Source organism: Sphingomonas sp. Root710 (assembly GCF_001429065.1).
Lineage (GTDB): Bacteria > Pseudomonadota > Alphaproteobacteria > Sphingomonadales > Sphingomonadaceae > Rhizorhabdus.
The window spans coordinates 1,351,838-1,464,210 of the sequence record NZ_LMIB01000001.1 but is presented as its reverse complement, the minus strand read 5'-3'; the positions used below and the strand labels follow the sequence as shown (position 1 = coordinate 1,464,210).

General features: G+C 63.8%; 107 protein-coding genes and 3 tRNA genes (2 of these 110 running past the window's edge). 70 read left to right on the top strand and 40 right to left on the bottom strand.

The features are described from left to right. The 6 genes from ASE00_RS06875 to ASE00_RS24220 all read left to right on the top strand — a co-directional run. Positions 1-775, top strand: partial view of a M48 family metallopeptidase gene (locus ASE00_RS06875; RefSeq protein WP_156405298.1) — the 3' portion only. Its footprint begins 200 nt before the window's first position; only the last 775 of its 975 coding nucleotides appear in the window; its start codon lies off the left edge, out of view; the stop codon is at positions 773-775. Between the two features lie 69 nt (positions 776-844). Next, positions 845-1,489 (top strand): helix-turn-helix domain-containing protein, encoded by a 645-nt coding sequence (locus ASE00_RS06870; RefSeq protein ID WP_056378440.1) that lies wholly within the window; start codon positions 845-847, stop codon positions 1,487-1,489. A gap of 71 nt (positions 1,490-1,560) precedes the next feature. After that, positions 1,561-1,938 carry a YciI family protein gene (locus tag ASE00_RS06865; protein ID WP_056379405.1) on the top strand — a complete coding sequence of 126 codons (378 nt, stop codon included), beginning with the start codon at positions 1,561-1,563 and terminating at the stop codon, positions 1,936-1,938. Then, a complete protein-coding gene (locus tag ASE00_RS06860; protein ID WP_056378438.1) occupies positions 1,935-3,182 on the top strand; it encodes an RNA polymerase sigma factor in 1,248 nt (415 codons plus the stop codon). The genes ASE00_RS06865 and ASE00_RS06860 overlap by 4 nt, the downstream gene beginning before the upstream one ends. A gap of 49 nt (positions 3,183-3,231) precedes the next feature. After that, a complete protein-coding gene (locus tag ASE00_RS24225) occupies positions 3,232-3,519 on the top strand; it encodes an SRPBCC domain-containing protein (RefSeq protein WP_268801341.1) in 288 nt (95 codons plus the stop codon). Beyond that, the gene (locus tag ASE00_RS24220) at positions 3,516-3,680 is read left to right on the top strand and encodes an SRPBCC domain-containing protein (RefSeq protein ID WP_268801340.1); all 165 of its coding nucleotides are present in this window, start codon (positions 3,516-3,518) and stop codon (positions 3,678-3,680) included. The genes ASE00_RS24225 and ASE00_RS24220 overlap by 4 nt, the downstream gene beginning before the upstream one ends. 162 nt (positions 3,681-3,842) lie before the next feature. Here ASE00_RS24220 and ASE00_RS06850 read toward each other — a convergent pair whose 3' ends face one another. The 8 genes from ASE00_RS06850 to ASE00_RS06815 all read right to left on the bottom strand — a co-directional run bounded on the left by ASE00_RS06850 (position 3,843) and on the right by ASE00_RS06815 (position 13,837). After that, complete coding sequence (locus ASE00_RS06850) at positions 3,843-4,211, bottom strand: hypothetical protein (protein WP_056378436.1); 369 nt, start codon at positions 4,209-4,211, stop codon at positions 3,843-3,845. 232 nt (positions 4,212-4,443) lie between these two features. Then, complete coding sequence (locus tag ASE00_RS06845) at positions 4,444-5,952, bottom strand: OprO/OprP family phosphate-selective porin (protein ID WP_056378434.1); 1,509 nt, start codon at positions 5,950-5,952, stop codon at positions 4,444-4,446. Between the two features lie 41 nt (positions 5,953-5,993). Next, positions 5,994-7,031, bottom strand: coding sequence for a substrate-binding domain-containing protein (locus ASE00_RS06840; RefSeq protein ID WP_056378432.1), 1,038 nt, complete (start codon positions 7,029-7,031; stop codon positions 5,994-5,996). A 251-nt stretch (positions 7,032-7,282) separates the two neighbouring features. Continuing rightward, positions 7,283-8,062, bottom strand: coding sequence for a phosphate ABC transporter ATP-binding protein PstB (gene pstB, locus ASE00_RS06835; protein ID WP_056378430.1), 780 nt, complete (start codon positions 8,060-8,062; stop codon positions 7,283-7,285). Between the two features lie 8 nt (positions 8,063-8,070). Then, positions 8,071-9,321 (bottom strand): phosphate ABC transporter permease PstA, encoded by a 1,251-nt coding sequence (gene pstA, locus ASE00_RS06830; protein ID WP_056378428.1) that lies wholly within the window; start codon positions 9,319-9,321, stop codon positions 8,071-8,073. Positions 9,322-9,352: 31 nt separating this feature from the next. Next, entirely contained in the window at positions 9,353-10,738 is a 1,386-nt protein-coding gene (gene pstC / locus ASE00_RS06825) for a phosphate ABC transporter permease subunit PstC (RefSeq protein ID WP_056378426.1), read from the bottom strand. Between the two features lie 215 nt (positions 10,739-10,953). Further along, a complete protein-coding gene (locus tag ASE00_RS06820; protein WP_235538557.1) occupies positions 10,954-12,024 on the bottom strand; it encodes a sensor histidine kinase in 1,071 nt (356 codons plus the stop codon). Positions 12,025-12,106: 82 nt separating this feature from the next. Further along, positions 12,107-13,837: a tetratricopeptide repeat protein gene (locus ASE00_RS06815; protein WP_056378424.1), complete on the bottom strand. Its 1,731-nt coding sequence runs from the start codon at positions 13,835-13,837 to the stop codon at positions 12,107-12,109. Between the two features lie 389 nt (positions 13,838-14,226). Between ASE00_RS06815 and ASE00_RS06810 the strand changes: the two genes are divergently transcribed. The 11 genes from ASE00_RS06810 (at position 14,227) to ASE00_RS06760 (ending at position 28,848) form a co-directional block, all read left to right on the top strand. After that, complete coding sequence (locus tag ASE00_RS06810) at positions 14,227-14,571, top strand: DUF952 domain-containing protein (protein WP_056378422.1); 345 nt, start codon at positions 14,227-14,229, stop codon at positions 14,569-14,571. 70 nt (positions 14,572-14,641) lie between these two features. Beyond that, on the top strand, positions 14,642-15,772 hold the full coding sequence (locus tag ASE00_RS06805) for a glycosidase (RefSeq protein WP_056378420.1): 1,131 nt from the start codon (positions 14,642-14,644) through the stop codon (positions 15,770-15,772). A 237-nt stretch (positions 15,773-16,009) separates the two neighbouring features. Beyond that, positions 16,010-18,274: a glycosyltransferase family 4 protein gene (locus ASE00_RS06800; protein ID WP_056378418.1), complete on the top strand. Its 2,265-nt coding sequence runs from the start codon at positions 16,010-16,012 to the stop codon at positions 18,272-18,274. Positions 18,275-18,336: 62 nt separating this feature from the next. Next, positions 18,337-19,596 (top strand): glycoside hydrolase family 130 protein, encoded by a 1,260-nt coding sequence (locus tag ASE00_RS06795; protein WP_056378416.1) that lies wholly within the window; start codon positions 18,337-18,339, stop codon positions 19,594-19,596. 75 nt (positions 19,597-19,671) lie between these two features. Next, a tRNA-Cys gene (locus ASE00_RS06790) sits at positions 19,672-19,745 on the top strand. Between the two features lie 142 nt (positions 19,746-19,887). Beyond that, the gene (locus ASE00_RS06785) at positions 19,888-20,532 is read left to right on the top strand and encodes a protein-L-isoaspartate O-methyltransferase family protein (protein WP_056378414.1); all 645 of its coding nucleotides are present in this window, start codon (positions 19,888-19,890) and stop codon (positions 20,530-20,532) included. A gap of 14 nt (positions 20,533-20,546) precedes the next feature. Next, positions 20,547-22,037, top strand: coding sequence for a TolC family outer membrane protein (locus tag ASE00_RS06780; RefSeq protein WP_235538556.1), 1,491 nt, complete (start codon positions 20,547-20,549; stop codon positions 22,035-22,037). A gap of 15 nt (positions 22,038-22,052) precedes the next feature. After that, a complete protein-coding gene (locus ASE00_RS06775; protein WP_056378410.1) occupies positions 22,053-22,616 on the top strand; it encodes a DUF2497 domain-containing protein in 564 nt (187 codons plus the stop codon). A gap of 76 nt (positions 22,617-22,692) precedes the next feature. Continuing rightward, the gene (locus ASE00_RS06770) at positions 22,693-24,723 is read left to right on the top strand and encodes an alpha/beta hydrolase family protein (RefSeq protein ID WP_056378409.1); all 2,031 of its coding nucleotides are present in this window, start codon (positions 22,693-22,695) and stop codon (positions 24,721-24,723) included. Between the two features lie 60 nt (positions 24,724-24,783). Next, positions 24,784-27,426 carry a valine--tRNA ligase gene (locus tag ASE00_RS06765; protein WP_056378407.1) on the top strand — a complete coding sequence of 881 codons (2,643 nt, stop codon included), beginning with the start codon at positions 24,784-24,786 and terminating at the stop codon, positions 27,424-27,426. Positions 27,427-27,432: 6 nt separating this feature from the next. Next, positions 27,433-28,848: an MATE family efflux transporter gene (locus ASE00_RS06760; protein WP_056378406.1), complete on the top strand. Its 1,416-nt coding sequence runs from the start codon at positions 27,433-27,435 to the stop codon at positions 28,846-28,848. 9 nt (positions 28,849-28,857) lie between these two features. Here the strand turns inward: ASE00_RS06760 and ASE00_RS06755 are convergent, their stop codons facing one another. The 4 genes from ASE00_RS06755 to ASE00_RS23340 form a co-directional block, all read right to left on the bottom strand. Beyond that, complete coding sequence (locus ASE00_RS06755; RefSeq protein ID WP_056378404.1) at positions 28,858-29,754, bottom strand: diacylglycerol/lipid kinase family protein; 897 nt, start codon at positions 29,752-29,754, stop codon at positions 28,858-28,860. Between the two features lie 51 nt (positions 29,755-29,805). Next, positions 29,806-30,150: a PilZ domain-containing protein gene (locus tag ASE00_RS06750; RefSeq protein WP_162256418.1), complete on the bottom strand. Its 345-nt coding sequence runs from the start codon at positions 30,148-30,150 to the stop codon at positions 29,806-29,808. A 135-nt stretch (positions 30,151-30,285) separates the two neighbouring features. Continuing rightward, a complete protein-coding gene (locus tag ASE00_RS06745; protein WP_056378400.1) occupies positions 30,286-31,239 on the bottom strand; it encodes a trypsin-like serine peptidase in 954 nt (317 codons plus the stop codon). 60 nt (positions 31,240-31,299) lie between these two features. Then, the gene (locus tag ASE00_RS23340; protein ID WP_156405296.1) at positions 31,300-31,467 is read right to left on the bottom strand and encodes a hypothetical protein; all 168 of its coding nucleotides are present in this window, start codon (positions 31,465-31,467) and stop codon (positions 31,300-31,302) included. 352 nt (positions 31,468-31,819) lie between these two features. Between ASE00_RS23340 and hemB the strand changes: the two genes are divergently transcribed. The 4 genes from hemB (at position 31,820) to ASE00_RS06725 (ending at position 35,868) form a co-directional block, all read left to right on the top strand. Then, positions 31,820-32,812: a porphobilinogen synthase gene (gene hemB / locus ASE00_RS06740; protein WP_056378398.1), complete on the top strand. Its 993-nt coding sequence runs from the start codon at positions 31,820-31,822 to the stop codon at positions 32,810-32,812. Continuing rightward, on the top strand, positions 32,809-33,348 hold the full coding sequence (locus tag ASE00_RS06735) for a GNAT family N-acetyltransferase (RefSeq protein ID WP_056378396.1): 540 nt from the start codon (positions 32,809-32,811) through the stop codon (positions 33,346-33,348). Before hemB ends, ASE00_RS06735 begins: the two co-directional genes overlap by 4 nt. Positions 33,349-33,426: 78 nt before the next feature. After that, positions 33,427-35,232, top strand: a complete 1,806-nt coding sequence (locus tag ASE00_RS06730) for an aminopeptidase P family protein (protein WP_056378394.1) — start codon at positions 33,427-33,429, stop codon at positions 35,230-35,232. Between the two features lie 111 nt (positions 35,233-35,343). Next, positions 35,344-35,868 (top strand): CAP domain-containing protein, encoded by a 525-nt coding sequence (locus ASE00_RS06725; protein WP_082594494.1) that lies wholly within the window; start codon positions 35,344-35,346, stop codon positions 35,866-35,868. Here the strand turns inward: ASE00_RS06725 and ASE00_RS23840 are convergent. Beyond that, positions 35,862-36,026 carry a hypothetical protein gene (locus tag ASE00_RS23840; protein ID WP_200957881.1) on the bottom strand — a complete coding sequence of 55 codons (165 nt, stop codon included), beginning with the start codon at positions 36,024-36,026 and terminating at the stop codon, positions 35,862-35,864. The two genes, ASE00_RS06725 and ASE00_RS23840, sit on opposite strands and share 7 nt — an antisense overlap. 123 nt (positions 36,027-36,149) lie before the next feature. On the opposite strand from ASE00_RS23840, the gene ASE00_RS06720 reads away from it, so the two are divergent. From ASE00_RS06720 to ASE00_RS06685, 8 genes are all read left to right on the top strand, one after another. Then, positions 36,150-36,224 (top strand) — tRNA-Thr (locus ASE00_RS06720). Between the two features lie 377 nt (positions 36,225-36,601). After that, positions 36,602-38,779: a PQQ-binding-like beta-propeller repeat protein gene (locus ASE00_RS06715; protein ID WP_156405294.1), complete on the top strand. Its 2,178-nt coding sequence runs from the start codon at positions 36,602-36,604 to the stop codon at positions 38,777-38,779. Between the two features lie 73 nt (positions 38,780-38,852). Then, on the top strand, positions 38,853-40,658 hold the full coding sequence (locus ASE00_RS06710) for an acyl-CoA dehydrogenase (RefSeq protein ID WP_056378389.1): 1,806 nt from the start codon (positions 38,853-38,855) through the stop codon (positions 40,656-40,658). Positions 40,659-40,843: 185 nt separating this feature from the next. Beyond that, positions 40,844-41,644 (top strand): SDR family oxidoreductase, encoded by an 801-nt coding sequence (locus tag ASE00_RS06705; protein ID WP_056378386.1) that lies wholly within the window; start codon positions 40,844-40,846, stop codon positions 41,642-41,644. 123 nt (positions 41,645-41,767) lie between these two features. Beyond that, positions 41,768-43,858 (top strand): PQQ-dependent dehydrogenase, methanol/ethanol family, encoded by a 2,091-nt coding sequence (locus tag ASE00_RS06700; protein WP_056378384.1) that lies wholly within the window; start codon positions 41,768-41,770, stop codon positions 43,856-43,858. A 132-nt stretch (positions 43,859-43,990) separates the two neighbouring features. Next, a complete protein-coding gene (locus ASE00_RS06695; protein ID WP_056378382.1) occupies positions 43,991-46,336 on the top strand; it encodes a TonB-dependent receptor in 2,346 nt (781 codons plus the stop codon). Positions 46,337-46,457: 121 nt separating this feature from the next. Then, positions 46,458-47,405 (top strand): alpha/beta hydrolase, encoded by a 948-nt coding sequence (locus tag ASE00_RS06690; RefSeq protein ID WP_056378381.1) that lies wholly within the window; start codon positions 46,458-46,460, stop codon positions 47,403-47,405. Positions 47,406-47,443: 38 nt separating this feature from the next. Next, positions 47,444-48,256, top strand: a complete 813-nt coding sequence (locus ASE00_RS06685; RefSeq protein ID WP_056378378.1) for an aspartate/glutamate racemase family protein — start codon at positions 47,444-47,446, stop codon at positions 48,254-48,256. Between the two features lie 172 nt (positions 48,257-48,428). On the opposite strand, the gene ASE00_RS06680 is transcribed toward ASE00_RS06685, so the two are convergent. Further along, positions 48,429-49,715: a TetR/AcrR family transcriptional regulator gene (locus ASE00_RS06680; protein WP_056378376.1), complete on the bottom strand. Its 1,287-nt coding sequence runs from the start codon at positions 49,713-49,715 to the stop codon at positions 48,429-48,431. Between the two features lie 142 nt (positions 49,716-49,857). On the opposite strand from ASE00_RS06680, the gene ASE00_RS06675 reads away from it, so the two are divergent. Beyond that, positions 49,858-51,174: an AraC family transcriptional regulator gene (locus ASE00_RS06675; RefSeq protein WP_082594490.1), complete on the top strand. Its 1,317-nt coding sequence runs from the start codon at positions 49,858-49,860 to the stop codon at positions 51,172-51,174. A gap of 108 nt (positions 51,175-51,282) precedes the next feature. Here the strand turns inward: ASE00_RS06675 and ASE00_RS06670 are convergent, their stop codons facing one another. From ASE00_RS06670 to ASE00_RS06645, 6 genes are all read right to left on the bottom strand, one after another. After that, positions 51,283-52,524, bottom strand: coding sequence for an acyl-CoA dehydrogenase family protein (locus ASE00_RS06670; protein ID WP_056378373.1), 1,242 nt, complete (start codon positions 52,522-52,524; stop codon positions 51,283-51,285). 29 nt (positions 52,525-52,553) lie between these two features. Beyond that, the gene (locus tag ASE00_RS06665; RefSeq protein WP_056378371.1) at positions 52,554-53,726 is read right to left on the bottom strand and encodes an acetyl-CoA C-acyltransferase; all 1,173 of its coding nucleotides are present in this window, start codon (positions 53,724-53,726) and stop codon (positions 52,554-52,556) included. Between the two features lie 42 nt (positions 53,727-53,768). After that, on the bottom strand, positions 53,769-55,817 hold the full coding sequence (locus ASE00_RS06660) for a 3-hydroxyacyl-CoA dehydrogenase NAD-binding domain-containing protein (protein ID WP_056379401.1): 2,049 nt from the start codon (positions 55,815-55,817) through the stop codon (positions 53,769-53,771). A 28-nt stretch (positions 55,818-55,845) separates the two neighbouring features. Beyond that, the gene (locus tag ASE00_RS06655; RefSeq protein WP_056378369.1) at positions 55,846-56,895 is read right to left on the bottom strand and encodes an acyl-CoA dehydrogenase family protein; all 1,050 of its coding nucleotides are present in this window, start codon (positions 56,893-56,895) and stop codon (positions 55,846-55,848) included. Beyond that, positions 56,892-58,097 (bottom strand): acyl-CoA dehydrogenase family protein, encoded by a 1,206-nt coding sequence (locus tag ASE00_RS06650; RefSeq protein WP_056378368.1) that lies wholly within the window; start codon positions 58,095-58,097, stop codon positions 56,892-56,894. Before ASE00_RS06650 ends, ASE00_RS06655 begins: the two co-directional genes overlap by 4 nt. Positions 58,098-58,389: 292 nt before the next feature. Beyond that, on the bottom strand, positions 58,390-59,568 hold the full coding sequence (locus ASE00_RS06645) for a helix-turn-helix domain-containing protein (protein WP_056378366.1): 1,179 nt from the start codon (positions 59,566-59,568) through the stop codon (positions 58,390-58,392). Positions 59,569-59,858: 290 nt separating this feature from the next. Here ASE00_RS06645 and ASE00_RS06640 point away from each other — a divergent pair, with 290 nt between their 5' ends. Further along, a complete protein-coding gene (locus tag ASE00_RS06640) occupies positions 59,859-60,656 on the top strand; it encodes an SDR family NAD(P)-dependent oxidoreductase (RefSeq protein ID WP_056378364.1) in 798 nt (265 codons plus the stop codon). Between the two features lie 26 nt (positions 60,657-60,682). Then, on the top strand, positions 60,683-61,459 hold the full coding sequence (locus ASE00_RS06635; protein WP_056378362.1) for an SDR family oxidoreductase: 777 nt from the start codon (positions 60,683-60,685) through the stop codon (positions 61,457-61,459). Here the strand turns inward: ASE00_RS06635 and ASE00_RS06630 are convergent. Next, complete coding sequence (locus ASE00_RS06630) at positions 61,456-62,418, bottom strand: hypothetical protein (protein WP_056379399.1); 963 nt, start codon at positions 62,416-62,418, stop codon at positions 61,456-61,458. The two genes, ASE00_RS06635 and ASE00_RS06630, sit on opposite strands and share 4 nt — an antisense overlap. A 194-nt stretch (positions 62,419-62,612) precedes the next feature. Between ASE00_RS06630 and ASE00_RS06625 the strand changes: the two genes are divergently transcribed. Together ASE00_RS06625 and ASE00_RS06620 are read left to right on the top strand one after the other, a co-directional pair. After that, the gene (locus ASE00_RS06625) at positions 62,613-63,584 is read left to right on the top strand and encodes an NAD(P)H-dependent flavin oxidoreductase (protein ID WP_056379397.1); all 972 of its coding nucleotides are present in this window, start codon (positions 62,613-62,615) and stop codon (positions 63,582-63,584) included. Between the two features lie 78 nt (positions 63,585-63,662). Continuing rightward, positions 63,663-64,685: a phosphotransferase family protein gene (locus ASE00_RS06620; RefSeq protein WP_056378360.1), complete on the top strand. Its 1,023-nt coding sequence runs from the start codon at positions 63,663-63,665 to the stop codon at positions 64,683-64,685. 9 nt (positions 64,686-64,694) lie between these two features. Here ASE00_RS06620 and ASE00_RS06615 read toward each other — a convergent pair whose 3' ends face one another. Beyond that, positions 64,695-65,504 carry an enoyl-CoA hydratase gene (locus ASE00_RS06615; protein ID WP_056378358.1) on the bottom strand — a complete coding sequence of 270 codons (810 nt, stop codon included), beginning with the start codon at positions 65,502-65,504 and terminating at the stop codon, positions 64,695-64,697. A gap of 211 nt (positions 65,505-65,715) precedes the next feature. Between ASE00_RS06615 and ASE00_RS06610 the strand changes: the two genes are divergently transcribed. Then, positions 65,716-67,416: a class I adenylate-forming enzyme family protein gene (locus ASE00_RS06610; protein WP_056378357.1), complete on the top strand. Its 1,701-nt coding sequence runs from the start codon at positions 65,716-65,718 to the stop codon at positions 67,414-67,416. Positions 67,417-67,434: 18 nt separating this feature from the next. Here the strand turns inward: ASE00_RS06610 and ASE00_RS06605 are convergent, their stop codons facing one another. Next, complete coding sequence (locus tag ASE00_RS06605; protein ID WP_162256417.1) at positions 67,435-68,694, bottom strand: TetR/AcrR family transcriptional regulator; 1,260 nt, start codon at positions 68,692-68,694, stop codon at positions 67,435-67,437. A 230-nt stretch (positions 68,695-68,924) separates the two neighbouring features. Here ASE00_RS06605 and ASE00_RS06600 point away from each other — a divergent pair, with 230 nt between their 5' ends. Further along, a complete protein-coding gene (locus ASE00_RS06600; RefSeq protein WP_056378353.1) occupies positions 68,925-71,156 on the top strand; it encodes a TonB-dependent receptor in 2,232 nt (743 codons plus the stop codon). Between the two features lie 70 nt (positions 71,157-71,226). After that, positions 71,227-72,252, top strand: a complete 1,026-nt coding sequence (locus tag ASE00_RS06595) for an alpha/beta hydrolase fold domain-containing protein (RefSeq protein WP_200957880.1) — start codon at positions 71,227-71,229, stop codon at positions 72,250-72,252. A 145-nt stretch (positions 72,253-72,397) separates the two neighbouring features. On the opposite strand, the gene ASE00_RS06590 is transcribed toward ASE00_RS06595, so the two are convergent. After that, on the bottom strand, positions 72,398-72,769 hold the full coding sequence (locus ASE00_RS06590) for a winged helix-turn-helix transcriptional regulator (protein WP_056378349.1): 372 nt from the start codon (positions 72,767-72,769) through the stop codon (positions 72,398-72,400). 96 nt (positions 72,770-72,865) lie between these two features. Here ASE00_RS06590 and ASE00_RS06585 point away from each other — a divergent pair, with 96 nt between their 5' ends. After that, positions 72,866-73,591 (top strand): SDR family NAD(P)-dependent oxidoreductase, encoded by a 726-nt coding sequence (locus ASE00_RS06585; protein WP_056378346.1) that lies wholly within the window; start codon positions 72,866-72,868, stop codon positions 73,589-73,591. A 17-nt stretch (positions 73,592-73,608) separates the two neighbouring features. Further along, positions 73,609-74,631, top strand: coding sequence for an NADP-dependent oxidoreductase (locus ASE00_RS06580; RefSeq protein WP_056378344.1), 1,023 nt, complete (start codon positions 73,609-73,611; stop codon positions 74,629-74,631). Positions 74,632-74,728: 97 nt separating this feature from the next. On the opposite strand, the gene ASE00_RS06575 is transcribed toward ASE00_RS06580, so the two are convergent. Genes ASE00_RS06575 through ASE00_RS06565 form a run of 3 tightly spaced genes read right to left on the bottom strand, consistent with a single transcriptional unit; the run spans position 74,729 to position 76,991 of the window. Then, complete coding sequence (locus tag ASE00_RS06575; protein WP_056378343.1) at positions 74,729-75,610, bottom strand: dienelactone hydrolase family protein; 882 nt, start codon at positions 75,608-75,610, stop codon at positions 74,729-74,731. Positions 75,611-75,634: 24 nt separating this feature from the next. Then, complete coding sequence (locus ASE00_RS06570) at positions 75,635-75,991, bottom strand: hypothetical protein (protein WP_056379395.1); 357 nt, start codon at positions 75,989-75,991, stop codon at positions 75,635-75,637. A gap of 4 nt (positions 75,992-75,995) precedes the next feature. Then, a complete protein-coding gene (locus ASE00_RS06565; RefSeq protein ID WP_056378341.1) occupies positions 75,996-76,991 on the bottom strand; it encodes a GDP-mannose 4,6-dehydratase in 996 nt (331 codons plus the stop codon). A gap of 87 nt (positions 76,992-77,078) precedes the next feature. Here ASE00_RS06565 and ASE00_RS06560 point away from each other — a divergent pair. Together ASE00_RS06560 and ASE00_RS06555 are read left to right on the top strand one after the other, a co-directional pair. Continuing rightward, positions 77,079-77,153: transfer RNA gene (locus tag ASE00_RS06560), tRNA-Gln, on the top strand. A gap of 66 nt (positions 77,154-77,219) precedes the next feature. Continuing rightward, positions 77,220-78,008 carry an SDR family oxidoreductase gene (locus ASE00_RS06555; protein WP_056378338.1) on the top strand — a complete coding sequence of 263 codons (789 nt, stop codon included), beginning with the start codon at positions 77,220-77,222 and terminating at the stop codon, positions 78,006-78,008. Between the two features lie 62 nt (positions 78,009-78,070). On the opposite strand, the gene ASE00_RS06550 is transcribed toward ASE00_RS06555, so the two are convergent. After that, positions 78,071-78,667: a ferritin-like domain-containing protein gene (locus ASE00_RS06550; protein WP_235538555.1), complete on the bottom strand. Its 597-nt coding sequence runs from the start codon at positions 78,665-78,667 to the stop codon at positions 78,071-78,073. An 83-nt stretch (positions 78,668-78,750) separates the two neighbouring features. Between ASE00_RS06550 and ASE00_RS06545 the strand changes: the two genes are divergently transcribed. Further along, positions 78,751-78,954, top strand: coding sequence for a hypothetical protein (locus tag ASE00_RS06545; protein WP_056378334.1), 204 nt, complete (start codon positions 78,751-78,753; stop codon positions 78,952-78,954). A gap of 176 nt (positions 78,955-79,130) precedes the next feature. Here the strand turns inward: ASE00_RS06545 and ASE00_RS06540 are convergent, their stop codons facing one another. Beyond that, positions 79,131-81,470, bottom strand: coding sequence for a transketolase (locus ASE00_RS06540; protein ID WP_056378332.1), 2,340 nt, complete (start codon positions 81,468-81,470; stop codon positions 79,131-79,133). 64 nt (positions 81,471-81,534) lie between these two features. Here ASE00_RS06540 and ASE00_RS06535 point away from each other — a divergent pair, with 64 nt between their 5' ends. From ASE00_RS06535 to ASE00_RS06520, 4 genes are all read left to right on the top strand, one after another. Continuing rightward, positions 81,535-82,077 carry an Lrp/AsnC family transcriptional regulator gene (locus tag ASE00_RS06535; protein ID WP_082594488.1) on the top strand — a complete coding sequence of 181 codons (543 nt, stop codon included), beginning with the start codon at positions 81,535-81,537 and terminating at the stop codon, positions 82,075-82,077. Between the two features lie 75 nt (positions 82,078-82,152). Next, positions 82,153-82,959, top strand: a complete 807-nt coding sequence (locus tag ASE00_RS06530) for a SirB1 family protein (RefSeq protein WP_056378330.1) — start codon at positions 82,153-82,155, stop codon at positions 82,957-82,959. A gap of 76 nt (positions 82,960-83,035) precedes the next feature. Further along, the gene (locus ASE00_RS06525; RefSeq protein WP_056378328.1) at positions 83,036-83,662 is read left to right on the top strand and encodes a YbhB/YbcL family Raf kinase inhibitor-like protein; all 627 of its coding nucleotides are present in this window, start codon (positions 83,036-83,038) and stop codon (positions 83,660-83,662) included. 1 nt (position 83,663) lies between these two features. Beyond that, a complete protein-coding gene (locus ASE00_RS06520) occupies positions 83,664-84,242 on the top strand; it encodes an alpha-ketoglutarate-dependent dioxygenase AlkB (protein ID WP_056378327.1) in 579 nt (192 codons plus the stop codon). Positions 84,243-84,251: 9 nt separating this feature from the next. Here ASE00_RS06520 and ASE00_RS06515 read toward each other — a convergent pair whose 3' ends face one another. Together ASE00_RS06515 and ASE00_RS06510 are read right to left on the bottom strand one after the other, a co-directional pair. After that, complete coding sequence (locus ASE00_RS06515; RefSeq protein WP_056379392.1) at positions 84,252-85,151, bottom strand: LOG family protein; 900 nt, start codon at positions 85,149-85,151, stop codon at positions 84,252-84,254. A 55-nt stretch (positions 85,152-85,206) separates the two neighbouring features. Next, on the bottom strand, positions 85,207-85,719 hold the full coding sequence (locus ASE00_RS06510) for an extensin family protein (protein ID WP_235538554.1): 513 nt from the start codon (positions 85,717-85,719) through the stop codon (positions 85,207-85,209). A 368-nt stretch (positions 85,720-86,087) separates the two neighbouring features. Between ASE00_RS06510 and ASE00_RS06505 the strand changes: the two genes are divergently transcribed. From ASE00_RS06505 to ASE00_RS06495, 3 genes are read left to right on the top strand one after another with little or no spacing between them, the layout of a single operon-like run. Next, entirely contained in the window at positions 86,088-86,678 is a 591-nt protein-coding gene (locus ASE00_RS06505; protein WP_056378322.1) for a hypothetical protein, read from the top strand. Then, positions 86,675-87,388, top strand: a complete 714-nt coding sequence (locus ASE00_RS06500) for a hypothetical protein (RefSeq protein WP_162256416.1) — start codon at positions 86,675-86,677, stop codon at positions 87,386-87,388. The genes ASE00_RS06505 and ASE00_RS06500 overlap by 4 nt, the downstream gene beginning before the upstream one ends. Positions 87,389-87,436: 48 nt before the next feature. Continuing rightward, positions 87,437-87,964 (top strand): hypothetical protein, encoded by a 528-nt coding sequence (locus ASE00_RS06495; protein WP_056378318.1) that lies wholly within the window; start codon positions 87,437-87,439, stop codon positions 87,962-87,964. Positions 87,965-88,187: 223 nt separating this feature from the next. Here ASE00_RS06495 and ASE00_RS06490 read toward each other — a convergent pair whose 3' ends face one another. Then, a complete protein-coding gene (locus ASE00_RS06490; protein WP_056378315.1) occupies positions 88,188-88,607 on the bottom strand; it encodes a DUF4345 domain-containing protein in 420 nt (139 codons plus the stop codon). Then, a complete protein-coding gene (locus ASE00_RS06485) occupies positions 88,604-89,062 on the bottom strand; it encodes a DUF2721 domain-containing protein (RefSeq protein WP_056378313.1) in 459 nt (152 codons plus the stop codon). The genes ASE00_RS06490 and ASE00_RS06485 overlap by 4 nt, the downstream gene beginning before the upstream one ends. A 230-nt stretch (positions 89,063-89,292) precedes the next feature. On the opposite strand from ASE00_RS06485, the gene ASE00_RS06480 reads away from it, so the two are divergent. Then, positions 89,293-89,574 (top strand): hypothetical protein, encoded by a 282-nt coding sequence (locus ASE00_RS06480; protein WP_056378311.1) that lies wholly within the window; start codon positions 89,293-89,295, stop codon positions 89,572-89,574. Between the two features lie 52 nt (positions 89,575-89,626). Here the strand turns inward: ASE00_RS06480 and ASE00_RS06475 are convergent, their stop codons facing one another. Further along, on the bottom strand, positions 89,627-90,835 hold the full coding sequence (locus ASE00_RS06475; RefSeq protein WP_056378310.1) for an LL-diaminopimelate aminotransferase: 1,209 nt from the start codon (positions 90,833-90,835) through the stop codon (positions 89,627-89,629). Positions 90,836-90,962: 127 nt separating this feature from the next. Between ASE00_RS06475 and ASE00_RS06470 the strand changes: the two genes are divergently transcribed. The 4 genes from ASE00_RS06470 to murA all read left to right on the top strand — a co-directional run bounded on the left by ASE00_RS06470 (position 90,963) and on the right by murA (position 95,824). Next, positions 90,963-92,729: a PHA/PHB synthase family protein gene (locus ASE00_RS06470; RefSeq protein ID WP_056378307.1), complete on the top strand. Its 1,767-nt coding sequence runs from the start codon at positions 90,963-90,965 to the stop codon at positions 92,727-92,729. A gap of 197 nt (positions 92,730-92,926) precedes the next feature. Beyond that, on the top strand, positions 92,927-93,763 hold the full coding sequence (locus tag ASE00_RS06465; RefSeq protein ID WP_056379390.1) for a phasin family protein: 837 nt from the start codon (positions 92,927-92,929) through the stop codon (positions 93,761-93,763). Between the two features lie 170 nt (positions 93,764-93,933). Then, entirely contained in the window at positions 93,934-94,296 is a 363-nt protein-coding gene (clpS, locus tag ASE00_RS06460; RefSeq protein ID WP_082594486.1) for an ATP-dependent Clp protease adapter ClpS, read from the top strand. A gap of 244 nt (positions 94,297-94,540) precedes the next feature. Further along, complete coding sequence (gene murA / locus ASE00_RS06455) at positions 94,541-95,824, top strand: UDP-N-acetylglucosamine 1-carboxyvinyltransferase (protein ID WP_056378305.1); 1,284 nt, start codon at positions 94,541-94,543, stop codon at positions 95,822-95,824. Positions 95,825-95,847: 23 nt separating this feature from the next. Here murA and ASE00_RS06450 read toward each other — a convergent pair whose 3' ends face one another. Next, entirely contained in the window at positions 95,848-96,408 is a 561-nt protein-coding gene (locus ASE00_RS06450) for a hemerythrin domain-containing protein (RefSeq protein WP_056378304.1), read from the bottom strand. 232 nt (positions 96,409-96,640) lie between these two features. Here ASE00_RS06450 and ASE00_RS06445 point away from each other — a divergent pair, with 232 nt between their 5' ends. After that, positions 96,641-97,543, top strand: coding sequence for a helix-turn-helix domain-containing protein (locus tag ASE00_RS06445; protein ID WP_056378303.1), 903 nt, complete (start codon positions 96,641-96,643; stop codon positions 97,541-97,543). 17 nt (positions 97,544-97,560) lie between these two features. Here the strand turns inward: ASE00_RS06445 and ASE00_RS06440 are convergent, their stop codons facing one another. Next, the gene (locus ASE00_RS06440) at positions 97,561-98,880 is read right to left on the bottom strand and encodes a cystathionine gamma-synthase family protein (RefSeq protein ID WP_056378302.1); all 1,320 of its coding nucleotides are present in this window, start codon (positions 98,878-98,880) and stop codon (positions 97,561-97,563) included. 67 nt (positions 98,881-98,947) lie between these two features. Beyond that, on the bottom strand, positions 98,948-99,514 hold the full coding sequence (locus tag ASE00_RS06435) for a helix-turn-helix domain-containing protein (protein WP_056378301.1): 567 nt from the start codon (positions 99,512-99,514) through the stop codon (positions 98,948-98,950). Between the two features lie 156 nt (positions 99,515-99,670). Between ASE00_RS06435 and ASE00_RS06430 the strand changes: the two genes are divergently transcribed. The 4 genes from ASE00_RS06430 to ASE00_RS06415 all read left to right on the top strand — a co-directional run bounded on the left by ASE00_RS06430 (position 99,671) and on the right by ASE00_RS06415 (position 102,812). After that, positions 99,671-100,264: an SOUL family heme-binding protein gene (locus tag ASE00_RS06430; RefSeq protein ID WP_056379386.1), complete on the top strand. Its 594-nt coding sequence runs from the start codon at positions 99,671-99,673 to the stop codon at positions 100,262-100,264. Between the two features lie 253 nt (positions 100,265-100,517). Beyond that, on the top strand, positions 100,518-101,633 hold the full coding sequence (locus tag ASE00_RS06425; protein ID WP_056378300.1) for an OmpA family protein: 1,116 nt from the start codon (positions 100,518-100,520) through the stop codon (positions 101,631-101,633). 148 nt (positions 101,634-101,781) lie between these two features. Beyond that, on the top strand, positions 101,782-102,324 hold the full coding sequence (locus ASE00_RS06420; protein WP_056378299.1) for a superoxide dismutase family protein: 543 nt from the start codon (positions 101,782-101,784) through the stop codon (positions 102,322-102,324). An 80-nt stretch (positions 102,325-102,404) separates the two neighbouring features. After that, positions 102,405-102,812, top strand: coding sequence for a low molecular weight protein-tyrosine-phosphatase (locus ASE00_RS06415; protein ID WP_235538553.1), 408 nt, complete (start codon positions 102,405-102,407; stop codon positions 102,810-102,812). Here the strand turns inward: ASE00_RS06415 and thpR are convergent. After that, the gene (gene thpR, locus ASE00_RS06410; RefSeq protein WP_056378297.1) at positions 102,797-103,330 is read right to left on the bottom strand and encodes an RNA 2',3'-cyclic phosphodiesterase; all 534 of its coding nucleotides are present in this window, start codon (positions 103,328-103,330) and stop codon (positions 102,797-102,799) included. The two genes, ASE00_RS06415 and thpR, sit on opposite strands and share 16 nt — an antisense overlap. Positions 103,331-103,474: 144 nt before the next feature. Between thpR and ASE00_RS06405 the strand changes: the two genes are divergently transcribed. The 4 genes from ASE00_RS06405 to ASE00_RS23335 all read left to right on the top strand — a co-directional run bounded on the left by ASE00_RS06405 (position 103,475) and on the right by ASE00_RS23335 (position 105,819). Further along, positions 103,475-104,203, top strand: coding sequence for a Bax inhibitor-1/YccA family protein (locus ASE00_RS06405; protein ID WP_056378296.1), 729 nt, complete (start codon positions 103,475-103,477; stop codon positions 104,201-104,203). Between the two features lie 93 nt (positions 104,204-104,296). After that, a complete protein-coding gene (locus ASE00_RS06400) occupies positions 104,297-105,022 on the top strand; it encodes a WecB/TagA/CpsF family glycosyltransferase (RefSeq protein ID WP_056378295.1) in 726 nt (241 codons plus the stop codon). 104 nt (positions 105,023-105,126) lie between these two features. Further along, positions 105,127-105,525 (top strand): PRC-barrel domain-containing protein, encoded by a 399-nt coding sequence (locus ASE00_RS06395; protein WP_056379385.1) that lies wholly within the window; start codon positions 105,127-105,129, stop codon positions 105,523-105,525. A 138-nt stretch (positions 105,526-105,663) separates the two neighbouring features. Continuing rightward, positions 105,664-105,819: a hypothetical protein gene (locus tag ASE00_RS23335; protein ID WP_156405293.1), complete on the top strand. Its 156-nt coding sequence runs from the start codon at positions 105,664-105,666 to the stop codon at positions 105,817-105,819. Between the two features lie 38 nt (positions 105,820-105,857). Here ASE00_RS23335 and ASE00_RS06390 read toward each other — a convergent pair whose 3' ends face one another. Further along, positions 105,858-106,325, bottom strand: coding sequence for a response regulator (locus tag ASE00_RS06390; RefSeq protein ID WP_056378294.1), 468 nt, complete (start codon positions 106,323-106,325; stop codon positions 105,858-105,860). Positions 106,326-106,531: 206 nt separating this feature from the next. On the opposite strand from ASE00_RS06390, the gene ASE00_RS23720 reads away from it, so the two are divergent. The 6 genes from ASE00_RS23720 (at position 106,532) to ASE00_RS06365 (ending at position 110,278) form a co-directional block, all read left to right on the top strand. Further along, complete coding sequence (locus tag ASE00_RS23720; RefSeq protein ID WP_162256415.1) at positions 106,532-106,786, top strand: hypothetical protein; 255 nt, start codon at positions 106,532-106,534, stop codon at positions 106,784-106,786. Positions 106,787-106,800: 14 nt separating this feature from the next. Next, positions 106,801-107,511 carry a cistern family PEP-CTERM protein gene (locus ASE00_RS06385; protein ID WP_082594571.1) on the top strand — a complete coding sequence of 237 codons (711 nt, stop codon included), beginning with the start codon at positions 106,801-106,803 and terminating at the stop codon, positions 107,509-107,511. Between the two features lie 55 nt (positions 107,512-107,566). Continuing rightward, positions 107,567-107,908, top strand: a complete 342-nt coding sequence (locus ASE00_RS06380; RefSeq protein WP_056378292.1) for a DMT family protein — start codon at positions 107,567-107,569, stop codon at positions 107,906-107,908. 122 nt (positions 107,909-108,030) lie between these two features. Then, positions 108,031-108,582 carry an ATP-dependent protease subunit HslV gene (hslV, locus tag ASE00_RS06375; protein ID WP_056378291.1) on the top strand — a complete coding sequence of 184 codons (552 nt, stop codon included), beginning with the start codon at positions 108,031-108,033 and terminating at the stop codon, positions 108,580-108,582. Between the two features lie 34 nt (positions 108,583-108,616). Further along, positions 108,617-109,915 (top strand): ATP-dependent protease ATPase subunit HslU, encoded by a 1,299-nt coding sequence (gene hslU / locus ASE00_RS06370; protein WP_056378290.1) that lies wholly within the window; start codon positions 108,617-108,619, stop codon positions 109,913-109,915. Positions 109,916-109,930: 15 nt separating this feature from the next. Continuing rightward, positions 109,931-110,278, top strand: coding sequence for an ArsC family reductase (locus ASE00_RS06365; RefSeq protein WP_056378289.1), 348 nt, complete (start codon positions 109,931-109,933; stop codon positions 110,276-110,278). On the opposite strand, the gene ASE00_RS06360 is transcribed toward ASE00_RS06365, so the two are convergent. Further along, on the bottom strand, positions 110,275-111,441 hold the full coding sequence (locus tag ASE00_RS06360; protein WP_056378288.1) for a sensor domain-containing diguanylate cyclase: 1,167 nt from the start codon (positions 111,439-111,441) through the stop codon (positions 110,275-110,277). The genes ASE00_RS06365 and ASE00_RS06360 overlap by 4 nt on opposite strands. A 152-nt stretch (positions 111,442-111,593) precedes the next feature. On the opposite strand from ASE00_RS06360, the gene purT reads away from it, so the two are divergent. Further along, positions 111,594-112,373, top strand: the 5' portion of a protein-coding gene (gene purT / locus ASE00_RS06355; protein WP_056378287.1) for a formate-dependent phosphoribosylglycinamide formyltransferase. The gene runs 405 nt beyond the window's last position; 780 of the gene's 1,185 nt are visible here — the first part of the coding sequence; the start codon lies at positions 111,594-111,596; the stop codon falls past the right edge of the window.

Below are 112,373 nucleotides of genomic sequence, written 5' to 3'. Positions count from 1 at the left end.
GTTGCGCCAATATGCGCCGCGCTATCGCCCTGCTGCCGCGCGCGTATTCGATCTAGGCCCCGGGCCGGCGGTGGAACTGGTTGTTCCCGGCGCCGCCGCCGATCGCGCCGGAATGAGGGCCGGAGACCGGATCGTAGCGATCAATGGGGTCAAAATCGCCATCACGCCGCTGAAAAAGCGCGAAAAGACCGACTATAGCGGGGTCGAGCGGGTAATGGCACGGCTGGCCAATGCCAGCCGTGCGGGGCCCGTCCGCGTCACCCTCGAACGTGCTGGGGCGCTGGTCGACCATGACATAACGCCCGAGCGCGGATGCCGGTCGCAGGTACAGCTCGAAACAGCCGATGCGAACAATGCTGGGGCGGACGGGATGATGATTTCGATCGGCGTGGAGGCCGCCGCTGCGGCGAAGGACGACGATGAACTGGCCGTGTCGATCGCGCACGAGATGGCGCATAATATTCTGAATCACCGCCGTCGGCTCGATCGCGCCGGCGTGTCGCTCGATGAGCGGTCGCCCAGCCCGGATGGGGCGCGCGAAATCCGCAAGACCGAGGACGAGGCCGATCTGCTCGGCCTCTACCTGATGGCGCGAGCCGGGTTCGATATCCACGTCGCGCCCGCTTATTGGGAAAGGCTGAGCGGGGCAGGCGATGCGACCCATGCCGGCGGCGCAGAGCGGCGGGCGATGACGCAGGCCATAGTCGACGATATCGATGGCAAAAGGGCCAGGGGCGAAGCCCTGGTCCCGCCGATCGCGATTCCGGAGTTTTAGATGGGTAAGCCTGGGGCCGCCGAAGCAGCGGGGTCTTGGCGGAGATCAGAACCGCGCTAAGGTCCGCTCATGGTCAAGCAGTCTCCTCCGGCCGATGAAACCGGCCTCGACACCATATCGAGCGCGCCGCAGGTGGCGGAGCGCAGCCTGGAGCGCGCGCTGGGCATACAGATCCGTCAGCTGCGGCGGCAGCATGACCTGTCGGTGTCGGACCTCGCCTCGGCGGCGGGTATCTCGAACGGAATGCTGTCGAAGATCGAGAATGGCGGCATCTCCGCATCGCTTTCGACCTTGCAGGGCATAGCGGTTGCGCTCAACGTTCCGCTGTCGTCGCTGTTCGCCTCGTGCGAGGAACGGCAGGACTGTTCCTATGTGCCGGCGGGGCAGGGGCTGACGATCGAGCGGCGCGGTACCAAGTCGGGTCATGTCTACCAGCTGCTCGGCCATGTCCTGCGCGGCGATGTGGTAGTCGAACCCTATCTGATCCTGCTGCGCGAAAACGCCGTCGCACACACCAGCTTCCGCCATAGCGGGGTCGAGTATATTTTCATGATCGAGGGCGAGGTGATCTATCGCCATGGTAGCGAGCGCTACACACTGCGCGAGGGCGACTCGCTGTTGTTCGATTCGGGAGCCCTGCACGGTCCCGAGACGCTGGTGAGCCCGACGAGCCGCTACCTGTCTATCATCATCTATCCGCGCGGCGACAGCTGAGATTTTTCCGGCCGTCGTGTCGGATCGCGGCTCTCCCGCGCGTCGTTGCATCGCAAGTGATGGAGAAGCCGATGCTGTATGCGATCCTCTGCTATGATTCCGAAGAGGTGGTCGGGGCCTGGAGTCACGAAACCGAGGCTGTGGTCATGGATCGGCTCGGCGCGGTGCAGGCGAAGCTGGCAATGCAGGGGCGGCTCGGGCCAGTTGCGCGGCTGATGCCGACCACCGCTGCGACGACGGTGCGCAAAGGTACCGAGCCGCTGGTGCTCGACGGGCCCTTTGCGGAGACCAAGGAGCAACTGCTCGGCTTCTATGTGGTCGATTGTGCGAATCTCGAGGAGGCGATCGCAGTGGCGAGCGACCTGGGCCGCGCAAGCGGATCGGCCGGAGCGCACGAAGTACGCCCGCTGATGCTGTATCGGCCGGGTGACGTCGCCGCGGCGTCATGACCGATCTCGCCTGGATCGACGCGGCGCTGGCGTCGGCCCGGCCGCGTGCGGTCGCGGCGCTGCTGCGCTATTTTCGCGACATGGACATGGCCGAGGAGGCCTATCAGGAAGCCTGCCTGCGCGCGCTGGCGAAGTGGCCCGAGCAGGGGCCGCCGCGCGACCCTCCCGCCTGGCTGATCCTGGTCGGCCGCAACAGCGGGATCGATAGGCTGCGGCGATCGAGCCGGGAAACCGGGTTGCCGTCCGATGATCAGCTATCCGATCTGGACGATGCCGAGGGAGCGTTGGCCGACCGGCTCGACGAGGGGCAGTATCGCGATGACATTCTGCGGCTGCTGTTCGTCTGCTGCCATCCCGATCTGCCGGCGACGTCGGCGATCGCGCTGGCACTGCGGATCGTATCCGGACTGACCGTCGCGCAGATCGCGCGCGCCTTCCTGGTCGGTGAGAAGGCGATGGAGCAACGCATCACCCGCGCCAAGGCGCGAATCGCCGACAGCGGCGTGCCCTTCGAAACACCGGGCGCGATCGAGCGCGCCGAGCGGCTCGGTGCGGTCGCGGCGATGGTCTATCTGATCTTCAATGAAGGCTATTCGGCGAGCGGAGCGGAGGCGGGGGCGCGCGAACCGCTGTGCCGTGAGGCGATCCGGCTCGGCCGATTGCTCGTCCGGCTGTTCCCCGCCGAGCCCGAGATCACCGGACTGGTCGCGCTAATGCTGCTCCAGCATGCGCGCAGCGCGGCGCGGCTCGATGGCGACGGGCAGGTCGTCCTGCTGGAGAATCAGGATCGCAACCATTGGGACGCGGCGGCGATCGCCGAAGGATTGGCATTGCTCGACAAAGCGATGCGGCACCGCCGACCGGGGCCTTATCAAGTGCAGGCGGCGATCGCGGCGCTTCATGCTCGCGCGAAGACCGCCGATGAGACCGACTGGGCGCAGATCGAGAAGCTCTACGCGACACTCGAGCGAATTCAGCCCTCGCCGGTGATAACTCTCAACCGCGCGGTGGCGCTGGCAAAGCTGTCCGGGCCGGAAGCCGCGCTGGACCTGATTGCGCCGCTGGGTGAGCGACTCGATGGTTATTTCTATTTTCACGGCGCGCGCGGCGCCTTTCTCGATCAGCTGGGCAGGACCCAGGAAGCGCGGGAGGCTTTCGGCCGGGCGATCGGGCTGGCCGGATCGGCCGCAGAAGCCGCCTATATTCGGCAGCAACTCGATCGGTTGTCGACCGCGCCGATGTAGGATCGGCCCCGGCCCGATCGTCGTATCGGCACAGCCAAGGAGAAAGAATATGCATGAGCTGAAGCTGACCCGCCTGATCGACGCTCCGCGCGAGACGCTGTTCCGCTGCTGGACCGATCCCGCGCTGATCCCGCTCTGGTTCTGCCCGCCGCCCTGGGGCGTGTCGCATGTCGAGAACGACGTCCGCGCGGGTGGTTCCAGCCTGATCGTGATGAAGGGTACCAATGGCGAGGAGATGCCTAATCCCGGCGTTTATTTGGAAGTGATCCCCAACGAGAAGCTGGTCTTCACCGATGCTTATACAAGGGCGTGGGACCGTCCGAAAAGCCGTTCATGACGGGCATCCTCACCTTCGAGGAGGAGGATGGCAAGACCCGCTACACCGCCCGCGTGCTCCACTGGACTGCCGAGGACAAGGCCCAGCATGAGGCAATGGGCTTCGAGCAGGGCTGGGGCATCGCGACCGATCAGCTGGAGGCGCTGGCCAAGCGAATTTAGCGCTTTGGCTGTTTCAGCTTTGTTGAAACGCACATCCGCGTGAGCGGATCAAAATAATAGGGGGTGGGCTGGCGATCAACGACCGGGGGGTGTCGGATCGCGCTCCGGGGGCACGGTGCCCACCCCCGGCCCCGCCGCAGGGAGAGGCGGGGCAGCTCTGATTCAGTGCAGCGTCGCGCGGGCCCGACCGCCAAGATAGGCGAGTAGGCCATAGGCCTGGCCGTGCGAAAAGCCCGCGTCGACGAAGCGGCGCACGTCGTCCTCGCCGACATCGCGTGGATGATGGCGAACCAGCGATGCGAAGCGGCGCAGATTTTCGAGACGGGGATCGGCGAGCGGGCGAGCGAGGCGGATGCCCAATGCCCATTCGACGAAGCGGCCGAAGCGTCCTTGCGGATTGATTTCCTGCCGCGCGTCGATCCGCTCGGCGAGGTCGATCACCCGCAATTCGGTCGGCGAGAAACGGCCGACATCGGCCGCGCTGGCGCTGCGGGCTTCACCCGCGAGCGGAGAGAAATCGAGATAGGCCATCGCCCGCCTCCTGAAGAAATGTAACTGATCGGTACGTTGCTGATCTGCACGTACTGATCGGTTACATATTCGTCAAGCGGCAGGCTTTGGTTACAGCAAAAGATAATCTGTCAGCCCCAATAAAAACGCACCGCCGGAAGGGACCGGCGGTGCGCAAGTTGGTTGGGGTTGGGGATATCGGTGCCGCGATGGGCGAGCAGGCAGGCGGCGAACCGCCTCCCGTGCCATCGTCTTAGAAGTCGAGCTGGGTACGCAGGGTAACCGCGTCGACGCCGTATTTGTGCTGGAAGCCAGCCGGAGCGGGGGTCACGAAGCCCGAGAAAGCGCGGGCCGAAGGACCACCGGAGATATCCGAGTGGGCATATTGCAGCATCAGCTTCACATAATCGATCGGCAGCCAGATCAGGCTGGCTTCGTAACCCTTGGTCACGCCGCCATTGATGTAGGTCATGCCGGTGCCGCTGAGCACGGTGCCGGGAGCAACGCGATCGTTAAGGTCGGTGAAATCGGCGCGGGCGTTGATCTGCCACGCGCCCATGCCGCCGTCGGTGATCGGATGGAGCACCTTGGTGCGATCCCACTTGCCGCCCTTATAGCCGCGCGTTTCGCCGGTCAGATAGTAACCGACTTCGACATAGCCGGTGCGGAACTTGGGATCGGAGAGAGCGAAATTTGCGGTGCCGGTGGCGTTGTTGATGCCTAGCACGGTGCCCGGAGCGATGCTGCGGACCCACACCTGCTGATATTCGCTGGCGAAGTGGAACGACTTATAGATCGCCGCCAGTTCGCCGCCCAGGATGTCGTCGCCCTTGGCCGCGATGGCGCCGGTGTCGACGAAGCGCTCACCCGAAACCTGGGTGTAGGGACGCTGGCGATAGCGGATGTTCTGCGCATCGGTCGGTGCCTGGCGATGCTGGAACTGGAAGCCCAGATGCGCCTGGACGCCGCTGATGACCGGCGAATAATAGCCGCGGACGCTGGCCTGCCAGCCGGTGCGGGCGACGTTCGCATTGGCGACGTCCTCCGAATAGATACCGGCGGCGAGCGACCACAGGCCGGCCGGATCGGTGTAGGCGACGGTGCCGCCGAGGCGACGGCCATAGCCCAGCGCGTCGGTGTTGCCGGCGCGCTCCATGAAGGTGGTGAATCGGTTGCTGGTCAGCAGTTCGAGGCTCGACAGCGGATATTGATGGCCGACCGTGATGCTCCACGGGCTGCCCGGCTTCTGGTAGCTGATCACCATGTCTTCATAGTTGACGCCGCCCTGCGACAGTTCGAGCTCGAACTTGTAGCCGAAGCCGCCCGGGATGCTGCCCTCGGCGCCGACGATCAGACGGCGGGCGCGGGTGTTCCAGCCCAGATTGTTGGTGTTGACGCCCGAACCGGCGCTGGTGCCGGAGACCGCGACGGCGCCCGGGATCTTTTTCGGCAGCGAGACATAGCCCGCGTCGAACTGAATCACGCCCTTGGGCTTGAAGCTCCAGCCGGCGGTGTCGACCCATTGCGGGGCACCCTTCCAGCTCGGCTCCGCCTTGGCGGTGCGGGCGCTGAGCGCTTCGATCTGGGCCTGCAGCGCGTCGACCTGCGCCTTCAGGAACTCCATTTCGGCGGCCGCATCGGGCTTCTCTTCGGCCACCTCGACCGCCGAGTCATCGGCAGCCGGGGTTTCCTGAGCCTGAGCTGCGCTGGCGAAAGCCAGCGAGCTCGCCGCGATCAGCAGCAGATGAAGATGATTCTTCACGTATATTCCCCCTTCAAAACAGGATGTTGGTTACGCCGTGGTTACTTGACTTCGGCGGGATTGAGCGGCGTCAGCGCACGCGCGGCGGCTGCGGCCTTGGCGCGGATCGCGGTCGGGGCCGCGATCATGCCGCGCTTGACCAGATAGCCCTGCGGGCCCCACGCGGCTTCCTTGGTGAACTCGGTGATGTAGGCCCTGATCGCCGGAATGGCGCGGACATGGGCGTTCTTCACATAGACGTAGAGCGGACGGGCGCCCGGATATTTGAACGACGCGATCGAGTCATAGGTCGGCGCGACGCCGTTGATCGAGATGCCCTTGAGCTGCTTCTCATTCTCTTCGAGATAGGAGTAGCCGAAGATGCCCACGGTGCCGGGATTGCTCTCGAGCTTCTGGACGATCAGGTTGTCATTCTCGCCGGTTTCGACGAAGGCGCCGTCCTCGCGCATCGCGGTGCAGATCGCCTTGAACTTGTTTTCGTCGCTTTTCTTCAGCGCGACCATTGCCGGGTTGGTGCTGCAGCCGGCGGTCATGATCAGCTCGCCGAAGGCGTCGCGGGTGCCCGAGGTGGGCGGCGGGCCGAAGGCGCGGATCGGGGTGGCGGGCAGGCTGCCGTTGACGTCCTTCCAGGTCTTCGCCTTGTTCGGCTTGCCGAACGGGGTCTTGGCGAGCGCCTTATAGATGTCGAGCGAAGTCACATTGGCGATGCCGGTCGCCTTGGCAGTCGCCAGCGCGATGCCGTCGATACCGACCTGGATCTCGGTGATGTCCTTGACGCCATTTGCCTGGCAGGTCTTCACTTCACCGGCCTTGATGCGGCGGGAGGCGTTGGCGATGTCGGGGAATTGCTCGCCCACGCCGGCGCAGAACAGCTTGATGCCGCCGCCGGTGCCGGTCGATTCGATGACCGGGGGCTTCATGGCCGGGTTGGCGCGCGCCAGACGCTCGGCGACTGCGGTCGCGAACGGATAGACGGTCGACGAGCCGACCGCGCGGATCTGCGAGCGCGCGGACGCGACGGTGGGAAAGCAAGCCAGACCAACGGCGGCCAGCGCCAGCGCCTTGTAACGGATATGCATTATCGTCCCCTTGGTGGAGAGGCGATCGACTCGCCTCGTGACGGGGGAGTCACTAGGAGCGCGCCGTGAAGCTATCGTGACGCCAATGTTACAACGCGATGACATCGCTTGTTGCGATGCGGGAAGTGCCTTGCCCGAAGCGCTATGTTTCGCGGGCTGTATTCCACCTGCAGGAATTGAGCACACGCAAAAAGACGCGACCGTTTCCGATCGCGTCCTTCGTAATATTCGAGTCGTCGAAGCCGGATCGATCAGCCGTAGCGGCCGGTGATGTAATCCTGGGTGCGGGGCTCGCGCGGATTGGTGAAGATGTCGGCGGTGCCGCCATATTCGATCAGTTCGCCAAGGTGGAAGAAGGCGGTCCGCTGCGAGATGCGGGCGGCCTGCTGCATATTGTGCGTCACGATCACGATCGCGAAGCGGCCGCGCAGTTCGGTGATCAGTTCCTCGATCTTCGCAGTGGCGATCGGATCGAGCGCCGAGCAGGGCTCGTCCATCAGGATCACTTCGGGATCGACCGCGATCGCGCGGGCGATGCACAGCCGCTGTTGCTGGCCGCCCGACAGGGCGGTGCCGCTCTCATGGAGGCGGTCCTTGACCTCGTTCCAGAGGCCGGCGCGCTGCAGCGACTTCTCGACGATATGGTCCATCGCGCTCTTGTTCTCGGCCAGGCCGTGGATGCGCGGGCCGTAGGCGATGTTCTCATAGATCGACTTGGGGAAGGGATTGGGCTTCTGGAAGACCATGCCCACCCGCGCGCGCAGCAGGACGACGTCCATGCCCGAGGCGTAGATGTCTTCGCCGTCCAGCTCGATGTTCCCGGTGACGCGGCAACCGGCGACGGTGTCGTTCATCCGGTTGAGCGTGCGCAGGAAGGTCGACTTGCCGCAGCCCGACGGGCCGATGAAGGCAGTGACATTGTCCTTGTCGACGTCGATCGACACGTTCCTGATGGCCTGTTTCTCACCGTAGAAGACGTTGACGTCGCGCGCCGTCATCTTCAGCGAGGCCGTGATTGCTGCTTCTTGCATGGTCGGGTTTACCACCGTCGTTCAAAATGGTTGCGAAGATAGATAGCGGTCGCGTTCATCGTCATCAGGAAGGCCAGCAGTACGATGATAGCGGCCGAGGTCTTTTCGACAAAGCCCCGGCTGACCTCGTCCGACCACAGGAAGATCTGCACCGGCAGCACGGTGGCCGGCTCGGTGAAGCTGGTGGGCGGCGACGAGATGAAGGCGCGCATGCCGATCATGATCAGCGGCGCGGTCTCGCCCAGAGCGCGGGCCATGCCGATGATCGTACCGGTCAGGATGCCGGGCATCGCGAGCGGCAGGACATGGTGGAAGACGACCTGGACCGGTGAGGCGCCCATCGCCAGAGCGGCGTCGCGGATCGACGGCGGCACCGCCTTGATCGCGTTGCGCGAGGCGATGACGATCACCGGCATCGTCATCAGCGCCAGGGTGAGGCCGCCGACGATGGGCGCCGAGCGTGGCATGTCCATGAAGTTCAGGAACACGGCCAGGCCGAGCAGGCCGAAGATGATCGAGGGCACCGCCGCCAGATTGTTGATCGAGACCTCGATCAGATCGGTCCAGCGGTTCCGCGGCGCATATTCCTCCAGATAGAGGGCGGCGAGCGTGCCGACCGGGAAGGCGAGCAGCGCGGTCACCAGCATGGTCAGCAGGGTGCCCTTGAACGCGCCCCAGATGCCGACGACGGTCGGGTCGGTCGAGTCCGAAGCGGTCAAGAAGGTCATGCTGAAGCCTGTGCGCACCGCGTCCTTGGCTTTCAGCGCCGCGAGCTGCTGCTTGGGCTCGGGCTCGTCAGCGCCTTTGGCGGCCTGATCGATGTCGACCGAGGCCGGTACCCATATGTCCGCCTTGCGGGTGATCAGCGTGGGATCGTCTCTCAGCGCCTCACGCAGCGACAGCCAGGCGCCGTCCGACAGCATCGACGGGCCATTTTCGCCCAGCGCTTCGGTCGCCGAGGTTGCCGCCAGGCTTTCTAGGTCGAGCGTGCCCAGCGCCTCTTCGGCGTTGGGGCCCTGGAGCGCCGAAGGCGTCACGCCCGCGCTGATGCTGGCGAAGTTCACCGGCACACGGATTTCGGTCTGCGTGAAACCGCCGATGCCGTTGTAGAACATCGTGACCAGCAGGAAGGCGAGGAACCCGCCTGACAGTGCGACGGCGAAGAAGCCCAGGCCGCGGAAACGGCGTTCCGACGCATAGCGGCGGGCGACCCGGCGCTGCATGGCTTCCGACCGCCAGCCGGTCGCGTTGATCGTCATCGGAGCGTCTCCATCCGACGGTGCAGCCAAATCACTCATATGCTTCCCGATATTTCTTCACCACGCGCAGGGCGATGATGTTGAGGATGAGGGTGACGATCAGCAGAGTCAGGCCGAGCGCGAAGGCGGCCAGCGTCTTGGCGCTGTCGAACTCCTGGTCGCCGGTGAGCAACTGGACGATCTGGGTCGTCACGGTGGTCACGCTGGCGAAGGGATTGAGGGTGAGGTTGGCGGCGAGGCCGGCAGCCATCACCACGATCATCGTCTCGCCGATCGCGCGGCTGACCGCGAGCAGGACGCCGCCGACCACGCCTGGGAGCGCGGCGGGAACGAGCACCCGGCGGATCGTCTCCGACGGGGTAGCGCCGAGTGCGAAGGAGCCGTCGCGCATGGCCTGCGGCACCGCCGCGAGCGAGTCGTCGGCCATCGAGGAGACGAACGGGATGATCATCACGCCCATGACGAGGCCTGCGGCCATCGCGGATTCAGACGATGCACCCGGGATGTTGGCCCAGGCGGCGAAGTCGCGGATCGCCGGTGCGACGGTCAGCGCGGCGAAATAGCCGTAGACCACGGTCGGCACGCCGGCGAGCATCTCCAGCGCGGGCTTCATCCACTTGCGCAGGCGCGGCCTGGCATATTGGGTGAGATAGATCGCACTCATCAGGCCGAGCGGGATCGCGACGATCATCGCGATGATCGCGCCGATGAAGATCGTGCCCCAGAACAGCGGCACCGCGCCGAAAGCGCCCGACGAGCCGACCTGGTCGGCGCGCAGCGCGGTCTGCGGGCTCCATTCGAGGCCAAACAGAAACTCGACCGGCGACACCTTCTGGAAAAACAGCAGCGATTCGAAGAGCAGCGAGATGACGATGCCGAAGGTCGTGAAGATGGCGATCAGCGAAGCGGCGATCAACCCGATCATGACGACGCGTTCGACTCGGTTCCTGGCGCGGAAATCGCGGCGCAGCCGGGTGAAGGCATAGCCGCCGCCGGCCAGCGCGAGCAGCCCGGCGACGATGCCGCCGAGCAGACCATATTGATCGTGCGCGGCGCGATAGACCGGCGCGAGCTGTTCGGCGGCGGGATTGAAGCTGGCCTCGACCGAGCCGTCGACCAGGCCGCGAACCTCGGTCAGCACCGCATCGCGCTCGATGCCCGGAGCCGGCAGTTGTGAAGCGGCGGGGACCGACAGCACCGCCTGCGTGACCAGATTGGGCTGGACGAAGGTCCAGGCGACGAGGAAGATCAGGGGAGGCAGGATCACCCACAGCAGCATATGCGCGCCATGATAATTGGGCCGCGAATGCAGGCGCTCTCCGCTCACGGGCGCGAAGCGGCTGGCACGCCCCCGTCCGAGCGCAAAAGCCACCGCGCCCAGCGCCAGCACCATCACAGCAATCATCGTGAATGACATAGATTTCTCTTTACGAAGACGCGGAGCATCGCGCCCGGGCGATCGGAAAGCACAATCAGGACCACCGCCGTGTCATCACGGAAAAGAACGGCGAATCCTGATTGCCCCAGCCCGATCACAGGCAAGGGGGTATTGGCGCTCAAGCGTTACGCTTTGTAGTCCCTTTTGTTACAGAAATATGACAGCCCATCAGAAGGGCTGCCACGCCCCCGCTGTCAGGCGGCTGACTGCGTCAATCCGGGACGGTCGCCGTGTAGCGGAACCCGCAATTCGCAACGCGTTCCACGGTCGGTCGTCGTTCCGCTGGCGATGGTATATTCAGCGGAAAGCGTGCGTGCGAGAACGTCGATCAGCTTCGATCCGGTGCCCGCGTCGCCGGTCGAGGGCCGGCCGACGCCATCATCCTCGATCGTGATAAGTGCGTCGTCGCCATCGGGGCGCAGCCATATCGCGACCGCGCCCAATCCATCGGGGAAGGCGTGCTTGGCGGCATTGGTCAGGCATTCATTGACGATAAGCGCGATCGCGACCGCGACCTGGGCGGGGACCTGGACCGGTTCGGCGTCGAAACTCAGCGTCACGCCGGCTGGAAGCATGCCTTCGCGGACGCGGTCGCAAATCTCGCGAAGGTGATCGTGCAGAAGGACGGTCGAGAGATCGGCGCTGCTGAGCGCCAGATTGCTGTAGGCGGCGGCCAGCGACTGGAGGCGTCCCGCGGCGCGCTGCAACTCGTCGCGCAGGCGGGGATCGTCCTGTCCTGCCGCCCGGGAGAGGAGAAGCGAGGCGGCGATCTGGAAGTTGTTGCGGGTGCGGTGGTCGACTTCCTTCAACGCGAGCGAAAGAAGTTCGACATGTCGCTCCTTTTCCTCCTGGAGCCGGGCTGATGTCGCGCGAAAGGCGGAGACCGCCCAGACGGTCAAAGCGACCGAGGCGGTGGCGACGAGCAGTCCTATCGCGTCGGGGGTGCTGATCACGAAGCTGCGCTTCACCGGGATGACGAAATACCAGGCGAGCAATTGGCATCCCGCCGTCGTGAGCAGGCCGGATCGCGCGCCCGCGACGAGGCTGGCGAAGATCGCGGCTGGGAACACGAAGGCATAGACGATCACGCCGGGCGTGAAGATGTCGACGATCGCGCGGCAGATGACTGCCAGGCCGATCGAAGCCGCCGCGACGACAATATCGGTCGACACATCCGGTTTCCGCCCGGCAAGCCGGTGCGGCAGATCGAGAATCACCGAAATCGTCCCTGCTCCAAGTTCGCCCGCCAGAAACTGGCGTGGCATGCCGCGTGCCCAATCACGACGCCGTCATGTTATCCTGCTATGGCATCGTGGGGAAGCCATTCCGGCAGCGGTTCTTTTCAGATCAGAACCCGGCGAGCCTCGCCTTGCGGAGATGGGCCATCGCTCTTCCCCGCAGGTCCGCAGCATATCCCAGTTGCTCCAGATAGGCCTCCGGGTCATTCGCCACCAAAGGGCTGTTGGCCTTCAGCTGTATCCAGGCGGCGCGCGCCCGGCCATAATCACCCAGCATGGCATAGCCCGCCGCGCTGATCAGATAGAAGCGGCTGTGGCGGCCGATGACCGGCGGCGCCATATGGGCGAGGGCCTCGTGCGCCATCGCCTTATCGTCGCGGCTGATCGCAAGCAGGAGGAGCGGGGCGTAGAAGCGCCCTTCGGGATTGTCGTCGAGCGCGATGGCCCGGCGGATCATTTCTTCGGCGCGCGGATCGCCGCAATCGAGCAGATAGACGCCGATATCCGCCAGCAGCGCGGGATCATAAGGCTGCACCTCGCTCGCCCGCATCGCAAAGCCGACCGCCTGGGGACAGGCCTTGCGGATCACGGCGATACGCGCGCGGGCGGCGAGCGCCCAGGGATCCTGGGGCGCGATCGCGGTGGCGATCTGCGCGTGGCGCCGCGCGGCTTGCAGCTGTTCGGCGCGATCACGCGGGTCGATATCCGACGCCACGGTGCGTTCGATCGCCAGCTGCGCCGCTGCAGCCTGCAATCCCGGATCCTCGGGATGTCGCTTCAGGCTGGCCTCGACGCAGGCCCGGACATGATCGCGCTCCGAATCGGTGCGATCCTTACGATAGCGGTGGTAGAGGAGGAAGCAGCTATAGCCCCGCGCCTCCAGACCGTTGCTCTCCTGAAGCTCGTGGGTGGCGACCAGGCCATTGACGCGCCCGATGCTGGCGATGACCGGCGCGAGCCGCCGATCGAGCTCGACGCCGTCGATCTGGCTTTCGGACGGAAGGCTGATGTCACCGGACCAGAGCAACTGGTCGGGCGACACGCGCGACAGCCGCAGGAACAGGCGCGGGTTCGCCCCACCGATCATGTCGGTGCTCAGCCTGTAGCGTGGCGGCGCGACGTGGGGATCGCGTATGCCCGATCGGCGCTGCGAACGCAGGTCATAAACGCCGGAACGGCTGAGACCGTTAAGGAGAGCGGCCCTCACCACATTGCCGAGCTGGCTTTCACGCGCCACGTCGGCGCTTGCGAATTCGAGGACCGGGCGTTCCTGCGCGGCGTCGGGCGTGGTGGTGCGCATCGGTACCATCCGGAACAGCACCGCAGCGATCAGCAGGACCAGCATCAGCAGCAGCGCGACATGCCAGCCGAAGGTCAGCGGGCTTCCCGGCAGCATCGGAATGCTTATATCGGCTGGTGCGCCAGCCTCCGCAACGGTGTTCGCCGGCTGGAGCGCGACGCGGTAGCGGCCACTGGGAATCGTCAGCCGAAGGCCATCGACCGGCGGCGTGACGTTGTAATAGCTATCGAGCATACGCCGCAGACGGCCGACCTGAACGCGCGGATAGCTGTCGGCACGGGCATCATAATCGGGCGCCCGGCCAAGCCCGTCGACCGCTACAGAATAGGCCTTGAGCTGGTCTCCGCGCCCGGCGGCCGTCTCGCCCACCAGGAAGGAGAGCAGCCGCTTCATGATCGGGGCGCGGGCGAAATCGGGCGATGCGATGACCGATTGCAGCTCCCGGCGCATCTTGTCGGCATCGCTGTCCAGAACGCGTGACACGGCCGCAGCCGGCTCCGCCTCGGTACGATCGATCGCCATGTCGCTGGTGTCGGTCATGTCGGTCAGCAGAAGTAGCGTTAAAACGCATTTGTGTCACCGCAGGATTTGAGCGGCTTTCCTACGACCGTTGTAACGGTAACAGACACGGATAGTCACTGCCCCGCCGCGCAATCCTGCCGCACCACCAGATCAGGCGATTAAACCCGCCCGGCGTTGGATGGCATGTCCTGACAGCGTGCGCTTCGGGTGACGTGCGCTGGCATCCTACCCCCAACAGGATGCCGGCGTTGCGGCCCGGAGGATATCGGCCGATCGTCCGTATGGCCCCCACCAGCGGACGGTCGGCCTTTCACTTTCCCCGATACGAACGGATCGGCTCTTCCAGCGTTGGACGAATCCGCTGCGGCCTGCGAAGAGGCGGCGCGACGGGATCGAGGAAAGACGCGATGGCGGACAGCATAGCCTATAAGATATTGACGTTGCCACAGTGGGCGGCGCTGGAGGACGGCAGCTTCGACGGAGCTCCGGTCGATCAGGCCGACGGTTATATTCACCTGTCGACGGCGGCGCAGGCCGCCGAGACGCTGAGCCGCCATTTCGCGGGGCAGACCGACCTGGTCATTGCGGCCGTCGATCTCGACGCCCTCGGCGAAGCAGTCCGTTGGGAGCCGTCGCGGGGCGGTGATCTCTTTCCCCATATCTATGGCCGCCTGACGCTCGATGTCGTCATCGCCTATGGGCCGGTCGAATATGAGACCGACGGAACGCTCAAACTCCCGGTCGCTGGATAGCCCGCCTTCAGGCAACTCTCGGACGCCGCCGTCGTTACCGCCTCGGACCGCCAAGGCGAGGACGACCGAAATGCACTATTCCACCGACCGGCTGATATTCATTCCGGACGACGTCGATCTCGCCCGGTCGCCGCTGGCGGGGCACTTCGACGCCGAAACCTATGTGCTTGGCGCATTCAACCCCGGGCTGACGCGTCTCGCCAACGGCAATCTGCTGATGGTGGTCCGGGTGGCGGAGGCGCTGCGTCATCCGATCCGCGACGGCCACGTCCATGCGATCCGCTGGACCGACGAGGACGGCGCGCCGCGCTACGTGCTCGACGCCTGGCCGCTCGAACATGCCGACACCGCCGATCCCCGCAAGTTCATGCTCCATGGCGGCGGGTGGAAGATCATGGCGCTGACGTCATTGTCATGGCTGCTCCCCGTCGAACTCAGCGCCGATGGGCTGGAGGTCGTCGCGATCCATTATGACCGGGCCATCGCGCCCGGCTACAGCTTCCAGTGCTACGGCCTGGAGGACGCCCGCATCTCGCGGGTGGGCGATCGCTATCTGATGACAACCTGTTCGGTCAGCCCGGAACGCCATTCGACGACGTTGTACAGTTCGGACGATGGGCTCGACTGGCGCTTCGAGGCGATCGTTCTCGATCACCAGAACAAGGACATGCTGATCTTCGAGGGGCTGATCGACGGGCAATATTGGGCGCAGACCCGTCCGCTGGGCGATCTGTATTTCGCCTATCCGCCTGGCAGCGACTGGCGCGCGGGGCCTTCGATCAACCTCGCGACCTCTCCCGATGCGCTGCACTGGAAGCCGCATCTTCGACCGGGCATCAGGCCGCATGCCGGGACGGTAGCAACCGCCCGCATGGGAGGCGGCACCCCGCCGGTGCTGACAGAGCGGGGCTGGCTTTCCCTCTGGCACGGCGTCGAGCCGAGCGGGATAGTGGGCATCTACCGCACCTATTGGTCGATCATGGATGCGAAGGATCCTTCGAAGGTCGTCGCCACCGATCATGCGCCGCTGCTGGAGGCCAACCCCGATCTGACGATGCCGGTCGATCATCAGCTCTATATTCGCGACGTCGTCTTCACGACAGGTATAGCCGACAGCGGCGACCATTTCATCGTCGCGTCCGGAGAATGCGACCTCGCCTGCCGGATCACACATGTTCCGAAAGTGCATTTCACGCTCTGAGGATTTGTTGCGGCGCAGCGGGCGGACGGCTCAAGCACCCATAGCGCGGGGACGCAGTCTCCGACTCCTGCAACAAAAATCCTCGCTTTTTGTTTTCCCTCACGCGCGACGAGCGAATTATCAACTGATCTGGATCAGTGTGAAACACGGTGTTGCGCCGCAACCTTTCGCGCCCGCGAGCATTTATCCGTTGAAGTCCCGAAGCCAGCTGCGGAGGGGAGCGGGAGTAGGCGCGAAATGAAAGATGTCCGGCGGGTCAATCATATCGCTATCATCGGCAATCATCCGCCACGCCGCTGCGGAATCGCCACCTTCACCGATGATGTCCGGCAAGCGCTGACTGCCGCGCGATCCGATCTCCGCGCGGATCTCTACGCGATGGACGAGCCCGGCTCTCTCCACGCATATCCCGATCATGTCGTCTGCCAGATATCGCAGAACGACCTGGCCGACTATCGCGCGGCGGCGCGGCGCATCAATGACAGCGGCGCGCAGATGGTTTGCGTCCAGCACGAATATGGTATTTTCGGCGGGTCCGCCGGGGTGCTGCTGTTTCAGTTGCTCGATCACGTCCAGCTGCCTGTCGTGGTCACGCTCCATACAGTGCTCGAACATCCCGATCCGGACCAGCGCGAAGTGATCGAGCGCTTGGCATGCCGTGCATCGAAGCTGATCGTCATGGCTGAAAAGGGCCGAACGCTTCTCGAACAGATCCACGGCATAGCGCACGATAAGATCGCGGTCGTGCCGCATGGCGTGCCCGACCGCCCGTTGGCGGATATCGAATCGGCCAAGCGCCGCTTCGGCTTCGAGGGGCGCCGGATATTGCTGACCTTCGGACTGTTGTCGCCGAACAAGGGGATCGAGACGATCATCCGGGCGTTGCCGGCGATAACCGCGCAGCATCCTGACGCTCTGTACGTAGTGTTGGGCGCAACCCATCCGCATCTCGTAGCGCGCGACGGCGAAACTTATCGCGAGAGCATCGCGCAGCTCGCCCGCGATCTGGGCGTTGAGCGCCACGTCCGCTTCATCAATGCCTTCACCGAGACAGAAGAGCTGCTCGATTATCTCGAGGCGGTCGACATCTATGTCACCCCCTATCTTCACGAGGCGCAAATCACGAGCGGAACGCTTTCCTATGCGGTGGCGCTGGGCAAACCGGTTGTCTCCTCCCCCTATTGGCATGCCGTGGAGGTGGTGACGCCCGAAACGGGCGCGCTTGCGCCGTTCGGCGATCATGATGCCTTCGCGCGTGAGATATCCGCGCTGCTCGCCGATGATGCCCGCCAGGAGCGGGCGCGCAAGACCGCTTATGACCTTGGCCGCACGATGATCTGGCCGCGCCTTGCCAAAGCCTATCTGGAGATATTCGATATGGCGGTTTCGCAACATCCCGTGCGTTTGCCCGTCGCCTTGCGCCATCCGCGCGCCGAAGTGCGCCTCGACGGCGTCGAGCAACTGACCGACAGCTGCGGCATGATGCAGCATTCGATCTTTTCCATCCCTGATCGTAACCACGGCTATTGCGTCGATGACAACGCGCGCGCACTGATCCTGATGCACCGGCTCGGCGGCGCACGTTCGACGCGCAGCGAGGAACTGGCGACAATCTATGCGTCCTTCGTGCAGCATGCCTGGAATCCGGGAGATGGCGCATTCCGCAACTTCATGTCCTATGACCGCCGCTGGCTCGAAGCGGTGGGATCGCAGGACAGTTTCGGACGCTCGATCTGGGCGGTGGGCGTCACCGCCGATGAAGCCGGACGCGCCGATCTCCGGCGCTGGGCGGGGCATTTGTTCGACCAGGCCGCGCCGCATGCGCTGAAGCTCGACGGCTTGCGTTCCGGCGCCTTCGCCTTGCTCGGCGCGGTGTCGATGCTGAAGGCGGTGCCGGCGCATGCCAATGCGCGGGCGATCGTCGAGCATTTCGGACGGCGGCTGCATGACGCGCTGGTCGAGTGCCGGCGTCCGGACTGGCGCTGGTTCGAACCGGTTTTGGCCTATGACAATGCCCGGCTGCCAGAGGCGCTACTGCTGGCGGGTCAGTTGCTGGCAAATGTCGCGATGACCGAAGACGCGCTCGACGCGCTCGATTGGCTCGACACGGTGCAGACTGCCAAGGCCGGGCATTTTCGCGCGGTCGGCACCGAAAGCTTTGGCCGCGCCTTCGCGCCGCCGATGATCTATGACCAGCAGCCGCTCGAGGCCTGGGCCAGCGTGGATGCTGCGATCACGGCGCTCGAGGTCACCGGTGATCCGCGTTGGCGCGAAAGCGCGATGCGTGCCTGGCGCTGGTATCTCGGCGAAAACGACCTTGGCCAGCCGATGGCATCCATAGCCGAGGGCAGTTGCTTCGATGGGCTGATGGCCGACCGGCCCAATCTCAACACCGGTGCAGAATCGGTTCTGGCCTTTCAGCTGGCTTGTTGCGCCATCGTAAAAATATCGGGAACCGCCGACGGCGCGGAGCATTCCGAAGCTGGTGCGGTCGCTGTCTGACGGTCAGCCGCCGCCCGGACGAGGGGAGTCGGCGCGTTTTGGTAGAAGTCATTCACACGGCGATGCGCCTGCAGGCGGATGCCTCGCGCGTCGTCGTCAGGCCGTTTCACCTGCCGATTGATCCGGCCAATCCCTATGGCGGGAGGGTCGGCCGCATCGTCAATGAGGTGCTGGCCTTCGACGAGCGGCAGGCCGAAAGCGTGCTCCAGCTCGTCTTCAAGGATTTCGAGACCCGTCACTGGCAAACCCGCAGCGTCTTCAACGAACGCTATGGGCAGATCGCCCGGGCGCTGAACCTGAACGGCGCGGTGTCGCCGGTTCAGAAGCAACTGATCGGCGCCTATTTCTGCCACGAATACAGCTACGCCGCCGCGGCGCTGATGAATCCCAGCATCGTTCTGCATCCCGATCAATCGGGCCTGTCGCCCGGGTCGCGGCGGGTGATCATGTCGCTGCGCGCGGTGGGCGAGGGGCATATCAGCTCGATCGCCTTCCGCGAGGGGATATTGTCGCCCGGTGCGGAATTCGAATTGGGCCCCGAGCCGCCCTTCGCCATAGCCGCGGCGCTCGGCCGCAACGTTCATAATCTGGGCGGCGACGAACTGATCGAGATTCACCGCCATGAGGACTCGACGATATCGGGAACGCTGATCTTTCCGATCACCCGGGAACAGTCGAACGGGCTGGAGGATCTGCGCCTCCTGCAGTTCACCCATGACGACGATTCGGTGGAATGGATCGGCACCTACACCGCCTATGACGGCCGGACGATCCGCTCCGAGTTCCTGCGGACAAGCGATTTCCGGAGCTTCCGCATGCAACCGATCCGCGGCAGCGCCGCCCGCAACAAGGGCATGGCGCTGTTTCCGCGGACGATCGGCGGCGAATATATGATGATCGGCCGCCAGGACGGCGAAAATCTGTTCCTCATCCGGTCGCCCGAGATCGACAACTGGGCCGAGGGCGAATTGCTGATCGCACCCAAATATCCGTGGGAGACGGTGCAGATCGGTAATTGCGGCGCGCCGATCGAGCTCGACGAAGGCTGGCTGCTGCTGACGCATGGCGTCGGCGCGATGCGCAAATATTCGATCGGCGCGATCCTGCTGGACAAGCAGGATCCGTCGAAGGTGCTGGGCCGCACGGTCGACCCGGTGCTCGCCCCGGGCGATGAGGACCGCGAGGGCTATGTTCCCAACGTCGTCTACACCTGCGGCGCGCTCAAGCATGGCGACCTGCTGTTCATTCCCTATGGCGTGGCCGACAGCTCGGTTGCCTTCGCCTTCATCCCGATCGACTCGCTGCTGGCGGCGATGGGTTAGGGAAGCGCATCCAAGCGTGATGCGACCAATGCCGGTTGACATTCGCCACCCCCGACGCCATTGCCGCGCTCCTCTGGCCCGATGGCGGAGTGGTTACGCAGAGGACTGCAAATCCTTGCACGCCGGTTCGATTCCGGCTCGGGCCTCCACTTCCTTCCCGATGATGTGCTGACCCGCGCTGGCTCCGCAGCGGAGGAGATCGCGCTTGGCGCGGATGCCGCGACGCGATAAAGCCTTGAACCGTGCCCTACTGTATTGTAGGTGTAAGACACTAGATAGCGGGAATCCCTAGTGACCGAGCAAAATTTCGAGCAGATGCGTCGTGCCATGGTGGTCAGTCAGCTGCGGACCACCGGCGTCAGCGACGCCCGCGTCGTGACCGCGATGGGCGAAGTGGCGCGCGAGCGCTTCGTGCCCGCCGACAAGAAGCATATCGCCTATGCCGATATCGCCCTGCCGCTAGGCGGTGGCCGTGCGCTCAATCCGCCGATGGTGACCGGCCGGCTGTTGACCGAGGCGGCGGTCGCCGCGGGCGAAACCGTCCTCGTCGTCGGCGCCGCCACGGGTTACACCGTAGCGGTGCTCGAAAAGCTCGGCGCGACGGTGGTCGCGGTGGAAGAGGATGGCGATCTGTTCGCGGCGGGCGAGGAGGCCACGCCGGGCGCTGCCTGGGTCAAGGGTCCGCTTGCAGCCGGCAGCAAGAAGGGCGCCCCCTATACGCTGATCGTCCTCGACGGCGCGGTGGAGCAGGTTCCGCAAGCGCTGATCGACCAGCTTGCCGACGGCGGCCGGCTGGTCGGTGCGTTGATCGATAATGGCGTGTCGCGGCTCGTGTCCGGCGTGCGCGCCGGGCAGGGCTTCGGCGTCAAGGCGTTCGCCGACGCCGACGCCGCGCCGCTCCCGGGTTTTGCCACCCCGGCGGCGTTCAGCTTCTGACAGGGATGGTCCGGGTGAAGTTCAAGCAGGTGCGTGAAAGGGCGGCGCCGCGCCGCTGGGGTGTGTCGATCGCGGCGGTCATCGCGGCGGGCTTGCCCGTCGCGGCATCCGCCGACACGCTGCGCGACGCGCTCGCCCAGACCTATGTCTCGAATCCCACTCTGACAGGCGCGCGCGCCGGCCTGCGGGCGACCGACGAGGATGTCGCGATCGCTCGGGCACAGGGCCTGCCCGACGTCAGCGCCGCCGCTTCCTATAATCGCTTCGTCAAGCGCTCGGCCAACAGCTTCACCTCGCCGAAGAAGTCGATCGGCGGCTCGGTGACCGCGACGGTACCGCTGTTCGAAGGCGGGTTCGTGCGCAACTCGATCAAGGCCGCCAAGGCTCGGGTCGAGCAGGGCCGCGCCAGCCTGCAGGCGACCGAGGGCGACGTGTTCACCGCCGCCGTGGCGGCTTATATGGACGTGATCCGGGACAGCGCGATCGTCGATCTCAACGCCGGCAATGTGAAGGTCCTTCAGACCAATGTGCAGGCTAGCAAGGATCGTTTCCAGGTCGGCGATCAGACCCGTACCGACGTCGCTCAGTCCGAGGCGCGTCTGTCGGTCGCTCGCAGCAGCCTCCAGCGTGCTCAAGCCGAACTCGACAACAGTCGCCAGACCTATCTCGAGGTGATCGGCAAGTTCCCCGATAATCTCGAAGCGCCGCCGCCGCTGCCGGGTTTGCCAGCTCTGTCCGACGACGCGGTCGAAATCGCGGTCGCCAATAATCCCGATCTTGCCGCCGCCAAGCAGGCCGCGCGCGCCGCCGAATATGACATCGGTATCGCCCGTGCCCAACGGATGCCGCGGCTTCAGGCGTTCGGCACCGGCGACTATACCGATTATCAGGGCACGCTGGCCGGTGGCGCGGCGGGTGTCCGGCAGGTCGACAAGACCGCGACGGTTGGACTTCAAGCACAAATCCCGATCTTCCAGGGCGGCGAGCCCGGTGCGCGCGTGCGGCAGGCGCAGGCACGCAAGGGACAGGCGATCGAGGCGCAGACCGCCGCCGAACGCGCGGTGATTGCCGACGCACGCGTGGCTTTCTCGCGCTATCAGGCCGCCCTCGCGACGATCGATTCGTCGCTCCAAGCCGTGTCGGCCAACGAACTCGCTCTTGAAGGCGTGCGCGCCGAACAGAGCGTTGGCAGCCGTAACGTCCTCGACGTTCTCAACGCTGAGCAGGAACTGCTCAACTCGCGTTCCGATCTCGTAACTGCCAAGCGCGACGCCTATGTCGCCGGCTTCGCGCTGCTCGCGGCGATGGGACGTGCGCAGGCGAAGGACCTCGGCCTCGATGGCGGCTCGCTCTACGATCCGATCGCCAACTATAAGCGGGTGAACAGCCGCATCTGGGATTGGGACGAAGACCCCAAGCCGAAGCCGGTCGCGACCACCACCAAGGGTCAGCCGAGCGTTTCGGCGGTGCCGCCCTACACGCCGGTAGCAACGCCGAAAAAATAGCCTATAATCGGGACCATGGCCGACGCGCGTCCCGAACCATCGATGGAAGACATCCTCGCTTCCATCAAACGCATCATTTCCGATGATCAAAGCCCGCCGCCGCAGGCCGCGGCGCCGTCGCCAATCCGGCAGGAGCCGCCCTCGGCTCCGCCGCGCAGCGTTGGCGCGCCGCTCCCTGGGTGGCCGCGTCCGCAATCGCCGCCCGAGTCGATCCTCGAATTGACCGATCGTGTCCCCAGCCGCGTTCCCGATCGAACCGCCGATGCCGTGCCGCCGCCCCGGCCAGCGCCTGCGCCAGCAGCGGCGCCGGAGCCTGCCGCGCCCGTCCAGCGCGCCGTCGATCGCCTGCGCCACGCGGAGGCCGAGATGGTGCAGCCGGCAGCGCCGCGCCCGGTTCCGCGCGACCTGATGCCGCGCACGCCGACGCCCCGGCCGACCGGTGGCGACATGACTCTCGACGCATTGGTTCGCGACGCGCTCCAGCCGCTGCTTGCCGACTGGATCGAGCGAAACCTGCCCGACATGGTCGAACGGCTGGTACAAGCGGAAATCCGGCGAATGATGGATAAGGACAGCTGATTTTTTCGGTGGTGCTTGTGTACCACCGGACTCATACAGCGCTTGCGTCGGGCGTTATTTTGTCTAGTCTTTAAGCATGCAGAAACTCCCGCTCCTGGCCCTTGGCCTTGCCGCGGGCATCGGCGCCACCGCGCATGCCCGCCCGCTTACCATCGAAGATGTCGCATCGCTGTCGCGCATCGGTTCGGCCGATGTGTCGCCCGACGGACGCTGGCTCGTCTGGGACCAGCGAGAGACCGACATGGCCGCCAACAAAGGCCGGACCGATCTGTGGCGGCTCGATTTGTCGAAGAAGGGTGCCGCACCGGAAAAGCTTGCCGCCGATCCGGCGCTGAGCGAGGCCGCTCCAGCCTTTTCGCCCGATGGGCAATGGGTCTTCTTCACCGCGGCCAAGGGCGACAAGACCGCCTTATGGCGCGTGGCGCTCTCTGGTGGCCCACCCGAACTGGTCGCCGATCAGGACATCAGCGGCTTCAAGGTCGCGCCGACCGGTGACAAGCTGCTCGTCTGGGCCGACCGCCCGGTGGGCGCGAAGTCGCTCGCCGACACCAAGCCCGCCGCCAAGGGTGGCAGCGCGCGGACCTATGACGGCTATTTCATTCGGCATTGGGACACATGGAGCGACGGCCAGCGCTCGCAGATATTCGTGCTGCCGCTGACGGGCGGCAAGGCGGCCGGCGACGGCGTTGCGATCGGCGGCAGGCTGGTCGGCGACACGCCGTCTAAGCCGTTCGGCGACGGGGCCGAGATCGCCTGGAGCAAGGACGGCAAGACCGTTTATTTCACCCTGCGCGAGGCGGGGAAGACCGAGCCGCTGTCGACCAACCTCGACATCTTCGCCGCGCCCGCCGACGGATCGGCGGCCCCGGTCAACCTGACCGACGCCAATGACGCCACCGACACGCTGCCCACCGTGTCGCCCGACGGCAAATGGCTGGCCTATGTCGCGATGAAGCGGCCGACCTATGAAGCCGACCGGCAGGTGATCCAGCTTCGCAACATCGCAACCGGAGAGGTCCGCGCGCTGACCGAGGGCTGGGACCGGTCGGTCGGCAGCTTGACCTGGGCCCAGGACGGCAAGACGCTCTATGTGACCGCTCAGGATACCGGCGACGATCCGGTCTTCGCGGTCTCGGTCGCCACCGGCAAGCCGACCCGTCTGACCGGCGACGGCAGCGCGGGCACGCTGCTCGCGACGCCGAAGGGCTATATCTACACGCTCAACAGCATCACCGCGCCGTCCGACTTTTACATGGGCAGCGGCAAGGGCAAGGCCGTGCGCCTGACCGCGGTCAACAAGGACAAGCTGGCGGGGATCGACATGCCCGCCGTCGAGCATTTCAGCTTCAAAGGCGCGAAGGGCGACACCGTCTGGGCCTATGCGGTGAAGCCCGCGGGCCTCGCCGCCGGGGCCAAGGCACCGGTCGCCTTCCTGATCCATGGCGGGCCGCAGGGCTCGTTTGGCAACGGTTGGTCTTATCGCTGGAATCCGGCGGTGTTCACGGGCGCGGGTTATGGCGCGGTGATGGTCGATTTCCACGGATCGACCGGCTACGGCCAGGCCTTTACCGACGCGATCAACCAGGATTGGGGTGGCAAGCCGCTTGAAGATCTCAAGCTCGGTCTGGCCGCTGCGACCGCCAAATATGCCTGGCTCGACGGCTCCAACGCCTGCGCGGCGGGCGGCTCCTATGGTGGCTACATGGTCAACTGGATCGCCAGCCAGTGGGCCGACGGCTTCAAATGCCTGGTCAGCCATGCCGGCGTCTTCGACGCGCGGGCGATGGCCTATGAGACCGAGGAATTATGGTTCGACGAATGGGAGCATGGCGGCCCCTATTATGAGGTCGCCGCGAACTATGAGAAGTGGAACCCGGTCAACCATGTCACCGCGTGGAAGACCCCGATCCTCGTCCTCCACGGCGAGAAGGACTTCCGCATCCCCTACACCCAGGGGATCGGCGTGTTCACCGCCGCGCAGCGCCGCGGAGTCGAGAGCCGTCTGGTGATGTTCCCCGACGAGAACCATTGGATTCTCAAGCCCAAGAACAGCATCCAATGGTATCAGGAGGTGCTCGGCTGGATGAGCAAGCACATGGGCAAGTGAGGGCTTCCCACTAAATGGGGTGGCGCGGGGGCATGTTCCCCCGCTAAAGCCACCCCCATCATGACGATAGACAAGACGTTCGACCCCGCCGCCATCGAAGCGCGTTGGTACTCCTATTGGGAAGAGCAGGGGCTGTTCCGCCCCGAGCGGCCCGATGCCGATCCTTACACGATCGTCATCCCGCCGCCGAACGTCACCGGCAGCCTGCACATCGGCCATGCGCTCGACGATACGTTGCAGGATGTGCTTATCCGCCACGCCCGCCTGAAGGGCAAGGATGCGCTGTGGGTGGTCGGCACCGATCATGCCGGTATCGCGACCCAGATGGTGGTTGAGCGGCAGTTGAATGCTGCCGGGCAGAAGCGCACCGAGTTTACCCGCGACGATTTCATCGCGAAGGTGTGGGAATGGAAGCAGGAGAGCGGCGGCACGATCACCCGCCAGCTCCGCCGCCTCGGCGCGTCGTGCGACTGGGCGAATGAGCGCTTCACCATGGACGAAGGCTTTTCGAAAGCCGTCCTCAAGGTGTTCGTCGATCTCTATAACCAGAAGCTGCTCTATCGCGACAAGCGGCTGGTGAACTGGGATCCGGGCCTGAAGACCGCGATCTCCGATCTCGAGGTCGAGACCAAGGAGATCCAGGGCAAGTTCTGGCATTTCTCCTACCCGTTCGCCGACGGCTCGGGCACGATCTCGGTCGCAACGACGCGGCCTGAGACGATGCTTGCCGACATGGCGGTCGCGGTGAATCCGGAGGATGATCGCTACAAGGCGCTGATCGGCAAGCAGGTGAAGCTGCCGATCACCGGTCGCCTGATCCCGATCGTCGCCGACGAGCATGCCGATCCCGAGCTCGGCTCGGGTGCGGTGAAGATCACCCCGGGCCACGACTTCAACGATTTCGAGGTGGGTAAGCGGGCCGGGTTCAAGCCCGCCGAGATGCTCAACATGCTCGATGCCGAAGCGAAGCTGGTCCAGACCTCGGATGGACTGATCCCTGCCGACTATCTCGGCCTCGACAGGTTCGAGGCGCGCAAGAAGGTGGTAGAGGCGATCGACGCCGCTGGCTTGTTGGAGAAGATCGAGGATCGCGTCATCCAGACGCCCTATGGCGACCGCTCGGGCGTGGTCATCGAGCCTTGGCTGACCGACCAATGGTATGTCGATGCCGAGACGCTGGCCAAGCCTGCGATCGAGGCGGTGCGCTCGGGCGCGATCAAGGTCGTGCCTGAAAGCTGGACCAAGACCTATTATAATTGGCTGGAGAATATTCAGCCCTGGTGCGTCTCGCGTCAGCTCTGGTGGGGCCATCAGATCCCAGCCTGGTATGACGAGGATGGCCAGGTCTATGTAGCCGAGGACGAAGCTGGGGCGCAGGAACTTGCCGGCAACAAGAAGATCACCCGCGATAGCGACGTGCTCGACACCTGGTTCTCTTCGGCCCTGTGGCCGTTCGGCACGCTCGGTTGGCCCGAAAAGACCACCACGCTCGACCGCCATTATCCGAATGACGTGCTGATCTCTGGCTTCGACATCCTGTTCTTCTGGGATGCCCGCATGATCATGCAGGGTTTGCACTTAATGGGAGAAGTGCCGTTCAAGACATTGTATCTGCACGGTCTTGTTCGCGCTGCCGATGGCTCGAAGATGTCGAAGTCGAAGGGCAACACGGTCGATCCGCTCGGCCTGATCGACAAATATGGCGCCGATGCGCTGCGCTTCACGCTGACCGCGATGGAGAGCCAGGGGCGCGACATCAAGCTCGATGAGAAGCGGGTCGAAGGGTATCGCAACTTCGCGACGAAGCTGTGGAACGCCGCCCGCTTTGCGCAGAGTAACGGCATCGGCGCGTCGACCTCGATCGAAGCGCCGAAGGCCGAGCTTGCGGTCAACCGCTGGATCATCGCGGAGACGGTGAAGACGGTGCAGGCGCTCGACCTCGCCATCGCCGACCTGCGCTATGACGAGGCGGCGAATACGATCTATCACTTCACCTGGGCCAGCTTCTGCGACTGGTATATCGAGCTGACCAAGCCGCTGCTCGCCGAGGGCGCGGACGAAGGCCAGGCCGCCGAGACCCGCGCGGTCGCAGGCTGGGTGCTCGACCAGATTCTCGTCATGCTACACCCCTTCATGCCCTTCATCACCGAAGAGCTGTGGCATGCGCTGGGCGAACGCGAATATGACATCATCGTCGCGAAATGGCCGATCACCGACGCGCGCGCGATCGATCCGGCGGCCCAGCAGGAGATCGACTGGCTGATCCGTCTGGTGAGCGAAGTCCGTGCGGCCCGCACCGGGCTCAATGTGCCGCCTGGGGCGCGGCTGCCCGCCCATGCGCGCGGCGCGAGCGATGCGACGCGGGCGCGTCTCAAGGCGAACGCGGTCGCGATCGCGCGGCTCGCGCGGCTCGATCTGGCCGAAGGCGACGGCCCAGCTGAGGGCGCAGCGCAGGTGGTGGTCGACGAAGCAACCTATGTCCTACCGCTCCAAGGGGTGATCGATCTCGACGCTGAGAAGGCGCGCTTGTCCAAGGCAATCGCGGCGGCTGAGAAGGAACGCGATAGCCTCGCCGGACGCCTCGGCAACCCGGCCTTCGTCGAGAAGGCGAAACCCGAAGCGGTCGAGAAGGCGCGGGCCGACCATGCCGAGAAGGCCCAGGAAGCAGAGCAGCTGAGTGCGGCACTAGCCCGCCTCGGTTGATCCTGCATGGCGAAAGCGCAGCGTGACCTGATCAACGGGCCGATCGGCCGCACGCTGTTGTTGTTCGCGATGCCGACGCTCGGCGCTAACATCCTCCAGTCGCTCAACGTCTCAATCAACATGGTGTGGATCGGCCGTTTTCTGGGCGAAGGCGCGCTGGCTGCCTCGTCCAACGCCTCCAACATTACCTTCCTGTCTTTTTCCGTTTTCTTTGGTTTCGGCATGGCGGCGTCGGTACTGGTCGGCCAGCATATCGGCCGGAAGGACGTTGATGGCGCGCGGCGCGCGGTGGGGGCGGCAGCGACGCTGTTCCTGCTGATCTCGATGGCTGTAATGGCGCTGGGAATCGGATTGGCCGACTGGCTGCTCCACCTGATGGGCACGCCTGCCGCTGCGCTGCCGGCGGCATCCGCCTATCTGAAGGCCATGTTGGTGGTCGTACCATTCAGCGCGCTCGCCGCCTTGCTGATGATGTCGCTGCGCGGGGCGGGCGATGCGATGACGCCCTTATGGTTCATGATCGTCGCTATTGTCGTCGATGCGGGCCTCAATCCCTTCCTCATCATCGGGATCGGGCCGTTCCCGGCGCTGGGCATCGTCGGGTCGGCGGTGGCGACCTTGATGTCCAGCATGGTTTCGCTCGGCGGCATGTTGTTTGTCGTCTATCGCCGTGACCTGCCGATCCGGCTGCGCGGGCCGGAATGGCGCTATCTTCTTCCCGAACCCGCGCTGCTCCGTCTCATCCTCGCCAAAGGCTCGCTCATGGGGCTGCAGATGCTCGTCATGACGCTGTCGGGGTTGGTGATGGTCGGACTGGTCAACCATGGCGGCGTCTATGCAGCCGCAGCCTATGGCGTGACCTTCCAACTGTGGAACTATGTCCAGATGCCCGCGATGGCGGTGGGGGCAGCGGTCACCGCGATGACGGCGCAGAATATCGGTGCGGGCCGCTGGGACCGGGTCCGCTCGATCGTCAGTGCCGGGATACTCTACAATCTGCTGATGACCGGCGCCGCGATCGCATTGGTGACGCTGTTCGATCGGACGCTGCTCGGACTGTTCCTCGGTAGCCACAGCCCCGCCATTCCCATCGCCGAGAAAATGCACCTGTTGGCGGGATGGAGCCTGTTGTTCGCGGGTATGACGATCATCATGTTCGCCGCGATCCGCGCCAATGGCGTGGTCTCGGGGCCGCTGATCATCATGATCATCTGCCTGTTCGGCGTCAGGCTCGGTTTCGCGACCCTCGCCCAGCGGCAACTCGGCTTCGACGCGCTGTGGTGGGCCTTCCCGTTCAGCTCGATCGTCAACTTGCTGCTGACGTGGGGCTATTATGCGCGCGGAGGGTGGAGAAAGGTGGTGCTTGCCGACCAGGCCAAAGCCGCCGAACATCAGGCTGGCGGACGGCCTCCTGCGCGGTGACTTTCGGTTCTAGTCTTCGAGGCGGGGGGCCATCACGCTGATCGCCTTGGGCGCGACCTTCGCGGTGAAGGGGGTCTTCGCCAGCACCTCGCCGTCGATCGAGATCTTCAGCGGCGGCACCGTCTCCACCCGGATCTCGCGCCCGCGATATTCGACCGTGGTGTCCTTGCGCGCGCGCAGCCGCAAATAGCTGGTGAACCAGCTCCAGCCGAGCTGCGCCGGCGAACGTCCCACCACCACCTGGACCACGATCTCGCCGCTTTGGGGATCGGCCTCGTCGATCAGCTCGACCCCGCCATGATAGGGGCCGTTGGCAATGCGCACCTCGAGCGCGTCGACCTCTTCGCGCACCCCGTCATGGGTGACGATCAGCTTGAACGACCTGAATTTCATCGATTGATAGGCGGCCCATATCAGATAGCCCAGCCGTCCCAGCGTCTTCTTGAGCACCGGCGGGATTCTGCCGCCGATCTTGGTCGACAGACCAATCGCGGCGCAGTTGCAGTAATAATCGTCGTCGATCATGCCCAGATCGATTCGGCGAGGCTTTCCCTCGGCGATGACCTTGATCGCACCGTCGAGATCGAGCGGAATCTCCAGCGATCGTGCGAAGCTGTTGGCGGTGCCCAGTGGCAGGACCGCGAAGACGGTGTCGGTTCCGACCAGCATATCGACCGCGCAGGACAGCGATCCGTCGCCGCCGCCGATGATCAGCATCGGTGGCTTGCGCTTCATGGCCGCCGCGACATGGTTGTCGAGGGTCCCCGGCTCATCAATGGCGATAGCGTCGATCAGCCCGACGCCCGCAGCCCGCAATCCTTCGCGGGCGGCATCGAACTGTTTCCGGCCCTGGCGCGACAGGGCGTTGACGATCAGGACGGCGGAGCGCGGCGTAATATCATCCATATCTGCACCGAACGTCCGAAGACCGTTTCGGATGCAAATCGGTCGAGCTTTTTATGCCTGTCCGCCTTGGCGGGGCGACAGGCTGCCGATAAGGCCGGGGAAGTTGTCCGCCAGCGTCCCGCTCCTGCACAGCGCCATCCGTAGCTCTTCATCGCTCAATGGGGTCACGAACCGGCATCCGGCGCGGTTGCCCGCGATCCAGCGGACATCGACCTCACGCTGGCCGATCAGAGGAACCTCGACCGTGGCGCGGTTGCCCGCGGTCAGAGGGCCCATTCCGCTGACCGCCAGCCCTTTGCAGGAGATATCGGTAACGATGATGTCCGAGATTTGCCCATTCGTCGCCGCGCTGCTGTCGATGGCGAGGTGCAGCCCTTGCCGCATCCGGGTGGCCATGCTGACGCTGTGCCGCGGCTCGCCGCGCTCGTCGGCCGCAGAGCAGCAGATTGCCGCGGTCCGCCGCTGATATCCTAATCGTTGATGTAACATGACGAACTCCTTCATTTCCTGGAGGGTTTTTGGACAGGTTGCTCAGCTGGCCAGAGCCAGCACGATCGCGGCCGTAGCGGGCGCGGCCTGGTTCGAGCGGATCATCAGGCTCCGGGGCGCGGCGTCGCGTGCCACGGCGTCGATGGCGATGCCGGCATCGCGGCCGAAGCGCAGGCCATAGTTGAAGCAATGATCGGGATCATAGCTGGGGTTCAGCGCCTCCGGATCGCACATCGACCCCAGATGCAGGCCGAGCACCGCCCCCGAGCGGCGGTCATAATAGAGACCGCCTGAGGAACCGGGGCTCGAATTGGCCGAGGTCGAGAAAAGGCGGGCGCTGTTGGAGATGTGCATGCCTTCGAGTTCGTAATGTGCGTCGAGGACCGGGAAACGCCGTGCTTCGCCGCGGGTGATGCGGGCCCGCTGATTGTCGATGACTCCCGTCTGAAAGGCGACCAGCTGGACATCGGGCCTGATGGCAGCGTTGACGCTGACTGCGGGGATTTTCGATACTCGCACCGGCTTCGCCAGCTTGAGCACGGCATAATCTCTAGCGCTGTCGCCGCGCATCCGCCGGTCCGCCCATGGCGAGACGGCATATCGGATATTGGCGATCTCGCGGATGCTCTGGTCCCGATTGAACAGGACGAAGATGCAGTTCGCCGGATCGCGTTCGATCGAGCGGTCACCGCGCCAGCCCTGCTCGAAGAAGACATGTGCGGCGGTCATCACGGTGTCGACCGATCCGACGACCCATCCGGTCGCATGAAAGGACAGGCCTCGCGATCCCGGCTGAAGGCATTCGATGCGGCCGAGGCCCTGGAACCGGTCTTCTTCCGCGGGCGACAGGAAGGCGGCTGCCTGGTTGCGATCGTCGGCACCCAGCACCATGGCGGGTGCGCTCGCGGGGGCCAGGAACTGCGCCGCCAGCAGCGCGAGCAGGAGGATGCGGGGAAGGATGCGCAGCGCACCTCCCGAAGGGACCGATTTCGTCATGATGATATCCGCAGGCTGGGTTTTCGGACGTGCGCCGAAGCGCCGAGGGGAGGGCGGCCGTCAACCGCTGGCGGGCACTCTCAACCGCCGTCGCCGCACCGCCAGCGCAATCTCATATTCCGCGCCGTCAACGTGCGGATGCTGCTCCTGGACGAGCCGAAGGAAGGCGGTGGCTGTTTCCAGCAACACCTGTTCCAAGCGTTGGGTCAGATCGATGTCGTTTGGCATATCGGCCTCCTCGACGAACGCATCCGTTTCCCAATGCAGATGCTGGATTAAGAAAAGTAATAATTTCTCAATATTCCCGATCTCTTGTTTGAGATTGGATTGTGATGATAATAAACACCACCGTAACCATCGGCCGCAACAGTCTAATAGTTCTACGTGAATATACGTTCTCAAACGTTTGCAAGTTAGACAGAGGTGGAACGTTATTGGCGAGGTGCTGCGACTTTCGTGTGAAAGCCTGCGAGAATCAGTAGGGATTTGTTAACCCGGAAAAGTTGGCGCGCTGATCTTGTGTCTCCTCTCTCGAGAGCGTGACTTTGCACCCAGGGCCGCCAGCGGCTAAGGACCGCGCATGACTCGGCCCGCCTTTCCCGCGCTCCGCCTGCGCCGCACCCGCCGCCACGGCTGGACCCGCGCCATGTTCGCCGAACATGTGCTGACTCCATCCGACCTGATCTGGCCGCTGTTCATCGCCAATGGCGAGGCGGTGGAGCCGATCTCTGCCTTGCCCGGGGTGTCGCGCTGGCCGCTGGCGCAACTGGCGGATCGCGCGCGCGAGGCGAAGGCGGCTGGCATTCCCTGTCTTGCGCTGTTTCCCAACACGCCGCGCGACCTCCGCAGCGACGACGGGCGTGAGGCGCTCAATCCCGACAATCTGATGTGCCGGGCGATCCGCACGATCAAGGACGCGGTATCCGACATCGGCCTGCTCACCGATGTCGCGCTCGATCCCTATACGAGCCATGGCCATGACGGGCTGGTCGACGCCGGCGGGCATGTTCTGAACGATCCGACCAGCGAGGTGCTGGTCGCGCAGGCGCTGGTCCAGGCCGAGGCGGGCAGCGATATCGTTGCCCCGTCGGACATGATGGACGGGCGGGTCGGCGCGATCCGCGCCGCGCTGGAGGCGGGCGGGCATGTCGATGTCCAGATCATGGCTTATGCCGCCAAATATGCCTCGGCTTTCTATGGCCCGTTCCGCGACGCGGTCGACACGCGCGGCCTGCTGAAGGGCGACAAGAAGGGCTATCAGATGAACCCGGCCAACGCACAGGAGGCGCTGCGCGAAGTGGCGCTGGACCTGGCCGAGGGCGCGGACAGCGTCATGGTCAAGCCGGGGCTGCCCTATCTCGATATCGTCCGGCTGGTGAAGGAGCGGTTCGAGGTGCCGGTGTTCGCTTATCAGGTGTCCGGCGAATATGCGATGATCGAACATGCGGTCGCCGCGGGCGCGGCGGACCGCGACGCGATGGTGATGGAGACGCTGATGGCGTTCAAGCGCGCGGGCGCGTCGGGCGTGCTGACCTATCATGCGCTGCATGCAGCGCGCCTGATGGGCGCATGATCGAGACCGAAAGGCTATTGCTGCGCGGATGGATCGACGCCGACAAGGCGCCTTTCCATGCGATGTGCAACGATCCGGCGGTGATGGAATATCTCGGCCCGCCGATGAGCCGCGAGGATGTCGATGCGGCGACGGCGCGGCAGAACGGTTTGCTTGCGGAAGCCGGCTATTGTTTCTGGGCGGTCGAGCGCAAGGCGGATCGCGCCTTCCTGGGTTTTTGCGGACTGAAGCCGGGCCCGGCGGGCACCCCGATCGAAGGGCGCATCGAGATTGGCTGGCGGCTCGCCGCGGATCATTGGGGCAGGGGCTATGCGCGCGAGGCGGCCGCAGCGAGCCTAACCTGGGGCTGGGCGAACACGCCCGCGGACAGCGTCTGGGCCATCACGGTGACGGGCAACAGCCGCAGCTGGGGGCTGATGGAGCGCCTGGGCATGACCAGACGGCACGAACTCGACTTCGATCATCCGCAACCCGGGCTCGATGAGCGGCTGAAGCGGCATCTAACTTATAGCATCGACCGGCCGGCCGGGACCTGACGGGCTGGTCGGGCAGGGGCGTTGCTAGCCTGGTCCGGCGCGCCTATCTTGATTGCAACAAGATCGAGGTTCCTCCCCATGTCTAGCTATGAAGACCGTCTGAAGGCGCTCCGCGAAGAGTTGGCGCGCCGCAAGCTCGATGGTTTCGTCGTCCCGCTGACCGACGAGCATATGAGCGAATATGTCGGCGGCTATGCGCAGCGCCTGGCCTGGCTCACAGGCTTCCAGGGCTCTGCCGGTTCGGCGGTGGTGCTGCCAGCCGAGGCAGCGATCTTCGTCGACGGCCGCTACACCTTGCAGGTGCGTGAGCAGGTCGACGGCAGGCATTGGAGCTACCAGTCGGTGCCGCAGACGAGCACCGCCGAATGGCTGGAGGCGCATGCCCCCGATGGCGGGCGGATCGGCTATGATCCCTGGCTCCACACACGCAGTTGGGTCAGTGCTGCGCAGAAGGCGCTGGCGAGCAAGGGCGCCGAGCTGGTCGCAGTCGACACCAATCCGGTCGACGCGATCTGGCCCGACCGGCCAGCGCCATCGACGGCGCGGCTGGTGGTCCAGCCTGACGAACTGACCGGCAAGAGCTCTGCCGCCAAACGCGCCGACGTGGCCGACTGGCTGACGGCGAAGAAGGCCGATTCGGCGGTGCTCTCGGCGCTGGATTCGATCGCCTGGACGTTCAACGTCCGCGGCCAGGATGTCGACCGGACCCCGGTCGCGCTGGCCTATGCCATCGTCCATGCCGATGCGACCGCCGATCTCTATGTCGCCCCGGACAAGATCGACGACAATGTCGCCAAGCATCTCGGCAATGGCGTACGGCTGCACCCGCGCGCGGCGTTTGAACCTGCATTGAAGGCGATGGCCGGCAAGACCGTCGCGGTCGACCCCGAACGCGCGGTCGCCGCGATCTTCGAGGCGTTGGCTGGCGGTGGCGCGACGCTGGTCGAGACGCGCGACCCCGTCGTACTGCCCAAGGCGATCAAGAACGCGGTCGAAATCGCCGGGCACAAGGCGGCGCAGGCGCGCGATGGCGCCGCGCTCAGCCGCTTCCTCCACTGGCTGTCGGTCGAGGCGCCGAAGGGCGGTCTCGACGAACTGACGGCGTCGGACAAGCTTCAGGCGTTTCGCGCCGAGACCGGGCTGCTTAAGGATTTGTCGTTCGACACGATCTCGGGCGCGGGGCCCAATGGTGCGGTCGTCCATTACCGCGCAAGCGAGGAGACCAACCGCAGGCTGGAGCCGGGTTCGCTTTATCTGGTCGATTCGGGCGGCCAATATCAGGACGGCACGACCGACGTGACGCGTACCGTCGCGGTGGGCGAGCCCATAGCGGAAATGCGGGATCGCTATACGCGGGTGCTGAAAGGCCATGTCGCGATCGCGCGCGCCGTATTTCCGAAGGGCACCCGCGGCGGGCAGCTCGACATTCTCGCGCGGCAATATCTGTGGGCGGCTGGGCTCGATTATGCGCATGGCACCGGCCATGGCGTCGGCGCCTATCTCTCGGTCCATGAAGGGCCGCAGCGTATCGCCACCTTCGGTGGCGGCGACGAGCCGCTTCAGGCGGGGATGATCCTCTCGAACGAGCCCGGCTATTACAAGACCGGCGAATATGGGATCCGGATCGAGAATCTGATCCTGACAGTCGAGTGCGATATTGCGGGGGCCGAGAAGGACATGCTGGGCTTCGAGACGCTGACTTTCGCTCCCTATGAGCGTGCTTTGATCGATGTCGCCATGCTCGATGCGGGCGAGATCGCGTGGATCGACGCCTATCATGCGCGGGTACGCGAGATCGTCGGTCCGCAGCTGTCGGGGGAGGCGGCTGGCTGGCTCGACAGGGCTACCGCGCCGCTGCTTGAAAGCGTCACCGCACCGGCATAAAAATCCCCTGTCCGTACGCGGCGAGTCGGTGCCGCGACGGGTTGGGCCGTTCTGCCCATGTTGCGAGGCACAGGGGATTGGGCTGACGAGCGAATGAAGCCGTGGCGCCGTATGACCGCTCGTCTTCTGGTCGCGCCGATGGCCTGGCTGGCTGTCGGCGGAGCATCCCCCTTGTGGACGCCGCAAGACGTCAACGATCGCCTGTTGGCGGCGCATAATGCCGAGCGTATCCGGCTGGGCATTCCGCCGCTCAAGTGGAGCGACAAGCTCGCGAGGCAATCGCGCGAATGGGCGCAGCAACTCACCCTGATCGATGGGTTGGAGCACAGCGATACCGCCGACTACACCGACCCGACCGATGGCGAAGAGGGGGAGAATCTCTGGCGCGGCACCAAGGGCTATTACACGCCCGAGCAGATGGTGAACCTGTGGGTCGACGAGCGGAAGATTTTCGTCAACGGCCCCTTTCCGCGCAACAGCACCACCGGGCAATGGCGCGATGTCGGCCACTATACGCAGCTCGTCTGGCGATCGACGACCGAAGTGGGGTGCGCCATCGCGGCCAGCGCGGAAGACGAGGTGCTGGTCTGCCGCTATCTGGAGGGTGGCAATGTGATCGGCGAAAAGCCCTACTGATCCGGTTTTTCAGGTGCGGCCGGCGAATCAGCCGCGGCGCGCGCCTGGGCCTTGCGGCGATGCAGATTCGCGCGCAGGGCCTCGGCCAGGCGGGCGGCACGATCATTGCTGCCTGCGGGGCCGGATTTTCCGTTTGGCTGGGCGTCCGCCTTCTTCATGAGGCGAGCGATAGCCATATCGCAATACAATCGGCAAGCCGCCTTGACGGCGGGCGCGGCATTGTCCATAGGCCCCGACACCGCCGGGACGAACATCCCGGTTGCCCGCAAATTGCAGGCAATGCTGCCGTAGCTCAGTGGTAGAGCGCATCCTTGGTAAGGCTGAGGTCGTGAGTTCAATCCTCACCGGCAGCACCACCCCCAATTGAGGTGAGTGGATCTTAGAGATGGACGCGTGCGTCTTCTCGAAAATACCGCGCTTGGAGGATTTTTCTGCCTCAGTAGGGAAGCCGGGGACAGAGCCCGCTCACCTTGCTGAGTTGCTCTCGAAGCGGCCAGCAGCCGAGACAGGGGGCTACCTCAGCGCCGTAGCGTGCTCAGCCGCAATAGTTTCAGAGTCGGTTTGATGACGTTGGGCCGAAACATTTCAAACGCCGCCTAATGTTACCCGGACGGTGAGCCATAGCGTCATCGACACGACCGAGGTCGACATCGCATTGCAGCCTCACTGGATCGCGTTGTGGTCTAGCATCATATGGCGGCGCTCCCGCCTCTCGAGCGCGGGACGAGTGCCAATGTTAATGATGCGAAATCCTCAAAATAGCCTAACGCAAATCGTTCGCCTTTGGCCGTTGATCTCAAGATACCAGATGTCGCGTACGATGATCTGGTCGATACGGGCGTTTTTGATTGTTGTTCTGATTGCGGTATCTTCCTCTGTTCTTCACGCCGGAGTTGCGGTGAGCGACGGGCGACTGGCTTACCGCCAACAGTGCGCCAGTTGTCATGGCGCGGACCTCCAAGGTGGCTTTGGACCGGCGCTCAAAGGCGCGGCCTTCGCTGCCAAGTGGAAAGATCCTGCGGCGCTACGTTCGTTCATCGTCGCCAATATGCCACCCGGCAATCCCGATGCGCTTTCCGGGGCCGCCGCGGGTGCGGTCACCTCGTTGCTCCTGGGTGAAGCGGGAGAAAACTTAACACGGCCGACCGGTGCGGCTCCCAGCAAGGATTCGCAGCCTACGCCGGCATCCGCCAGTGCGAATGAGGGGGGCGGCATCCTGCACTCGTCGTCGAATTACGACGGGCCTTACCTCGCTGCCTTGGCCGCCCGCCAAAAGCGGCTGGCCGCGATGACTCCGGTCACTGACGCGATGCTTGCGGATCCGCCCATCGGCGACTGGCTGCATTGGCGGCGCACCTACGACGGACACGGCTTCAGTCCGCTCAAATCCATTGGCCGTCAGAACGTCGGCAAGCTTCAACTGGCCTGGAGCCTTGCGCTGCGCACGGGCACTAATGGAATAAATCCGCTCGCCCATGACGGTGTTCTGTTCGTCAACAGCAGCGGGACGGTATCTGCGTTCGACGCCCGAACCGGCGATGTGCTGTGGCAGTTCAGCCGCGAAGCCGTCGCGTCGATCATGGGGCCGCCGATCACGCAGCCGCGCGGCATGGCGCTCCATGGTGACAAGCTGTTCGTCCCCACTCTGGACAATCACCTGATCGCGCTCGACGTGCGGACAGGGAAGCCGGTCTGGGACCACCTCATCGATCCCAGCGCAGGCTCGTTGCGGGTCACCGGCGCGCCGCTGGTGGTACGCGGCAAGGTCGTTGTCGGCATGTCGGGCTGCGCCGGCAATGGCGAGCCGAAAGGGTGTTTCATCGCCGCGTTCGATGCGCAGACCGGCGAGGAGGCATGGCGTTTCTATACCATCGCCCGCCCCGGCGAACCGGGGGGCGACACATGGAATGGAGCGCCGATGGAGCGCCGTTTCGGCGCGTCTCTCTGGACGGGAGGGACTTATGATCCCGTCACCAACCTGCTGTTCTTCGGGACGGGACAGACCTATCAGATCACGCCGCTGATGGAGGAGCGGGGCAACGGCGGATCGCGTGACGCGCTATATACCGACACTACGCTCGCGCTCGATCCCGATACAGGCCGGCTCGTCTGGCATTATCAGCATATGGCCCGCGATGTGTGGGATATGGACTGGGCCTTCGAACGTCAGATCGTCGATATCCGGACTGCCACGGGGCCGCAGCACGCCCTCATCACCATCGGCAAATTGGGAATTCTCGATGCCTTGGAAGCGCAAAGCGGCCGGTATCTCTTCTCGATAGACATGGGCTACCAGAACCTAGTCAAGTCCATCGACCCGGACACGGGCAGAAAGATCACCGATCCCGCGCTGGAGCCGCGCACCGATCGGCCGATCACGGTCTGCCCCTTTGCAACGGGCGTCCGGAACTGGCCGGCGACCTCCTATGACGCCGTCAGCCGCCGCCTCTACGTGCCTTTCGCAAACTCCTGCATGGATCTGATCTGGCAGAAGGGTGCCGATTTCGACATTTCCTATGGGGTAAAGCCGCCGGAAGGGGGTGACCGTAACTTCGGCGGCCTCGCGGCGATCGATCTTACAGGGCGCAAGACCATGTGGTCGGCGCGTCAGCGGGCGCCTGCTTCGGCCTCGGCCCTGGCGACCGCGGGTGGCGTGATCTTCCATGGCGGGCGCGATCGCATGTTCCGGGCGACGGACGCGGTCAGCGGCAAGCTGCTCTGGAGCACGGTGCTGGACGGCGTGCCGAGCTCGACGCCGATCAGCTTCCTTGCTGATGGTGTCCAATATGTCGCGGTGACGACGGGCGGCGGCAATCCCGACGAGGCAACGATGCGAACGTTGACCCCGGAGATCGAACCCGCGGGCCCGGGCGTCCGGCTCTGGCTCTTCCGCCTGCCTTCCCCGCGCTGACGCAGCCGGCGCTTTGCGCGTCGCGTGAACTGCCGAACGGTTTCCGGGCTGCCGAGCCCCCTCAGGAGTGAATATGTCTGCCATCGTCAATCGCCGGGACATCGATTTTATACTATATGAATTGCTCGGCCTGGACAGCATGCTGGAGACGCCACGCTACGCCGGCTACGATCGGGCGTCGATCGAAGCCGTGTTGGATATGGCGCAGCAGATCGCCGAGGAGAAGTTTCTCCCTCACGCCGCCACGGTCGATGCTAGTGAGCCACAAATCGTCGAGGGCCGGGTGGAAATGATCGCTGAAGTCGGCGAGGCGCTGCGCGCCTATGCCGACGCCGGCCTGTTCGGGGCGGGCTTCGATGAGGCGATCGGTGGCATGCAGTTGCCGGCCGTCGTTCAGATGATGGCCAACGGCATGTTCTCCTCGGCCAATATCGGCGTGACCAACTATGCGCTGCTGACCCAAGCCGCGGCCAACATGCTGAATGTCTTCGGCTCGGACGAGCAGCGGCGCCGTTACCTGCCTGCCATGCTGGAGGGGCGATGGTTCGGTACGATGTGCTTGTCCGAGCCGCAGGCCGGTTCGTCGCTTGCCGACATCCGGACCCGCGCCGAACCGCTGGCGGATGGCAACTACCGGATTACCGGCAGCAAGATGTGGATATCCGGCGGCGACCACCAGCTCAGCGAGAACATCGTCCACATGGTGCTCGCCAAGATCGCGGGCGGGCCTGCCGGTGTGAAGGGTATTTCGCTGTTCATCGTACCCCGCCAGCGCATCGCGGCGGACGGCACAGCCGGCGCACCGAACGACGTCGCCCTTGCCGGTCTCAATCATAAAATGGGGCATCGCGGGACGACCAATTGCCTGCTCAATTTCGGCGAGAATGGCGATTGTCTCGGTGAACTCGTGGGGGAGCCGCACCAAGGGCTGAAATATATGTTTCACATGATGAACGAAGCCCGGATCGGTGTCGGACATGGCGCGGTCATGTCGGCGCTCGCCGCCTATCTCTATTCGACAGATTATGCCCGTAATCGTCTCCAGGGCCGCCATCCGCGTGACAAGGATCCCCTCTCGCCCCAGATGCCGATCATCGAACATGCCGATGTGCGCCGCATGCTATTGGCGCAGAAGGCGGCCGTCGAAGGCGGTCTGGCCCTGGTCGCCTATGGTGCCTGGCTGGTAGATCGGCAGAAGGTCGTAACTTGTTCCGAGGAGCGTCAAGCGACGGCGCGTCTGCTGGATCTGCTCACGCCTGTCATAAAGTCCTGGCCCTCCGAACATTGCCTGGAAGCGAACAAGCTCGCGATCCAGGTTCTCGGCGGCTATGGCTATACCCGCGATTATCCGGTCGAACGGCTCTATCGCGACAATCGGCTGAACCACATCCACGAAGGCACTTTCGCGATCCAGGGGATCGACCTGCTGGGCCGCAAGGTCCGCCTCGAGGACGGTGTGGCGCTCAAAGAGTTGATCGACCGCGTAACGGCCACGATCGATCGTGTGATGCCGCTGCCCGATCTCGCCGAACATGCCACGCGGTTGGGCGAAGCGCTGGCCAAGCTTCGCGCTGCGACGCAGGTATCGCGGGAATGCGACGATCTCAATCTTGGGCTCGCCAATGCGACCCTTTATCTCGATGCGTTCGGCACGATCGTTGTCGCGTGGCTATGGCTATGGCAGGCCGAACTTGCCCTCCAAGCTCTCGCCACAGCTGATCGGCCAGCCGGGGAACGCGACTTCTATCAGGGCAAGTTAGCCGCGTGCCGATATTTTTTCCGATATGTGTTGCCGCATGCGTCGGTCCAGCTCGATCCGGTGCTGCAGCTCGAGAATGTCTGTCTAAGCACGAGCCCGGATCAGTTGGTCGGGCACTAGGGCGTATCGACATTCAGCTCATACCGGCCTGCAAATGGCAGTTTCCCGTGCTTCCGGTGCTCACGTACATTTGAGTACGCTGCGCTCCGGGTCACAGAAAACTACCATTTTCGGCTCGATCTGAACTGAATGTCGATCCGCCCTAGTTTCGGAGTCTGGGCGAAACAAAGAAGGAAAAGTCGGAGATGACCGTGAATGCGGCCAGCGGCCTCAACATCGGCACCCTGTTCGGCGTGGCGGGCAAAACCGTCATCGTCACCGGGGGAGGCCGCGGCATCGGGAAAATGATCGCCGAAGGTTTCGTGCGCAATGGCGCCCGCGTCTATATCTCGTCGCGTAGCGCAAGCGATTGCGAAACGACGGCGCAGGAACTCGGTGCGTTCGGTACATGTATCGCCCTGCCTTGCGACCTGTCGACGCTGGCCGGAACCCAGCAGCTTGCCGACCATTACGGCGCGCACGAAACGGCATTGGACATATTGATCAACAATGCTGGCGCGACGTGGGGAAGTCCGCTCGACGATTTTCCCGAAAGCGGCTGGGACAAGACGATGAACCTCAATCTGAAGGGCGTCTTCTTTTTGACCCAGCATCTCCTGGGCCCGTTGCGGGCTGCGGCGGCCGCGTCCGGAGATGCGCGCATCATAAATATCGCTTCGGTCGATGCGCTGCGGCCTTCCCCCATGGACAATTTCGCCTATGGCGCTTCCAAGGCGGGCTGCCTGATGCTCACGCGCCAACTCGCGAAGCGGCTTGCCGCGGAAAACATCCTGGTCAACGCGATCGCGCCCGGCCCGTTCAAGACGAAGATGATGGCGGCGTTCCTGGCCGACGAAGACGCCGAATTGATCCGTGCCAATCCGCTCCGCCGATCCGGTAGCCCCGGCGATATCGCGGGCACGGCTATTTTTCTGGGATCGGCGGCGTCGGCATATATGACCGGTGCGGTCTTGCCCTGCGACGGCGGGATGGCTGAAATCGCCTGATTATATTGCGAGGGAAATCGCCACCCCATTGATGTCGTGCCCGGTCCTCGTCCCGGCCAGCGTCATGCCTCTAACATCGTCACATCCTGAATGCACAGATGCAGCAGGCCGGAAGGAGAGAGCATGCGGCACCATTTTCGCAACTGGAGCGTCACGCTCGGTCTCGCAACGGCGATGGTCGGTGCCTCGGCTACCCGGATCGATTCCGCAGGCAGGGAGATGCCGGCTGCGCTTTTGGCGGATGGAGGCAACTGGCCGTCCGGCGGCCGCGATTATTCGGAGCAGCATTACAGCCCGTTAAAGCAGATTGATCGGTCGACAATCGGCCGTCTCGGTCTCGCCTGGTCTCTCGACCTCGATGGTGAACATTCGCTGGAAGCAACGCCGCTAGCGATCGACGGCACCTTGTATTTCAGCGGCCAGAGCTCGACCATATATGCCGTCGATGCCGCCACCGGGCGTCAGCTGTGGAAATATGACCCGGAGGTCGGGAAGGCCGATCCAGCGCGGTTGCGCTATATCTTTCCCGTCAACCGCGGCGTTGCCTATGCGGAGGGCCGGGTCTTCGTCGGCACGCTCGACGGACGCCTCGTTGCCGTCGATGCCCATAGCGGTAAGCCGCTATGGTCGACCTTGACGATCGAGCCGACGTCGAAGCGGACGATAACCGGGGCGCCGCGCGTCTTTGGCAACAAGGTTCTGATCGGCAATGGCGGCGGAGATTATGGGGAGCGCGGCTATGTGACCGCCTATGACATCCATAGCGGCAAACAGCTCTGGCGCTTCTACACCGCGCCCGGCCGACCCGAGGACAATGCGGGTGATCCAGCCATGGAAATGGCGGCAAAAACCTGGTCAGGCCAATATTGGCTGACCGGGACGGGCGGCACCGTCTGGAATGCATTCACCTACGATCCCGAACTCGATCGCGTTTATGTCGGCACCGGCAATTCCGGACCCTATAATCCGGCGAAGCGCAGTCCGGGCAACGGCGATAATCTCTTCCTAGTGTCGATCGTCGCGCTCGATGCGCAGACCGGACGCTACATCTGGCACTATCAGCTCAACCCTCGTGAGGCCTGGGACTATAAAGCCACCGCTGATATCCAGATCGCCGATCTCGACATCGACGGTCGCCGCCGCAAGGTACTTATGCAGGCGCCCACCAACGGCTTTTTCTACGTCATCGACCGCGAAACCGGAAAGCTGATCTCAGCGGAGAAGTTCGGCAAGGTGACCTGGGCGGACCGGATCGACCTGAAGACGGGACGCCCGGTGGAGCGGCCCAATATTCGTTATGAGCATGGCCCGGTGACGATCTGGCCGGGCCCGTGGGGTGCGCATAATTGGCAGGCGATGGCGTTCAGCCCGCAGACCGGTCTCGCTTATATTCCGGCCATGCAGATCGGTGGCCGCTATGCTGCCGATCCGAACTCCTCGCTGGGCGGGACTTTGCTGTCCCCGGCGTTCGATGGCCCCCGGGACGGGAAGGGCGAATTGCTCGCTTGGGATCCGGTGCGGCAGCGACCGCGCTGGACCGTCCCGATCGACTCGATGTGGAACGGCGGCGTATTGGCGACGGCTGGCGGGTTGGTTTTTCAGGGGCACGAAGACGGCTCCCTGAACGGTTATGATGCCGCGACAGGCAAGTCGCTGTGGCGGTTCGACGCCGGGCTCGGGATCATTGCGGCGCCGATCAGCTATCTGGTCAATGGCCGCCAATATGTCTCGATTCTGGTGGGCCATGGCGGCTCGTCGTCGATGGGGTCGGATTTCATCAAGGGCGGCTGGAAATATGGCGCGCAGCCACGCCGGCTGCTGACCTTCGCGATCGACGGACAGGCGCGCCTTCCCGCGACTGCGCCGAGGGACATGTCGCTCCAGCCGCTCGACAATCCGCGGCTCGTCATTGCCGATCAGTCGGCCGAAAGGGGGCGCGGGCTCTATCTGTCGAAAAATTGCGTGATCTGCCACGGGATCGATGTCGTCTCGACGGGCTCGCCTGGGCCTGATTTGCGGGAGTCGCCGATCGCGCTCGATCGGTCCAGCCTGGCCAGTCTGCTGCGCGGCGGGTTCCTCGCCTCCAAGGGGATGCCCAAATATGCGGAACTGAGCGATCAGGAGATCGACGATCTTTTCATGTTCATCCGAAAACGCGCACGTGAATCCCACACCGCTGCCGGGGTGCTTAAGAATTCTCGCAGTGGTTCTTGATCGTTTCCTTGAAGAAAACAGTATTCGCACGAAAAGGCGTCATTAATATTTTAGTTTAAATTGGTTTGATCTGTATTTTGCCAAAATATAATTTTGGCTGTTTAAAATATACGAAAGATGGGGAGTATTGATATGTATAAGCCGGTTATAAAAGTATCGCGCGCGCTCGTCTTGTCTGCGTCGATGCTTGCAGCTTCGAGTGCTCTGGCGCAGGCAGCCTCTGCTGAGGGAGAGGCGGCGGACGGCGGCCTGGCGGAGATCGTGGTCACCGCCAACAAACGCGCCGAACCTCTCAATCGCGTCGGCTTGACCGTTACGGCGGTGAGTGCAAATGATCTGCAGAAGCAGGGTGTGGCCGGGATCAGCGACCTTACTCGCGTGATACCTTCGCTCAGCTTCGCCACGACCAACGCGAATACGCCGGTATATTCGCTACGCGGCGTCGGCTATTATGATGACTCGCTGGGCGCGACGCCTGCGGTTGCCGTCTATGTGGACGAGGTGGCCTATCCGGTTTCGGTCCTGACCAGCCAGGTCGTTCTCGACCTTGAACGCGTCGAGGTTCTCAAGGGGCCGCAGGGGACGCTGTTCGGGCAGAGTTCCACCGGCGGTGCGATCAACTTCATCGCCGCTAAGCCGACTGCGAAGCAGTCCTACGGGCTGGATCTCAGCTATGGTCGCTTCAACACGATCGAAGGCAGCGGTTTCGTAAGCGGCCCTCTGTCTGACACGCTGGGCTATCGTATCGCGGTGCGTGCCGTCCATGGCGACGATTGGCAGCGCAGTTATACCCGCGATGATAGTCTCGGCAAAAGCCGGGTATTGGCGGGCCGCGCCAGCCTTGCCTGGGAACCCTCGGCGAGCGCTCGGTTCCTGCTGACCGCAAGCGGCCACATCAACAAGTCTGACCCGCAGGCGCCCCAGTTCATCTTCCTCCTGAACCAGGTACCTGGCAACTATCCGCTGCTCGACAATATTCCCACCGCTCCCCGCAGCAACCGCGCCGCCGATTGGAGCCCGGAGCGCCGGCCACGCGGCGACGACAAGCAATATGCAGTATCGCTGCGCGGCGATGTCGATGTCCTGCCGACCGTCAAATTGACGTCGATCACGAACTTTGCGCATTTTACCCGCGATCAACAGACTGACGCCGACGGCATCGTGCCGTTGAACTTCTCATCGAACACCATCGGCAAAGTCAAAAGCTTCTCCCAGGAAGTTCGTGCGTCGAGCACAAACCTCGACAATCTCCGCTGGGTTGTCGGAGCGAATTACGAGCGGACATCCGTGCGCGAGAGAAGCCTGCTCGATACGCGTGACGCCTCATTCATCCTGACCACGGGCCTGTGGGAAACGAACGGGTATGGAACCAATCAGAAGTCCAGGTCCTACGCGGCATTCGGCAATGTCGAGTTCGACGTCACCGATCAGCTGACCGTGAAGGGCGGCATTCGATATTCGAACGTTCGGCGCAACGCCAACAGTTGTACGCAGGATACGGATGCACGGCATACTCTCTCCGCATTCTTCACCGACTTGTCCAACACGCTGCGCGCCGGTCAGGGGCTGGGGGCGATCACGCCGCTGCCGCCGTTCGCCTGCGTGTCGCTGGACAACGTCACCCAGGACGCCCAGGGCCGCATTCTCTACACGCCCGGCCGCTTCAGCGGGGTGCTCAAGGAGCATAATTTCCCATGGCGGGTTGGCGTGGATTTCAAGGCGACGCCGGATCTGCTGCTCTATTTCAACGTGTCGAAAGGCTATAAGAGCGGTGCATTCACCACCGTCTCGGCAGCCACCTTCTCGCAGCTGGCGCCCATCACTCAGGAATCGCTGCTGGATTATGAGGGCGGCTTCAAATTGCAGATGTTTAATAGGCGGCTCAACCTGACGGGCGCTGCCTTCTACTATAAGTATAATGACAAGCAGCTGCGCTCCAAAGTGATCGATCCAGTCTTCAACCTGCTGGATTCATTGCGGAATGTGCCCAAATCGTCGATCCGCGGCGCGGAACTCAACGTCACTGCGGCGCCGGTTCGCGGCCTGACCTTCGGCACGTCGGTTACCTATCTCGATAGCCGGATCGACGAGTTCACCGGCTTCAACGGCTTTTCGCAGCTCGTCGATTTCGAAGGCACCCGGATACCGTTCGCGCCAAAATATTCGGTGACCTCGAATATCGATTATCGCTGGCCGGTCACCGACGCCTTCGAGGTCAATGTCGGCGGCAACTTCACCTATAACTCGGCGACGAATTCGACGGTAGGCAATGACGCATTTTCCCGGATTGGTGCTTACCGGACGGTCGACGTTCGAATGGGGTTGCATAACGTCGATCGGAATTGGTCGGTGACCCTCTGGGGCAAGAACATCTTCAACGAATATTATTGGACGAATGCAAACGCGGTTTCGGATACCCGCGTACGCTACGCTGCGCGTCCCGCTACTTACGGGATCTCGTTCAGCATTCGAAATTGAGGCCAGGACCCTCACTCCGGCGGATGCCGGGGTGAGGGGGTTTACCACCTCCGGCCTGCAGGAAAGTGTCATCGCTGCTCCGATGCCGGCGGTCTAGATTTGCCAAGAGAGAGGATTCCCAATGACGAGCATGTCCTCCGGCCGCCAGGCCGCGACCGCGATCGGCGAAGTGAAGCAGCATCTTTCGGGGCTTGCCGAGAAGGCCGGCTCGTTTCCCGATATGGTTTCGGCCACCCGCTATGTGATGGGAAACTATAGCGAAACGGGCGCGAACCGTGTTTTCGACTGTCGCGTTCAGCCGGTCGCATTCGAAGGCTTTTCGGGAGAATGGGTGATCCCCGCCGATGCGGACGAAGGCCTTCGCGGCGTCTATATCCACGGCGGCGGCTGGATTGCGGGTTCACCGGACACGCACCGGCATCTCGTCCATATGCTTGCGGCTGCGACGCGGCGGCCGATCTTGTTGATCGATTATCGTCTAGCACCCGAACATCGCTTTCCGCAGGGGCTCAACGACTGCGTCGAGGCGTTCGAATTTGTGCTGAAACACGGGCCTTCGGGCGCGGCGGATGCGCGCAGCGTGGCGCTGTTCGGCGACTCGGCGGGAGGCAACCTCGTCGCTGCCGTGGCCGCCGACATGATAATGCGGGGCGGCACGGTTCCCAGCGCGCTTGTCATGATGTCGCCCGCGCTCGACTTTCGTCCCTATCCCGAGCCGAGCGAGGGCATCGACGACGGGATCTGTTCCGAAGCCGGGTTTACCGCGCTCGCCGACCTCTACCTGCAGGGCGATGCGACGATACACGATCCGCGCGTTTCTCCCTCCGCGGCGTCCGATGACATTCTCGCCCGCTTTCCGCCCAGCCTGTTGCAGACGACTTCGGTCGAATATCTGCGCGATCAGAGCGTCAAGTTCGCCGGGCGGCTGTGGGCCAACGGTGTGTCAGCTCATCTGAGTGTCCAGCCGGACCTCCCGCACGCCTTCCACCTTTTTCCCCAGGAATTGGCAAACACCCGTTTCGCCATCGCGGAGATCGCGCATTTCCTGGAGGTATCGGACCAGAATTGAAATGATCAGCCCGGCATCGGAAACATAGGAGCGGAACCATGAAGATGAAACTTGGTGTTGTGAACGTTGTTTCGGCATCGATCCTCGATAAATGGGGTTATCTCGCGTTGCAGGAGAAAAATCTGCGGCGCGTGATGGGAAATGACGTCGAGATTGTGTACGAAAGCGGGAATAACTGTATCGAAGAGACCAGCATAGAATTGCTGTTCAATCCCTTCTTCACGTTCCTGGATGGCAAAGTCCTGCTTGAGAAGCTCTACAAGCTCCAGGAATCCGGCTGCGATGGCGTCATAATTTCCTGCTCGCTGGACCCGGTGCTGGCGGAAGCACGCTCATTGCTGAAGATTCCGGTCGTGGGCGCGGTCGAGGCTTGCGTATATTCGGCTTGCATGGCCGGGCCGAAATTCGGCTTCCTCGTCCATCGCGACCGCCGCTGCAAGGAGATGACCGAGGACGCCGTATGGCGCTATGGCCTTCAGGGGCGGATGTCGCCGTCCGTCTATGGCTCCGAGCGTTATGACGAGCTGGTCCTCGATGCGTTCAAGAATCCTGAGCTGGTGCGCGAAGAGATCGTCAACGGATGCAAGGAAGTGCTGGAGCAAGGCGCGCATTCCGTGATCCTGGGAAGCACGTCGCTCGCAAACCTTGCGACCGCATGCGGCATCTCGAGCATTCCCGGCTATGATGCGCCGGTGTTCGACCCGATCTGCGTGGGCGCGAAGATGATCGAGTACCGCGTAGGTCTCCAGCGTTCGCTCGGCATCCCCCCTACGAGCCACGCAGGAACGTATCGGCCATTCCCCGAGGCGCACCGGAAAGAGGCGATGTCGGTCTTCGAGTTCGCCAACTGAACATGCGGACATAGCGTCGTCCCAAACGGCGCAGGAAGGTAGGATGGCTCGTCAGGCCCGCCGCGTCGTAGGGCGCGGCGGGCCTGGGTCGTGTCTGGGAGCTTGGCAGGTAGACGCTACGCGGAAGGGGCGTCGATCGGATGCGAGCGGCGGCACCGGTGAACAGGTGTTTTCAGGCAAGCTTTTGATGCATCAACGGATGGCTATCGGACTGCAAACTCAGCAACGTTTCCAGGAATTCCTGGCGGGCTACGATCCGGTCATCGGGAAACCCGCCCGTCGAAAGCGCACGGATCTCGCGGCCGAGAAGCTGGGCGAGGGCAATCAACGCATTGCCTGGCCGCGCGAGCGCTCCGATCTTCCCCAGCAGTTCGCGGACGTCGTCGATCCGCCTCGTGATCATGTCCGCTACCTCCGGCCTCAGTTCCGGCTTGCGGGCGGCGTCCACCCAGATTGCGAACGCGGCGAGCGCCAGGCGCGCACCCTCCGTCGTCTCCGCCTCGAAAATATCGGCCATGATATCAGCTATGGCGGCTGGTTCATGGGCGACTGAGCCTATCCGCTCCCTGACATGCTGATAATGTGCGGCGGCCTGTCCCATCAACCGTCGCTGGGCTGCTGTCTGCAAGGCGGACAAGGTGCCGAAATGATAGGTTGTCGTCGGAACGGTCAGGCCGACGCGGGCGGCGATCGCGCTGTACGACAGCGGCGCATCCCCCTCCATGAGCAGCTCAAGTGCGGCTTCGACGATGCGATCACGCGTTTCACGAGACTTGTTCGTGACGCGCGTAAGATCGCCCGGGAGGCGCGCGACTTCGCCTTGCACCATATCGCCAGCGCGCGGTGACAGCCTTTCGTTTCGCTCCATCAGCGCCTCCATCTCATCGGCGGAGAGGCCCAGTGGCACGGTTATGAAGAGCAGGCCCATGACGACGTCGACTGCGGGCCCGATCTTCAAGCTGCCCGGCGGATGACCCAGCTCGGCGGCCAGTTCCGTCCAGGCCGTATCCATGGCTTCCAGCCAGCCCCGCGCGATTGCATGACCTTTCGGATGGCGGGCGCAATCGAGCATGATCTCGAACCAGGCGAGCGTGTCACGGCCATGGCGGCCGGCAGCATTTTTGAGCAGCTTGACGACGAGCGCGGGTAGAGTCTCGATGCCCAGCCTGCCCTCGCGATGCCGTTCGGCGGCGCGGATGAAAGCGTTGATATAGGCATCCAGAAGCCGCGCGGTCGCGTCGTTGATCATCTCGAACTTGCCGGCGTAATAATAGGTCGTTGCAGCCAAGGATACGCCAGCCAAGTCCGCGACACGGCGATGGGTCAGGGCGGCTTGTCCTTCGCTCGCGAGCAGGCCGATGACGGCTTGCGCAATGCGAGCAAGCGCATCCTCGGATCGCGTCTGCCGAGCGACCCGGACGGGACTGTACGAGCTACCGCCCTCCTTCTCATAGGACATGAGGCAAATTCCCAACTGAGCGGTTGAGCGAGTGATCGATCACAGACTCAGCGTCAAGGCCAAGCGCCGATAGCCTATAGGGTTTGCGGCCGTGCGGCCATGCCTGTCGCGCGGAAGAGGGAAGGGGTGCCACAGCATAATCATGTATTCCTTCATGTCTCGCCGCTCGTGTCGCGACCATCCAGAATGGCTCTCGCCGCCCTTGGTCATTGACGCCGCCGATTTTCTTAAATATGTACAACTTCAACGCACGTTGCCAACAACGGCAGCTCATTTGACGGTTTGTGGGAGGATGGACGTGACGGTATCGCTCAGCAGATCCTTTGCAGATGAACATGGCCCGATCGGCTTTCCTCGCGGCTTTCCTCTCGATCGCGAGCGGGATTTCGATGACCGTCGCATCCCCAGCCTGTCCCCAGGCCTGAGGCGGGACGCTTGCAGCGATCATCCGGTCGATGCGGACGGCATACCTCCAGCCAATATCCTGTCCCGCTATTATGCCGAAAATTTCTTCGGCGTACGGCTCGCCCATTCGTTGATGGAGCGGAGCGGGCTCGGCACCGAAGGAAATTTTCCAAACTATCTGACGACGATCGATTTTTGGAATCTCTGTCTGGATAACATCAAGCTGAACAACGACGAGGGGCAGGGATGCACACCCCAGCCGCTACCATTGTCGACCTGGGGAATGATCTTCTCGGCCGTCAATCAGATGGACACGATAGGCAGCGGATTGAAGCGGTTTGCTGATCTTGTCCCGTTGATTCCTTCTAATGTGTTGGTGAAGATCGGCCGCAGCCCCGAACGAGTGATGATACATTACTCTCGAGCCGGTGAAGCTTCCGAGCGTGGTGATCGATATCTGGAGATCATTGCTCTGGTTTTTCACTGCATATTGCTTTGGGGAAGCGCCGCGCCGATTGAGATAGACCAGCTTTCCTTGTCTTCGTTGTTGGACGATAGGGACGGTAGCCCGCTGGCCGGTCTGACCGACGATATCGATCGCCATGGGACCGGCTTGACGGTGTCTTACAGCAAGGCTGTGCTTGATCTTCCTCTGGGCGTGCGAAAATATCAGTCGCCACCGCATCATGAAACCACCACCTTCCTCGAACTCGCAGCCCGGATCCGGCAGCAAGGGGGGCGCCGTCAGTCGGCGACGGTCGAGAAATTGCGGCCACTTCTGTTACGCGGCCCCTTGTCACAACAGCAGGCGGCCGACCGGATGGGGATCAGCGTCGCCACGCTGCAGCGACGCCTTGCACGCTCCGGCACTAGTTTTCGCCTGATTTCGCAGGAGATGCGTTGCGAGAAGCTGCTTTCCCTGCTGCGCACGACCGCAAATCTCGATGACATCGCTTTCGACCTGGGCTTCTCGGACCGCCGAAGCCTCTGGCGAGCCTGTCAGCAATGGCTTGGTATGTCGCCAACCGAATATCGGAACGCTCATATGAGTTGATGAAGATGGCTTCCGGTGTTTTGAAATATGAGCGCGGGCGCGGCCGAGACCGTCGCCCGCGCCCGTGGAGATCGCGCAGCGGCTAGCCGATCTGCCGGCCCTGCTGCATCAATGCCTTCCGAGTTCGGCGCGACCGACGACCATATGGTGAACCTCGTCTGGACCGTCGGCGATCCGCAGGTGGCGAACGGTCGCATACATTTCCGTGAGCGGTGACCATTGGGACAGGCCGGCACCGCCATGGATCTGGATCGCCTGATCGATGATCTGGGCGGCGCGCTCCGGCACCATGGCCTTCACCATGCTGACCCAGATGCGCGCATCGCGACTGCCCATGACGTCCATCGCCTTTGCAGCTTTCAGGACCATCAGCATCATCGCCTCGATCTCGATCCGCGCACGGGCGATCACCTCCAGATTCTTGCCGAGCTTCGCGAGCGGACGGCCGAAAGCCTCACGCGAATTGCCCCGCTTGACCATGAGGTCCAGCGCCCGCTCGGTCTGACCGATGATGCGCATGCAATGATGGATGCGGCCGGGCCCGAGGCGAAGCTGCGAGATTTCGAGGCCGCGCCCTTCGCCGAGGAGGACGTTGCTTTTCGGGACGCGCACATTCTCGAAGCGGATGTGCATGTGGCCGTGGGGGGCGTCATCATGGCCGAACACCAGCATCGGCCCGACGATGGTCACTCCGGGAGTATCGATAGGTACCAAAATCTGCGAGTGCCGCCGATTGGCCTCTGGTCCGTCATTGCTGCGGACCATGCAGATCATGACCTTGCACCGGGGATCGCCCGCGCCGGAAATGTAGAATTTCTCGCCATTGATCACCCATTCGTCGCCGTCCAGTACCGCTGTGGTCGCAATGTTCTTGGCATCGGATGAGGCGACCGCCGGCTCGGTCATCGCATAGGCCGACCGGATTTCGCCGTTCAGCAGCGGCACCAGCCAGCGCTCTTTCTGTTCCGACGTGCCGACGCGTTCCAGCACCTCCATGTTGCCGGTATCGGGCGCCGAGCAGTTCAGCGTTTCGGATGCGAGCGGCGACTTGCCGAGTTCGGCGGCGATATAGGCGTAATCGAGGTTGCTCAGGCCCTCACCCGTCGAGGAATTGGGCAGGAAGAAATTCCAAAGCCCGGCCGCCTTCGCCTTCTGCTTGGCACCTTCCAGCAGTTCCAGCTGTCCGGGTGCATAGCTCCAGCGGTTCGCGCGACCCTCGCCCAGCCGAATGAATTCGGGGTAGATGGGGTCGACATTCTCTTCGATGTGCCGCTTCACCGCGTCGAATAAGGGGCGGACGCCCTCCGACATGCGCAGGTCGTTGAGCTCGGCTTCGTCGTTAGTCGCCATCGAATGTTCCTTTTTCTTATACAATCTGGTCAGAGGACCTCGAACAGCCCGGCCGCGCCCATGCCGCCGCCGACGCACATGGTGACGACCACGTACCGCGCTCCGCGCCGGCGCCCCTCGATCAGCGCATGGCCGACCATGCGGGCGCCCGACATGCCGTAGGGGTGACCGATGGAGATTGCGCCGCCGTTCACGTTCAGCCGCTCATCCGGGATGCCCAGGCGATCCTGGCAATAGAGCACCTGTACGGCGAATGCCTCGTTGAGCTCCCAGAGGCCGATATCGTCCGCCTTGAGCCCGAACCGGTCGAGCAGCTTCGGCACCGCGAACACCGGGCCGATGCCCATCTCGTCCGGCTTGGTGCCGGCGACCGCCATGCCGACATAGCGGCCGAGGGGGGCGAGCCCGCGCTGCGCCGCGACCGCCGCTTCCATCACTACGCAGGCCGAGGCGCCGTCCGATAGCTGGCTCGCATTGCCGGCGGTGATGACGCCGCCTTCCACGACTGTCCGTAACCCGGCGAGACCCTGCGCGCTGGTGTCGGCGCGCGGCCCTTCGTCGCGGGTGAGCGTCACCTCGCGCTCGGAGGTCGCGCCGGTGGCCTTGTCGGTCACCGACTGGATCGCGGTGACCGGCACGATTTCGTCATCGAAGGCGCCGCGCGTGATCGCGTCCGCAGTGCGCTGCTGCGAGCGGAGACCATAGGCGTCCTGCCGCTCACGCCCGATGCCGTAGCGCTCGGCGACGATTTCCGCCGTCTGGAGCATCGGCATGTACATGTCCGGCACCATTTCGATCAGTTCGGGATCGGGATCGATCCGGAGCGCGTCCGTCTGGACGGTGGAGATCGATTCGACGCCGCCAGCCAGGACCACGTCCATGCGGTCGACGATCACCTGCTTGGCGGCGGTGGCGATCGCCATCAATCCCGATGCGCATTGGCGGTCGATCGACATGCCGGAAACGGTGATCGGCAGACCGGCACGCAGGGGCGCGTGGCGGCCGATCATCGCCTGGCCGCCTTGCTGCAGGGCCGCTCCGAACACGGTATCCTCGATCTCCTGCGGATCGATACCGGCGCGCTCGACGGCCGCGCGGATCGCGTGGGCGGCAAGCGTTGGTGCCGGAGTGACGTTGAAGGCACCCCGGAACGCCTTTCCGATCGGCGTGCGGGCGGTGGAAACGATAACGGCGTCGCGCATGGGAAAGCTCCGGTGAATCGAAGAGGGAGGTGAGAGCTGTGCTCAGGCGTTGAAGCGCTCGCCAGCAGCGGCCTTTTTCTCCAACAGGGATGAGATGCGGAGGCCGTCGATCTTGTCCGCATGGCGGCGCAGACCCGCGACGACGGTGTCGAGGCCAACCGTGTCCGCCCAGAACATCGGTCCGCCGGTATAGGCCGGCCAGCCGTAACCATTCAGCCAGACGATATCGATGTCCGACGCGCGCTGGGCCATGCCTTCTTCGAGGATCAGGGAGCCCTCGTTGACGAGCGGGTACAGCAATCGTTCCAGAATCTCGTCCCTGCCGATGCTGCGCTGGGGAATGTTGTGGGCGGTGGCGAAGTCGCGGATCACTTTGCCGACGACGTCGGAAGGCGTGCGTTTCCGGCTTGCGTCATAGTCGTAATAGCCCGCACCGCTCTTCTGACCGAGCCGGCCCATCTCGCACAATATCTCGCGGACCGTGCTGCTTGCCGTTTTTTCGGGGTCCCAGCCGATGTCCATCCCGGCAAGGTCCGTCATCTGGAACGGCCCCATCGGAAAACCGAAGTCGAGGAGGACCTGGTCGACCTCGGCCGGGCTCGCCCCCTCCAGTACCAGCGCATCGGCCTGATCCTGCCGCGGCACGAGCATGCGATTGCCGATGAAGCCGTGGCATACGCCGGAGACGACCGCGACCTTCCCGATCTTCTTTGCAAGCGCCATGGCGGTGACGAGGACCTGGTCGGCCGTCTTTTCGCCGCGGACGACCTCCAGCAGCTTCATGACATTGGCGGGTGAGAAGAAGTGCAGGCCGATGACGTTTTCGGGGCGGCTGGTGATGGCCGCGATCTCATCGACGTTCAGGAACGAGGTGTTGGTCGCCAGGATCGCGTCCTTTTTGATCGTGGCGTCGAGGCGGCGGAAGACATCCTTCTTGATCGCCATCAGCTCGAATACGGCCTCGATGACCAGATCGCAGTTGGCGAGGTCTTCGAGATTCAGCGTCGGCGTGAGTAGGCGCATGGCCCGCTCGACATCGTCGGGCGTCATCCGCCCCTTGGCGGCAGTCGCCTCGTAATTCCGGCGGATGGTGGCCACGCCGCGATCGAGCGCCGCCTGCTCGCGCTCCAGGATCGTGACCGGAACGCCCGCCGACAGGAAATTCATGGCGATGCCGCCGCCCATCGTGCCTGCGCCAAGGATACCGACCGAGCCGATCGCGGCCGGTGTCGTGCCCGCGGCTACGCCGTCCACTTTGGCGGCTGCCCGCTCGGCAAAGAAGACGTGACGGAGGGCGCGGGACTGATCACCGGCAAGAAGCCGGTGGAACAGTTCGCCTTCACGCGCCATGCCGTCAGCAAAGGATAGTTCCGACGCGGCAGTGAGTGCTTCGAAAGCGGCTTCGGGGGCCTCGAATCCCGCGAGTTTGCGCGCGTTCTTCGTCCGATATTCGGTGATCGCCTGCGCATCGTTCTGGCCCAGCCGGTCGCGGCGCTCGCTGGACACCGGTCGAGGCTTTCCGATTATCTCCTGGGCGAGGGCCAGAGCATCCGCGGCCAGCGTGGTCTCGCCGGCCAGGCGGTCGACCAGGCCGATCGCCTGTGCCTTGGCGGCGCCTACAGGGCTGCCGGTCACCACGATCGGTGTGGCCGCTTCGACACCTACGACGCGCGGCAGCCGCTGCGTGCCGCCCGCGCCCGGGATAATGCCGAGCTTCACTTCCGGCAGGCCGAGGCGCGCCGAGGGGACGGCGATCCGATAGTGGCAGGCGAGCGCGACCTCGAGCCCGCCGCCGAGTGCGGTGCCATGGATCGCGGCCACGACCGGCTTCGCACAGGCCTCGATCCGGTCGCATACGGTCGGCAGGCTCGGTTCGGCGAGGGGTTTGCCGAATTCCGTGATGTCGGCACCAGCGAAGAAGGTGCGTCCGGCGGCGATGATGATCACCGCCTTGACGGCATCGTCCCCCTCGGCCTCGGCAATCGCATCGATCAAACCTTGGCGAACGGCGGCGCCCAGCGCATTGACCGGGGGGGAATCGGCGGTGACGATAAGGACATCACCCTCGCGACGGGTGGTGATCACGGACATAAAGGCTCCTTGGATGGCGGCTGCCGCATCATGCGGCGGCAAGCGCGACGAAACGGGCAAGGTGATGGTCGGCATCGCCATGCTCCTGCCCGATCTGGATCAGGCGTTTCGCATGGAGCGACGACGGGAATTCCCAGGTCATGGCGATGCCGCCATGGATCTGGATCGATTCTTCCGCGACGCGGGTCCCGGTGGTGCCGATCGTGTATTTTGCGGCCGAAACCACCCGCGCCGCGTCACGCCGACCGGCATCGATGGCGGCGGCTGCGTTGATGGCGGCGGAGCGCGCCTGCTCGATGTCGATCGCCAGATCCGCCATGCGGTGCTGCAAGACCTGGAAACTTCCGATTGCCCGGCCGAATTGCGTGCGGATGCGCATATAGTCGAGGGTCGCGTCACGCAGATGATCCATGATACCGACCGCTTCCCAGCAGAGCGCCACGGTGCCGATCATCAGCGTGCGGGCGATGGCGCTTGCGCCGTCTTTCGGGCCGACCAGCCGTGCAGGTGTATTGTCCAGCACAAGCTCGCCGCCGCGTCCACCGTCGATCATCGGATAGCCGCGGATCGACACGCCCTCGCTTGCCGGATCGACGAGAAAGCTCGCGAGGCCGGTGGGGCCGATGGATGTGACGACAATATGGTCGGCCTGCTCGATGCCGCGAACGGGGCCTTTGTGTCCGGTGAGGCGCCAGCCCGCACCATCGGGCACCGCGGTGGTCAGCACAGTATCCGGATCGTGGCGTAGCGCGGCCTCCTGATGTGCGAAGGCGAATAGCTCCGTGCCAGTGACCAGTGCCTCGGGCACATCATCTCCCATCGCCGTGCCGGCCATCAGCGTCCCAAGGAACGGTTCGATCGCAACCGCGCGTCCGATCTGCTCGAACACCACGGCGACATCGAAGGCGCTGCCGCCAAAGCCGCCGCGCGTGGGATCGAAGAAGGCGCCGATCACGCCAAGCTCGGCCAGCGCCGACCAGTGCGTGCGATCTCCGGCGTCGCGATCGTAGCGCTTACCGAGATAGCCGCCGAGGCTGTCCGCAAGAAGACGTTGTTCTTCGGAAAGGTCGAAGTTCATCGCCGGGGCAACTCCAGTGCTGCGCTCGCTATAATCTCGCGCTGGACCTCGTTGGACCCCGCATAGATCGTGAGCTTACGGTGATTGAGATAATCGGGCATTGCCGCAGCCGCGTAATCGGGACCGACCGGCTCGCCGTTGAAGCCTTCCTCCAGGGCATCGAGACGGAAGGGCGCCGCATAGGGACCCGCCGCCTCGCGGACGAGGGCGGTAATCTGCTGGCGGACCTCCGTGCCCCGGATCTTCAGCATGGCACTGTCGGCCATCGAGGCTGCGCTGCTATCGGAACGTATGAGCATGCGCAGGTTCGTCGTGGTAAGGTTGGCGAGTTCGATCTCGACGCGCGCAAGGCGGGCGGCAAACAGCGGGTCCTGCGACAGCGGCTTACCCGCCTTGGTCTCCGTGGCGACGATCGCTTTCAGTCGCGCGAGAGCGGCGGTCGATTCCCCGATCAGGGCGGTGCCGGTCCGCTCATGGGCGAGCAGATATTTGGCATAGGTCCAGCCGGCATTCTCCTCACCAACCAGATTGTCGGCCGGCACGCGGACATCGGTGAAGAAGACCTCGTTCACCTCATGCTCGCCGTCGAGCAGGATGATCGGGCGTAGCTCCACGCCGGGCGTGTCCATGTCGATGGCGAGAAACGAAATGCCTTCCTGCTTCTTGGCGGCGGGATCGGTGCGGACGAGACAGAAGATCTTGTTGGCGAAGTGGCCGAAGGTGGTCCAGGTCTTCTGTCCATTGACGATATAGTCATCGCCATCGCGAACCGCCGTCGTTCGCAGCCCGGCAAGGTCGGAGCCTGCGCCGGGCTCCGAGAATCCCTGACACCACCAGTCCGATCCGTCGAGGATACGGGGCAGCCAGCGCTCCTTCTGCGCCTGGGTGCCATAGCGGAGTACGACGGCTGCGAACATCGAGACGCCGAAGGCCACGACACGCGGTGCGTGGGCGGCGGCCGCTTCCACCTCGAAGATGTAGCGCTGGATAACGCTCCAGCCGGTGCCGCCCCATTCGGCCGGCCAGCTGACGGCCAGCCAGCCGCGGCGATTCAGGATCGAATGCCATTCTTCATAGTCGGCTTTGGTCAGCCGCTTCAGATCGCGCACCTTGTCCGACAGGCGCTTCGGCAATTCCGCCTTGAGAAAGGCGCGGACCTCGTCGCGGAATTGCAGTTCGGAAGGTGAGAGTTCTAGATTCATCGGAATGTCCACTGGTCTGCTGTTGCAGTCGCGGAGGGCGGCCTGCGCTTCAAGGACGGGATCGCTCGATCGGGGGGTAACGACTTCGTGCAGCCGGACGGCCTATGGCGAGGCCGGTACCTCGTCGTCGGCTTTCCGGCCGGAATTCGCGGCCCGCCTATCAGCCTTTTACGCCTGAAAGGCTGCGGCATATGCGGCGTTTGCGGGGGATCCTGCGGCCCGCGCGATCTGCAGGCCGATCGCGAAGCTGGTGGTCGCGACCCGATTGGCTTCCGTGGGTTGCGCCGCCTGCTCAGGCGGATACGGCGCGCGCCGCGTTCGCGCTGCGCTGGTTCCGGCGATATTCGCTGGGCGAGACGCCGAGCCACTCCTGGCAGGTCCGCCAAAGGCTGCGCCGCTCCGACAGGCCGAGTTCCTCGGCGACGTCGTCAAAATGGATGTCGGTCGCCAGCAGCGACAGCAGCTTTTCACAGCGGACGTCGCGGGAGACCATCCGGAAACTCGTTCCCGCCTCCCGGAGCCGGCGCTGCAGTGTCGCGATGCTCATACCCAGCATCGGCGCTACTTCCTGGAGCGTCAGGGTGCGGGTCGCGATGAGGTCCCGCACCTTTGCCACGACCGGCGAAAGACCGTCACGGGCGCGGACGGGACGCGCCGTCAGGCATAGATCCTCGAACGCCTTTGTCTCGTTGCTCCAGTGCTGGTATTTGCGGACGCCGAGCGGCAGGTCCATATCATCACGGTCATAGACGATCGTCACGCCGCGGCCCTGGCGCGCCGTGCTGGCGGACAGGCCGGACAGAAGGCTGCCATCCGCCTCATCGAGATTGGCTGACAGCCGGATCTGGACAGGCTCCAGCTGATGATCCGTCACCCAGAGTAATACGCAGTGGAAGACCAGCGCAATGAGCTCGACATAGCGCTCGAGCCTGGCGACTTCACTGGGCGCGACTGCGCTGGGCTCGACCATGTAGTTCAGGTGTACGCCGTTTCGACCGTAGCCGACGGTCACCGCCATGCCGGCGCAGACCGCCGGCACGAGTTCCGCGAACTGGCGCAATCCGTCCGAAAGGGTGTCCATCTGGTTGACGGCAGAAAAGATCATTTGCCACGTCGATTTGGCAATTGGGCGAGGCGTGCAGCCATGCCCCTCATCGCCGGACATGTTGATGTTCCGGAGGCAGAGCTGCCAAAAATCACGGTGCTTGACGAGCGCGGGTGGCGAACCGGCGTCGTCGGCAAGGCCGGCATCGCGCAGCAGCGCACGCGCCAAGGCCTTTCCAAAGAACGACTCTACATAGCGGATCGAGATCGTGTCGCCTGCGAAGGTTCTGAGCGAAGCCTCCTGCTCCTCATGCGTTCTCAAGCCGAAGTCGCCGCCGTGCAGCTCGCCAATTTGCAGAAAGGCCGGGGTGGCCTGGCCGGCGGACGTGCGCATCGCCGCGATCGTTGCACGATTATCCGTGAGCATCGGACTCTCCGTTCAGGGTCTTTCTCACACCTGATGTGTGACTCGCCTCGAAAGCTGTACGCTATTAAAAATTCTTCTTCGTGTAAAGGTCGTTTGGTCGCGCGAGAATTCATCCAAAAACAGCACGGTTTTTGAAAATGGGCGCGATATCTGCAGTGCTCTGAAAAGCTGAACTGAATCACAGATCGGGCAGGTGACGCATTTGGTGAAGAGGCCCTTGCTGGATCGGGTCATCGCCGCCGGCGGTGAAGGCGGCTACATCGCATGAAAGATTTGCAGCGGAGACTCGTTTGACCGGACCTCTTGAGGGGCGCAGCGCGCTGGTAACCGGCGCCGGATCGGGAATCGGTCGAGCGACCGCGCGATTGCTCGCGGCGCGGGGCGCGCGCGTGATCGCGGCGGACCGATCCGAGCGCGTCCTCGAAACGGCCTCGGATCACGGGGGCATCACGGCAATGATCGCGGATGCAGGTGACGAGCGAGACGTCGAAGCCATGGTCGCGCGCGGCGTCGCTCATCACGGCAGGCTCGACATCCTGGTCGCCAATGCGGGCGTGGACGGGGGCATCGGCGGCTTGTTCGAACAGGACGCCGCGACCTGGGAACAGGTATTGCGGGTCAATCTGATCGGCGCGTTCCTGGCGGTCAAGCATGGCGCCCGCGCGATGCTGGACGGTGGACATGCGGGTGCGATCGTCTGCACGGCATCGGTCGCCGGGCTGCGGTCGGGGGCGGGCGGGCCCGCTTACTCAGCGTCAAAGGCGGGGGTGATCAATCTCGTTACCGTTGCCGCCCAACAATTGTCAGGCTCGGGCATACGTGTGAACGCCGTCTGCCCCGGTCTGGTCGAGACCGGCATGACCCAGTTCATCTTCGATGCGGCGCGCGAGCGCGGGCGTGAGGACCGGGTCGGCCAGATTAATCCGCTACGGCGCGCGGCGCAGCCCGAGGAGCTTGCGCAGGTGATCGCCTTCCTCGCGTCGGACGAGGCGAGCTACGTGAATGGGCAGGCTGTGGCGGTGGACGGCGGTCTGTCGAGTTCGCTCCCTGTAAGCCGGCCACCCGTGATCGGCGAAACCCGATTCTAAATCCCGCTACCAAAGGATCAATCTTCATGGACGTCTCTTCACTCTTTCGCCTCGACGGGCGTGTGGCGCTCGTTACCGGCGGGTCGCGCGGAATAGGGCAGATGATCGCGGAGGGCTTTGTGGCCGCCGGTGCCACCGTCTACGTCACCAGCCGCAAGGCCGATGCATGCGAGGCGACTGCTGGAGCGCTTGGGCCTACTTGCCACGCATTGCCCGGTGACGTTTCGACGGTCGCGGGCGTGCAGGCGCTCGCCCGCGCGCTCGGCGAGCGCGAACAGCGGCTGGATATCCTGGTCAACAATGCCGGCGCCGCCTGGAACGCACCTTTGGCGGATTTCCCCGAGAGCGGGTGGGACAAGGTCATGTCCCTCAACGTCAAGACACCCTTCTTTCTTGTCCAGGCCTTGCTGCCGATGCTGAAGGCGGCCCGCCAGCCTGCGAAGGTCATCAATGTCGCATCCGTCGATGGACTGCGCCCAAATCCGTGGGGGGTGTACAGTTATCAGGCGTCGAAGGCGGCCTTGATCCATCTCACCAGGCGGCTCGCGGCGGAACTGATCGCCGACGGCATCGTCGTCACGGCATTGGCACCGGGCGCTTTCCCGAGTGAGATGAACCGCGCCGCGCGTGAGGACGCGGAGGCCGTCTCCAAGGCGATCCCGGCCGGGCGGGTCGGGAATGCCGAGGATATCGCGGCCGCCGCCATTTATCTGGCGTCGCGGGCCGGCGATTATGTCGTCGGGTCGACGCTGCCGGTCGATGGGGGTATCGTCAGCGCCGCCTATTCGGGTGCCGCCGATTAGGCGGCACCGTACAATGCGGCATGATCGGTAGCGTAACGCTCATACGAGTCTTTCAGCGTTGCCATGTTGAGCAGCATGGCAGCGACGACACGGTCGGTGCCGCTCGCAAAGAGGGTCGAGCGCACCCACATGCTCTCCGTCCGCCGGCTGCCGCTCAGGAACAAGACCTCGCGCGCGATTTCGTAAGGCTCGCTCACGAAAACGGGGCCATCGATCAGCCGGATCTCCTGATCCGCGAAGAGGCCGACCGCCGGCCCGCGCGCGCCCAGATCGACCTCGTCTATTCCATATTGCATGAGCACGCTGATCATCTCGAGCGGGACGATCGGCCGGCCCCATGGGGTGTCTGCACTGGAATACCAGCTGGAGGGCTCGGTGATACGCTGCAGCTTCTGGGTGAGGGAGAAGGGGTACATCGCGCCCATGATCTGATCCGGGTCCATGCGCGCCGGCCTCCGCTCCGTCCGCGTGCCGACCTTCACGTCCGCCAGGATCACCGGCTGCGCGAGCGGCTGCAGAGACGCCAATCGCTCCTCCAGCGCGGATTGCGGCTGGGAAGCGCCGGCCGCCGCCGTGCCGCGCAAAATCTCGGTGCCGTCAGCACGCTCCATCCAGATTTCTGCCGCCTTGGCCGGATCGGTCGGCCGGCGGAGAAAGGCCCGGACCTCCTCGCCCTCGAACACGGGCGCGCGATAGTGGGCCGAGATGCAGCCGGACGTCAGCCAGCGCTCGCCCCAGACCGCATAGCCGAGGGGAGCGAATTGGCTGAAGTGGGTCGGCCCTTCGATCGTGCCGCCTGCGAAGCCGAGCTTGCGGGCAGTCTCATCGTCGTGGATCGAGGAGTGCCCTTCATATTGCTGGACGGCCAGCATCTGAAGCGGGCGCCGCAACGGCCCGCGCAATAAGCCCTCCTGCTCTTCAATCATGCCGCCGAAGGCCACTGTCCTGTTGTCGGTCATGCCGATCCCCGTCGATTGTTTCATACCGTCATTGGCGATCGGGCCGACCCGGTGGAAGGACTGGGGAGCGCAACCCGATGGTCACAATTCGTGGCGCCTTCTGATCGTGAACGTTACCGCACCATTGCACGATATCGTCATCGTCCTGATCCTGCCTCGTCAGTAAGGCTTTGCCGCACAATCAGGAGCAAGACGTGCGAACGCGCATCACCGAGCTGTTCGGTATCGAACATCCGATCATCCAGGGCGGGATGCATTATGTCGGCCGGGCCGAACTGGCCTCGGCCGTGTCGGAGGCGGGCGGGCTCGGCATTCTTACCGCGCTGACGCAGCGCACGCCGGCCGATCTCGCCAAGGAGATCGCGCGGTGCCGGGGGATGACGACCAAGCCGTTCGGCGTGAACCTTACCTTCCTGCCATCCGTCAATCCGCCGGATTATCCGGGTTATATCCGCGAGATCATCGACGGTGGCGTCCGGATCGTCGAGACGGCGGGCAATAACCCGGTCGAATATCTGCCTGTCCTCAAGGAGGCGGGGATCAAGATCATTCACAAGTGTACGGCGGTCCGCCACGCGCTGAAAGCAGAAGCGATCGGTTGCGATGCGGTTAGCGTCGACGGCTTCGAATGTGGCGGGCACCCGGGCGAGGACGACGTCCCCGGGCTGATCCTGCTGCCGCGGGCAGCCGACCAGCTCACGATACCGTTCGTTGCCTCGGGCGGCATGGCGGATGGCCGGTCGCTGGTGGCGGCGCTGGCGCTGGGAGCCGACGGGATCAACATGGGGACCCGCTTCGTGGCGACGCAGGAAGCCCCCGTTCACGACAACGTCAAGCAAGCCATCGTCCGCGCGGGCGAGCGCGACACCAGTCTGATCATGCGGACACTCCGCAACACCGAGCGGGTCCTGCGTAACGCCGGGGTGGAACGCGTGCTGGAGCGTGAGCGTGAGCTCGGCGACACGATCACTTTCGCGGACATCGCGGATGACGTGGTCGGCATCTATCCCCGCGTGATGATCGACGGTGAGGTCGAGGCAGGCGCATGGAGCTGCGGCATGGTGGCGGGCCTGATCCATGACGTACCTTCGGTAGGCGCGCTGATCGACCGGATCATGACCGAAGCCGACGCGATCGTGCGCAGGCGGTTGTCGGCTCTGCTCTAATCTCCTTGGCGCGTCGGGCCGGTAAGTTACCGTCGCGAAGCGCCTTCCCGTTCTTCTTAAATATCCCTGGAAGTGACAATGACATCAGACTTTTCAGAACAGAAGCTGGGCGATTGGTTCCAGGCTAATCTATCCGACCATGGCACGATGACGGGTGTGACGAAGTTCCCTGGCGGACAATCCAACCCGACATATCGGGTCAGTACCACCGCTGGCGATCTCGTGCTGCGCCGCAAGCCTTTCGGCGACCTGCTCCCCTCGGCCCACGCGGTGCATCGGGAGCACCGGTTGATCGCGGCACTGCATCCGGTGGGATTTCCGGTGCCCAAACCTGTCGCCCTCTGTCGCGACGAGGCGGTGATCGGTGCCGAATTCTACCTCATGGAAGCGATCGAGGGGCGCACCTACTGGGACGGCATGTTGCCCGAGCAGACCCCGACGGAGCGACGGGCGATCTACGAGGCTGCGATAACGACGCTGGCGACACTGCATTCGATCGAACCTGAAGCCGTGGGGCTTGGCGATTTCGGCCGGGCCGGAAACTATTTCGGCCGGCAGGTCGATCGCTGGACCAAGCAGTATCGTGCAGCCCAGACAGAAACGATCGAGTCGGTCGAGAAGCTGATCGAGTGGCTCCCCCGGACTCTGCCCGAGCAGGGGCGGACCAGCATCGTCCATGGCGATTTCAGGATCGACAACATGCTGCTGGCACGCAAGTCGACGTCGGTTCTTGCCGTGATCGACTGGGAGCTTTCCACGATCGGCGATCCGCTTGCCGATCTCTCCTATTTTGCGATGGCCTGGACGATGTCGTCGGACGGGCATTCGTGGATCGGCGATGCGGACTTCACGACGTCCGGTATTCCTTCGCTCGAGGAAATCACGGCCATGTATTGCGAAAAGACGCGTCGGGCCGAGATTCCCAATCTCCACTGGTACTTCGCCTTCAACATGTTCCGTCTCGTCGGCATCATGCAGGGCGTGAAGCGCCGCATGCTGGACGGCAATGCGTCGAGCGCCAACGCCGAGGATGCGGTGGCCCGGCTGAAGCCCCTCGCCGAAGAGGCGTGGGTGCAGGCGCGCCGGGCGGGCGCCTGCTGACCCCGGAGATCAGCGCCCCCCGAAAACGGCGGGGCGCTTCTCCACGAACGCGGCGGCCGCCTCGCGGTGGTCGCTCGTGGTCGTGCAGGAAATGTGCAGAGCAGCTTCGATGTCGAGGCATTCCCCGGCAGGCGACGTCAGCGCGCGGTTCAGATTTTCCTTCATGAAGCCCAGCGCAATCGCCGGCCCCGAAGCAAGGCGCGTCGCCACTTCCAGAGTGGCATCCATCAGCTGATCGGGCTCATGCAGCCAATTCGCCATTCCGATGCGCAGCGCTTCCTCCGCAGTGACGCGATCGGACAGGTAGAAAAGCTCGCGGGCCTTGGCGCTGCCGAGCAGTTGCGACGCGAAGTAGGCGCCGCCGAAATCCCCCGGCAGGCCGACCTTGGCGAAGGCCGTCGTCAGGAAGGTCGTGCTAGCCATTGTGCGCAGATCGCACGCCATGGCCAGCGAAAAGCCGGCGCCGGCGGCGGGGCCGTTGATCGCGGCGATCGTGGGTTTCGGCATTTCGAACAATTTGCCCGAGGTGGCACGCTGATAGTGACGCTGGCGCGGCACCCAGGATGGACTGGTCTGATCCTCGCCCGCCACCGTCATCGCCTTCACGTCGCCGCCAGCGCAGAAAGCGCCTTCGGCTCCGGTCAGGACGATGCAGCCCACGTCGCGATCCACCTCGGCGCGTGCAAGCTGGTCTTCCAGAGCGTCGAGCATGGGAATGGACAGGGCGTTGCGCGCTGCCGGACGGTTCATCGTCAGAACGAGAACGCGTCCCTCGCGGCGCGCCAGAAGATCATCCGTACCTGTATCGATCGCAGTCAAGGCTCTTACCCCTAATGGTTACCATCATAAGGTGTAGAGCGGCGCCCGGTCATGCTGCGATGACCAGATCGGCCAAAGCGCGAGTAACAATCCGCATCATCGCTGATTTGTCCGGTTACCTGCGGAGTGTCGTACTCCGTCATTGCTGAACGGCATGTGGAGGTGGAAAGCAGGGAGGGGCCGTGCCTGCGGCCGCATTTATGGAGCCGGAATGAGCGAGCTACTCCAACGCAGTCTACTCAGCGCGTGGCGCGAACTTACCGCCCCCGGCGCGAAATACGAGACCCGGCGAATGGAGGCCTATGGCCGATCCGTCATCGGCTATGTCCGTGCGCCGGAAAATCTTGCACAGATATGGAATGACACGGCCGATCTCGGCGACCGCGACTATCTCGTGTTCGAAGACGAGCGGCTGACCTATGCGGAAGCGCATGACCGGGTGCGCGCTGTCGGCGCGTGGCTGGCCCGGCAGGGTGTGGGCAAAGGGGATCGCGTAGCGATCGCGATGCGCAACTATCCGGAATGGATGCTGATTCAGTGGGCCTGCACCGTGATGGGCGCGGTGGTCGTCGGCATGAACGCCTGGTGGGTGGCCGACGAAATGGCCTATGTCCTGAACGACGCGGCGCCGAAGGTGATCTTCTGCGATGCGGAAAGGCTGCAACGGCTCGCCGAATGTGCCGGGCTCGACTCCTCGCTTCAGGTCGTCGCGGTTCGGGCCGAGCCTCCGTCGGGTGCGCTTGCCTGGGACGAGGTCATTGCCGAGCAGGGCGAACTGCCACGTCCCCGGCTCCACCCGGAAGACGATGTGTGCATCTTCTACACCTCCGGCACGACCGGCTTTCCGAAGGGGGCGCAGCTCACCCATTTGAGCTGCGTCTCCGGGCTGATGAATCAGAATTTTTCGGGCGAGGTGCAGAACCGCGCAGCTGAGATCGCATTTGGGGCAGGGCGCTCCGTACAGCCGCCGGTCATCCCGGTTGCGCTGGTCACGACACCCCTGTTCCATGCCACTGCGAACAATACCCTGGCGCAGCCCGCGACCATGGCCGGTGGCAAGGTCGTTCTGATGCGCAAGTGGGATGCAACCGAGGCCGCGCGGCTGATCGAGGCGGAGCGCGTCAGCCATATGACAGGCGTGCCGCTGATAGTCCGTGAGCTGATCACCTCCGCAGCCGCGACCGAGCGAGATCTGGGCAGCCTGTTCATGCTGGGCGGCGGCGGCGCATCCTTTCCCCCTGACCTGGTCGACAAGGTGGACGCGTTTCCCGGCACCGCCTTTGCGGGCACGGGCTTCGGCATGACCGAGGCTAACGGTTCGATCACCATCATCTCACGCGAATTTTTCAGCGAGCGCCCGCGCAGCTGCGGAAAGGTTCTGCCCGGCTTCGAGATCAAGCTGATCGATACCTATGCCGATGCCGCCGGCCGTGAACTGGGCGAGGTGTGCGTCAAAGGCGCCAGCGTCATCAAGGGCTATCTCAATCGCCCGGAGGCAACTGCCGAGACCTTCGTCGACGGATGGCTGCATACCGGCGACATCGGCTATCTGGACGAGGATGGCTATCTCTACGTTGTCGATCGGAAGAAGGACATGGTGCTGCGCGGTGGCGAGAACGTGTTCTGCGCTGAGGTCGAGGCGGCATTTTTCCGTCATCCCGCCGTGGTCGAGGTCAGCGTCTTCGGAGTCGAGGACGAGCGGCTGGGCGAGGAGGTCGCGGCTGCGGTGATGTTGCGCCCCGATCAACCGGCGAGTGCCGCCGAGCTTCGCGAGAGCGCGGCGCGTTATCTCGCCGCCTATAAGGTGCCGCGCTGGATCTGGTTGCTCGACGAACCGCTGCCCCGCAACGCGAGTGGCAAGATCCTGCGGCGCGAGCTACGCACGACATTACGTCTGGAAGAAGCCGACTGACCGCGCGTCGGCGCGAGATCATTCCGGCAGCATCGGGTGCTGGCCCCGTAGCGCCGCGCCGATAGTCCGCTCGAATTCCTGTCTCGCGCATGCCATGTGGACGGTTGGCTTGCCGGTAGCCTGGATGCGCAGCCCGCGGCCGACGAACTGCGCCATGATGAGGATCGTGGCGCGTGAGGTATCGGGCGTTCCGAGCAGCGCGGCAAAGTCTGCCTCGAACGCAAGGACGATGTCGGCCACGGCGGCGCGCAAGCTTGAGCGACGCACCGCACTCAGCCACGCCTGATGCCCGGCCATATTAGCGGTTCCGTCCTCCAGGACGCTGCGGACATGTATGGTTGCGAGCAGGTCGCCAGCCGGAACATCGGCCCCGGCAGCGGCGATCAGCATCGCCTCATAGCGCTCCTTCATGCGGCGGAGGAGTTCGCTTTGCGCCAGGTCGGAAAGTTCGTCGATCCGCGCGAAGTGATAGGCGGGGGCCGCGTTGGTAAGGCCGGCCCGCCGTGCGACGGCACCATAGGTTACGGCCTGCGCATCGCCGGATTCCAGCAGCCTGACCGCCGCGTCCACGATCCGCGCACGCGCATCGCCCGATTTGCCGGGTTCGACGTTTGCGCTTTGCCGCGCTTCGATGTCGTTCCGGAGGTGTCCGCACACCGACGACAGCGGCTGGCCCTCTTCCAGCACGAGCGCGATCTGCTCCTCCGAGAGCTGGAGCGGCAGGGTGATGAACAATAGGCCGACCACGGTATCGATTGCGGGATTGACGAGCGCGGCGGCGTCGGGCGTACCGAACTCGGTGAGGAGTTCGCTCCAGATGTTTTCCATCCGGCTGAACCATTCTTTCGCCAGCGCATGCCCGCGCTCGTCGCGCGTGCAGTCTAGCATGATCTCCGACCAGGCCAGCGTTTCCGATCCATGCCGTCCTGCGGCGTTCTTCAGCAGCTTGATGACGAGCGCAGGCAAGTTGGCCACGACGGGCTCGCCCGCACGGTGCCGTTCCCTGGCGCGCACGAAGGCATTGACGTAGGCGTCGAGCAGGCGGGCCTGCGCGTCTGCGATCAGCGCGAATTTGCTCGAATAATAATAGGTCGTGGCAGCGACCGACACGCCGGCGACTTCGGCCACGCGCCGATGGGTGATTGCGCCCTGACCTTCGCTGGCGAGCAGCGAGATGACGGCCTTCGCGATCTTCGCGATGGCGTCCTCCGATCGTCCCTGTCGCGGGACGCGAGCTTCGGCCCGACGATGTCGACTGGTCAGGCCCACAGTTGTCACCTGAATCATGTGCGGTAGAGCCACGTCTGTGGGCCGATGCGGGCCATCGCGTCAAGCATAGTAACGTGCGATGCCGATGGTTTTCGACAGAAGATGGTTTGATGTGAAAGTTGACCTTTGTTTTGCCGCCGGGCGTCATCGCGCAACGTGGTCGGGTGCTTATAAGCGACAAAATAACCATAGATGGGGAGAATGTGATGCGCACGTCTTTGTGGCTGATCGGAGTTTCTATGACCACCTTGCTTGCCGGCGGGGTGCAGGCGCAGACTGCGGGCGGAACCGCCCCGGTCGCAGAGGAGCAGCCATCAGGTCTGGAGGATATCGTCGTCACGGCCTCCCGGCGATCGGAGTCGCTGCGTGATGTGCCGACTGCCGTTTCCGCTTATGGCGGAGATCGCCTGAAGGAACAGCAGATCGTCAATTTGACCGACGTCTCGTCGATCAGCCCCAACATTCAGATCTCGAGTTTCGCGACGAACGCCAATGTCGCCATTCGCGGCATCGGCAACTCGCAGGTCGGCGCCGGTGCCGATCCGGGCGTCGCCGTGCATGTCGATGGTGTGTATTTGGGGCAGGCCGGGCTGGCAGTGCTCACCTTCCTCGATGTCGACCGCGTCGAAGTGTTGCGCGGGCCCCAGGGCACCTTGTTCGGCCGCAACGCGACCGGCGGCGCCGTCAACCTCGTGCCGCGGACACCGACCACCCAGTTCGATGCAGGCGTAGACCTGGCGTTCGGCGTCGATCCGGAAATGATCCGGAGTTCGGCCTATGTCAGCGGACCGCTGTCGGACAGCGGCAAATTGCTGGGCCGGGTGGCTGTCTCGCAGGACTGGAACAAGGGCTATACGCGCAATGCCAACCCGGCGTTGAAGGGCGTGGGTGGGGCGAGCGCCGACATTCCCCGCCGTCTGGACGATCTCAACACCTCGGCCATTCGCGCCCAGCTCGAATGGCGGCCGAGCGATAGCTTCAAGGCTCGCCTGTCGGTCGAATATGATCGCGAGAACGACAACGGGCCGGCCGCCTTCATTCTCGGTACGCCTGATCCCAACCAGCAGCTTCCCATCTTCATCCAGGGCATGCCCACGGGAGATCCCAAGCACAGGATCGCCTACGCGAACGTCGGCCGTAAGGACCTCGATTCGACCATGGTCAACCTGATCACCGACACGACGATCGGCGGCGGCAGTCTGAAGACCACCTTGTCCTATGCGCACAGTAGCAACCTGACGATTCAGGATGGCGATGGCGCCTCCTTCGACTTCACGCACACCGGATATCGCGACGTCCAGCGGCAGTATTTCGGTGAAGTGTTGTACGCTTCGGACGCGAAGCTGCCCTTTACGTATGTTGTGGGCGCCAATTTCTTCGATGCTAGACAAACGCAGAACGTGTCCGTGCCCATCGCCGGCCTGGCCACGGGAGCGGACCTCAACAATGACGGCACCATAGACACGCTTTTCGACGGCTCACTGCTTCCGACCGGAGACCTGATCCCGGTGACGGTGAACCTGGGCGGAACGGTGAAGACGCGATCCTACGCCGCCTTCGCTCATGCCCAATATGAAGTGCTGCCGGGTGCAAAGGTCTTCGCCGGCGGCCGCTACTCGCACGACCGGAAGATCGCGATCGAGTATAACAACTTCTTCGGCGACGGTACGCAGCGGGCCGCATGGAGCCGCTTCACCTATGAAGTTGGTGCATCCTACGACATCAGCAACCGGATTACCGGCTATGTGAAATATGCGACCGGTTACAAGAGCGGCGGCTATGGCGTGGGATCGCGCGGACCTGCTGTCGATCCGGAAACGAACGCCAATTTGGAAGCCGGTCTCAAAGGATCCTATTTCGATGGCCGGCTGCAGGCGAACCTCGCTGCGTTTCATATGAAATATGACAATCTGCAGGTCAGTCAGGTGATCGGCACCGCATCGACGCTGTCTAACGCGGCAAAGGCGACCATCACCGGCCTGGAGGCGGAATTCGCGCTGCGCCCGGTGGAGCATCTGCGGATCGATCTGTCGGGCGCCTATACCGATGCGAAGTTCGACAAGTTCATCACACAGGATTCAGCGCGGCCGTATCTCGGTGTTCTGAACCTGGCCGGCAACCGTCTGCCCCAGGCTCCCGAATGGAGCGGCAGCGCCGGTATTTTCTACGATATCCCGATGTCTGACGGCACGTTGACGCCGTCTGCCCGCTATGACTGGAAATCGCGGATGTTCTTCAGCGAGTTCAACACCGATATTTCCTCGCAAAAGGCAGTCGGGCGGCTCGACCTGAACCTGCTCTACAAATCGGCGGACGGCCGGTGGACCGGATCAATCTTCGCGACCAACGTCACCAACGAGCAGATCAAGAACAACGTGCTGATCGTCTCCGGCGTGCTGGGCTCGCTCGCGGACGCGAACTACCGGCCAGGACGACAGGTCGGCATATCGTTCGGATACCGGTTCCGTTAAACAAAAGGCTGTTCGGTGGCCCGCCGACATGGCGGGTCCACCGGACGGGGTAGAGGATATCATGACCAAGTTGCTCGAAGATCCGCGGATCGATCCGCGCATTAAGAAGGTGTTTGGACGCTTCTCGCAGCCGGCCGCCACCGACCTGTCAAGCAGGGCGGAGGTGCTGGAGGTGATGTCCTCCGCCGATGCGCGGGCGGCTCTGGACATCGAAGCCGAGTTGTTTCGCTCGACCGCTACGGAGGACGCGGCACCCTCCCACGGCATCGTTTACGAGACCTTGGAGTTTACGTCCGAGCCGGATGGGAACCGGGTCAAGATTCAGCTGGTGCGGCCGGAAGGCGACCAAATACTGCCATGCGTCTACTATACGCACGGCGGCGGAATGGCCTATCTTTCGGCGTTCGACGAGAATTATCGCGCCTGGGGCAGGATCATGGCGGCACACGGCGTCGCGGTCGCCATGGTCGACTTTCGCAACTGCATGTTGCCGTCCTCCGCATCCGAAGTGGCACCTTTTCCAGCGGGCCTGAACGATTGCGTTTCGGGTGTCAGGTGGGTTGCCGCGAATGCCGAAAAACTGCGGATCGATGCGGGCCGAATCATCATCGCTGGCGACAGCGGTGGCGGCAATCTGGCGCTCGCCACGGCGATGAAGCTGAAACGGGATGGCGATGTCCACCTGATCCGTGGCGTGTACGCACTATGTCCCTATATCGCGGGACGCTGGCCTCATCCGGACCATCCCTCTTCGGTGGCCAATGAGGGCATCTTCATCAGCATCCAGAACAACCGTATTGCGCATGCCTACGGGATCGAAGCGTTCCACAACGAAGATCCGCTCGCCTGGCCGTCCTTTGCCAAGGCCGAGGATCTGCAGGGGCTGCCATTGACCGTGATCAGCGTGAACGAATGCGATCCACTGCTCGACGAGGGCGTGAGCTTCTATCGCAAATTATTGGCGGCGGGGGTGCCCGCGCGTTGCCGACAGGTGATGGGGACGATCCATGCCACGGAGATTTTCCCCGCCTGTGCGCCGGATATCAGCGCTACGACGGCAAATGACATCGCTTACCTTGCCCGAACTAGCCGCTAACGGCCCTGGGAAGCGCTGCGTGCAATGACCTAAGTCCTATTTTCAAGGCGAAGTTGGCACACGAATGAAGTGTTCGAGCAGAGGATTGCGATGTCGGACGGTTCTTAACAAGCGGGATGCTCTTCGCGGTACCCCTCTCGACCGCCTAAGGCGTTCTCGACTTATCATAGGCATGTTGCGCTTCCGTCAGCTTCATCCCGTTTGCGCGTGACCAGCTGTAGAGCGCCGCGAAGGGGTCGCGCAGCGAGGCTCCAAGCGCCGTGATCGTGTACTCGACGCCAATCGGTTGAGTCGGGAGCACCCTGCGGTTGATAAGGCCGTTGCGCTCCAGACGCTTTAGTGCGTCCGACAGAGCCTTGTGGGTGATGCCGTCGAGCCGTCGCTTGAGGTCGTTGAAGCGTGCCGGCTGCGTGCACAGGACGCTGAGGATCAGCACCGTCCATTTGTTGGCGATCTGTTCGAGTATCGGCCGCGTCGCGGCAACGTCGAGCGGTAGTTCAAGGTCATCTGTAGGCATGGGTATAGACCCCGATATCTAGGCACTCTCGGGTGCGTTATTGATCCTAAATATACAAATGATATCTATGAGTCATCAGCAAAGATGTGAGGACATATGAGCAGACTTTCAGGAAAGATCGCGGTCGTCGTAGGTGGTCACGACGGCATTGGCGGCGCGATCGCGCAGCGCTTCGCAGTTGAAGGTGCTACGGTTTACGCGACCAGCCGGCGGGCCGATGGAAGTGACATCGCTTACGGTGCGGGTAGTGTGCGCGCCCGCCGCGTCGATGCATCCGATGCGGAGGCCCTCGCCGCCTTCTTCGCGGCGGTACAGCGCGAGGCGGGGAGGGTGGACGTGCTCGCCGTCAGCGCCGGTATCTCGGAGTTCTCGACGCTGGATGGGGTCAGCGAGGATCATTTCGACCGGCACTTCGGGCTGAACGTGCGCGCGCTCCTGTTCGCCACCAAGGCCGCGACCGCGATCATGCCCGACGGCGGCTCAGTGGTGCTGGTCGGCTCGATCGCCGATGAGATCGGAACCAAAGGCTATGGCGTCTACGGGGCTACCAAGGCGGCTGTGCGCTCGTTCGCACGCACCTGGGCGAACGAGCTTGCCCCCCGCAGCATCCGCGTCAACGTCGTCGCGCCCGGGCCCACCGACACCGCCATGTTCGCGGCGGCGTCTGACGAGGTGCGGGAGACGCTAACACAGTTGATCCCGCTCGGCCGCATGGGTCGAGCCGACGAAGTGGCCGCAGCCGCGTTGTTCCTCGCCAGCGATGAGGCGAGCTACATCACCGGGGCCGAGCTTCCGGTAGATGGCGGCATGGCGCAGGTTTGACCCTTCGAAGAAAGCACATGATCGAAGATCTCAACCGACAGGTGCTGCTCGTGAGACGTCCTCAAGGCGCGCCGCGCCATGAGGACTTTCGCGTTGTCGACAGCCCTCTGCCGATCCCGTCCAAGGGCGAGCTGTTGCTGCGCAACCTCTATCTATCCGTCGACCCATATATGCGTGGGCGGATGAACGACCGGCTCGATTCCTACGCGCCGCCCTACGCGCTTGGAGCGCCTCCCGGCGGCGGGACGGTCGCCCGGGTCATGGCCTCGCACCGCAACGACTTTGCCGAAGGCGATCTGGTGGTTGTGCCCGATGGTGGCTGGCAGACCTACGTCGTCTCGGATGGTATGGGGTTGCGCCGTCTGCCGGCAGACATGGCGCAGCCGTCTCAGGCGCTGGGCGTTCTTGGTATGACGGGCTTCACCGCTTGGTGGGGGCTGACCGCGATCGGCAAGCCGCGCGCGGGTGAAACGCTCGTGGTGTCCGCGGCAGCGGGAGCAGTCGGGTCGGTCGTCGGTCAGGCCGGCCGGCTGCTGGGTTGCCGGGTGATCGGCATCGCGGGCGGCACCGACAAATGCAGATACGTCGTTGATCATCTCCGCTTCGACGCATGTGTGGATTACCGCGCGCCGGACCTGAAAGGGCAGCTCGAACGAGCGGCCCCCGAGGGCATCGACATTTATTTCGAGAATGTCGGCGGTGCGGTGCGCGAGGCGCTCTGGCCGCTCCTGAACAACGATGCGCGTGTGCCGGTATGTGGGCTGATATCGGGTTATAATGGTATGACCGGCGGAAGTGGCGAGGTCCACGACCTGCTCCTGTCCCTCATCTTAAAGCGAATCCGGCTGGAGGGCTTTATCAACGCCGATCATCTCGACGACTTTCCCGCCTTCGAAGCACAGGTTCGCGGGTGGCTCGACGCCGGAGAGCTGCACGCGCCGGAAACGATCGTCGAGGGGCTTGAAGAAGCGCCGGCCGCCTTCATCGGTCTGTTCGAAGGACGCAACACCGGCAAGCTGGTCGTGAAACTGCCGGAATAGGCCAGCCGCAGCCAGATCGATCCGCGGTTATCTTGTCCTCTGCGGCCGCGCTCAGCTCCGAGACTTGCGACGGGTGTTCGGCGCTCTCGCACCTCGATCAGCTTAGCTTCTCGCGGAAGAAGGCGATCGTCCTACCCCAGGACAGCGCCGCAGCCTGGGCATCGTAGCGCGCCGCGGAGCTATCGTTGTGGAAGGCATGCTGCGTGCCCGGATAGTCGAAGCGCCGGACATCGACATGTGCGGCCCTGAGTGCTTCGATCCATGGCGTCGCCCCGGCGTTCACCCGATCGTCGTTGCCCGCATAATGCAGGAGCATCGCGCTCTTCACCTTCACCGCTTCGGCGGACGGCGGCGGCGGGCCATAATAGGCGCAGGCGGCAGTGAGGGCAGGCCCGGCGGCGACCGCGAGCCGGTTGGCCATCGCGCCGCCCCAGCAGAAGCCGACCACGCCGACCTTGCCGTTGAGCAGCTTGTCGCGCGCCAGGAAATCGATCGTTGCGACGCCATCGGCGGTGGCGGCGGAGAGGTCGAGCGCGCCGATCATCTGACGCGCCTTGTCCTCATCGGGCGGGGTGCCGCCCTGCGTCGCGAGGAAGTCGATCGCGACGCCGACAAAACCGCCGACGGCCAGCCTGCGGGCGACATCCCTGGTATAAGGCTGAAGTCCGCGATTCTCATGGACTACCAGGACAGCGGCCGGCTTCTTCGCGTGCTTTTTCGGGATCGCCATATAGCCGAACAGCTGATGGCCATTGGCGCCCTTCCAGTGGACCATCTTCGCATTCAGCCGCTTGTCGTCCTCGGCGATAACGGTCGCGGCGGCGGGGCTGGCGGCGATCGAGGCGACGAGAAGCTGCGCGGCGGCGGCGCTGCCGGCCAGCCGGGTCATATCCGCCATGAAGGCGCGGCGATCCTGCGTGCCATGGGTGAAGCGATCATAGAGCGCAATCGCGCGGGCCTTGAGTTCATCCTCGTCCATTGTCTTGGTCCTTTCGGCCAGAGGTCAGTCCCCGGCTGTGACTGGGGCGGCGGGGGCAGGGGCAGCGGCAGGCGGCGGCATGGCGACCAATGGCGATGGCGCTGCGGCCGCCGCATTGTCCGCCGGTGCCGCAACCTCCGGTCTCGGTTCCGGTTTTGGTGCGGCGACGACCGCGCCGCCGTCCTTGGGCATCCCGCTCGCATCGCCGGTCGTCGCGTCTATCGCGGTCACCTGGCCCGACCGGTCGACCGGCAGGGCGTAATCGTCGAGGCTGGTCGCGATCTGCGGCTCGCCGGTCGGGTCGGTATCGGCCGGAGCTTCCTCCTTGCCGCAGGCGGAAAGCGCGAGCAGCGCGGTGACGATTAGGAGCGGGCGCAACATCAGCTTATATCCCATGATAGGCGCGGAACCAGTCGACGAAGCGCGGGACGCCCTCGGCGATGCTGGTCGTCGGATGATAGCCGAGATCGCGCTGGATGGCGCTGATATCGGCGAAAGTCTCGCGGACGTCGCCGGGTTGCATCGGCTTCATTTCCCGGATCGCCTCCCGGCCGCAGGCGGCTTCGATCGTGGCGATCAGTGCGGTCAGTTCCTCCGAACGGTGATTGCCGATATTGTAGAGCGCATGGGGGCTTCGGCTGCCCCCGGCCTTCTCCGCGCCATCATCGGCGGGGGCATGGTCGAGCGCCGCGATCACGCCGCTGACGATGTCGTCGATATAGGTGAAGTCGCGCCGCATCTCGCCGCCGTTGAAGACCTGGATCGGCCGGCCCTTCAGGATCGCGTCGGTGAACAGCCACAGCGCCATGTCCGGCCTGCCCCAGGGGCCGTAGACGGTGAAGAAACGCAGGCCGGTCTGCGGCAGGCGATAGAGATGGGCATAGGTCTCGCTCATCAGCTCGTCGGCCTTCTTGGTCGCTGCGTAGAGCGAAACAGGATGATCGACCCTGTCCTCGACCCGGAAAGGCAGGCTGTCGTTGCTGCCATAGACCGAGGAGGAGGAGGCATAGACGAGATGTTCGATGCCGCGGTGCCGGGCGAGTTCGAGCAGATTGAGGTGGCCGAGGAGGTTGCTGCGCGCATAGGCGCGGGGATTTTCGATCGAATAGCGCACCCCGGCCTGCGCGCCGAGATGGATGATCCGATCGAACTCCAGCCCGGCGAGCGCGGCATCGAGCGCGGCGTCGTCGGCGAAGTCACACAGGAGGAAGCGGTAACCGCCGGCCGCCTTCTCGATATGCGCGATCCGGTCCCGCTTCAGGCTGACGGAATAATAATCGTTGAGATTATCGATGCCGATCACCCTCTCGCCGCGGGCGAGGAGGCGCAGCGAGCAGTGCATACCGATGAAGCCGGCGGCGCCAGTGATCAGGATCGTCATGCCGCCATATTAGGCGCTTGAAAAACCTATCTTCAAGGCTTCCCATTGCGCAGCGATGGCTTTAATGCCCGCTTCACCGCGCGATGCTGGGGCGTCGCCAAGTGGTAAGGCAGCGGCTTTTGGTGCCGCCATTCCCAGGTTCGAATCCTGGCGCCCCAGCCAATTCTCCTAACGCCGAACATGGACCATTCCCGCAGGCGGCCTGCTCAAAAAACGGAGAGGCGACAGATGGACGTCCAAGATCTTTTCAGCCTGAAGGGGCGTGTGGCGCTGGTCACGGGCGGTTCCGCCGGCATCGGGAGGTCAATCGCGGCCGCCTATATCGCGGCGGGTGCCAAGGTGTACATCAGCTCGCGCAAGGCGGACGTCTGCGAGCAGACCGCGCGCGAACTCGGCAATATGTGCATCGCCCTGCCGGCCGATGTCTCGACGATCGAGGGCTGCAGCCAACTCGCCGAAAGCCTGGCGGCACGCGAAGCGGCGCTGGACATTCTCGTCAACAATGCCGGCATCGCCTGGGGAGAGGCGTTCGAGGACTTCTCCGAAAAGGGCTGGGACCGGGTGATGGACCTCAACGTCAAGTCGCCCTTCTTCCTGACCCAGAAGCTGCACGGGCTGCTCAAGACGGCGGCGTCCCGGCGTGGTCCGGCCAAGGTCATCAACATCGCCTCGATCGACGGCCTGCGGCTCAACAGCTGGGAAACCTACAGCTATCAGGCGTCCAAGGCGGCGATCATCCATTTGACCCGGAGACTTGCCGCGCGGCTGGTCGGTGACGGCATTCATGTCACCGCGATTGCGCCGGGGGCGTTTCCGTCGAACATGAATCGCGCGGCCCGCGATCATGCCGACACCGTCAGCAAGGCCATCCCGTCGAAGCGGCTGGGTTCGCCGGAAGATATCGGTGCCGCGGCCATCTACCTCGCCGCGCGGTCGGGCGACTATGTGGTCGGCGACACCCTGGCCGTGGATGGTGGCCTGGTTCACGCCGAGCTGGGCGCAAGTATAGACGGTTAAGCCCAACGCTTTCCCGGCCCGGGGAGCCCTGCCGCCGTAGCGCGGCGAGCAGGGCTTGGGAATCAGTCAGCGAAGCTGTGCTTCCATTGGCTGGCCTTGTCGTGGCCCTCGCGGACCGAGCCATAGGCCTCCAGGATCACCGCCTTCACGTCGGGTGACAGGCTGGCCTCCTCAAGGGCGGCGTCGTATTTTTCCTTGAGATAGTCCTCGCCGCGTTCGACCTCCTCGATGACCGCCTTGTCATCCCGGCCGGTGATGGCGCTCTTCATGTCCAGGAAGGTTCGATGGGCGGCCGCAAGGAGGCTGCTGTCGTCTTCGGGATTCCCGCCTAGACGACGGACTTCCTCCTGCAGTCGTTTCACGACCTGGCGGCGCTGCTGCGCCATTTCGGCGAAGAAGGAACCGAAGCGCTGGCTATCGCTATGCTCGGCGGCGTCTTCGAAGCCCTTCACGCTGTCCAGCGTGGTCTTGATCAGATTGTTGAGAATGGCTGTTTCGGCGCAGTCGTCCATGTCCAACTCCTGTACTTGGGAGCCGGGAAACGAAGCCCGCCGCCTTTGGATGCCATCGTTCCGCGTCCCGACTTGACTTGGGTTAGTCTGAGCGATCCAGCCGGTGCCGACCAACCCTTGTTTCGGTGCGCTCCGGGACTTCTTCATGCCCTAAGACGGTGGCCGAGCTTTGGAACCGATGGTCGACACCCCAGTTTAACGTCACCGCGTTCAAGGGATCATTCGGGACAATGGATAGGGACAGCGAATATTACCTGCACAGGGCCGAGGCCGAGCTCTCTTTGGCACAGGCGGCGCCGCATCCCGCCGCCGTACGCGCGCACTACCATCTGGCCGGTCACTATCTCGATCGGGCTTATGCTCTGGGAGTCCGTAAACCGAGCGCGCGGCTGATCAGGATCGACGATCTGCCGACTTCGACGGAGAACGCATAATCAAATGTAATGCAGACAAAACAATATTTTGCTATCGCATTCTCCGGTCGCGTAGAGATGGAAGGCGACTGGCCGTTGAATGACGATCAGCCGAACGTCGTCGCCAGTGCACCGTCAGCAGCGGTCAATAATCGCTCCGGATTACCCCTGAAAGGCCACGCTGCAGCAGGCCGGGGTCAGTCTTCCAGGAACAGCTCCGCAACCGCATCGGTGATCGCGTCGCTGTCGAGGCGATAGGTGCGATAGAGATCGGGCAGATCGCCGGTCTGGCCGAAGCGGTCGAGACCAAGCGGGCTTACCTTCTGTCCGCGCACGCCGCCGAGCCACGACAGCGCCGACGGGCTGCCGTCGATGATTGTTACCAGCCCGGCATCGGGTGACAATTCGCGCAGCAGGGTTTCGACATGGGCGCGCTCGCTGGAACCGCCCTGCCAGCGCCCTGCCTGCCGCGCGGACCACCCGCGGTGCAGCAGATCGGGCGAAGTGACGTTGAGCAGGCCAAGGCCCGGAATGTCCTCCGCCAACTGATGATAGGCGGCGATCGCTTCGGGCGCGATCGCGCCGGTGAAGACGATCGCCGCCTCCGCGCCGGGGGCAGGTCGCATCAACCAATATCCACCCTTCAGCGCGTCTTCCTGCCACCCGTCGTCGCTGCGTTCGATCTGTTCGATCGCGCGGGTGGTGAGCCGGAGATAGACCGAGCCGCCATCCTCGGCCTGCATATGCTCGAACGCCCAGCCCATCATCAGCGCCAGTTCGTCGACGAAGGCGGGCTCGAAATAGGTGAGGCCGGGCTGGCCCATGCCGATCAGCGGCGAGTTGATCGACTGATGTGCGCCGCCCTCCGGCCCGAGCGTGACTCCCGATGGGGTCGCTACTAGCAGGAAACGGGAATTCTGGTAGCAGCCATAGTTGAGTGCATCAAGGCCGCGCGCGATGAACGGGTCATAGACCGTTCCAATCGGTATCAGGCGCGTGCCGAAGACTGGAGCGGCCAAGCCCAGCGCCGCCAGCATCAGGAACAGGTTGTGTTCGGCTATGCCCAGCTCGATATGCTGGCCCGCGCCATGGCCTGACCATTTTTGCGCCGACGGAATCCGCGCGGCGTGGAAAACGTCCTTCAATTCCTGCCGGCGGAACAGGCCGCGATGGTTCACGAACGCGCCCAGGCCGGTCGACACCGTCACGTCGGGCGATGTGGTGACGACCCGGTCGGCGAGAGGATGGCCCGACTTGGCAAGATCGAACAGGATGCGGCCGAACGCTGGCTGGGTCGCCTGCTCGGTACCTTCCGGAACGGCCAGCACCGGCACGGGAACCGGTGCGGCGGTCGGCTCGCTCCGCCTGGCGGCAAGGGGCGAGCGTGCCACGAAATTCTTCAACGTCGCCGCGAGGTTGTCGCCAAGGCCGCCATAGGGCTCCCATTCGTCGCCTTGCGGGATGTTGAGGCTCTGGCGCAGCCCGTCGATCTGGCTGGGGTTCATCAGTCCGGAATGATTGTCCTTATGCCCGGCGAAGGGCAGGCCGTAGCCTTTCACCGTATAGGCGATGAACATCGTCGGCTTGTCGTCATCGGCCTGAGCGAAGGCGTCGAGCAGCGTCTCGATGCAGTGGCCGCCAAGATTGGTCATCAGCGCGGCCAGGCCCTCGTCACCGAAACTCGCGATCAGCTTGAGCGCCTTGGCGTCGCCCGCCAGATCGGCGGTCAGGCGCGCACGCCACGCAGCGCCGCCCTGATAGGTGAGCGCGGCGAATTCCGCGTTAGGGCAATTGTCGATCCAGTCGGCGATCGCCTTGCCGCCGGGCTTACGGAAGGTCTCGCGCTGCTTCTTGCCATGCTTGAGTGTCAGCACGCGCCAGCCGCAGGTGCGGAAGATGTCGTCGAACCGGTTGAACATCCGGTCGGCCGTCGTCGCGTCGAGCGACTGGCGATTATAATCGACGATCCACCAGCAGTTGCGGATGTCGTGCTTATAGCCCTCGATCAGCGCCTCGTAGATATTGCCCTCGTCGAGTTCGGCGTCGCCCATCAGCGCGATCATCCGGCCCGCATCGGCCTCGGCCAGTTCACCATGCGCGATCAGATAGTCCTGGACCAGGCTGGCGAAGGCGGTGATCGCGACGCCGAGCCCCACCGAGCCGGTCGAGAAATCGACGGGGATCTTGTCTTTGGTGCGACTGGGATAGCTTTGCGCGCCGCCCAGGCCCCGGAAACGCTGGAGCTGATCAAGGCTCTGATTGCCCAGCAGATAATGGATCGCGTGCAGTACCGGGCCGGCATGCGGTTTCACCGCCACCCGGTCATTCGGGCGCAGCGCATGGAAATAGAGCGCCGACATGATCGCGGTCATCGAAGCGCAGCTGGCTTGATGGCCACCTACTTTCAGGCCATCGCGGCTGTCGCGCAGATGATTGGCGTTATGGATCGTCCAGGCGGAGAGCCAGCGCAGCCGCGCTTCAAGCGCGTCGAGCGCCGCCACCGTTGACGGGTCCTGAGGCTTGATGTCGTGCAGCATGCGGGGTCCTTTAAGGCGTTATCGCCCCCTGATAGAGGATCATGTGCTTCCTTTCCTTGCGAATATGATCGACTTATCCGGTCAGATTGGCATAAAATATCTTCATATCGACACAGAGGAGCGAATTATTCCAAATCTTACAATTGATGCGATAGATCAGCGGATACTGTCGGAATTGCAGCAGGACGGCCGGATCACCAACCACGATCTTGCGGGCCGCGTGGGCCTCTCGCCCAGCCCATGCCTGCGGCGCGTGCGTCAGCTGGAGGAAGCGGGGATCATCCGCAACTATGTCGGGCTGGTCGATCCGGCGGCGGTGGGCCTGCAGGTTTCGGCGTTCATCCGGGTGCGCCTCGACGGGCAGGACGACCGCCATCTCGCCGCCTTCGAACAGATGATCGCCGGCTTCCCCGAAGTGATGGAGTGCTATCTGATGACGGGAGAGTGCGACTATCAGTTGCGCGTCCTGGTCGCCTCGCTCGCCGAGTTCGAGGAATTCCTCCGTCAGAAGCTGACCCGAATCTCGGGCGTGTCGCAGGTCACGTCGAGCTTCGCGCTGAGGCCGATCGTCTACCGCACCGCCATCCCTGTCGGTCCACGGGGGTAGCGGGGGAGGCGGCGGCTTCCCATATGCGGTGTCGTTCCGATCCATCCTCTCGTCGCAAAGGCCAATCCACCTGCCATGACAGACTTGATCGCCCATCTCGGCCTGCTCGACGACGAGGAGATTGAGCTCGATCTGGCCGCGCTCGAGCTGAGCGGCCTCGACCATGAGGCCGTCGCTCTCGATCCCTATGTGGCGCTGCTCGACCGGATGGCGGCAGACCTCGGCGACGCCGCCGAAGGCGCCGTGTCGGGCGAGGAGCAGGCGGCGGTCCTGGCAGACCTGCTTTTCGCGCGACATGGCTTCACCGGCGACAAGGCGACCTATGACGCACCGCTCAATGCCGACATGATCCGGGTGCTCGACCGGCGGCAAGGGCTGCCCGTCAGCCTGTCGATCCTCTACGTCGCTATGGCCCGGCGGATCGGCTGGTCGGCGGATGCGCTCAACATACCGGGGCATGTTCTAGTCCGCGTCGGGCCCGCCGAAGCATCGGTGGTGATCGATCCTTTTCATGATGGAATGATCGTCGGCGCGGACGCGCTGGCGAACCTGCTCCGCCGCACGCTTGGCGTGGAGGCCGGGAGCGGGCCGGTGCGCGTCGAGCCGATGAGCAACCGGCAAGTGCTGGTGCGCTTGCTGCTCAATCAGGCGAGCCGTGCCGAGCAAGACGGCGATTCGGCGCGGGCACTGACGGTCTATGAGCGAATGGTCGCAGTCGCGCCCTCGAGCGGGCAAGGCTGGTGGGATCTGGCCCGGCTTCAGCTGGCCGCTGGCCGGGTGGAGGAGGCTCGCGTCAGTCTCAGCGCGATGCTGGAGGTCACCCGCGACGGCGACAGCCGTGCGCATATCTCGGCGGCGCTGGAGGCGCTGGCGGGGCGGTGACCTGGGACAGCAAAGCCTGCTTGGTCGGGATGTTTTTCGCTGGTAAATCATTGTCGTCACAAAGGAGATCAGGCTGATGCTCGAACATCTTCCCGGCTGGCTGGGCGGCATGCTGCGCAATGTCCGGGCAGGCCATTCGAAACTGGTGATCGTGCAGCCCGAACTCGATATCGGAGACGCCGTCATCGAGATGTCGAGCCCCGCCTTCGCCTATGGCGCGCGCCTGCCGACGCGCTTCACCGCCGATGGAGAAGGCGTTTCGCCACCGCTCCTGTGGGGTGAAGCGCCCGCCGGCACCGCGAGCCTGGCGCTGATCGTCGAGGATCCCGATGCGCCTGCGCTGCAACCGCTGGTCCATGCGCTGATCTGGAACCTGCCGCCTGACGAGCGGAGCCTTGCCGAAGGCGCGATCGTCCGGGATGGGCCCGGCGGCGATGACGGCCGCGACGTCGGACGGAACAGCTTCTTCGCCGAAGGCTGGCTGCCGCCCGATCCGCCGACCGGGCATGGCGCGCATGATTATGTCTTCCAGCTTTTCGCGCTCAGCGAAGCGCTCGATATCGGCCCCAATCCCGGCCGTTCGGGCCTCGTCAAGGCGCTGACCGGCCGGGTGCTGGGCGCGGGGATGCTGGTCGGAACCTATTCCCGGGGCGAAGAGGCTACCCTCGGCGGCCAGCGGATCGTGGGCGTCGCGCCCGCCTGACATGGCCGATCTGTTCGGTGCGCCGGTCCTGCCCGGTCTGGCCCAGGCCGGCGACGTCGTGACGCGAAATGAGGAGGCCGAGCTTATCGCGCAAATTGACGCGGCCGGGCTCGCGCCTTTCCGCTTCCAGGGCTGGACCGGCAAGCGGCGGACGGCGTCCTTCGGATGGAGCTATGATTTCGACAACGGGCGTTTCGCGCCTGCAATGCCGATCCCCGAATGGCTGCTGACGGTCCGCACCCGTGCGGCGTCCTTTGCCGGTCTCACAGCCGAGGATCTCGTTCAGGCACTGCTTATCCGCTACGATCAGGGGGCGGGCATCGGGTGGCACCGCGATCGCCCCGTCTTCGAACATGTGGTCGGCATTTCGCTCGGCGCGCCTGCAGTGCTGCGATTCAGGCGGCGGCGCGCGGGCGGGTTCGACCGGACGTCGATCGATCTCGCGCCGCGCTCGATCTATCACTTGAGCGGCGACGCGCGGCACGGGTGGGAACATGGTATTGCCGAGATGGCGGAGACCCGCTGGTCGATCACGTTTCGCAGCCTGTCGGACAAGGGGCGATCAGCCGCCGTCCGCTGACGATGCGCCTTAGGCGGCCCTGGGCGGATCGCGATGAAGGTGCACCCGGTCACGCGTAGCATAATAGGTCGTGAGCTTTTCCCACGCTTCTTCAGCGGTCTCTACGAAGCGGAAAAGGTTCAGGTCGGCTTCGCCGATCACCCCTTCCTCCACCAGCCCGTCGAAATTGACGATATCGCGCCAGAATTCCTCGCCAAACAGGAATATGGGCAGCTGCGCCATCTTGCCGGTCTGGACCAAGGTCAGCAGTTCGAACAGCTCGTCGAAGGTACCGAAGCCGCCGGGAAAGGCGGCGACCGCGCGGGCGCGTAGCAGGAAGTGCATCTTGCGAAGCGCGAAATAATGGAACTGGAAGCTCAGATGCGGCGTGACATAGGCGTTTGGCGTCTGCTCGAAGGGCAGCACGATGTTGAGGCCGATCGACTCCTTGCCGACATCGTCGGCACCACGGTTGGCCGCCTCCATGATCGACGGGCCGCCGCCCGAGCAGACCACGAACTGGCGCATGCCCTCGGCGTCCGGCGGGCATTCGCTGGCGATCCGGGCGAGCTTGCGCGCCTCGTCATAATATTTGCTCTTGGCGCGCAGCCGTTCGGCGATGCGCCGCTGCTTATCGGTCGTCGCGGCTTCGACCAGGGCGTCCGCGCCGTCGGGAGCGGGGATGCGCGCGGACCCGTACATGACGAAAGTGGAGCCGATATTCGCCTCCTCGAGCAGAAGCTCGGGCTTGAGCAGCTCGAGCTGGAAACGGACCGGCCGTAGATCGTCGCGCAGCAGGAATTCGGTGTCCTGGAAAGCGAGCTTGTAGCTGCTGTCGGTTGTCTGCGGCGTCTCTGTCGCGGTCTTGGCGACCGCCGCATCCTCTTTGGCGCGGGCGAACACGCGCTTCGGTACTTTTCTATGTGCCATCATATCTCAATACACATAGGAGCTTTCGGCTCCATTACAGCGGTGATGCCCGCTTTTATCGGCAATAAGGGCCTCTGCCCATGTCGAAGTGGAAATGATCGTTGTGCAGCGCGTTCGCGTCCGGCCCCAGCACGACTGAAAAGCGGGCGCATGCCGCCCGGTGCAGCGCCCGGAGAAAGCCGCGGACTTGCGGATCGTCGCTGTTCCAGCCGTCCTTGACGGTGATGCGCCGCCCGCCCTTTAGCCGGAAGGCGGCGATGTCGATGGCATTGGCATGGCCATGTTCGGACAGGCGGTTCCCCGCCTGATTGTTGACCGGGCGGCAGGCGAAGGATCCGAAGCTTTCGATGCGGTCGACATAGGCCGTGCCGAACCAGCGCCTTGCCTGCGCCGTCACATCTTCTCTGACCCAACGGGAGAAGGGGGCGGCAAGCGTGCATTTGACCGCGCCGAGATTGGTTACCGGGATGCCAATGGCGACGAGCTTGACTGCCGAGGTCGCCGAGCAGCCATTGTCGAACCGGCGGTCGGGCAGGGCCTCGACCTGCGATCCCTCCGCGCGCAGCATGGCGACGCACTGGCGAAAGCGCTCAGGGCTTTCTGCAGGCGGCCGCCAGCCGCCGCCGGGCCCTCGGCCGGAAGGAATGCAGCCCGCCAGCGCAAGCAATAGGAGGCAGGCGGCGAGGAGGCGGAGATCAGGTCTCAACGTCGCGCATATATCCAATTGAAGCGCTTGCCTTCCCCAGGATGGCCTTGGCGATATGGTCGTCGGCGCGGGGATATCGTTTCATGCTCCGATGCTCGCCGGACGGTGAGTTTAGTCAAGTCTAAACGGTTCGGCATCGGGGCAGATTTTACCTTTCGGCACTTTCAACCTTGGCGTTTATCGCGCAGAATGTGGGACGACACCCTCGGGTGTCCGATCGGGGCGGGAAGATGACTGGGTTTTTCGGCAGGTCTGGCCAGGCGCTCGGCGTGGTCTGCATCATATGGACGGCTGCTGCGCATGCCGCCGATCCGCCGTCGCGCGCGGCGGCGATCGCGGCGGCCGATGCCGCCGCGGGCCTTCCCGCCGCGCCGGAGGCAGGGCCGGTCTGCGCCGCGCCGCCACCATCGGGCGAGAAGCTGGCAGGCGACATGAAGCTGCAGACCGAAGGGCATAGCGTCGAGTTTTCCAACGCGGGCGGCGGCGATGCGCTAGTGAAAATGCGCCACGCTGACACCAGCAGGCTCGCCGCCAGCTTCTATCTGCGCGCGATGGAATCTGTGACGATCGAAGGGGTGCCCGACGGCGCCTACCGTATTCAATATGCCTTTGGTCCAGCGCTGGCGCCCGATTGCAAGTCGTTCACCCGAATCATGCGCGCCCGGGAATTGCCCGATGTCGACGACATGAGGACCCAGACGATTGAGACCGACGATCAGACCGAGGTCAAGCGAAGCAGCGTTTCCTATGAACTGTCGGTGACCGAAACCGCGAATGTGAAGCCGATCTCGATCGACGCAGCGACGTTCAACGCCGAATGAACATGGATGCGCCCATCGGCCCGGCGGGCTACCCTCCGCCCACGCTGATCCGCAAGCGCTCCGGGTCGCGGCGGAAGCGCGCCATCATCCTGCTGTTCACGGTCGGAACCCTGCTGGTCATCTATGCTGTCAGCCAGTTACTGGCGGGTGATTCTGCGCAGAACAATTCTGGCCGGCCTGTTCCGCCTGTGGCGGTCGAGGGCGCCGGCCCCCGGGATGCCGACGCAAACCCGGCCACGATGCCCGATAGCGCCGCCGAGCCGCCGATGACTGTGGAGACTCCGGGGGACGGCGCGGCTCCCGCACAGCCCTCCCCGGATGCGCGCGAGGCAAATCACTGGTATTATGTGGCGGCGTTAGGGGATGGCCCGGGCGTCATCTATAGCCGCACCGGCGGGCGATGGAATTTCGCCTTCGCCTGCACGCTACGCACCAGGACGATCGAGTTCATCGCCGTCGGCACCGGCGCGCCGGGCAGCTTCGACAAGCAGTCGATCAGTGTCGGCAAGGTCAGGCTGATGATGGACGCCAGCTACTCGCCGGATGGCGGCGGCACGATCACCACCACATTGCCTGCCGCACATCCGTTTTTCAGCGCACTGAGCGGGGCCGAGGCAATGGAGGTCCGGCTGTATGAGACACGCAAGACGGTCGTGCCGATCGGCGCCGACGTCGCCCGTCTCGTTAAGACCTGCCGCCGGGGCGGCTGACCCCGCGCAGGGGTTTTCATCGCGCGCCCGATCCGCCATGGACATGCGATGATGTTTCGATCGACTGACCTGCGGCGGCTCGCGCTGCTGCCGCTGCTGGGCATCAGCGCCTGTACCTCCGCCCCCGTCCCGCGACCCGCTCCGCCGCCCCCGCCCGCTCCGGCCGCAGTCGCGCCGCTGCCGATGAGCGGTGACTGGCGCGACTGGCCGCTGACCCCGGGGCGCTGGCGCTATGTGCCGGGCGATCCAATATCCTCGGCACGCTATGGCGAGGGTGGGGCGACGCAGTTCGCGGTGATCTGCGACGCCGCCACGCGCCGGGTGACAATGATGCGCGCGGGCACGGCGAGCGAACTGGCGATCACCACTTCTTATCGGACCGCGCGTTTCCCGGCGGGGCACGTGAATGAGGGCGGACTCGCGATGAGCGCGGTCGTCCTCAACGCCAGGGACGCCTTTTTGGATGAACTCGCTTTCAGCCGGGGCAGGATCGCGGTGGTGTCGCCGGGGCTGTCGAGCCTGGCAATTCCAGCCTGGGCGGAGCCGGCGCGAGCCATCGAGGATTGCCGAAAATAATTTTCAAAACAAGCCTTGTTCGCAAGGTGCGAATGACTCATGTTGAAGTCCTTGGCAACATTGCGAAAGGAGGTGATCCGATGTCTCATGGTTCAGCATGGAGGTCGGTTCTGTCCGTTCGGGGAACGCGCGTCTAACGCGCCATGGGTTCTCCGGGCCGGCACTCCGGCCGCTGACCATGTTTGGAGTTGCCGGGGCTCAGGCTCCGGCAGCTCTTTTCATTTCAAGCCGCCCTGTTCTCTCGAGCGTCGTCGAGGGCTGCCAGCCGCGCGACACGGCGTTGCCAGAGCATCAGCAACGGCACCACGGCGAGCTCCATGACGAGGCCCAGCTGGTGCGGCAGCCCGGGAGGGCCGATCATGATCCAGCTCAACCCCCGTGCAAGCCCGCCCGTCACCACCATGGCGCCAAGCAGACGAAAGCGCGGCCCCTGACGTTCGATTGCGGATATGGTCGAGGCGAAGGCGAGGCCCAGCATGAGGAAGATGCCGGACAAATAGCGAAAGTGGCTATCGAGGCTGGGAGGCGGGGTGGCCAACCTGAACATGCCCACGCCGCGCAGCACCCCGTCAAGTCCGGCGAGGATCGGCACGAGGCAGGCGAGCGTTACCACCCCCTGAAGAAGAAGCCGTTCCCGTCTCATTCGCGTTCGAGCAACTCATCCTGGATGCGTGTGGCCTTAACGGCGATCCGGACCTCCAGCAGAAAGAGGCCGAGGCCGATTATCAGCAGCGTCATCGCCACGATGAAGGCGATCGCCATTGCCGCGCCAAGCTTCAGATCTAAAAGCGCTGCGAGAAACAGCCCTGCAATGACGATGCATATCAGGACCGCACTGACGGTGCAGAGGACCAGCGCGCGATTAGCATATTTTATTCGCTGATCGATCAGGCGGAGTTCCTGCACCTGAAGGACATGGCGGGCATCACTCTTATCGGTGAAATTCTGCTCGATCCAGCGAGCCCGGTCAACCACTCGCCCCAGCCGGCCCGTCAACATCGCAAGGATCGCACCAATCGCGGTCACCAAAAAAGACGGGGCGAGAGCGAGCGAGATCGCATGAGCGATCCCATCAGGTGCGGATGGCAATGTGGCCATAATGATGCGCTTCCCCCTTAGGGCGGTATGGGGCACGCTCTACCTGTCCGGAACCCGGATCGGAAGATGGCAACGTGCAAATCCTGCACCCACGCATGCGGCCGTAGCAATTAATGCAAGATATGCACTCGTTACGCCGCAATATTCAATTGCGATGCTACCCGCGCCGAATGATGTTGCGACGCACAATAAAGAGGACCTGCTGGCAACCATATGAAGGGAGATTTGTGATGAAGACTTTTCTTACGCTCGCAATTCTGTCGTCGGTCGCCGCGGCGCCGGCCATGGCCGAAAGCTTCACCCGCAATGGCGAGGCCTATGAATATGCCGTCAAGTCCTATGGCAGCTATCAGCTGGTCACCGGCAAGAATCTGTCGACCGGCGCGGCATTCAGCCTGCGGGTCAAGGGTGCGCAGGTTTCGGGCAGCTATGCCGGCTCGCCCGTCCGCTTCCGCGCCGAGGCCTCGGACCTCGCGAAATCGGGCGGCGCGGCGGTTTTCGCCGCGAAGTAAGCTGACTCGTTAGAGGGAGGGAGGCGAAACTCGCCTCCCTCCCTTTTTCCTGTCAGCCTGCGGTCTTCGAGCCGACGTTGACGCCCATCGATTGCAGGTAGCGCTTCACGTTGCGGGCGGCCTGGCGGATCCGCTGTTCGTTCTCGACCATCGCGATGCGCACGAACCCCTCGCCGTCTTCGCCGTAGCCGACCCCGGGCGCCACCGCGACGCCCGCATGGGTGAGTAGCTGCTTCGAGAATTCGAGGCTGCCGAGATGCGCGACCGCGGGGGGCAGGGGCGCCCAGCAAAACATCGACGCGCGCGATGGCGGAATATCCCATCCCGCACGTGCGAAGCTTTCGACCAACACGTCGCGACGGCGCTTGTATAGCTCGCGGTTCTTCTCGACGATATCCTGCGGACCGTTGATCGCAGCGACCGCCGCTGCCTGGATCGGCGTGAAGGCGCCATAATCCAGATAGGACTTCACCCGCGTCAGCGCCGAGATCAGCTTCTTGTTGCCTACCGCGAAGCCAATGCGCCAGCCGGCCATGCTATAGGTCTTCGACATCGAGGTGAACTCCACCGCGACATCCTTGCCGCCGGGCACCTGCAGGATCGAAGGCGTCGGCACGCCGTCATAATAGAGTTCGGAATAGGCGAGGTCGGACAGCACCCAGATCTGATGCTCTTTCGCCCAGGCGACGAGCCGCTCGTAGAAGGCGAAATCGACCACCTCGGCGGTGGGGTTCGACGGATAGCCGACCACCAGCACCGACGGCTTGGGCACGGTGAACTTCACCGCTCGGTCGAGCGCTTCCCAATAGCGTTCATCGGGCGTCGTCGGCACCGAGCGGATCGTCGCCCCGGCGATGATGAAGCCGAAGGTGTGGATCGGATAGCTCGGATTCGGGGCGAGCACGACGTCGCCTGGGGCGGTGATCGCCTGCGCAAGATTCGCGAGCCCTTCCTTCGAGCCGAGCGTCACGACGACCTCGGTTTCGGGATCGACGTCGACACCGAAGCGGCGCTGATAGTAATTGGCCTGCGCCTTGCGCAGGCCCGGGATGCCCTTCGATGCGGAATAGCCGTGCGCATCGGGGTTGCGCGCTACTTCGCACAGCTTGTCGATGACATGCTGCGGAGGCGGCAGATCGGGGTTGCCCATGCCCAGGTCGATGATGTCCTCGCCCCGCGCTCGCGCCGCCGCCCGCATCGCGTTCACTTCGGCGATGACATAGGGGGGCAGGCGTTTGATGCGGTAAAATTCCTCGGACATTTCGATTCCTTTGGGTTTCGGACTTGGCGAGCGGGGCGAGTTCGCCCATGTTCGCCAAAGCGACCTATACAGATTCCGCGCCTCGATTGCAGGCGGCACGTGAAAAAAGCTTTGGCTGGAGCTTTGCATGGCTGAGATTGGCGAAGACTGGGGCAAGGCCGGGGACGGCGCAGGGGCCCAGCTGCCTTCGCTCGCCGACATCCAGCACTGGACCGGCGTGATCGGACAAGCCCAGCAGATGCTGATGGAGCATGTCGCCGAGACGATGGCCCATGCTCCGGCCGATCTCGCCTTGCCGCCGTTGCCGTCGCCGCTGTTCGCCGATCCGGAGAAGCTGGCAGAGCAACAGAGCGAACTGATCAAGGCGAGCCTTGGCCTGTTCGGCCATCTGCTGGAGGGAGAGCCGGGCGCCGAGGCGGCGCATGATCGCCGCTTCAAGGCGGCGCAATGGCGCGAGACCCCGATATTCGGCATCATCGCCGATGCCTATCTTTTGCTATGCGACGCCTGGATCAAGGGCGTGGATGCGATCGAAGGACTCGATCCGCGCCAGCGCGAGCGGCTGAAATTCGGGGTTCGCGCGATCGCCGACGCGCTGTCGCCGTCCAATTTCCCGCTAACAAACCCCTTGGTGCTGGAGCGCATCTTCGAGACGCGCGGTGAAAACCTCCTTCATGGGCTCGAGCATATGCTCGCCGACCTGAGCAAGGGGCAGCTGACGCACACCGACGCGGCAGCCTTCGAGGTCGGCCGCAACATTGCCGCGACTCCGGGCAAGGTTATCCACGAAACGCCGCTGTACCAGCTCATCCACTATGCGCCGACGACGGACAAGCTGCTCGAAACGCCGCTGCTGATCTTCCCGCCATGGATCAACCGCTTCTATATTCTCGACCTCAATCCCAAGAACAGCTTCATCCGCTGGGCGGTCGAGCAGGGGCTGTCGGTGTTCGTCGTCTCGTGGAAATCGGCCGATGAAAGCATCGCCGACGTGATGATGGACGATTATGTCGTGCGGGGGCAGGTCGACGCGATCGACATCGTCCGGGGGGTGCTCGGGGTCGAACGGGTTCACACGATCGGCTATTGCGTCGCCGGCACCGCCCTGGCGATGACGCTCGCCTATCTTGCCGCCAAAGGCGAGGCGGACAAGGTCGCGAGCGCGACGTTCTTCACCGCGCAGGTCGATTTCGCGGAGGCGGGCGATCTCAACCTATTCGTCGACGACGAACAACTCCAGCTGATCGACACGCTGACGGCCGGATCGGGCGTGCTCGACGGCCGCTATATGGCGGCGACCTTCAATCTGTTACGCGGCCGCGATCTGATCTGGAATTATGTCGTGCAGAATTATCTCCTCGGCGAGGAGTATCCGGCCTTCGACCTGCTCTACTGGAATGGCGACACGACCAACCTGCCCGCGCGCTGGCATCATGCCTATCTTCAGGATCTCTACCGCGACAACAAGCTGGTCGAGCCCGATGCGCTGACCATCGACGGCGTGCCGATCGACCTGCGGCGGATTGCGACGCCGGCCTATGTGCAGGCAGGGCGCGAGGACCATATCGCGCCGTGCCGCAGCGTGTGGAAGCTTACCGAGCATCTTTCTGGGCCGGTGCGCTTCGTGCTGGCGGGATCCGGACATATCGCCGGCGTCGTCAACCCGCCGGCCGCGAACAAATACCAATATTGGACCAGCGATCAGCCCCTGGAGAGTCTGGAGTCCTTCCAGTCCATCGCCCGGGAAACGAAGGGGAGCTGGTGGCCCGACTGGCGGGCATGGCTTGGTAGCTTCGGCGATGCGCAGGTATCCGCGGAAGGCGCAAGGTTGCCAGGGCAGGGGGCTTTGCCCGCCATAGAGGATGCACCGGGTCGCTACGTTCGCACCCGCTGACACGCAATTGCAAAAAAAATCTTAGTACAAAGGAACCTGGTCGCATGGCCGGCGTTGTCGGCGCGCGCGTGTTTTTCGCAGTTTACCAGTGAAATTTGCGTCTCACAGCCCTGCTTTGTTGCACTGCACAATCAATCTTGCATTTGCTCAAAAAATGAGTATTGTGCATCGCAACATCCCTGATGGATTTCGATTCGATGGCGGATAAGGTTTCGGAAAAAGGCAAGTCGGCCATGGCCGTCAAGCCGGCCGGCAAGACGGCGGCCCAGCCCAAGGGGGCGGCGGCCAAGGTCGAGGCGCTCAAGGCGCAAGTCCCGGTTCCCGCTCCGGCGCCCGTTCCCGTGGCGGCCAAGGCCGCTGCCCCCGTGGCGAAGCCCGTCGAGGAGGTGGTGAAGCCCGCGGCGGTAGAAGCCAAGCCTGTTCCGCCGGCATCTCTGCCGGTGAAAGGGGAGCCGACGGTGGCGAAGGCCAAGCCGATCCCGGCGCCGGCCGTGACGGCATCCGCGACCGTGAAGTCTTCGCCGCCGGTAACCCCGTTCGCCCCGGCAGCATCATCGCCGGAAACGAAAGGAACGACCGTCATGGCCACCACCGCTCAACCTAAGCCGAAGGCTGCTGCTGAAAAGGTTACACTTATGATTGCTGAGTTCAACGATCGTGCGAAGGCCGCTTTCGAGAAGACCGCGAAGGCCGGCGAAGAACTGACCGAATTCACCAAGGGCAATGTCGAAGCCTTCGCGGCATCGGCAAAGACCGCCGCCAAGGGCGCCGAATCGCTGGGTCAGGAAATGGCTGACTATGGCAAGAAGAGCTTCGAGACCGCTACGGCAACCTTCAAGAGCCTGGCTGGGGTGAAGACCCCCACCGAAGCTTTCCAGATCCAGAGCGACTATGCGAAGTCGGCGTTCGACAGCGCGGTCGCCGAGGCCTCCAAGCTGAGCGAAGCCTGGCTGAAGCTGGCCGGCGACGTCTTCCAGCCGATCTCGAGCCGCTATGCTCTGGCGGCGGAAAAGATCAAGTCGGCGTCGCTCTGACCCTTTCCTAGCGTCAGCTGACATTGCAGGCCGGCCGTTCCCGCATTGGGGGCGGCCGGTTTGTTTTTGGGGAAAGTTTGGCGGACCGGAGCCACCGTGCCTCTTGCCGAAGCAGGGCGCAGTGCCATATTCTGAATGCTACGCCACTATATGTGAGTCCCGTTCCGACGATGAGTTTGCTTACCACCTCGATCGAGCCGACCGGCATGGCCACCCGCAAGGATGGCGATGACAACGGGACGGGTCTGGGCCTCGCCACCCGTACGCGGACGCGGACCAAGAAGCCTTCGCCCTACAAGGTGCTGATGCTCAACGACGACTATACGCCGATGGAGTTCGTCGTTCTGTGCCTGCAGCGCTTCTTCCGGATGAATATCGAGGATGCGACTCGGGTCATGCTTCACGTCCACCAGAAGGGCGTCGGCGTTTGCGGGGTCTTCAGCTATGAGGTCGCCGAGACCAAGGTCAGCCAGGTCGTCGATTTCGCGCGACAGAACCAGCACCCGCTTCAGTGTACGCTGGAGAAAGCTTAGCTTTCTCAAGCTTCTGATTGTTTAACCTCGGGCGCCGGCGGTCGCATCCGCTCCCTTGGCTCTCCTCGCAATAAGCTCGGGCGCGCGTTCGCGCTTGCGGAGCCTCGACAGGCTCCGGCGAGGACTTCTGCGTCGGGACGCGCCAGTGTTCCGCGAAGCCAAGCCGACGGATGTCGGTGCCCGGCGCCTTAGGCTCAGCAAAAGACTCCATTGCGCGTTTCTTCCGACGCGATAAACGCAGCATATGGATTGCATCAATATTCGGGGCGGCAACCGTCTCAAGGGGCGGCTGCCCATCTCTGGCGCGAAGAATGCGGCGCTCACCCTGCTTCCCTGTGCACTGCTCAGCGATGAGCCGCTGACCCTCACCAATTTGCCGCGGCTCGCCGATGTCGACAGCTTCGGGCATCTGCTCAACGAGCTGGGCGTCTCGACGACGGTCCGGCGCGGGGCGGGGGATGTGATCGGCCGCGAGATGCGGATGTCGGCAAAGGCGATCGCCTCAACCGTCGCGCCCTATGACATCGTCCGGAAGATGCGCGCCTCGATCCTGGTGCTCGGGCCGCTGCTCGCCCGCGCGGGGGAGGCGACGGTTTCGCTGCCGGGCGGCTGCGCGATCGGCAACCGGCCGATCGACCTGCACCTGAAAGCGCTTGAAGCGCTTGGCGCGGAAATCGAGCTGGCCGCCGGCTATGTCAAAGCCACCGCGCCCTCGGGCGGCTTGACCGGCGGGCGGATCAGCTTTCCGGTGGTTTCGGTCGGCGCCACCGAGAATGCGCTGATGACGGCCGTCCTCGCCCGTGGCGAGACGGTGATGGAAAATGCCGCCCGCGAGCCGGAGATCGTCGATCTTTGCCGTTGCCTCGTCGCCATGGGGGCGGAGATCGACGGGATCGGCAGCGACCGGCTGACGATCCAGGGAAAGACGAGCTTGCACGGCGCGGAATATGCGGTGATGCCCGATCGCATCGAAGCGGGCAGTTACGCGTGTGCGGCGGCGATCACCGGCGGCGATCTGCTGCTAGCGGGCGCGCGGGCCGAGGATATGGAGGCGATCCTTGCCGGGCTGCGCAGCTCCGGAGTGAGCGTAGAGGAGGTCGCCGACGGCATCCATGTGCGCGCCGACGGCAAGCTGGAGGCGTTGACCGTCTCGACCGCGCCATTCCCTGCCTTCCCCACCGACATGCAGGCCCAGTTCATGGCAATGCTGGCGCTGGCCGACGGTGCCAGCGTGCTGACCGAGACGATCTTCGAGAACCGCTACATGCACGTGCCAGAACTGGCGCGCATGGGGGCCGACATTCAGGTTCATGGCCGGACTGCGGTAGTCAAAGGTGTCGACAAGCTGATCGGCGCCGAAGTGATGGCGACCGACCTGCGCGCGTCGATGAGCCTCATCCTCGCAGGCCTGGCCGCCGAGGGCGAAACCCGGGTGCACCGTGTCTATCACCTCGACCGCGGCTATGAGCGGCTCGAAGAGAAGCTTTCGGCCGTCGGCGCGGATATCGAGCGGCAGAGCGACGGCTGATCCTTTGGGCCCCTTTCGGGGCTTCAGGCTTTTTCGACCTCATCCGGCTGGGCTTCGCACGTTTTGCCGGTTTCTCCGGTCTCGGCAATCTCGTTATACAGTTCGGCTTGGCGGGTGCGCAATTTATCGCCCAGCGCCTCAAGGTCGATCTTCCCGTCCAGATGGGCCGCCTTTGCGTCCTCGAAAAGATCCTCGTCCTCTTCGTCGATATGGTGGACGGTTTCTTCGCCCAGTACATGAACCTTCGCGGCGAACAGATCCTCGGTTCCGTCGAGTTGCTCGAGCTCGGCGATGATGCGTTTGCCCGACTGGTGTTCGACGATGCCTTCGTTGACCTCGTCATCGCCGATGATCGGCTTCAGCGCAGGGTAAAGAAGCTCTTCCTCGATCGCCATGTGGACGCTCAGCCGCATGCACAGTTCGCGTGCGATTTCGGTCAGGCGTTGGGGCGAGGCGCCTTCCGCCTCATCGAACAACCTCCTGAAAACATGATGTTCCTGCTTAAGTAGGCTCGTCGCGAGCGGATCATCCTTCGCCACGGCATGGAGGCCCTGTTCGTTCCGCGCGCTGTATTTTCCGGACATGCGATCACCTTCGTTCGGGTTGACGGCTTTCCGGCGGAAACGACCGGCGGCGGATCGATGTTCCCAACAAAGCCCGGGCATGCGGCGGACACGGGAACGTTACGGTTACGACACATAAAGTTGGTCCATTCCGGAGCAATTCCCAGCTGACAGGAGGCCCATGCTCGCTAGTTTTTTGAACAGATATCGAACACATGGCGGCCCTGGTTACCGGGGCGTTGGAGGTCGAGCGATGGCAGATTGGAGCTATGCTCCTGCAGTTCTGATCTTTGGCGATACCGAGGCGGGACGTACGTCGGCGGAGGCCTCGGTGGCCGACGCGGGCGGGCGAGTCGCCGCCTCGCTGGCGCTGGATCAGGCCGCGGAGCGGCTCGACAGCCAGATCGCGGTCGACCTCGTTATTCTCGACGCCACCGCCGATCATGGCGAGCTTCTCGACCGGCTGCTGCGGCGGATCGACGAGGGAACCGCGGGGCGGCAGTTTGCGAGCATCGTGGTCATCTCACCCGAGCTGGTCGACGTCGCGACGGCGCGCATCAGCCATGAGGACGTTGCGCTGCTGGTAGGGCGCAACGCGCAGGTGCTGCGCGATGCGCTGGTCGAGGGGCTTGGCCGCACCCAGCCGCAGCTGCGCGAACCGCCGGAGGACGGCGATGCGGCACGCCTGCAATATCTCAACGACGCTATGGAACGGCACAGCCAGGCGCTAGCGGCCGCGCTCGACGGCGACGCTGCGCCTCAGCGACGGACGGTGGCCGAAGATGCGCTGCGTCCGATCATCGGGGATTTCGAGGCGACCGACGCGGCAGCCATTCGAGCCATGATCCGGGCCCGGCGGCTGCGTGCGCATTTTTTCGGTCCCGGTCTCTTCGCTGATCCGGCCTGGGATATATTGCTCGATCTTACCGCCGCGCGGATCGAGGGACGGTCGGTCGCGGTTTCGAGCCTGTGCATCGCTGCGGCGGTGCCGGCCACCACCGCGCTACGCTGGATCAAGCAGCTCACCGAGGCAGGCTTGTTGCGGCGGGTGGCTGATCCCGTCGACGGACGGCGCGTGTTCATCGAACTGACCGATGGCGCCGCCCGGACTATGATGGCCTATTTCGCGGCGGTAGCCCGGGGCTCCCGCAGCTAGATCGACCGGAAGGCGATCTAGCCGATCGCCCGCAAGGCCTGATCGAAATCGGCGATGAGATCGTCGGGGTCTTCGATGCCGATCGAAATACGCACCAGATTATCGCCGATATCGAGCGCCTTCTTGCGTTCTTCGGGCACTGAAAGATGAGTCATGCCTGCCGGATGGCTCGCCAGCGTCTCGGTGCCGCCAAGGCTGACCGCGAGCTTGGCGATCTTGAGGGCGTCGAGAAAGGCGAAGGCCTCGCGCTCTCCACCCTTCAGGTAGAGCGAGAAGGTCGATCCGGCCCCGTCGCAATGGCGCCGATATATGTCGGCCTGTCGCGATCCTGGTTCGAGAAAGCCCAGATAGCCGACGCGATCGACCTGCGGCTGGGGCCGGAGCCACTCACAGACCTTGGCCGCATTCTCGCCCGCGCGGCTCATCCGCAGCTCGAGCGTCTCGAGCGAACGGAGCAGCATCCAGGCAGTGTTCGGATCGGTGATGGTACCGATCGTGTTGCGCATCGCCCGGACCGGATCGAGCAGCGCCTTCGCCCCCACCACGCCTCCCGCCACCAGATCGCTGTGACCGCCGGCATATTTGGTCAGGGAATAGACCACCAGTTCGGCGCCATGTTTGAGGGGTTTCGACCAGAGCGGACCAAGGAAGGTGTTGTCGATGACGATCGGCGGCTTTTCGGCCTCTCCCGCGAACAGCTTGTCCCGCACGTCGCGCACCGCTTCGACGTCGACGAGCGCGTTGGTGGGATTGGCCGGACTTTCGAGATAGACCAGCGCGACGCGCCCTTTAGCCTTGGCCGCCGCCATGACCGCATCGATCTCCTCAGCTGTCGCGCCGGCCGGGAAGTCGAGCCAGGATACGCCGAAACGTCCAAGGACACGGGCGATCAGCGTTTCGGTGGCGGCGTAGAGCGGCGCGGAATGGACGATGACGTCCCCGGGGCGGACGAGCGCGAGCAGCAGCGTCGCGATCGCGGACATGCCGCTGGAGAAGCTCAGCGCATCCTCTGCATCCTCCCAGATGCCCAGCCGGTCCTCCAATATCTCCTGATCGGGACCATTGAAGCGCGAATAGACCAGCCCGTCGGCCCCGCCGGGGCGCTTTCCGGTCACGCCCTCGAAATGGCGTTTGCCTGCGGCAGCGCTTTCGAAAACGAAGGTGGACGTGAGGAATATCGGCGGCTTCAAGGCACCTTCGGACAGCATAGGATCGTAGCCATGGCCCATCATCAGGGTCGATGGCTTCAGGCGGCGGCCGCCGATTTCGAGGATTTCAGGCTTGGGACGACGGCGAGGGGTGGCGCCGCTCAGTTCGGCTTCGGTTTCGTTGGTCATGATGATCCTGCGACATGTTCTTGTGATGGCAGGATGATGGGCCTGGCCGGCGCTGCTTACAAGGACGTCAGCCGAGCGGACGGAGCAGCTGTGTCGCAACCGCGATCCATGGAGCGTCGGCGACCACCTGCTGACGTGACCCCTGGCCCGGTGGCAGAAGTTGAAGACGGTTGCCTTCCCGTCCGATCAGACGGCCGAACAGGAAACGATCGCCGGGCCGGGGGACCAGTACGTCCCGGTTGAGTGCGTTGCCGAACGCGCGCGGATCGAGCCGCTCGAGCCAGATCATGTCGCCATGGCGATACTCGCCGACGCTGGCTTCCACGAGCATCGTCAGTTCATCCACGCCGGGGCGGGGCAGGGCGGCGATCTGGGCATTACGCGGCGGCGTGGCTCCATCGGGCCCCAGTACTGCGACAATGTCGGGCATCGGCCGTTCGGGCGCCCGAACAAGTTCGTTGGCCTGGACGCCCAGCGCCGTGGCGATGCGGTTGAGCCAGCCGATCGACACGGTGCGCGCTCCGGTCTCGAGCCGGCCGATCGTTTGGGCGGTGGTCTGCGGAATGCAGCGGTCGGCAACCTCCTGCAGGGTGAGCCCCTTCGCACGCCGGACTTCCCTGATGCAGGTCTTCATGCGCGCCCTTCGCCAGCCGTTCGCCAAGGCTTATCCACGGATGCCATGGCTGTCGCAAGGCGTGGCGGCAAAGTGCCGACACGGGGAAGCGGACGCGAAGGAACTGGCAATTTTCCGGGCCGCTGCCTATGTGCCGGCGCGGAAATGGAGCGGGCGATGGCGAAGATCGGCTGGGGCAGGGTTTTGGCGGGTGTGGCGACTGTCGCGGCGGCGGGCGCGGCCTATGTCTATTTCAAACAGCGCGCCGCAAAAGCTCCGCCCTATGACGTCCTTGTCAGCGATGGACCGTTCGAGATCCGCCGCTATCCGGCATTGCCGGTGCTGGTCACCGACCAGGGTGGTACGCGCGATCGTGCGCTGGGCACCGGGTTCGGGCGGCTTGCGGCTTACATGTTTGGCGAAGGCCGCGAGGGCGACGAGCTGCCGATAACCATGCCAGTGCTTGCCGAGCCGCTGGGCGACGCCGCATGGCGCATCCGTTTCCTGCTCCCCGACACGGAGGAGGGATCACTCGAGCCGCCAGGCGAAGGTGTCGGCATCGGCGTATTGCCGGCACGGAACGTGGCGGTGATAGCCGTGCATGGCAAACCGTCGGATCGGCTGTTCAAGTCGCGCACGATCGAACTGCAGCGCTGGCTGAAGGAACGGCAGCGTGTGGCTGCCGGGCCTGCCGAGCACGCTTATTATAATTCACCGCTCAAGCCCGGAAAGCCGCGTGCGAACGAGGTTTGGGTGCCCCTGGCCGACTGAGCCGCCACCCTCTCAGATAGCCATCGACTGTTGCACTACTGCAACAGTTCCACAAAGAGCAGAAAATTTTTCGCGGCGAAGCAACCCTTTCCCAAAATGCTCGTTTAGCGGCTGTCTGGGAGATAGGATGCGGAGCCGGAATGGATGCCACATCGTATTGGTACGTACCAGAAACAGATGCGCTTGCGCGTATCTGGAAGAATGGGTTAGGTGAACACAGTTCCAGTTGGAACCTGTTGGAAAGGGGAATGATATGCGCAAGCTAGCCATCTTGGCAGCGCTCGCATCGACCGCGCTTGCTGCGCCGGCCTTTGCTCGTGACAATGCATGGTATGTCGGCGTCGAAGGCGGCGGTATGCTGCTCGAAGACCTGAAGTTCGACGTCGCCGCGGCGCCTACGTCGACCGCCGGTCAGGCGGTTGTCGACAGCAAGACCGGATTCGATGTCGACGGCATCGTCGGTTACGACTTCGGCATGTTCCGTCTCGAAGGCGAAGTCGCCTACAAGCGGAACCGCGTGAACAACATCTCGACCACCGCGTCGCGCACGCCCGCCAATATCGGCGGCGTTGGAGCCCCTCCGGGCACCTATCAGGACGCGTCTGGCAAGAACAGCGCGCTTAGCTTCATGGTCAACGGCCTGCTCGACTTCGGTGGCGAGGAAGGCTTCTCGGGTTATGTCGGCGGTGGCGCCGGTATCGCTCGGGTGAAGTTCAGCGGCTACAACGTCTCTGGCGACGATTTCCTGAACGACAGCGACTCCAAGTTCGCATGGCAGGCGATCGCCGGCGTGCGTTATCCGGTTTCGACCAACGTCGACGTCGGCCTGAAGTATCGCTACTTCAACGTGAAAGACGCGAAGGTTTTCGATCGTCTGGGCACGGAATATGAGGGCACGTGGCGTTCGCACAGCCTCCTGCTGAGCCTCGTCTACAACTTCGGTGAGCCGGCCGCTCCGCCGCCCCCGCCGCCGCCCCCGCCGCCGCCCCCGCCGCCTCCGCCGCCGCCGCCGCCTCCGCCGCCGGTGGTTGAGACCCCGGGTCCGTTCATCGTGTTCTTCGACTGGGATAAGTCGGACATCACGGCGGAAGCAGCGTCGATCCTAGACAATGCGGCCAATGCCTATGCCACGACCGGTCAGGCCCGTGTCCAGCTTGCCGGCCATGCCGACAAGTCGGGCGGCGACCAGTACAATGTCGGTCTCTCGCAGCGTCGTGCCGACGCGGTGAAGGCCTACCTGGCTGGCAAGGGTGTTCCCGAAGCGGCGATCGCGACCGAAGCCTTCGGCGAAAGCCGTCCGCTGGTCGACACCGCCGACGGCGTCCGCGAACCGCAGAACCGCCGCGTCGAAATCACCTTCGGCTCGTAAGCGGTTCGGTCATCGCTTCGGCGACGACCGGCAAAGAATTGGGGTCGGCCTTCGGGCCGGCCCTTTTTCTTTGTCTACAACGCTTTATTCGATCGCGTTGATGCGGCATCATAGGTGATGTGGGGGCCGTGAGACCGAGGAGAGACGCATGTTGAGGATCCGTTCCGTCGCCGCTTCGCTGATATTCGCCGGGGCAGCCGCGCTGCTCACGCCTGCCATGGCCCTGGCAAATCACCATGAGGTCGAGGCCGTTGCCGACATTGTCGACGCCCAGGGGCAGGCGAAGGGCAAAGCGACCCTTACACAACATAAGGATGGCATCCATGTCGAGGTGAAGGCTGTCGAGCTGCCCGCAGGGATTCATGCCGTCCACATCCACATGACTGGTACCTGCACCGGTCCCGATTTCACCAGCGCTGGCGGCCACTGGAATCCGGGGAAGAAGCAGCATGGGCATGACAATCCGGCGGGTGCACATATGGGCGACATGCCAAATATGACAGTCGGCGCGGACGGCACTGGCACGCTGCACACCATGGTGAAGAGCGCGATGCTGAAGGGCGGCGAGCAGCCGCTGCTAGACGCGGATGGCGCCGCAGTCGTCATCCATGCCGCGGCAGACGACTATAAGACCGATCCGACCGGCAATGCCGGAGGCCGCATTGGTTGCGGGGTCGTCACCGCAAAATGACGGCCAACCGGCGGGGGACGCCGCGCGTCCTGTTCGTCTGCCTGGGTAATATATGCCGGTCGCCGCTGGCCGAGGCCGCGATGCGCGCGGCCGCCGACCGCGCGGATATCGCGATCGAGGTGGATTCTGCCGGAACGGGGGACTGGCACGTCGGCCAGCCGCCCGACCGCCGTGCGATAGCGACCGCCGCCCGTCACGGCATCGATATCAACGGGCTGCGCGCACGTAAGGTGGAGACCGAAGATTTCCATGCCTTTGATCATGTGGTCGCGCTCGACCGGAGCAATTTGACAGCCTTGCGCGCGTTGCGCCCCGCCGACGCCCGGGCGCAGCTGTCGCTTCTGTTCGACCATGTCGCCGGGCGCGAAGGTGAAGACGTGGCCGATCCTTATCACGGATCCGACGCGGGTTTTGAGATTACGTGGCATGACGTTAATCTCGGTGCCGAGGCGTTGCTGGCGCGATTGCGCGCTCAGCCGAGCGGGTAGCGTGCAATAGCCGAGTAGGTCGCGCCGTCAGCGCCGAGTTCACTTTCATAGAGCAGGAAATGGTCGAAGCGGGCTTCGACCGGCGTGGGCCAGAGCTGGTGGAGCGGCAGCATGCCCGAGGGAAACGTTCCCCGTGAAAAACGGGCGATCGTGATGTGCGGTATGAAGGCGCGCTCTTCGGGGGCGATGCCGGCGCGCGTCAGCGCTCGAGTCACCGAGGCGTGTAGCGCGCGAACCGGATGGTGCGGTGCCACGCCAGCCCAGATGGTGTCGATCTGCCCGCGGCGATCGAAGCAGCCGATGCCGTCGAGCCTGAGGTCGAAGGACGGGTGGGATACCGTGCCGAGCGCAGCCGCCACATCCTCCGCGGCATGGCGATCGACATCGCCGATGAAGCGAAGTGTCAGATGGAGCTGTCCATCATCCTGCCATCGCGCCCCAGCAATTCCGCCCATCGCGGAAAGCAGCGGCTCACGCATGGTGCGGGGCGGGCGAAGCGCGACGAAAAGCCTGTGCATGTCTTTTCCTTTCACCTCCCATGAGACGGTAACGCAAGGCCGTTCGCCGTGATGTAACGTCTGATTCGCTTGAAAAGGGGAGTGGTTGCGCCGATATTATTGCCTGGGCGGCACTCCGCCGCTTTATTTGGAGAGTTTTACGTCATGGCAAACTGGTCTGACCCCCGAGCAACTGCCGCGCCCGTCGCGACACGGGCCGGTGCGGCCGACGCGGCTTTCGATGCTGGGCTGCGGTCCTACATGCTCTCGATCTACAATTATATGGCGTCGGGCGTGCTGCTGACCGGCATCGTTGCGCTGGGTTTCGCCAGCTCGGGCCTGGCCGAGCAGGTGCTCGTCACGCCGCTGCGCTGGGTGATCATGCTCGCGCCGCTCGCTTTCGTCATGGTGATCAGCTTCGGCATCAATCGGCTGTCGACCTTCGCCGCGCAGGCGCTGTTCTGGGCGTTCGCGGTGGCAATGGGCCTGTCGCTGTCGTCGATCTTCCTGATCTACACCGGCACGTCGATCGCGACGACTTTCTTCGCGACGGCTGCGGCGTTCGCGTCGCTCAGCCTGTGGGGCTATACCACCAAGAAGGATCTTTCCGGCTTCGGCACCTTCCTGATCATGGGCGTGGTCGGGCTGCTGATCGCGTCGCTCATCAACATCTTCCTCCAGTCGTCGGCGATGAACCTGATCATCAGTGCCATCGGCGTGCTGCTGTTCGCCGGCCTCACCGCCTATGATACGCAGAAGCTGAAGAGCATGTATCAGTATGTCGCTGGCACCGATTTCGCCGGCAAGTCGGTGGTGATGGGGGCCCTTACCCTCTACCTCGACTTCATCAACATGTTCACCTTCCTGCTGCAGTTTCTCGGTGACCGCCGCTAAACGCGCAGAGGATCGCAGGATCGAGGGCCCGGCCGAAACGCCGGGCCTTTTTCTTTGTCCGCCTGACGCTATGCTGGTCCGGGCGGGAGGCGCATGGACTATCTCGGGCTGAGCTTCGACCAAGGCGACGAGGAGGCGATGGTCCGGCGCTTGCGCGCGCGCAACGCCGACAGCGGCTTCGCCTATCTGGTCACACCCAATGTCGATCATGTCGTACGCCTGTCGAAACTCGATCAGGATAGCGCCGAGTGGCGCGCCTATCGCAACGCGGCGTGGCGGCTGTGCGACAGCCGGATATTGTCCGCGCTGGCGGCGCGGCGCGGGATCCACCTGCCTGTGGTGACGGGAAGCGATCTGACCGCGCGCCTGTTTCGTGACGTCGCCGCTCCGGGCGACCGGATTTGCCTGATCGGAGGGCAGCCGGGTGATATCGAGGCGCTGGCAGCGATCCGGCCGGATATCTCGATCGTTCAGCATATTCCTCCGCGGGACCTGTGCGCAGATGCCGAGGGCAGAGCGACCGCCGCACGCTTTCTTGCTGCGTCCGCCGCGCGTTTCAGCCTGATCGCGGTTGGCTCGCCCCAGCAGGAATTGATCGCGGCGGCAGCGGCGGCGATCCCTGAGGCACGGGGAACCGCGCTGTGCGTTGGCGCCTCGATCGATTTCTTGACCGGCAGGGCGCGGCGCGCGCCGCGCTGGATGCAACGGTCGTCGCTGGAGTGGCTGCATCGCCTCCTGCTCGACCCGTGGCGGCTCTGGCGGCGCTATTTGCTGGACGGGCCGCGCATCTTCCTCCTCGCCTGGCGCGCAGGCCGCTAGCAGACGACGGAGCAATGGAACAATAGCCCGGCCCCACAGGTTGACGCCTTGCCGTCAGCCCTATCAGGCAGGCGTCGCTTAGAGCGGGCCGGCAGGAGGTGGTCATGACAAAGGCACAAGCAACTGACGATGCCAGGGGTGGCTTTCGGCTCATCCTCGGGAGCCGGGTGAACGGAGCCCCCGTCTATAATCGCGGCGGCGAGCATATTGGTCATGTCGACGATCTGTCGATCGAACGAAAGGACGGCAGGGTCGTTTACGCGATTATGTCCTTCGGCGGCTTCCTTGGCATAGGCGAGAAATTCCATCCCATACCTTGGTCACTGCTCGACTATGATCCCGATCGCGGTGGCTATGTGGTGTCGCTCGACCGGGCGACGCTGGAGGCCGCGCCGCATTATGAACGCAGCGAACTCGTGACGCTCGGCGGGCCGAGCCAAAGCGCCAGTGCAGAGCGCATCTTCGAATATTATGGGCCCTTCGGTCCGCTTCCTTACTGGTGACGGGCAGGCGATGTTGAGCCGCACATTTTCGCGTGCGATCGCGATTAAGTTATTGCCGCCGATTTGTAGAAATAATAAATAAATATTCTTCTAAAGAAAATTAGAGGAGAGCGGTAGCGTAAGTATCGGGGGCGTTTTATGATCGAAGTATTTGATTCCAGGGTAAATCACCTGGCCCGCTGTTGCCAGCGCGAACGTCTGGCAGCGCAAGCAGCCCATACGGTCGAGGCTAAGCGTATCCATCAATGGCTCGCCGATATCTATGCACGTGAGGCGATGCGGCTCGACCGCTGAACAGCTTGCGCGATCGGAGCAGTAAGAGGGCGACCCGATCAGGCGGTCGCCGGACCGCGCATCATGTCTTGCCTTGCCTTGAGGAGAGCGGCTGCGTCGGTCCGGCTGAGCTTCACCCGGTGGAGCGCGCTGGCCTTGATCAACTGGACCAACGCGTTCGCGTTCTTCACGGCGTCAGCCTTGTTGAAGCACGCCGCCGCGCCCAGCAGCAGGGCGCCAATCCGGGTTTCGGAGCCTTCGGCGGTGCTGCCGGACAGCATGACGGCGGGGATATGCTGGGCGTTGAGAGTCTGAAGATAGGTCAGGCCGTCGATCCCGGGCATGTCGATATCCAGCGTGACGACATCGACATGCCGCCGTTCCAGAATCGACGTAGCCTCTTCCGCAGAAGCCGCCACGCCCACCACGTTCAGCCGGCGGTCCTTTTCAAACAGGCCGGCGAGCATTGCCCTGATGATGAGCGAGTCGTCGACTATCAGGACATTTATATGTTCGGCATCGACCATCCCGGTCTCCTCAAACGCTACGCAACCGATATAGTGGTCGTCGGGCGCCGGGCCGATTATAGAATCCAGATCGTGCTGGCTGGTTAATCCCAGGGCCAGGCATGGCGCCCGATCATTAGACTTTAGCAGCGAAACGCGAGGTTTAGGCGCCTCTGCAGCCCGCGAACGGATTAACGGGCGGAGGTGTCGTTTAACCAACCGGCAATATGCTGATGCCGACATGCCAGTTTGTAGATAATGGTAAAAATCGGGAATCAGGTGATGCCGTTTCCAGAGAAAGTGCTATTCGTCAGGGAATATTAGTGATTTTCACATATGACGCCTGTCTGATGTTCCGCCGTGCCGGCCGCTCCAGTGTCATCCGCGCCAGCATTGGGAACGTCACCTATCTGCGTATGGTGATTGTTACGATAGCGTGCTATGAACAACCTACCGGTCGTTGTGGGGTAGCCGGTGTGTAGGGGGTTTGCTTATGATGCGTCTTGTGAAAACCGCGGCGGTGGCCGCCATCATGTTCGCTGCGACGGCTGTTCCGGCCCTTGGCGCGGTGATCGTGAATTCAGGCAACACCGGTTACAGCTTCACGGTCGATTATGTCGGCCAGGTCGGCGGCAACACGACGCCATCGGTGTCGGCGCTCGGTACGTTCACCTTCAATGGCGTCACCAACGGCGGCAAGACCTATAATTTCGGCTATTCGTTCAACAACGACTCCACCACGACGGCGCGGCTTAGCGGCTTCGCTTTCAACACCAATCCGAACCCTACGGGCGCGAATGTCACCGGCGCGTTCAACAACAGCTATCTCAGCGGCAATTATCCCGAAGGGTACAGCACGGTCGACGTTTGTTTCACCGATGGCGGCGGCTCCTGCGCAGGCGGCGGTAGCGGCGGTTTCTACCAGGGCAACACCGGCACTGGCAATTTCTCGCTGACCTTTGCCGAAGTGATGAACTCGGTGTCGTTCGACAGCTTCGTGACGCGCTTCCAGTCGATCAGCGGCGTGAGCGGCGGCACTTCGGGCATCGGCCTCGGCTCGGTCGTCCAGGGTGGCGGCGGCGGCACCCCGATCACGGCGCCCGAACCGGCGACCTGGGCGATGATGCTGATAGGTTTCGGCGCGGTCGGCTATGCGCTGCGCCGCCGGCGCTCCGGCATGCTCGCACTGGTTCCCCAAGCCGCCTGACGGCGGCGGAACTTACATCGTTTCACGAACCGGCGTTCAGCGTTATGGCGGGTCCATGACGCTTACCCCGCTTGTCCTCCTTATCTGCTCCAACATCTTCATGACCGTCGCATGGTACGGTCATCTGAAGTTCACCGACACGCGGCTGTGGATCGTCATCCTGGCCTCGTGGGGCATCGCGCTGGTCGAATATTGCTTCGCCGTGCCCGCCAACCGGATCGGCTATCTCCATGGCTGGACCGCGGGACAGCTCAAGATCGCCCAGGAAATCATCACGCTGCTGGTCTTCGCCATCTTTGCCGTTGTCGTGCTCGGCGAACCGCTCGGCTGGCGCCACGCAGGGGCGTTCGGCTGCATGATCGGCGCGGCCTGCTTCATGTTCGCCGGACGCGGCTAAACAGGCCCGATTGCACTCGCATACCCGGCTTCCCATATCGCGTCCGGCAAAGCATGGTTTATCACCGCGATTTCCGAGCCGGCTGACAATGGCCAGCCTCGAAATCGCTCAGTAGGACGAATATGAGCGAACTCCCCAAATGGCACGGAACCACGATTATGTCGGTACGCAAGGGCGGCAAGGTCGTCGTCATCGGCGACGGGCAGGTGTCGATGGGCAATACGGTGATGAAACCCAATGCGCGCAAGGTCCGCAAACTGGGTGACGGATCTGTGATCGGCGGTTTCGCCGGTGCGACGGCCGACGCCTTCACGCTATTCGACCGGCTCGAACGCAAGCTGGAGCAGCATGGCGGACAGTTGCTGCGCGCCGCGGTCGAACTTGCCAAGGACTGGCGGACCGATAAATATCTCCGCAACCTCGAAGCGATGATGATCGTCGCTGACAAGGAAGTGACCCTGATCCTCACCGGCAATGGCGATGTGCTCGAGCCGGTGGGCGGAGTGGCTGCGATCGGGTCGGGCGGCAATTTCGCCCTGTCGGCGGCGCGCGCGCTGGTCGACTATGAAGCCGATGCCGAGACGATCTGCCGCAAGGCGATGGGCATCGCTGCCGAACTCTGCGTCTTCACCAATGACAGTCTGACGATCGAGACGCTCGATAGCGTCGCCTGATCATACCCAGCTCCGATCTACCGAAAGCACAGAAATGAACGACAATCTCACCCCCAAGGCGATCGTCGCCGCACTCGACGCGCATATCGTCGGTCAGGCCGATGCCAAGCGGGCCGTTGCGGTGGCGTTGCGCAACCGTTGGCGCCGCCAGCGCCTATCGGAAAATCTGCGCGACGAGGTAACGCCGAAGAATATTCTGATGATCGGGCCGACCGGTTGCGGCAAGACCGAGATCAGCCGCCGGCTGGCCCGGCTCGCCGATGCGCCTTTTGTCAAGGTCGAGGCGACTAAGTTCACCGAGGTCGGCTATGTCGGCCGCGACGTCGAACAGATCGCGCGCGATCTGGTCGAGGAGGCCGTGCGGCTGGAGAAGGACCGCCGCCGCGCCGCAGTGAAGGACAAGGCGGAGGAGGCGGCGATGGCGCGGCTGCTCGACGCTCTGGTCGGCAAGGACGCAAGCGAGGCGACCCGGCTGAGCTTCCGCCAGCGTTTCGAGGAGCACCAACTCGACGACAAGGAGATCGAGATCGAGGTCGAGGATTCGGGGGGCATGCCGTTCGAGCTGCCTGGGATGGGCGGCAATATCGGCATGATCAACCTGACCGAGATGATGACCAAGATGGGCGGCAACCGCACCAAGCGCCGCAAGATGTCCGTGCGCGCCGCCTGGTCCAAGCTGGTCGACGAAGAGGCCGACAAGCGGCTCGACCAGGACGAGGTGAGCCGCGTGGCGCTGCAGGATGCCGAGCAGAACGGCATCGTCTTCCTCGACGAGATCGACAAGATTGCGGTGAGCGACGTGCGCGGCGGTTCGGTGAGCCGCGAGGGCGTGCAACGCGATTTGTTGCCGCTGATCGAAGGCACGACCGTCGCGACCAAATATGGTCCGCTCAAGACCGACCATATCCTGTTCATCGCATCGGGCGCCTTTCATGTCGCCAAGCCGTCGGATCTGCTGCCCGAACTCCAGGGGCGTTTGCCGATCCGGGTCGAGCTCAAGGCGCTGACCGAGGAGGATTTCGTCCGCATCCTGTCCGACACGCGGGCGAGCCTGACGGAGCAATATCGCGCGCTGATCGGTACCGAGGGCGTCGAGATCAGCTTCACCGATGACGGCATCGCGGCGATTGCGAAGATCGCCGCCGAGGTGAACGGGCAGATCGAGAATATCGGCGCACGACGGCTGTCGACGGTGATGGAAAAGCTGCTTGAGGAGATCAGCTTTGACGCCGAGGATCGCAAGGGCACCAGCCTGACGGTCGATGCCGCTTATGTGAACGGCCAGCTCAGCGAGGTGGCGCGCGACACCGATCTGTCGAAATATGTGCTCTAAGGGGGAAGCCAGCCGATGACGATCACCATGTACGGCATCAAGAATTGCGACACGATCAAGAAGGCGCGGACCTGGCTGGAGGATCGCGGCATCGGTTATGACTTTCATGACTACAAGGCGTCGGGGATCGATCGGGCGCGGTTGCAGAGTTGGGTGGCCAGTCTGGGCTGGGAAGTTCTGCTGAACCGCGCCGGGACCACCTTCCGTAAGCTCGCCGACGCCGATCGCGCAGACATCGATGCCGTCAAGGCGGTCGCGCTGATGGAGGCGCAGCCGTCGATGATCAAGCGGCCGGTCCTCGACATAGACGGGCAATTGCTGGTCGGATTCAAGCCCGACCAATATCAGAAGACGCTCGGCTAGACTGCGGGCTCGAGCTGCGGGTCGAGCGTCGTGCGATTGCGGCCGGCTTCCTTAGAGGCATAGAGAGCACGATCGGCGCGTTTCAGCACGTCGGCGAGGATATGGTCTCCCGCCGTGAGGCTCGCGATACCGAAACTCGCGGTCAGCGCATCCGCGCGGCCGCCGACCGGCATCGACATGATCCGCTTGCGGAGCTGTTCGACCTGAAGGCTGGCGGCGTCCATGTCCTGCCCCGGGAAGAACAGCACGAACTCTTCGCCGCCGAAGCGGCCGAAATGGTCGCTTGCCGCCAGCCGTTCCTGGAAAAGCGCGCTGAGACGGCAAAGTACCTCGTCGCCGCAGTCATGGCCATGTTCGTCGTTGATATGCTTGAAATGGTCGACGTCGCAGATCGCTATGGTCAGCGGCTGCCCGCCGGAGCGCGCTTCCGCCATCATGCGAAGACCGGCCGCTTCGATCGCGCGGCGGTTGGGCGCTCCGGTGAGGGAGTCGGTGTCGGCGGCGATGCGCAGCCGCTCGGCCAGATCGCCCGCGAGCAGGTATAGCGAGAAGATGCCTCCGGCCACGGTCATGGCCGGGAGGCCAAGGAAGACGATCAGCGTATAGACGTGGTCGAGCCATTCGGATTTGCCGTTGCCCATCGCCGCCAGCACCAGTCCGCCCGCGATCTCGATCGCGGCCATGGCAAAACCGGTGAAAATGATCGGCCGCTCGCCCAGCCGCAGCATGCGGCCCGGCCGCCACAGTGCGGTTATGCCGAACAGCAGCACGCCCGCCGCGTAGAGCGGGACCACAGCTCCGGCCAGGCCACGATTGGGAAGCGCGAAGGTGAACAGTGCGATGACGACCATCGCTGCGGCCTGGCTGACGAACAGGCGTTTTGCGTAAAGTGGCAGGCCCGAGCGCAACCGGTAGGCGAGGGTGGCGAGGATCGGCGGAATAAGGGCAAGTGCGCTGACCAGCAGATCGAGCCATTCATTCTCGGTGAACAGAAGCGTATAGGCCGCGTCGCCGAGATACATCAGCACGTTGCAACCAAAAGCCCCGGCGAGAAAGTGCGCCATCCGCCGCTGGCCCAGCGTGCGTGCGGCGAGCGCCATTGCCAGCGCCATTAGCGCATTGACGAGCAGCAGCACCGCAAAGATGAAAATATCGACCGACATCTGCCGCTATGCTCCCCCAGAACCCCGCGCCTTCGTATACTTAGTCAAGCCGTTGCGAAAAGGATGTTGTGGACTTTCGCCCGCGGCGGCGTGGGTCATGCTTCACCTTGGCGGTATTCCTGTCTATCCGCTCTCGGCAAGGAGATCCCCGCATGACCCCAACCGCGAAGATATTGCTGCTCGGATCGGGCGAACTTGGCCGCGAATTCGTGATCGCGGCGAAGCGGCTGGGCGCCTATGTCGTCGCATGCGATTCCTATGCGGGCGCACCGGCGATGCAGGTCGCCGACGCGGCGGAGATATTCTCTATGCTGGACGGCGATGCGCTCGCAGCGGTGATCGAGAAGCACAAGCCCGATCATGTCGTGCCCGAGGTCGAGGCGATCCGAACCGAAGTCCTGAAGGACTATGAGGATCGCGGATTCTCGATCGTGCCGTCGGCGCGGGCGACGATGCTGACGATGAACCGCGACCGTATCCGCGACGTCGCGGCGAGCGAACTGGGGCTCACCACGTCGAAGTTCCTCTATGCCGAAAGCCTCGATGAGATGCGCGCTGCGGTCGACGAGGTCGGCATTCCCTGTGTGGTGAAGCCGGTGATGTCGTCGTCGGGAAAGGGGCAGAGCATCGTGACCGCCCCCGGCGCGGTCGACGCTGCCTGGGACTATGCGGTGTCGGGCATGCGCGGCGACCGGCAGCGGGTGATCGTCGAGGCATTCGTCGCCTTCGATTATGAGATCACCCTGCTGACCATCCGGACCCGTGAGGGCGTGCTGTTCTGCGATCCGATCGGCCATCGCCAGGAGCGCGGCGACTATCAGGAAAGCTGGCAGCCGACGCCGATGTCGAAGAAGGCGCTCGCCGCCGCGCAGGATATGGCGCGCAAGGTGGTCGACAATCTGGGCGGCTATGGGCTGTTCGGGGTCGAATTC

Bases quoted from the DNA above. Each gene is read 5' to 3' on its own strand.
- ASE00_RS06870 (WP_056378440.1), top strand. From the start codon at position 845: ATGGTCAAGCAGTCTCCTCCGGCCGATGAAACCGGCCTCGACACCATA.
- ASE00_RS06865 (WP_056379405.1), top strand. From the start codon at position 1,561: ATGCTGTATGCGATCCTCTGCTATGATTCCGAAGAGGTGGTCGGGGCC.
- ASE00_RS06860 (WP_056378438.1), top strand. From the start codon at position 1,935: ATGACCGATCTCGCCTGGATCGACGCGGCGCTGGCGTCGGCCCGGCCG.
- ASE00_RS24225 (WP_268801341.1), top strand. From the start codon at position 3,232: ATGCATGAGCTGAAGCTGACCCGCCTGATCGACGCTCCGCGCGAGACG.
- ASE00_RS24220 (WP_268801340.1), top strand. From the start codon at position 3,516: ATGACGGGCATCCTCACCTTCGAGGAGGAGGATGGCAAGACCCGCTAC.
- ASE00_RS06850 (WP_056378436.1), bottom strand. From the start codon at position 4,211: ATGGCCTATCTCGATTTCTCTCCGCTCGCGGGTGAAGCCCGCAGCGCC.
- ASE00_RS06840 (WP_056378432.1), bottom strand. From the start codon at position 7,031: ATGCATATCCGTTACAAGGCGCTGGCGCTGGCCGCCGTTGGTCTGGCT.
- pstB (WP_056378430.1), bottom strand. From the start codon at position 8,062: ATGCAAGAAGCAGCAATCACGGCCTCGCTGAAGATGACGGCGCGCGAC.
- pstA (WP_056378428.1), bottom strand. From the start codon at position 9,321: ATGACGATCAACGCGACCGGCTGGCGGTCGGAAGCCATGCAGCGCCGG.
- pstC (WP_056378426.1), bottom strand. From the start codon at position 10,738: ATGTCATTCACGATGATTGCTGTGATGGTGCTGGCGCTGGGCGCGGTG.
- ASE00_RS06820 (WP_235538557.1), bottom strand. From the start codon at position 12,024: ATGCCACGCCAGTTTCTGGCGGGCGAACTTGGAGCAGGGACGATTTCG.
- ASE00_RS06815 (WP_056378424.1), bottom strand. From the start codon at position 13,837: ATGACCGACACCAGCGACATGGCGATCGATCGTACCGAGGCGGAGCCG.
- ASE00_RS06810 (WP_056378422.1), top strand. From the start codon at position 14,227: ATGGCGGACAGCATAGCCTATAAGATATTGACGTTGCCACAGTGGGCG.
- ASE00_RS06805 (WP_056378420.1), top strand. From the start codon at position 14,642: ATGCACTATTCCACCGACCGGCTGATATTCATTCCGGACGACGTCGAT.
- ASE00_RS06800 (WP_056378418.1), top strand. From the start codon at position 16,010: ATGAAAGATGTCCGGCGGGTCAATCATATCGCTATCATCGGCAATCAT.
- ASE00_RS06795 (WP_056378416.1), top strand. From the start codon at position 18,337: ATGCGCCTGCAGGCGGATGCCTCGCGCGTCGTCGTCAGGCCGTTTCAC.
- ASE00_RS06775 (WP_056378410.1), top strand. From the start codon at position 22,053: ATGGCCGACGCGCGTCCCGAACCATCGATGGAAGACATCCTCGCTTCC.
- ASE00_RS06770 (WP_056378409.1), top strand. From the start codon at position 22,693: ATGCAGAAACTCCCGCTCCTGGCCCTTGGCCTTGCCGCGGGCATCGGC.
- ASE00_RS06765 (WP_056378407.1), top strand. From the start codon at position 24,784: ATGACGATAGACAAGACGTTCGACCCCGCCGCCATCGAAGCGCGTTGG.
- ASE00_RS06760 (WP_056378406.1), top strand. From the start codon at position 27,433: ATGGCGAAAGCGCAGCGTGACCTGATCAACGGGCCGATCGGCCGCACG.
- ASE00_RS06755 (WP_056378404.1), bottom strand. From the start codon at position 29,754: ATGGATGATATTACGCCGCGCTCCGCCGTCCTGATCGTCAACGCCCTG.
- ASE00_RS06750 (WP_162256418.1), bottom strand. From the start codon at position 30,150: ATGGCCACCCGGATGCGGCAAGGGCTGCACCTCGCCATCGACAGCAGC.
- ASE00_RS06745 (WP_056378400.1), bottom strand. From the start codon at position 31,239: ATGACGAAATCGGTCCCTTCGGGAGGTGCGCTGCGCATCCTTCCCCGC.
- ASE00_RS23340 (WP_156405296.1), bottom strand. From the start codon at position 31,467: ATGCCAAACGACATCGATCTGACCCAACGCTTGGAACAGGTGTTGCTG.
- hemB (WP_056378398.1), top strand. From the start codon at position 31,820: ATGACTCGGCCCGCCTTTCCCGCGCTCCGCCTGCGCCGCACCCGCCGC.
- ASE00_RS06735 (WP_056378396.1), top strand. From the start codon at position 32,809: ATGATCGAGACCGAAAGGCTATTGCTGCGCGGATGGATCGACGCCGAC.
- ASE00_RS06730 (WP_056378394.1), top strand. From the start codon at position 33,427: ATGTCTAGCTATGAAGACCGTCTGAAGGCGCTCCGCGAAGAGTTGGCG.
- ASE00_RS06725 (WP_082594494.1), top strand. From the start codon at position 35,344: ATGACCGCTCGTCTTCTGGTCGCGCCGATGGCCTGGCTGGCTGTCGGC.
- ASE00_RS23840 (WP_200957881.1), bottom strand. From the start codon at position 36,026: ATGAAGAAGGCGGACGCCCAGCCAAACGGAAAATCCGGCCCCGCAGGC.
- ASE00_RS06715 (WP_156405294.1), top strand. From the start codon at position 36,602: ATGTTAATGATGCGAAATCCTCAAAATAGCCTAACGCAAATCGTTCGC.
- ASE00_RS06710 (WP_056378389.1), top strand. From the start codon at position 38,853: ATGTCTGCCATCGTCAATCGCCGGGACATCGATTTTATACTATATGAA.
- ASE00_RS06705 (WP_056378386.1), top strand. From the start codon at position 40,844: ATGACCGTGAATGCGGCCAGCGGCCTCAACATCGGCACCCTGTTCGGC.
- ASE00_RS06700 (WP_056378384.1), top strand. From the start codon at position 41,768: ATGCGGCACCATTTTCGCAACTGGAGCGTCACGCTCGGTCTCGCAACG.
- ASE00_RS06695 (WP_056378382.1), top strand. From the start codon at position 43,991: ATGTATAAGCCGGTTATAAAAGTATCGCGCGCGCTCGTCTTGTCTGCG.
- ASE00_RS06690 (WP_056378381.1), top strand. From the start codon at position 46,458: ATGACGAGCATGTCCTCCGGCCGCCAGGCCGCGACCGCGATCGGCGAA.
- ASE00_RS06685 (WP_056378378.1), top strand. From the start codon at position 47,444: ATGAAGATGAAACTTGGTGTTGTGAACGTTGTTTCGGCATCGATCCTC.
- ASE00_RS06680 (WP_056378376.1), bottom strand. From the start codon at position 49,715: ATGTCCTATGAGAAGGAGGGCGGTAGCTCGTACAGTCCCGTCCGGGTC.
- ASE00_RS06675 (WP_082594490.1), top strand. From the start codon at position 49,858: ATGTATTCCTTCATGTCTCGCCGCTCGTGTCGCGACCATCCAGAATGG.
- ASE00_RS06670 (WP_056378373.1), bottom strand. From the start codon at position 52,524: ATGGCGACTAACGACGAAGCCGAGCTCAACGACCTGCGCATGTCGGAG.
- ASE00_RS06665 (WP_056378371.1), bottom strand. From the start codon at position 53,726: ATGCGCGACGCCGTTATCGTTTCCACCGCCCGCACGCCGATCGGAAAG.
- ASE00_RS06660 (WP_056379401.1), bottom strand. From the start codon at position 55,817: ATGTCCGTGATCACCACCCGTCGCGAGGGTGATGTCCTTATCGTCACC.
- ASE00_RS06655 (WP_056378369.1), bottom strand. From the start codon at position 56,895: ATGAACTTCGACCTTTCCGAAGAACAACGTCTTCTTGCGGACAGCCTC.
- ASE00_RS06650 (WP_056378368.1), bottom strand. From the start codon at position 58,097: ATGAATCTAGAACTCTCACCTTCCGAACTGCAATTCCGCGACGAGGTC.
- ASE00_RS06645 (WP_056378366.1), bottom strand. From the start codon at position 59,568: ATGCTCACGGATAATCGTGCAACGATCGCGGCGATGCGCACGTCCGCC.
- ASE00_RS06635 (WP_056378362.1), top strand. From the start codon at position 60,683: ATGGACGTCTCTTCACTCTTTCGCCTCGACGGGCGTGTGGCGCTCGTT.
- ASE00_RS06630 (WP_056379399.1), bottom strand. From the start codon at position 62,418: ATGACCGACAACAGGACAGTGGCCTTCGGCGGCATGATTGAAGAGCAG.
- ASE00_RS06620 (WP_056378360.1), top strand. From the start codon at position 63,663: ATGACATCAGACTTTTCAGAACAGAAGCTGGGCGATTGGTTCCAGGCT.
- ASE00_RS06610 (WP_056378357.1), top strand. From the start codon at position 65,716: ATGAGCGAGCTACTCCAACGCAGTCTACTCAGCGCGTGGCGCGAACTT.
- ASE00_RS06600 (WP_056378353.1), top strand. From the start codon at position 68,925: ATGACCACCTTGCTTGCCGGCGGGGTGCAGGCGCAGACTGCGGGCGGA.
- ASE00_RS06590 (WP_056378349.1), bottom strand. From the start codon at position 72,769: ATGCCTACAGATGACCTTGAACTACCGCTCGACGTTGCCGCGACGCGG.
- ASE00_RS06585 (WP_056378346.1), top strand. From the start codon at position 72,866: ATGAGCAGACTTTCAGGAAAGATCGCGGTCGTCGTAGGTGGTCACGAC.
- ASE00_RS06580 (WP_056378344.1), top strand. From the start codon at position 73,609: ATGATCGAAGATCTCAACCGACAGGTGCTGCTCGTGAGACGTCCTCAA.
- ASE00_RS06575 (WP_056378343.1), bottom strand. From the start codon at position 75,610: ATGGACGAGGATGAACTCAAGGCCCGCGCGATTGCGCTCTATGATCGC.
- ASE00_RS06570 (WP_056379395.1), bottom strand. From the start codon at position 75,991: ATGTTGCGCCCGCTCCTAATCGTCACCGCGCTGCTCGCGCTTTCCGCC.
- ASE00_RS06565 (WP_056378341.1), bottom strand. From the start codon at position 76,991: ATGACGATCCTGATCACTGGCGCCGCCGGCTTCATCGGTATGCACTGC.
- ASE00_RS06555 (WP_056378338.1), top strand. From the start codon at position 77,220: ATGGACGTCCAAGATCTTTTCAGCCTGAAGGGGCGTGTGGCGCTGGTC.
- ASE00_RS06550 (WP_235538555.1), bottom strand. From the start codon at position 78,667: ATGAAGAAGTCCCGGAGCGCACCGAAACAAGGGTTGGTCGGCACCGGC.
- ASE00_RS06545 (WP_056378334.1), top strand. From the start codon at position 78,751: ATGGATAGGGACAGCGAATATTACCTGCACAGGGCCGAGGCCGAGCTC.
- ASE00_RS06540 (WP_056378332.1), bottom strand. From the start codon at position 81,470: ATGCTGCACGACATCAAGCCTCAGGACCCGTCAACGGTGGCGGCGCTC.
- ASE00_RS06535 (WP_082594488.1), top strand. From the start codon at position 81,535: ATGATCGACTTATCCGGTCAGATTGGCATAAAATATCTTCATATCGAC.
- ASE00_RS06530 (WP_056378330.1), top strand. From the start codon at position 82,153: ATGACAGACTTGATCGCCCATCTCGGCCTGCTCGACGACGAGGAGATT.
- ASE00_RS06525 (WP_056378328.1), top strand. From the start codon at position 83,036: ATGCTCGAACATCTTCCCGGCTGGCTGGGCGGCATGCTGCGCAATGTC.
- ASE00_RS06520 (WP_056378327.1), top strand. From the start codon at position 83,664: ATGGCCGATCTGTTCGGTGCGCCGGTCCTGCCCGGTCTGGCCCAGGCC.
- ASE00_RS06515 (WP_056379392.1), bottom strand. From the start codon at position 85,151: ATGGCACATAGAAAAGTACCGAAGCGCGTGTTCGCCCGCGCCAAAGAG.
- ASE00_RS06510 (WP_235538554.1), bottom strand. From the start codon at position 85,719: ATGCTGCGCGCGGAGGGATCGCAGGTCGAGGCCCTGCCCGACCGCCGG.
- ASE00_RS06505 (WP_056378322.1), top strand. From the start codon at position 86,088: ATGACTGGGTTTTTCGGCAGGTCTGGCCAGGCGCTCGGCGTGGTCTGC.
- ASE00_RS06500 (WP_162256416.1), top strand. From the start codon at position 86,675: ATGAACATGGATGCGCCCATCGGCCCGGCGGGCTACCCTCCGCCCACG.
- ASE00_RS06495 (WP_056378318.1), top strand. From the start codon at position 87,437: ATGATGTTTCGATCGACTGACCTGCGGCGGCTCGCGCTGCTGCCGCTG.
- ASE00_RS06490 (WP_056378315.1), bottom strand. From the start codon at position 88,607: ATGAGACGGGAACGGCTTCTTCTTCAGGGGGTGGTAACGCTCGCCTGC.
- ASE00_RS06485 (WP_056378313.1), bottom strand. From the start codon at position 89,062: ATGGCCACATTGCCATCCGCACCTGATGGGATCGCTCATGCGATCTCG.
- ASE00_RS06480 (WP_056378311.1), top strand. From the start codon at position 89,293: ATGAAGACTTTTCTTACGCTCGCAATTCTGTCGTCGGTCGCCGCGGCG.
- ASE00_RS06475 (WP_056378310.1), bottom strand. From the start codon at position 90,835: ATGTCCGAGGAATTTTACCGCATCAAACGCCTGCCCCCCTATGTCATC.
- ASE00_RS06470 (WP_056378307.1), top strand. From the start codon at position 90,963: ATGGCTGAGATTGGCGAAGACTGGGGCAAGGCCGGGGACGGCGCAGGG.
- ASE00_RS06465 (WP_056379390.1), top strand. From the start codon at position 92,927: ATGGCGGATAAGGTTTCGGAAAAAGGCAAGTCGGCCATGGCCGTCAAG.
- clpS (WP_082594486.1), top strand. From the start codon at position 93,934: ATGAGTTTGCTTACCACCTCGATCGAGCCGACCGGCATGGCCACCCGC.
- murA (WP_056378305.1), top strand. From the start codon at position 94,541: ATGGATTGCATCAATATTCGGGGCGGCAACCGTCTCAAGGGGCGGCTG.
- ASE00_RS06450 (WP_056378304.1), bottom strand. From the start codon at position 96,408: ATGTCCGGAAAATACAGCGCGCGGAACGAACAGGGCCTCCATGCCGTG.
- ASE00_RS06445 (WP_056378303.1), top strand. From the start codon at position 96,641: ATGGCAGATTGGAGCTATGCTCCTGCAGTTCTGATCTTTGGCGATACC.
- ASE00_RS06440 (WP_056378302.1), bottom strand. From the start codon at position 98,880: ATGACCAACGAAACCGAAGCCGAACTGAGCGGCGCCACCCCTCGCCGT.
- ASE00_RS06435 (WP_056378301.1), bottom strand. From the start codon at position 99,514: ATGAAGACCTGCATCAGGGAAGTCCGGCGTGCGAAGGGGCTCACCCTG.
- ASE00_RS06430 (WP_056379386.1), top strand. From the start codon at position 99,671: ATGGCGAAGATCGGCTGGGGCAGGGTTTTGGCGGGTGTGGCGACTGTC.
- ASE00_RS06425 (WP_056378300.1), top strand. From the start codon at position 100,518: ATGCGCAAGCTAGCCATCTTGGCAGCGCTCGCATCGACCGCGCTTGCT.
- ASE00_RS06420 (WP_056378299.1), top strand. From the start codon at position 101,782: ATGTTGAGGATCCGTTCCGTCGCCGCTTCGCTGATATTCGCCGGGGCA.
- ASE00_RS06415 (WP_235538553.1), top strand. From the start codon at position 102,405: ATGCGCGCGGCCGCCGACCGCGCGGATATCGCGATCGAGGTGGATTCT.
- thpR (WP_056378297.1), bottom strand. From the start codon at position 103,330: ATGCACAGGCTTTTCGTCGCGCTTCGCCCGCCCCGCACCATGCGTGAG.
- ASE00_RS06405 (WP_056378296.1), top strand. From the start codon at position 103,475: ATGGCAAACTGGTCTGACCCCCGAGCAACTGCCGCGCCCGTCGCGACA.
- ASE00_RS06400 (WP_056378295.1), top strand. From the start codon at position 104,297: ATGGACTATCTCGGGCTGAGCTTCGACCAAGGCGACGAGGAGGCGATG.
- ASE00_RS06395 (WP_056379385.1), top strand. From the start codon at position 105,127: ATGACAAAGGCACAAGCAACTGACGATGCCAGGGGTGGCTTTCGGCTC.
- ASE00_RS23335 (WP_156405293.1), top strand. From the start codon at position 105,664: ATGATCGAAGTATTTGATTCCAGGGTAAATCACCTGGCCCGCTGTTGC.
- ASE00_RS06390 (WP_056378294.1), bottom strand. From the start codon at position 106,325: ATGGTCGATGCCGAACATATAAATGTCCTGATAGTCGACGACTCGCTC.
- ASE00_RS23720 (WP_162256415.1), top strand. From the start codon at position 106,532: ATGCTGATGCCGACATGCCAGTTTGTAGATAATGGTAAAAATCGGGAA.
- ASE00_RS06385 (WP_082594571.1), top strand. From the start codon at position 106,801: ATGCGTCTTGTGAAAACCGCGGCGGTGGCCGCCATCATGTTCGCTGCG.
- ASE00_RS06380 (WP_056378292.1), top strand. From the start codon at position 107,567: ATGACGCTTACCCCGCTTGTCCTCCTTATCTGCTCCAACATCTTCATG.
- hslV (WP_056378291.1), top strand. From the start codon at position 108,031: ATGAGCGAACTCCCCAAATGGCACGGAACCACGATTATGTCGGTACGC.
- hslU (WP_056378290.1), top strand. From the start codon at position 108,617: ATGAACGACAATCTCACCCCCAAGGCGATCGTCGCCGCACTCGACGCG.
- ASE00_RS06365 (WP_056378289.1), top strand. From the start codon at position 109,931: ATGACGATCACCATGTACGGCATCAAGAATTGCGACACGATCAAGAAG.
- ASE00_RS06360 (WP_056378288.1), bottom strand. From the start codon at position 111,441: ATGTCGGTCGATATTTTCATCTTTGCGGTGCTGCTGCTCGTCAATGCG.